Source organism: Chryseobacterium sp. MA9, from assembly GCF_024399315.1.
Lineage (GTDB): Bacteria > Bacteroidota > Bacteroidia > Flavobacteriales > Weeksellaceae > Chryseobacterium.
Genome location: NZ_CP075170.1, coordinates 1095760 through 1211102, shown reverse-complemented (window position 1 = coordinate 1211102; position 115343 = coordinate 1095760). Strand labels below are relative to the sequence as shown.

Genomic DNA, 115343 nt, shown 5'->3' with positions numbered 1-115343 from the left:
CGGAATTCAAAGCTCTTCTAGACAAAGATTTTGATGCTTCTAAAGAGATTGAGAAGAACGTAATGGATCTGTTTATGGCTGAAGACTGGACAAACTATCCAATTGGAAAGAGAGGAGCGGTTCAGTTGCCGGTTGATACCCAATATGATGCAGCGAAACTGAAAGAATTGGCGCTTAAGATGTCAACACTTCCTGTTGATAAAAAGTTCATCAATAAAATTACAAGGCTTTTCGAAAACCGTATCAAAGCTATTGAAGGAAACTCGCTAGACTGGGCGTTAGGAGAGTGGTTAGCATATGCTACACTTCTTGTAGAAGGTCACAACGTAAGAATCTCCGGAGAAGATGTGGAAAGAGGTACTTTCTCTCACAGACATGCGGTAGTAAAAACAGAAGACACAGAAGAAGAATATATCCCGTTAAGACACGTATCAGAAAGCAGATTTGATGTATTCAACTCTCACCTTTCTGAATATGGAGTTTTAGGTTTCGATTACGGATATGCAATGGCTTCTCCAAATACATTAACAATCTGGGAAGCTCAGTTCGGAGATTTCGTGAACGGTGCCCAGATCATCGTTGACCAATATCTTGCTGCAGCAGAAGAAAAATGGAAAATCCAAAATGGATTGGTAATGTTACTGCCTCACGGTTCAGAAGGACAGGGTGCTGAGCACTCTTCAGCAAGACTGGAGAGATTCCTTACCCTTTGTGCTAATGAAAATATGGTAGTAGCTAATATTACTTCACCTGCCAACTACTTCCACTTATTGAGAAGACAGTTGAAATGGGGCTTCAGAAAACCATTGATCGTAATGAGCCCTAAATCTTTGTTGAGACATCCTAAAGTGGTTTCTCCAATTGAAGATTTTGCAAACGGTACCTTCCAGCCAATCTTGGACGATCCTACTGCAGATCCTAAAAAAGTAGAAAAAGTAGTTCTTTGTTCAGGTAAACTGTACTTCGAATTATTAGCGAAGAAAGAAGAACTGAACTGTGAAAATATTGCACTAGTAAGATTCGAGCAGTTATATCCGCTTCAGACAGATGCTATTGAAGCGATCTTTAACAAATACGAAAACAAAAAACAATTGGTTTGGGCTCAGGAAGAACCTGAAAACATGGGTGCTTGGTCTTATATTCTGAGAAACTTCAGAGATACAGGAATTCAGGTAGTTGCTCCGGTACCAAGCGGTGCACCAGCTCCAGGTAGCCACAAAATGTTTGAGAAAAACCAAAATGCAGTGATCAACAGAGTTTTCGACAGAGATGATGCTCCTGCAAAAAGACCAGTTACAGCTTAATTTAAATAATATCCAATTAAAAAAATAAAAAATACTCGATATGTCAGTTTTAGAAATGAAAGTTCCTTCACCAGGCGAATCAATTACAGAAGTTGAAATTGCAACTTGGCTTGTAAAAGATGGTGATTATGTAGAAAAAGATCAACCTATCGCCGAAGTGGATTCAGATAAAGCAACTCTTGAATTGCCGGCAGAACAAAGTGGTATTATCACTTTAAAGGCAGAAGAAGGTGATGTAGTACAGGTAGGTCAGGTAGTTTGTTTAATTGATATGGATGCTAAAAAACCAGAAGGTGCTGCACCTGCTGCTGAAGCTCCAAAACAGGAAGAAGCTCCGAAAGCTGCTGAACCTGCTAAGCAAGAAGCTCCAAAACCAGCTGCTCCGGTAGCTGCTCCACAAACTTATGCAACAGGAGCTCCATCTCCGGCTGCTAAGAAAATCCTTGACGAAAAAGGAATGGATGCTGCTCAGGTTTCAGGAACAGGAAGAGACGGAAGAATCACTAAAACTGATGCTGAATTAGCGGCAGTTCCTGCATTAGGAGGAAGCCCTATGACTGCTACAGGTGCTAGAACTACCACTACAACTAAACTTTCAGTTTTAAGAAGAAAAATCGCTCAAAGATTGGTTTCTGTGAAGAATGAAACAGCTATGTTGACGACTTTCAACGAAGTGGATATGTCTGAAATCTTCAGATTAAGAAAGCAATATAAAGAAGAATTTGCTCAAAAACACGGAGTTGGACTTGGTTTCATGTCTTTCTTTACTAAAGCTGTGACAAGAGCATTACAAATGTATCCGGATGTAAATGCATCTATCGACGGAGACTTCAAAGTAAATTATGATTTCTGCGATATTTCAATTGCCGTTTCTGGTCCTAAAGGATTAATGGTTCCGGTATTGAGAAATGCAGAAAATATGTCTTTCGCAAGCGTGGAAGCTAATATCAAAGATCTTGCTATCAAAGTAAGAGACGGTAAAATTACTGTTGATGAAATGACTGGTGGTACTTTCACTATTACAAACGGTGGTACTTTCGGATCTATGATGTCTACACCAATTATCAACCCTCCACAATCTGCAATCTTAGGAATGCACAACATCATCCAGAGACCAGTTGCTGTTGACGGGCAGGTAGTAATCAGACCAATGATGTATGTAGCAATGTCTTATGACCACAGAATTATCGACGGAAAAGAGTCTGTAGGATTCCTTGTAGCGGTAAAAGAAGGTATTGACAATCCAGTTGAAATATTATTGGGAGGTGACGAAAGAAAAGGCCTTGGATTATAGTTTTAATGAAATTATAATATAAATATACAATCTCGCCTTAAAAAGGCGAGATTTTTGTATTTATTAAGAAAATGCTACAATGATGTTTTCAAAAATGACTTCCAATATCAAAGTTTCAGTTATACCTGAATATGATAGTAAAAACAGTTATCCATCCGAAAACCGTTACGTTTTTAAATACAATATCACGATAGAAAATGACGGAAGCTTTCCTATCAAAGTATTGAAAAGAAAATGGTTAATTTTTGATGTAGGGTTTGGATACACAGAGATTATAGGTGATGGCGTAATCGGCCTGACTCCTGAAATAGGAACAAGTGAAAATTTCGCTTACTTTTCCAATGTAATGCTTCGTTCCGGAGTAGGCAATATGAGTGGAAAATACCTCGTTAAAAACCTGGAAACACAGGAGACATTTGAGATTGATATTCCAAAATTCAATCTATTGTCCGAAGTGTTGAGTAATTAATGATTAATAGATGGCAGACTAAGAACCCGGGTTCTTATTAAAGCTTTTTGATTTTCGCTTTCAAATATTCATTTACTTCATCATTACTGGTGAGAAACAGTTTCTCAAAAGCCAGCAGAGAGATTTTTGCACACACTTCAGCATCTGCTCCCGCTCTGTGGTGGGTAAAATCAATTTTATGATATTCTGCCAAAGGTTTCAAACCGTATTTTGGAAGATAGTTCCATGACTTCTTGGCAAGTTGTATGCTGCACAAATAATTGAGCTGGGGAGTAAACATTCCATAATGTTCCAAACATCCTCTTAAAACAGAAGCATCAAATCCCGCATTATGAGCAATCATAAGGCTTCCATACATCATATCCTGAGCTTCATACCATATCTCATCAAAAGTAGGTGCATCTTTTACATCTTCCGGTTGAATCCCATGCACTGCAATATTGAATTTATTAAAATAAGGAAAACTCGGAGGTTTAATCAGCCAGGTTTTAGTTTCTACAATCTTAGAATCCTGTACCAAACAAATTCCCATCTCACAAGCTGAACTTTTCTCGTGAGTGGCCGTTTCAAAATCTATTGCACAGAAATCCATTGTTTTAAATTATAAGTTGTTGCTAGCTCTATAGTTGCTTGTGCTTGGTTTAATGTTTCAGGTTTAAAGTTTATGGTTTACTTTATTATTGAAGAAAGCTGTAATTTTTCCTAATATCATCCGCCACCTGCTACCTTCCTCCCAGAAAATGTTTAAAAATAAGCCATTTCGATTGATAGAACTCACTCTTTTGGTTTTTCTGACGAAGTTTCCATGTTCCCGGAAGCTGTCCATAAAACCCAAAATGAGCTCTTACAACAGCCCATAGATGCGGAAAACCATGTTTTAATCCAAAATAAATTCCGGCAACACCATCCAGACATAATCTGAAAAAAATAAGCCAGATCAATTGAGGAAAAGGAAGATTCTTAAGCATCATAGAAAGGTTATTTCTGATGTTTAAAAAAGTCTTTTGCGCACTCTGCTTGTTGAGTGTTCCACCACCTACATGGTACACGTTGGATTTTCCGGTATAATAAATCTTTTTTCCTGAATTGATGAGTCTCCAGCAAAGGTCAATTTCTTCCTGATGGGCGAAAAATCTGGCGTCAAAACCATTCTGCTCCCAGAAATCTTTTGAACGGATGAAAAAGCAGCATCCTGATGCCCAGAAGATCTCTTTTTCGTCATTATACTGTCCTTTATCCTCTTCCAGATCATCAAAAACCCTGCCTCTGCAATAAGGATATCCAAGGTTGTCTATCAATCCGCCGGCAGCTCCTGCAAATTCAAAATAGCTTCTATTGTGATAAGATAAGATTTTAGGCTGTACTGCTGAAATGGAAGGATTTTTTTCCAATAATTCCAAAGCAGGTTCTGTCCAGTTCTCCGTAACTTCCACATCAGAATTGAGAAGGCAGTAATATTCATTCGGGATGGCTTTCAATCCTTCATTATAGCCTCCTGCAAATCCATAGTTTTTATCATTTTTAATAACGTTGACTGTGGGGAAATTCTTTTGTAGAAATTCAATGGAGTCATCCGTAGAAAGATTGTCAATAACAAAAATATCTGCATTCTGAGAAAATTGAACCACATCCGGAAGAAACTTCTCAAGCCAATTTCTGCCGTTCCAGTTTAAGATGGCAACTGCCAGTTTTTTCTGCATGTCAATCTATTTTTTTTCGGAATCAAAATTTTTGATAGAGTCCTGATATTTCCATTTTCTGTGTGACCAAAGATAGTTGTCCGGATTCTTGTGTAATGTGTTTTCCAGTAATTTGTGGAATTTCCTTACTACTTCATTTTCAGTAAACTTTTCGCCATCAGGATATATCCTATGATAATTTACCTGATAATAACCGCGTTTTACCTTCTTCATCTCACAGTAAATGAAAACAAGATCCATTCTTGTGGCAAGTCTGTCATAGCCTACGAAAGCGGGAGTACGCTGATTCAAAAATTCTAACCCGTAAGTGACATGTGCATGGTGAGGTGTTTGGTCAGCTACAAACATATAAGCAGAATCTCCGTTATTTTTAGATCTGAAGATATTCAGAATTACTTCATTCGCTTCCAATGCTTCATTTCCGAATTTGTTTCGGACCTTTTTCATTTGATTTTCCCAAAAATCATTGTTTACTTTTCTGTATACAGGATGGCAGTGAGCTTGGGGAACAATCTTTGCCAATGCATTGATCCATTCCCAATTGAAAACATGTCCTGCCAGCAGGATAATGTTTTTACCTTCCTTTTTAGCATCATGAAACAATTCCTGATTGATATGCTGCATTCTCACTCTGGCTTCTGTCTCAGAAATGCTGAAAGATTTTATAGTTTCTACCAGATAATCTGAGAAATTAAGATAGAATTTTTTCCGGATCTCTTTAATTTCTTCTTCCGATTTATCAGGGAAAGATTTTTTCAGATTTTGGGTAATGACCTCTTTTCTGTATCCTACCAGATAATAATTCAGGAAAAAGATGACGTCCGAAAAAATATATAATATTTTAAGCGGAAGCTTAGAGACGAAGTATAATATTTTGATTAAGAAATTCATAAAACACGCAAATTTAGTGATAATAAAATTATGGTTCTATTTTTGCAGGGGGATATATATTATTTTTTTATTTTTATGTTATGAAAAAATTGACAATGTTAGCTTTCCTGGGATTAAGTGCAATTGCTTTTTCACAGGATATAAAAAATACTCCGGATAAAGGAAAGCAGAAAACGGCTCTTATAGTTCCGACTGAGCAGAAAGAGTTGGAAGCAAAGAAAAAAGCTGCTGAAGAAAAAGCTAAGCTGCCAAAGCCTTATGATCCAAAAGCGGATGCTCAGGCTGATATTAATAAATTGGTAGCTCAGGCTAAGAAAGAAGGTAAAAATATTATAGTCCAGGCTGGTGGAAACTGGTGTATCTGGTGTCTTCGTTTTAACAATTTTGTACAGACTACCCCTGAATTGAAGGAAATTGTAGACAAGAATTACCTGTATTATCACCTGAATTATTCTCCCGATAATAAGAATGAGAAAATTTTTGCTCAATATGGTAATCCAGGTGAAAAATTTGGATATCCAGTGTTTATTATTTTGGATAAAGACGGGAAAATGATCAAAGTTCAGCAGAGTGATGTTTTAGAAGAAGGGAAAGGTTACAGTAAAGATAAAGTAAAAGAATTCTTTAATACCTGGGCTCCTACAAAAGGATAAAATACAAAAAACTGCTTCAGAAATGAGGCAGTTTTTTATTTCTATAAATCTGTTTACCAGAATCTGTAATACTTTCTATGTAAAATAAAGTTTCTCGCTGATCACAGTAACTTTTTAATCCAGCTTAATTTTTTATCAGAATAAGGAGGGTATTTAATATCAGGTTCACCCCATGTGGCTTTTTCAAGAACAGCTTTTTGATGTGAAAAGGCTTCAAAACCATATTTTCCATGATAATTTCCTATACCTGAACTTCCCACGCCCCCAAAAGGCAGGTTATCATTACTTAAATGCATTACGGTATCATTGATGCAGCCTCCCCCAAAAGAAAGTTTCCGTGTAAAGATTTCTTTTTCTTCAGAATTATTGGTAAAAAGATAAGCCGCCAATGGCTTTTCATGTTCTAAAACAGAGTTGAGAACTGCATTGTAGCTTTGAAAACTGATAACCGGTAGGAGAGGTCCGAAAATTTCTTCCTGCATGATTTTGTCATTCCAGTCTATATGATTCAGTATAGTAGGCTCTATGTGTAGCTTTTCTTCATCAAAATATCCTCCGGAATAGATTTTTTCTTTATCAATAAGGGATATAAGACGCTGAAAGTTTCTTTGATTAATAATTCTTGTGTATTGCTCGGAGCCCTGTTCATATTTAAATTCTCTGATATATTTTCTGAGCATTTCAAGAAACTGTTCCTGAATGGTTTCTTCTACCAACAGATAATCAGGAGCTACACAGGTTTGTCCGGCATTAAGAAACTTTCCCCAGACAATTCTTTTAGCTGCTATTTCGAGATTGGCATTTCTGGTGACAATAGCCGGGGATTTTCCTCCCAACTCAAGAGTTACAGGAGTAAGATGTTCTGCTGCTGCTTTGTAAACAATCTTTCCGACTTTTGTACTTCCTGTAAAAAATATTTTGTCAAATTTTAATGTTAAAAGAGCTGTAGTTTCTTCAATACCACCTTCGTAAACGTACAGATAGTCTGATGGAAAGTTTTCATTGATCATAGAAGCCATTGCTTTCATGGTATTTACAGCAATTTCGCTGGGCTTAAGAATACAACAGTTTCCGGCAGCTATTGCAGCAATAATGGGAGAAAGGGATAACTGATAAGGATAATTCCAGGCTCCAATCACAAGAATACAACCCAATGGATCAGCGTAAACTTTGCTGCTTCCCAATTGGTTGACAAGATTGGTGCTTACTTTTTTAGGCTTTGAAAGAGACTTTAAATTCTTGATATAATAGTCAATATCATTCAGAATGAAAGATAGTTCTGTCGTGAATGTATCAAATTTTGATTTCCCGAAATCCTTGTTAATAGCTTCATACAGCATATTTTCATTTGAAATAATAAGACTTTTAAGCTTTTCGAGATACATTTTCCGAAAGGCAAGACTTTTGGTTTGCTGTGTCTTAAAAAAATCCCTTTGGCTCAGTAAAATTCTTTTAATTTCCATTCGTAAATTTTTGTATTAAACGTAGTGATCTGCGCAATATTGCGATCAGAAAACACGAACAATAAACCGGCCAAAGTGGATGGAGGTGGAAGATGGGAGCGAGGAGATGGAAGTGCTTCTGGTCAATAAAAAATTATTAAACGTTTTACATACTAATATAAGCGACTTTAATTTTTATATACGTCTTCCAGAACTTCGTTCTTCCAACCTCTAGCTTCCTTCCTTTTACATAATATTTCTCACAGCTATTTTTACCGGATGATAAAGTAATAAACAGATGGCAGTAATTAATGCCAGCCAGAATAATCCCGTGAAAATTTCCATATTGGAAAGGAGAATAGACTGAGCCGTTATTTTAGCTTTAAAAGCTCCCGCTGTCATAGATAAAGAATCATTCACAGATAATTTGGAAATATTAGCTCCGAAAATTTGGGTCCACTGGCTATAAAAAACAGGATTGGTCTCTGTAAGATTAGCACTGAGTGTATCAGAATGTTTTAATGTTAAAAATAGCATCAGATTCTGCATCAAAGCATATCCGATAGCGGTTGTCCAGAAACGGGTTGTTGTTCCCAACGCTGTAGCATTGGATACATATTCTTCCGGAGTTCCTGAAATTAAAAAGAAAACAAGCGGCGTAAATAATAATCCCTGAGCGACTCCCTGCAGAAATAAAGGTGGACAGATTGTAGAAAGGGTAGTGTCAGGATAAAAAGTATAGGTAAACCATGCACAATCTATGGCCAGTAACAGAAATCCCGTAAAGAAAACAATTCTTGAGGATACTCCCCGAACCAGACAGATTCCCGATAATAATATACCCAAAAGAGTTCCTGCCACATTCCAGTACTGAATGTTCACAATATAATCCCAGGGCCATTTCCATACTGTAGCCATGATGCTGTATACATTATTCAGTCCAGAGCGGATCAGATAAAAAATAAAAAACAGAATCATTCCCGCGATCACATTTTGTGAACTGAAAACTTCAAAATGAAATAGCGGTCTTTTGGAATTTCTTTGTTTAAGCATAAATAACCCTCCTGAAAGCAGGAATATAAATAAACACATGATAACGGTGTCAGATTCGAGCCACATCAGTCTTTTACCATAAATAATGGCATAGCCGCCAGCCTGCAGACATACCCAAAGCAAAAACCAGCTGGTAATATCCAATTGGTACAAAGGTTTTTTGGGAAAGAATCTGTTTCTGTTGAATAATGCAATACCAATGATGAGTACAAACACATGAAAGTAGACCATCATCAGGATCATATGCTGAAAATCGTAATCTTCAATACTGGATTTTAAAAGGGAAGTGGTAATGGTTCCTCCGGTCAGCATAATCGTATACATAAAAAGATATGCTAAAACTTTGGCGTGTTTTGTTTTTAATTCGGCAATAATTAAAGGCAGAAAAATAGCTCCTTCCAGTAATCCGAAAATCCCCTCTAAAAACCGTATCACCAAGATAACATGATAATCATGGGTGACAGATAAAACGTAAAGAATAATTACGGAAATGGAAGCCATCAGCAGTACATAATATTTGACGCTGAAATACGCCATAAACCGCTGTAAAACTAAAAGGGTAACCACAAATGTCCCGTACATCAAAATCATTAAATACTGGATGTCATCTGAATCTACATCCATAAAAGAAGATGTGAAGGCGCTGTTCGAATGTAAAAGCGACAACAACATCAGGTGGGGAAACAATGCCAATATAAGAAGAGGCAGTTTCAGCCATTGTGGTACCCATTTATGATAAACTGTATTGTGTTGCATAATTTGTAAGCATTAAGCTTAAAAAAAGGAAATGGAAATGAACAAATTTGTCATTAAGCCGGATTTAAAAAATGCGAAAAGACAAAGAGCAAAGGTGTAAACAAGTAAAAGGTAAAATGGCAAATATGCTTAAGAAAAAATTTGCAGATCTGCTATTTTGCGGTTTGTCTTTTCGCTAAAAAAATAATTTAATCGTGAAGTCTGAAATGTGTTGATTTGAAGATGATTTTGAACTTTAAAACTCTAAAACCCATAAACCTTCCCACACTCAAACTCATATCTTCTTCGCACTCACCAGAACATTCATTCCGGAAAGTAGTTTTTCGTTGTCTTTATTATTATCAAGAATAATTTTCACAGGAAATCTCTGTTCAATTTTCACAAAGTTTCCGGTTGCATTATCCGGTTTTACCAGTGAAAACTGAGATCCTGAAGCAGGAGAAACAGAAAGTATTTTTCCTTTAAATTCTACATCGGGATAAGCATCTGCGGTAATGATTACTTCCTGGCTCTGATCAATCTGTCCAAGCTGTGTTTCCTTATAATTGGCAATGATCCATTTTTCTTTGCTGACCATCTGAACCAGGGCCTGACCTTCTTTAATCAGTTGTCCTTCCTGAATAGTTTTTTTTCCGACCCATCCGTCATAAGGAGCTGTAATCACTGTATAAGAAAGATATAGTTTCGCATTATTAAGACTTGCAGAACTCTGCTGGATCTGACTTTTAACGGGAGCTACTTTAGTCTGTTGCTCATTCGCTCCGGCTCTTACTGCATTTTTTTGTTGTTCCAATGCTAAAAGATTGGCTTTTGACTGTTCATAAGAAGCCTTTATATTTTCAAACTCCTGTTCTGTAGCAGCATCTTCTGTCAAAAGGTTTTTGTATCTTTTATAGTCCTGTTCAGTTCTCCAGATATCAATTCTTGCGGAAGCAATTTTAGCATCAATGATCTTTGTGTCACTTTCTTTGGTGCTGACACCACTTTCAATAGTGCTGATGGTTGCTGTATTGGCGTGAAGATTAGCCTCTGCCATGTGTACCTGATTCACAAACTCTCTGTTGTCGATGACGATTAAAGTATCCCCTTTATGCACAAACTGATTTTCGTTAAACTTTATAGTTTTAATGAACCCTGATACCTTACTGGATACAGGCGTGATATATTGTTCAATCTGTGCATCATTCGTTGTCACATTTTTTCTCGAAAAAAGATAAAAACTTACCATTCCTGTGATTCCGCTTATAATCAGGATCCAGGCCAGCAAAGTAATGGACTTGTTGATTCTTTTTTCCTTTTGTGTCAGTTGTTTCTGTGCCATAGTTTTTATAAGTTTCCAATCGTATATTGGAGTTGATAATATTTAAGTTGTCTGTTGATTTTTACGGAAATAAGATTAGATTCAGCTTCCAGATAAGTATTGTCGGCGTCGATCAGTTCAGTGATAAGGCTAAGCTTGTTTGCGTATTTTGTTCTTACAATACGATAATTTTCTTTAGCCTGATTAATCGCTTCTTCAGCTATTTTTACCTTCTGGTCTGTCTCTTCAAACTTTTTATAAGCTTCATATACATTATGTCTTACATTTTCCTCGTTTTCTTCTATTTGAAGTTTAGCAAGGTCTATATTTTCCCGTGCTTCCTGCATTCTGTATTTATTTTTGTACAGATTTTCGATAGGATAGGTAAGGTTTACACCTACCATTCCCAGACGGTATGCATACGGTTCGGGAGGAAAGAACATCATGTTCGGATACTTTAAAAAATATTCTCCGTCTGCTGTAATTTTAGGTAAATAATTCGCTTTGGTGATTTTTTGATCCAGTTCTTTCAGTGAAAGATTTTTATGGGTGATTTCAACAGACTCATTTTTGTTTAAAGCTGTTTCTGTCAGTTCATCAACATAAGGGATCACAGCATTGTCTGAGATAAGATCCTCTGTATTCACATGCATTTCCTGACTTTCCGGAAGCGAAAGAATCGTTTTCAGTTTGTGCTCTGCTATCTGAATATCGTTATCCAGTTCTGTCCAGCTCATTTTATGATTGGAAAGCTGCAGCGAAGTTCTTAAGACTTCGTTTACTGTTACAACACCATTAGCTTTCAAAGATTTTACCTGCTTGATGTTGACAGAATCCTCCTTCATTTTATCATTGATAAGACTCTGCTGCTCTTTTAAATGATGAATCTGCAGAAAAGCTGTAATGATTGCCATTTTAAGCTGTCTCTCGTCCAGATGGGTTTTTAAAGCTGAAATCTCGGTATCAATAGCCGCTTTCCTTTCCGTGTTTTTTATTTTACCCCCCATGTATACCGGAATAGAAGCAGATAATGTAAAATCATACATCCCATTGATCACGTCATACTTAGTTGCTTGGTTAAATACACCATTCTGATGTTGAAACAGATTGGTTACCTGAGTGTAGCTGGTATGAAATTCAATGTCCGGAAGCTTTTCCATTTTAAGATCTTTCTCTTTGGTAACGGACATTTCCTGTTTTAGCTGACTTATCTGTATGTTTTTGTTGTTTTTCAGACCAATCTCTACAGCTTGCTGTAAGCCGAGATGCTGATAATCTATCATCTGTGAATGTAAAAAGTTGCTCAATAATAAGCACAACGCAATGCACAGATATTGGCATGCGTTAAATGTGATATTCATAAATTAATTAAAGGATTTTTGCTAAAATGATTTTGATGCAGCAAAGTTACGACGACAAGTATCGGACATGATTTGTGAAAACAGAAAAAGATTTGCTCATTTACGCCAATTTGAAAATTCTTCTTATCTTTATTTCATGAATGACAGTCATTTTAAAGCAGTAGAAGAGGAGGATGCTGAATTTTACATCTATCATGTCCTCACAGGCAATGTGACAACAGAGATCCATTACCACAGTTCTGCACAATTAGTATATGCAGAAGGAGGTATTGTACATGTTTTTACAGATCAGAAGCATTGGTATCTTCCTGCAAGATGCTTTATGTGGATTCCCGCCGGGACGCCTCACTACATTTTTTCTACCAGTCCGAAAGTTGATTTATATAATTTTTATTTTAAAAAAGAAGAAAATGAAAATGGCTTTTTTGATGAAATTAATATTTATTCCGTCAATAATTTGCTTCGGGAGATGATTTTTTATACCAAAGATTGGGATGGAAAAATCACAAAAAATGACGGATCAAAATATTATTTCCTCAAAGCTCTTAAAGGTGTTTTACAGGAAAAAAAGAATAAGCATCTGGCTTTCCCGATACAGCATCCTTTTCCAAAAGATGAAACATTACTGAAGATTGCAAGATATATTCATGCTAACCTTGAAAAGCCTCTTACCATCGAATCTACGGCAAAAGAATTCGGGATGAGTACAAGAACCCTTTCGAGGAAATTTAAAGAGATTCTGGGCATGAATTACGTCCGCTTTCTACGGGCATTACGAATTACCCGTTCTCTTGAACTGATGCTGGAAGGAAAATATAATATGTACGAAATAGCAATGATGGTGGGGTACAATAGCCTGTCATCTTTCAGCAATATTTTCAAAAAAGTGATCGGTATTGCTCCTACGGAATATCAGCAGAAACTGAGAGGGAATAAATGATGATAGTTTGGTTTCGGGTGTGTTGCGGGATAAAATTTTCCAAGCCTTTTATTCTGTATTTGAACTATGCGTGAGGTTGTAAAGCAGCTTGTCTAATGAATAATAGCAGTTAAGATTTCCTATATTCCCCGCGTGGACTTTTGCAAAGAAACAAAACGGAGTAGTTAAGAACCAATCCGATCAATAATCAACGCATCTACATCATACAAACAAAAAACCACCTCAAGTTAATGAGATGGTTTTATATTGTGAGAAATTCTCGTTGCTTATTAAGCCTCTTCAGATTTAGCTTCTTCCTTCTTAGCAGCAGGAGCAGCTACAACTGGAGCGTCAGAAACGATATCGAACTCATAGTTGTACTCAACATTTCTGTGAAGTCTAATAAGAGCTGAGAATTTACCAGTTCTTTTGATTGTGTTACCAGGAATCTTGATGTATTTTTTCTCTACAGAAACACCAGCTTTTTCTAAAGCAGTAGATAGGTCAGCATTGTTGATAGATCCGAATAATTTATCACCAGTACCTACTTTTGCAGGAATAGTGATAGAAGTTTTCTTCAATTGATCAACCACAGCGTTAGCAGCAGCGATTAATTTAGCTTCTTCTTCTTTTCTAGCTTCTAATGTAGCTTCTAAAGCAGCTTTGTTTTTAGGTGTAGCTAAAAGAGCAATTCCTTGAGGAATTAAGAAGTTTCTAGCATAACCTGGCTTTACGTTTACTGTATCAAACTCAAGTCCTAAGTTTTCTACGTCTTTTTTAAGGATAATTTCCATTGTTGTTGTCCGTTTTAAGATTGAAAAATTAAAAGATTGAAAAATTCAAAGATGTAGAAATATAAAAAATCTAAATCCAGAATCTAAAATTTAAAATCTCAATTTCGTTAGAATTAATTATTTATTCAGCAACAAAAGAAGAGGTTGCCCTCTTCTTTTATTTATTTTTTGTCTTATTTCAATAAGTCAGCTACGTATGGTAGTAACGCAAGGTGTCTTGCTCTTTTGATAGCAGCAGAAACTTTTCTTTGGTATTTTAAAGAAGTTCCAGTGTATCTTCTTGGTAAAATTTTACCTTGCTCGTTTACAAATTGTAATAAGAAATCAGCATCTTTGTAATCAACGTGCTTAATTCCGTATTTTTTGAATCTACAATATTTCTTTTCAGATTTTGTATTGATATCAAGCGGAGTAAGGAATTTTACTTCTGATTCTCCTCCAGCTGAGGCTTGTTTAGCCATTTCATCTATTGCCATGTCTTGTCTTTTTAAAAAATAGGGTTAATAATTAAGCTTTAGCTGCTTTTACTTTAGTTCTTCTAGTTACAGCGTACTCAACAGCATGCTTGTCAAGTTTTGTAGTAAGGTAACGGATTACTCTCTCGTCACGCTTAAATGCTAATTCTAAATCAGCTACTACACTACCTTCTCCTTTGAATTCGATTAAAGTATAGAACCCATTCTTTTTCAATTGGATAGGATAAGCTAATTTTTTTAATCCCCAGTTTTCTCTAGCAACGATTTCGCAGTTCTTTTCTTTGATAAGATCTACATACTTGTTCACTGCTTCCTCTACCTGTGACTCAGATAGAACGGGAGTTAAAATGAAAACAGTTTCGTAATTGTTCATAATGTTAAATGAATTTGTTAATTATTTCGAGGTGCAAAATTAGAGAATATATTTTGTATATGCAAGAGGATTCGTGAAATAGTTGAGTGTTGTTGGCGGAGAATTTAAAGTTTAATGTTTTTTGAGGATTACTGAAGGTTACATTAAAAGTTATTTTCAATAATATACTTTTAATAAGCATCTACTTTTAACTGACAACGTTTGACTAATCTTTTTGCCTTAACTCCGCCAGAAAATTCACCTTTAACACATCATACAAGGAATGTCTGCTTACGAGAATAGAGGCAATAGAAGAAACCATTCCTGCCAGCATCAGGTGAAATATCAATGAATGTCTGTCGGTCATCTCCAGAACAATAATGGCTGAAGTAAAAGGAGCTCTCGTAATTCCAGTAAGAAAAGCAACCATTCCGGCCAGAACAACAACATTGGTTTCGTTGGGTGTTAAATGAATGGCGCCTGAAATAACAGAGCCTATACTTGCTCCCGCTGTAAGGGCAGGTGCAAAAATTCCTCCTGCACCTCCTGAAGTAAAAGAAAGGGCAGGGCCAAGCATTCTTAGAATTGGAACATACCAGTCTTCGTGTTTATCTTTCGTAAAAAGAACCCGCTCCATAATTTCTTTTCCGGAGCCCAAAATTTCTCTGTTGATGAAATAAGCGATTGAAGCAATAATTAAAGCACAAATGATCAGGAATATCACATTAGCTTTATTGGTTTTCAGTGTATTCTTTTTCCAACTGTTGATTTTAAGCATAGCAACCGAAAGCTGACTGGCGAGAATGCCTGCAACTGCAGCAACAAGTACAATAGGAAGCATCACCATTAAAGAAACATCATTGGTTTTCGGATATCCCAGATATAAATAAGAGCCTGCCAGTGTCTGTGCTGTGAGGCCGGCAATAATTACCGCGGTAAACAATGCTGTTTTAAAATAATTAATATGGGTTTTTGACAGTTCTTCCACAGCGAAAACAATACCTCCCAGCGGAGTGTTAAAGGCAGCAGCAAGTCCGGCGGCGGCTCCTGTCATAATCATATTTTTCTTTGAAATCTTCGGCCACCATTCGGGAAGATACTCGTTCACTTTTCTGAAAACGGAGCCTGCAATCTGAATGGTAGGTCCTTCACGTCCTACTGCTCCTCCTCCGATTACCAGAATGACTGAGGACAGGATTTTGAAAAAGATAATCTTAATACTCAGAAGACTTCTGATCTTGCGGTGTTCTTTCGGGTTGGCCAGTTCTACAGCAGCCATCACCTGTGGAATACCACTTCCTTTGGCATTAGGCGCAAATTCTTTCACCAGCCACCAGGAAAGTACAAATCCTATAGGAGCAATGATGAAAATCATCCATGCATGCCAGTCAAAAATAAAATTCATGAGATGTTCACCCCAGGCAAATACCTGTGCATACATGACGGCAAAAAAACCTGTAATAACAGATCCTATCCAGAAAGGAATGGCCTGAAGCAGGTTGTACTTCAGCTGTTCGTTCCGGATATTGTCAAAGGAATTTTTGATGGATTTTTTTATAAGAGCGAAAATTTTCAGCATTTGTTAATTTAGATATGTAAAAGTACGTGGTTTTTGCAGATTTTATATTTCTTCTAAAAACTTTGAGATTATTTCAGCGTTTTCAATCGTAAGGATGTCAGGTATACCGAAACTCAAAATAGTATTTCTGACTTCAAGTTTAAAATCTTCATTCGGAAAGTTCTTTATCGTTTCTTTTCTCTTTGGATTTAAAAAATTCATGATTTTAAATTGATCATTTCCCACTACATAAAAATCTTTAAACTCACGATCTGTAAAATTAACATTAAAACTGCTGAAAATTCCCGCCACTTTATCCATTAATTTCTTCTTGTTGAGGGATATATATCCAAAATTTTCATCCAGATTTTTTAGTCCCCAAAGTTGTAGAGTGTCATATTTACGTCCTAAAAGTCCACCTCTGGAAGTCATTCCAACCTTACTGACGATAAAAAGATAGAAAGAGTTATCCTTGTTCCTGTCTTTTACCAAATAACAGATTTGTGGAATAAATAATGGGTACATATCATGAGAACTAAATTGTTCGTAAGGAGATTCTTTAATATCAACCACTGAAACATGATATGATTCAGAAAGCTGATCATATACCTCAGTAATTAATTTTTCATCTTCTTCGGTGAAATCAAAAAATCTTGTAACATCATATTTTCTGTAATCCGGATCCATTTTTCCAAATAATATTTGCTTAAAAATAATGTTAATAAACCTAATTTCCAAAAAAGTTATTATAGTATAGAATTATTTTTATTTTATTAATAAATCGTTAAGTGAATTATGTTTTTATTAAATATTTTATATTTATTTAATGAAATGTTTGGTCTTTTTAAATTTTAGTTACTAAAACAAAAAAACCTCCGAAAATCGGAGGTTTAGTATTTCAAATTTGCAAAAATTACTTATTGCGATGATGTATTACTTATATTTCTGTGTTCAGATCCCAGTTTTCAAGGTAGTCGTGAACGTGCTTCAGCATCATTCCTCCTAAAGAACCGTCTACCACTCTGTGGTCATAAGAGTGAGACATGAACATTAAGTTTCTGATTGCGATTACGTCACCGTCAGCTGTTTCAAGAACTGCGGGCTTCTTAACGATAGCTCCGATGGCTAAAATAGCTACCTGAGGCTGGGGAATGATTGGTGTTCCCATAAGGTTTCCGAAGCTTCCTACGTTAGAAATAGTGTATGTTGCTCCTTGAGTATCTTCTGGTCTTAATTTCTTATTTCTTGCTCTGTAAGCCAGGTCGTTGATCGCTTTTGCAAGACCTGAAAGTGATAATTGATCAGCATTTTTAATTACAGGAACAATAAGGTTTCCGTCCGGAAGGGCAGTAGCCATACCGATGTTGATGTTTTTCTTTTTGATGATGTTTTCACCATTTACAGAAACATTGATCATTGGGAAATCCTGAATTGCTTTTACTACCGCTTTTACGAAAATCGGCATGAAAGTCAATTTTTCACCTTCACGTTTTTCAAATACAGCTTTGTTTTTATTTCTCCATTTTACAACGTTGGTAACGTCTGTTTCAATAAAAGAAGTAACGTGCGGAGCAATTTGTTTTGCTTTTACCATGTTTTCAGCAATGATCTTTCTCATTCTGTCCATAGGAATGATTTCATCACCTGCACTTACCGGAATAGTTGCTGCAGGAGCAGATACTGCTGGCTTCGGAGTAGAAGCTACCTGTACCGGAGCTGCCTGAACTGGCTGGTTTCCTCTGTTAGCAACATATGCCAATATATCTTCTTTTGTAATTCTTCCTTCTAAACCGCTTCCTTTGATGGATTTCAGTTCAGTTTCAGAAATTTTTTCCTGTTGTGCAATAGATTTTACTAGTGGAGATAGGTAAAGATCTCCTGAGAATTCTACGTTTGAAGCAGCTGTGGCTTGTAAAGGCTCTTCAATCGCTTTTAAAGTGTCAGCGTCCGGAGTAGCCGCCGGAGTTTCGGTTTTTACTTCCTCTGAAGCTGCGCCTTCTCCTTCAATTTCTAAAATAGCAATGGCTTCACCTACTTTTGCAACTTCATCTTTTTGCTTTAAAATTTTTACGATTTTCCCCGAAACTGGTGTCGGAACGTCTGAATCTACTTTATCTGTTGCAATTTCTACTACGGAGTCATCCTCCTTTACGTTATCACCTTCATTGAATAACCAAGTGATAATTGTCGCTTCCATAACACCTTCTCCCATGGAAGGAAGCAATAATTTGTATTCTGCCATTTTTGATTTTTAGATTTTGACAAATATATAAAAAAAATCGGTTTTTTTATGAAATATATAATCTTAGCTGAATTCAATATAAATATTTTCGCCCACATTCAACCCAAACAGGCTTTTAGCACCGTTTTTCTTGCTTCCTTTGTAGATAGTAAGCTCCAATAATTGACTATCATTGAAAATAGCAGCAGACTGACCATGGAATTCTGTTTCCCTTTCCCAGTCTGAAACAACCTCTGTATGACTTGAAAATATCCTTGAAAGACTTAAATTTCTGAATTTTATGGTAAAACTATCGTAGCTTTTGCTGATATTTTCAAAAAAATCTTTGTTGATATTTGAGATTATATTTCCGAAATTATCAATGTAAGTCACTTCGCCGATAATCATACCTTCCGATTCATTATAAACCGCTCTTGGAAACATCAGTTGTTTGGCTGAATGTATTTTTCGGCCAATTACCTCAGGGAGTCCGCCATTGGCAAGATGTACCGCTGCAGGAACAAAAATGTCTGTAGAAGTAAAGTTGATGATGTCATCAAAACGGTTGTTCAGTGTAAGTTCATAGATAGCTTCCGGTTTAATATCGAAAAAGATAAGGCTTAAAAGACCATTATCTGCCGCCAAAAAGTAAGATCCATCGGCTTTATAAATGATATTCTTTCTTGATCTGTGGTGAAAACTGTCTACAGAAATGATATGAATGCTTCCTTTAGGAAAATATTTATAAGCATTTCTTACAATATACGAAGTCTGTATAAGGTTAAATGCCTGGATGTCGTGGGTTATATCAATAATATTAACCTCAGGGTTTAGAGACAGAATTTTGCCTTTCACAGCGGCGACTCTGTAATCTAAATTTCCGAAATCCGAAGTAAGGGTAATAATTGACATGAGCAATTTATAGAATAGTGTAGTATTGCAAAGTTATTTAAAATAAAAAGAAAGCCCGAAAGATTGTTGAAAAGAATTTGATATAAATTTGAAAAAAAGCTTTAATTTTAAAATCTAAAAATAAAAATACTGCATGTTTGAATTAACATATGATTTGGAAGATATTGATGCGAAAATCTTCTATGGAGTTAATAACCAATATTTCAACTTAATAAAATCAAGCTTTCCAACCATTAAAATTACAGGAAGAGACCATGTCATCTTTGCTATGGGAAATAAGGAAGCTTTAGACATACTGAAGCAAAAACTGGATGATATTGTCAGTTTTATCTCCAAAAATAACTCAATAGGCCTGAAAGATGTTGAAAATATATTGAATATTAAAGACGAAAACGAGAAGCAACTGGTTTTTGATCAGGATATTATTGTAAAAGGGGTAAACGGAAAAGTCATTAAAGCTAAAACAACCAATCTTAAAAAACTGGTAAAAGAAACGGAGAAAAAGGATATGGTATTCGCCATTGGCCCTGCCGGAACCGGAAAAACGTACACTAGTGTAGCATTGGCAGCAAGAGCTTTAAGAGATAAAGAAGTGAAAAGAATTATCTTGACAAGGCCGGCTGTAGAAGCGGGAGAAAGTCTGGGATTCCTTCCTGGTGATCTTAAAGAAAAGCTGGATCCGTATTTGCAGCCTTTATATGATGCGCTTCGTGATATGATACCTCATGAAAAGCTTGAAGGTTTCATGGAGAAAAAAGTAATTGAAGTAGCTCCTTTGGCTTTTATGAGAGGGCGTACACTTGATGAAGCGTTTGTAATTCTTGATGAAGCACAGAATACAACTCATGCGCAAATGAAAATGTTCCTTACCAGAATGGGGATGAATGCCAAATTCATTATTACAGGAGATCCAAGCCAGATTGATCTTCCAAAAAACCAACAGTCCGGGTTGAAAGAAGCAATGAGGATTTTAAATGGAGTAAAGGAGATTGGGTTTGTACATCTTACAGAAGAGGATGTAGTAAGACATCCGGTGGTAAGAAAGATTATTCTTGCTTATAACGATGAAGAGAAAAGACTAAGAAACGACTAGTTGAAAATGAGTAAAAGTTTCCGTTAACCTTTTGTTAACCTTAAATTAGTTAGTTAAAATTTGTTAATTTGAAAAAATTAATTAGTTTTGCAGACCTTAAATGTAAAAACTAACTAAACATGAAAAAACTTTTACTTATTGCAGCAGTCGCTGCTATGGGAATTTGTGCAAACGCACAAGAATTTAGATTTGGTCCAAAAGCTGGTTTTGCAATGTCAACCATTAAACTGGACGATAAGCAAGATGATCTTGACGGAAGAAAAATGGATCCTAAATATACTTTCTATATTGGTGGGATGGCTGAGTACAAATTCAATGATAACTTTGCTGTTCAGGGAGAAGTTTTGTATTCACCACTTGGTGCTAAAGAAAAAATTGACGGAGTAAACGCAGGGGGAATGTATTTTGGTGAGCAGACTAAAATTACTTTTGGAACTATTTTGGTTCCTGTTTCTGCGAAATACTTTATTACTGAAGGATTCTCTGTAGCAGCAGGTGTTAACGTAGGGATTATTCTTACTGCTAAACAAAAAACTGTAATTGGTTCAGATTTCCTTGATGTAGAAATGGAAGGAGATACTGGTGATGTAGATATTAAAAAAGATATCAAGTCTTTAAATCTTGCACCTTTCTTAGGCGTTGAATATATGCTGGAAAACGGACTTTTCTTTGATGCTAGATACAGCTTAGGAGTATCTAACCTATCTAATGATAATAGCGGAGGTACTGTAAAGAACAGCTTTGCTCAGGTGGGTGTAGGTTTCAAATTCGGAGGAAACTAATTCTGAAAATCTTATTTAGAAATAATAAAAAGCAGGACAATTTTTGTCTTGCTTTTTTTGTTGTAGGCTGATTTTATTCTTATGATGAAAATAATTATTACTTTTGCAAAATAATTCAAAGCTACTAAAAAAATGAAAAAACTATTATTACTAGGTGCTTTTGCACTTTTAGGAGGTGCTGCTCAAGCGCAGGAAGGTTTTAAACTTGGTGGACATATTGGTGTTCCTGTATCTGATGCAAGTGATGTATCTTCATTTACATTAGGAGTGGATGCAGCTTATATGTGGAATATTGCTAAAGGTTTTGACCTTGGGGTAACCACAGGATATTCTCACTTCTTCGGAAAAGATCACTTTGATGATTTCGGATTTGTGCCTGTAGCTGTTTCCGGGAAATATAAATTTAAAGGAGCTCCTATCTTTGTAGGATTAGACCTTGGATATGGTATTTCTACAAAGGATGGGGTAGACGGTGGTTTCTATGCACAGCCTAAATTTGGATACCAGATGTCTAAAGGAGAGTTGTACATCGGATATCAGTCTATTAGTAACAGACGTGATTATGGCTGGTACAGAGACAACTGGAGTGTAGGCGCTGTAAACTTAGGATTTAATTTCTTTATCAAATAAAGACAGTTGAAAAATACCTGAACTCCGGCCGAAAGGCCGGAGTTTTTTTTTGATACTAAATAAGCAGTCTCTACTGATCTTTTATCAGAAATTTTTGAAATAACGGCCTCACAGCGACTAGGAAAGATAAAGATAACCCAAATTATAAACAAATGTTTGAATTTTAAGAGTTAATAACTTAAAAATTAATATTTTAGGTTAATTTATTTTGGCATTTTTCCTGAATTCATAGGGTTTTAGAAAAAAAACGAAAATTTAAAAAATTAAAGATATTTGCCTCTTGTTAGTAAAATGGAGTTTTTTTATTCATAATATTGTGAAAAACTCAAAATCTTCTCTTTACTATGATTTATTTTTACAATACTCTAAATTTTAACAATGATATTAATCACATTAACAAATTTTAATATTACTGGGGACCACAGTAAATTTGCCCTCAGAAAGTATTAAAATTTTTTAAAATGAAAAAAATATTATTAGCGGGTGCAGTTGCACTTTTCGGTTTATCAAACGCTCAGATTGCTAAAGGAACTACATATTTATCAGGATCTGTTGGTTATTCTCAAGTAGAATCTAACAACGGAAACGATAAAAGAGAAAACTTCAACGTATTACCTACAGTTGGATATTTCGTAAACACTAACTTAGCAATCGGTTTAGGAGTTGGTTACCAAACTGAAAAGAACACCCTAACTACAACTACAACTTTAGGAAACACTACAATTGTAAACGAAAACGTAACTAAAACTCCAGCTTTCGTTGTAGCTCCATTCGTAAGAAAATATTGGACTTTATCTGACAAGTTATATTTCTTCGGACAATTAGCTGTACCTATGCAATTTGGAAAAACTGAGGTTGAAAACAGTTCTGTAGCTACTACAGGAAGCACTGTTGTTACAAACTCTACTTCTACTGAAGCTAAATACACTAAAATCGGTGTTACTGTGAAACCAGGTTTAGATTATTTCTTAAACAAAAACTGGTCTATCGAAGCTACTATCGGTGAGTTCGGTTATAGCAACTACAAGCCAAAAGATGGTGATGCTACAAACAACTATAACTTCGGATTGAATTTATCTTCTGTAACTTTCGGAGTTAAATATGTATTTGCAAAATAATAAACAAAGCATATAGCAAGAAAGCCCTGAGTAACTCTTAGGGCTTTTTTTTATAAAACTAATATAATAATCATGAAAAAAATCGTATTGATGGGCGCTGTTGCGCTTTTTGGTTTATCAAACGCACAGATTGCAAAAGGAACGTCTTATCTTTCAGGACAGGTAGGATATTACCACAGTGAAAAGAATGAATTCGAAACCAAAAGAAAGGATAATGTGATCAGAATCCTTCCTACAGCTGGGTATTTTGTTAATAATAACTTAGCGGTGGGACTTGGAATAGGCTATAAAAGCGCTGTTACAAAATATAACGTAAGTGGTTTTGGATTCATTAATACAATTGAAATTAAAGATACGGATAACGCATTTGTTGTTGCTCCATTTGTGAGAAAATACTGGACTTTATCCGATAAATTATATATCTTCGGACAATTACAGGTTCCATTGGAATTTGGTCAGCAAAAACTGAATTTTAACAGTGAAGGTGATGGCGGAGATCCTATACTTTCCGCTCCGTTTACACAAAAAAATAATTACACCAATATTGGAGTTAATATCAAACCAGGTCTGGACTATTTCGTAACGAAGAACTGGTCAATTGAAGCAACAATAGGTGAGTTCGGGTACAATACTTACAAAAGAGATATTGACGGTGCAAAAAGTGCTGATAGTTACAAATTTGGGATCAGCTTAACTTCAGTGACTTTTGGAGTTAAATATGTATTTGCAAAATAATAAATAAAATATATACATTAGCCCTGAGATAGCAGTCTTAGGGCTTCTTTAATATAAAACTATTTAATAATAATCATGAAAAAAATTTTATTAGCGTCTGCAATCGCTTTATTTGCAGGTCTAAATGCACAGACTACATTCGGAGTGAAGGCTGGTTATGCCTTGTCAACATTAAATTCTGACAGCAACAGTGTTGATTTTGGAGGAATAGGAGCAAGCCTTGAATCTAAATCCGGTTTTTATATCGGAGGTTTGGTTGAGCATAAATTCAATAATAAATTTGCATTACAAGGAGAAGTAGAGTATGCTAATCTGGGAGGTAAGGCAGTGGTAAAAGCCTCTGGTGTTACGGTAACCGAAAAGCTGCACTTTAACAGAATTGTAGTTCCTGTATCTGCAAGATATTATGCAACCCCTGAATTGGGACTTTATGCAGGTCCATATGTAAGCTTCAGAACCAATACAAAGGCTAAAATTGAAGTGAGCGGAGCTCAGTCGAATCCAAGTGCTATCAATGAGGGTGAAAAATACCTTGAAAATTACTTCGATAATGGTTTGAAATCTACAGAGTTCGGTTTATTCTTAGGTGCTGATTATAACGTATACAAAGGGCTGTTTATTGATGCTCGTTACAGCTTTGGCCTTACTAATATGATCAAAAACCCTGTGGATGGTGAAAAACTGAAAATGAATTTCTTCCAGTTGGGAGTAGGATACAAGTTTAAGTAAACAGATGTCTATATAAAAACAAAAAACTCTCAGAATTTCTGAGAGTTTTTTTATGAATGATTTTGTCTTTTTATTTTCCCATTCCGCCCATTCCAGGCATATTTGGCATTTTGCTCATCATCTGCATCATCTGCTTTCCTTGAGGTCCCTGCATCATCTTCATCATTTTACCCATCTGGTCGAATTGCTTCATCAGTTGATTTACATCTTCGATTTTTCTTCCGGCACCTTTGGCAATTCTTCCTTTTCTCTGAGTATTGATGATAGAAGGTCTTCTTCTTTCTTCAGGAGTCATAGAGTAGATAATAGCTTCAATATGTTTGAATGCATCATCACTGATCTCTACATCTTTGATCGCTTTTCCAACACCAGGAATCATTCCCATCAAGTCCTTCATATTACCCATTTTCTTGATTTGGTTGATCTGTTTTAGGAAATCATCAAAACCGAATTCGTTTTTAGCGATTTTTTTGTGAAGTTTTTTAGCTTCTTCTTCGTCAAACTGCTCCTGAGCTCTTTCTACTAAGGAAACAACGTCTCCCATTCCCAGGATTCTGTCTGCCATCCTTTCCGGGTAGAAAAGGTCTAAAGCTTCCATTTTTTCTCCTGTAGAGATGAATTTGATTGGTTTTTCAACAACAGAACGAATCGTCAAAGCGGCTCCACCACGAGTATCACCATCTAATTTAGTTAAAACAACCCCGTCAAAATTCAAAGCATCATTGAATGCTTTCGCCGTGTTCACAGCATCCTGACCTGTCATTGAGTCAACAACAAATAACGTTTCATTTGGTTTGATGAAGTAATGAACAGATTTAATCTCGTTCATCATCTGCTCATCAATTGCCAAACGACCTGCCGTATCCACAATTACAACATCATGACCGTTTGATTTTGCAAAATTAATTGCGTTTTCAGCAATGGTAGAAGGATTTGTAGAACCTTCTTCTGTGAAAACCGGAACACCGATTTGCCCGCCTAAAACTTTTAGCTGGTCAATCGCAGCAGGACGATAAACATCACATGCTACCAACAAAGGTTTTTTATTTCTTTTTGTTTGTAAATAATTAGCAAGCTTTCCTGAAAATGTAGTCTTACCAGAACCCTGAAGACCTGCAATAAGAATTACAGATGGCTTTCCTGAAAGATTGATCCCTTCCTGAGAACCTCCCATAAGGTCTACCAACTCATCATGAACAATTTTTGTCATCAGCTGTCCCGGTGTAAGGGAAGTAAGAACGTTCTCTCCTAATGCCTTATCCTGAACTCTTTTAGTAAGATCTTTTGCAACTTTATAGTTAACGTCGGCATCTACCAATGCTCTACGGATTTCCTTTACGGTTTCCGCTACATTGATTTCAGTAATTTTTCCTCTACCGGAAATATTATGTAATGCCTTGTCTAATTTATCCTGTAAACTATTAAACATATTTATTGTAAATTATAGGTTTGCAAAAATAAGGAATTTTTAGCATATCTAAAGTGTTCGGGACGTAATATTATATAGATAAGAAAAAATGATATATATCAAATCTTATTATAATACGATAGAAAAAGTCTATTTTTGCGGTCAATTAAAATTTAGAATGAAAATCAATCCCAATATTCTTGTTGTCATTTTATTCTTTCTGACGTTCCTGGTGCATTTTTCTCTTTGGAAATTTGTTTTTCACCTGGATGAAATTGTGATCATTAAATTTTATCTTTTTCTAAGCGTCATGTTTATGATGATGATCACTCTTATTATCTTAATCAATAGAGTAGCACCGGAATTTTTAGGATTGTCTGTTATTGGTTTGATTCTTTTAAAATTCGGTTTGATGTACTTAATCAGAAAAAAACTGAACTTTGAAGTGATTCCTGGCTATAAATTTCATTTTATTATACCTTATTTTGTCCTGACAGCACTGCTTACATACTATGCGATCAAGCTGATTAATCATGATAAAAAACAGTAAAATAATTTATTGAAACTAGAAAAAATATCATATTTTTGCACAACGAAAAAAACCTATCAATGTTTAAGAAATTCGCAGTTTTATTCTACAGTATTTTTGTATTAAACTTAGTGTCTGCACAGCACGGTGAGGCTACTGCTGGGGCAGCTCCTGCTCAAGAGCTTTCAGAGAAAGACAAAGTAAGCAAAGAAAACAAAGAGTTCATCGATCATCACTTGTTGGATGCACATGATTTCACATTGATGGTTGATAAAGATGGTCACCACATCGGTTTCCCTCTTCCTGTTATTATATATGACAACGGTTTCCACTCTTTTATGAGTAACAAAGAAGGGTTCATGCACGGAGAGCCTACTGAGGTAGATGGTTCTTTTTATGTATTGCACCATGAGAAAATCTATAAGACTGATGCAGCGGGAACTATAACCCTTGATGATCACGGTCACCCAACTAACGAGAAGCCATTAGATCTTTCGATTACAAAAAGTGTACTGATCATTCTATTAGTGTCAATCTTTATGTTAGTGTTATTCGGAGGTATGGCCAAGTCTTATAAAAAATCAGTAGTTCCTACAGGTGCTGCAAGATTTTTAGAGCCATTAATCATTTTCGTAAGAGATGAAGTTGCTATTCCAAACATCGGACATAAGTATAAGAGATTTATGGGTTATTTATTAACAGTATTCTTCTTTATTCTTTTCCTTAACGTTTTAGGATTGATGCCTTTCGGAATTAATGTTACAGGTAATATTACAATGACATTCTTCCTTGCTATTCTTACTTATTTGATCACAACATTCTCAGCTAATAAAGATTACTGGAAACACATCTTCTGGATGCCGGGAGTACCAGTTCCAATGAAGCTGATCATGCTTCCTATCGAATTATTAGGAACAATTACTAAACCATTTGCTTTGATGATCCGACTTTTTGCAAACATGACTGCAGGTCACATCGTAGTAATGAGTTTGATCGGATTGATCTACGTGTTTAAGAATTTTATCGCAGGTGTTGCATTCCCGTTCCTTACATTGGTAATTTATTTACTAGAGGTATTGGTAGCATTCTTACAGGCTTATATTTTTACAATGTTATCTGCTCTGTTTATCGGAATGGCGGTAGAAGAGCACGAGCACGAACATCATGCTGCTCACTAATTGAAATTATAAATTAAAGTAAAACAAATTTTTTAAAATTATATATTATGGAAATCCCTAAAATTGTAGGTGCTGGTATCGTAGTACTAGGTGTAGGTATCGGTCTTGGTAAAATCGGAGCTGCTGCTCTTGAAGCTATCGCTAGACAACCTGAGCAATCTGGAAAAATCCAAACAGCTATGCTTATCGCGGCTGCACTTGTAGAAGGTGTTGCGTTTGCTGCTCTATTCGCAGTAAACTAATTAAAATCAAACCATTATCTGTGACGGTTGGTTACAGGTAATGGTTCTTTAAAAAAAGTAATAATTATTTATACATTTATATAATGGAATTAATTCATCAGTTTTCGTCAGGATTATTTATTATCCAGTCTGTTATTTTTCTAGCATTATTATTTTTGTTAGGTAAATTCGCTTGGAAACCTATTTTAAAGTCTATCAATGACAGAGAAACATCTATTGTTGACGCTCTTAATCAAGCTAAATTAGCTAGAAAAGAAATGGAAACTTTAAAAGAGGATAACGAAAGAATCATTCGTGAAGCTAAAATCGAAAGAGACGCTATCCTTAAAGAAGCTAGAGAAATTAAAGACAGAATCGTAGGGGAAGCTAAAGATGTTGCTAAAACTGAAGGAGACAGAATGATCGAAGCTGCTAAACAGACTATCAATGCTGAGAAAAATGCTGCTATGGCAGACATCAAAACTCAAATTGGTACTTTATCTGTAAACATTGCTGAGTCTATTCTGAAACAAAAATTAGACAACAGCGAAGCTCAAAACGAATTAGTTCAAAATTATTTAAACAAATCAAACCTTAACTAAGAATGCTTACATCTAAAGTAGCTAAAAGATACGCACAAGGTTTACTTGATTTCACAAATGAGTCAGGTCAAACGGCTACTGTATTTTCTGAAATGAAAGATGTAGTAAAGATCATGAAAGAGTCTGCGGACTTAAATAAATTTTTTATGACTCCTTACATCGATTCTAAAAAGAAAATAGAAGTAGCAAGCGAAATTTTCAAAGGTTTATCTGTTTCTTCTCAGAATTTAATCAAGTTGGTGATTAAACATGGACGTGAAAACCAATTGAAAAATATCGCTCAGGAATTTATCAACAAGGTAGAAGACCTTAGTGGTGTACAGAGAATAACACTTACTACAGCAACTCCGCTTTCAAAAGAGAACCTTGATCAGATTTTAAGATCTACCAATCTTGTAAACGCTGATTCAAACTTTGATCTGAAAGTAAATGTAAAGCCTGAAATTCTTGGAGGATATGTTCTAAGAGTGGGTGACCAGCAGGTAGACGCGTCTGTGAAGACAAAATTGAACCAAGTTAAAAAAGATTTCCAATTAAATTAAGAAAAACAACCATACAATGGCAGAAATAAATCCGGCAGAAGTATCTGCGATCTTAAAACAGCAATTGGCCAACTTCGATACTCAATCAAACGTTGAGGAAGTAGGTACAGTTTTAACCATCGGTGATGGTATTGCTCGTGTATACGGGTTAGAAAACGTACAATACGGAGAGTTGGTGAAATTTTCTAGTGATGTAGAAGGTATTGTACTTAACCTTGAAGAAGACAACGTAGGTGTTGCTCTACTTGGTGAAAGTAAATTAGTAAAAGAAGGTGATACAGTAAGAAGAACAAACAGAATCTCTTCTATTAAAGTAGGAGAAGGTATGTTAGGAAGAGTAGTAGATACTCTTGGTAACCCTATCGATGGTAAAGGTCCTATTACTGGGGATTTATACGAAATGCCATTGGAAAGAAAAGCTCCTGGAGTTATCTTCAGACAGCCGGTAACTGAGCCTTTACAGTCAGGTATCGTTGCTATTGACTCTATGATCCCTGTAGGAAGAGGACAGAGAGAGCTTATCATTGGTGACAGACAGACAGGTAAAACTACTGTTGCGATCGATACGATCATCAACCAAAAAGAATTCTTTGATGCTGGGCAGCCAGTATATTGTATATATGTTGCTATCGGTCAGAAAGCTTCTACTGTAGCACAAATCGTTAAAACTCTTTCTGATAAAGGAGCTTTAGCTTACACTGTAATCGTTGCGGCTAACGCATCAGATCCAGTTCCAATGCAGGTATATTCTGCGATGGCAGGTGCTGCTATCGGTGAATTCTTCAGAGATACAGGTAGACCAGCATTGATCGTTTATGATGATTTATCTAAACAAGCTGTTGCTTACCGTGAGCTTTCTCTACTATTAAGAAGACCACCGGGCCGTGAAGCTTACCCTGGAGACGTTTTCTACCTTCACTCAAGACTATTGGAAAGAGCTGCAAAAGTAATTGCTGATGACAACATTGCTAAGCAAATGAACGATTTGCCAGAATCTCTTAGACCAATTGTAAAAGGTGGTGGTTCATTAACGGCACTTCCAATTATTGAAACTCAAGCTGGTGACGTTTCTGCATATATCCCAACCAACGTAATCTCTATTACAGACGGACAGATCTTCTTGGAGTCTGATCTATTCAACTCAGGGGTTCGTCCTGCGATCAACGTAGGTATCTCTGTATCAAGGGTAGGAGGTAATGCTCAGATCAAATCAATGAAAAAAGTATCTGGTACTTTGAAATTAGACCAGGCTCAATATAAAGAACTAGAAGCGTTTGCTAAATTCGGTTCTGACCTTGATGCTTCTACTTTAGCAGTTATCTCTAAAGGAGAAAGAAACGTAGAGCTTCTTAAACAGCCGGTAAACTCTCCACTTCCGGTAGACAGCCAGGTTGCAATGATCTACGCTGGAACAGAGAACTTGCTAAGAAATGTTCCTATCAGAAAAGTAAAAGAATTCCAGGTTGAGTATATCGCATTCCTGAGATCTAAGCACCCTGATACGATGGCAGCTATTAAAGCAGGTAAAATCGATAACGATATTACAGCAGTTCTTAAGCAGGCAGCTAACGATTTAGCTTCTAAATATAATTAAAAATTAGTTGATGATTGTTGGTTGATAGTTGACAGAAATATCTAAAACTAGCAACCAACAGCCGACAACCAACAACTAAACCCAATATGGCAAACTTAAAAGAAATACGAGGCAGAATTACGTCAATTTCATCTACGATGCAGATTACACGTGCTATGAAAATGGTTTCCGCAGCGAAACTTAAAAAAGCACAGGATGCAATCGTAATGTTAAGACCTTATTCTGAAAAATTACAGGAGCTTATCCAGAATGTAAATTCTAGCTCAGATCCTGATCAGATTTCTGTATATGCTCAGAAAAGAGAGGTTAAAAGAATACTATTTATCGCTGTTACTTCAAACAGAGGTCTTGCAGGAGCTTTTAACTCTTCTATCGTAAAAGAGCTTAACCTTCAGTTCCAGAACAACTCTCAATATGAGATTGAAGTTCTACCGGTAGGTAAAAAAGTATATGATGCTGTAAGAAGAAACCGTGCGGTATATGCTAATGGAAGTTCTGTTTATGATAATCTGAACTTTGACACAGTTGCTCACATCACTGAAGGTGTGATGACAAGCTTCAGAGAAGGAAAATTTGACGAAGTATATGTTATTTATAACAAATTCGTGAATGCAGCAACTCAGGAAGTAACTACAGAAAAACTTCTTCCGATTTCAATGCCTGAGAACACTGAACCGCAGGTTGAAACAGATTATATTTTTGAACCTAACAGAGCTGAGATCCTGGATAATTTGATTCCAAAATCTATCAAAACTCAGGTTTTCAAATCAATCTTGGATTCAGTAGCATCTGAGCACGGAGCAAGAATGACTGCAATGCACAAAGCTACAGATAATGCAGAAGCGTTGAGAAATGATCTTAAGATCTTCTACAACAAAGCAAGACAGGCAGCAATTACCAACGAAATTTTGGAAATTGTTTCCGGAGCAGAAGCTTTGAAAAATTCATAAAGAATTATTATAAGATACAATTAAAAGCACCGATAATTTCGGTGCTTTTTATTTACACAAGGCTGAAACTGTTATTTGCTGTTCAAAAACCTACTTTTTACGAAGAAATGAAGGTGTCTCTTCAATTATTTTTTTTATTGAAAAACAACGGTATTTTATAGCTTCATATTTTCTTTCAAAAAATCCTCAATCAAAATAATCCATCCCGGATTCAGGTTATTTTTATTTTACATATCTTTGTACCTAATAAAATTTATACAACCTCTAAATGGACTCGGACATAGTCAGGCTATTGCTGGCCTTATTTCTTGTTTTACTAAATGGCTTCTTCGTAGCCGCAGAATTTTCAATTGTTAAAGTTCGTTACTCACAAATTCAGTTAAAAGCCGCAGAAGGAAATTCTATGGCAAAACAGGCAGAACATATCATCAAGCACCTTGATGAATATCTTTCCGCTACACAATTAGGAATTACCTTGGCATCCCTTGCCCTTGGTTGGGTGGGAGAAAGTGCCCTGCATCACGTGGTGGAAAATATCTTCCACTCATTGAATATAGATTTGACTCAGACAACAATTACTACAATTTCGGTAGTGACAAGTTTTGTGTTGATTACCATTATGCACATTGTATTTGGTGAGCTTATCCCAAAATCAATTGCGATCAGAAAATCTGAAGCAACTACAATGGCAACTGCCGTTCCGCTGAGAGTTTTTTACACAATTTTTAAACCGTTTATCTGGTTGATGAACTCAATGTCAAATGGTTTCCTTAGGTTAGTTAAAATTCACCCGGCTTCCGAGCAGGAAATTCACTCTACAGAAGAACTTCAGCTTTTGGTAAAACAAAGTGCTGACAGCGGAGAGATTGAGGAAGAAAACTATGAGATTATCAAAAATGCATTTGATTTTACTGATCATTCTGCTAAACAGATCATGGTTCCAAGGCAAAATATTACTTCCATTGATTTTGAAGAAGATGTGAATGATATCATCAATAAGATTATGGACAGCGGGTATTCCCGTATTCCTGTGTATATTGATTCAATTGACAATATTATCGGGATTTTCTATACAAAAGAAATCATCAGAGAATTTGTCAAAAGAAAAGGAAATCTGGATCATGAAGATCTTAAAGATTTAATGCGGGATGCCTTTTTCGTCGTAGAAAGTAAAAAAGTTTCGGACTTACTGAAAACGTTCCAGCTTAAAAAACAACATATTGCTGTCGTTATCGACGAGTTTGGTGGAACTGAAGGAATTATTACATTAGAAGATATTCTGGAAGAACTGGTAGGGGAAATTCAGGATGAAGAAGACGATGAAGAAAAAATCGTTGATAAAATATCAGATAATACTTATTGGGTGCAGGCTACGCAGCCTTTGGACGAAATCAATGAATTTTTGCCTAAAAGACTGCCGCTTTCAGAGGAAAGTGAGTACAATTCATTAGCCGGATTCATTCTTTATGAGTTGGAAGACATCCCTGAAGAAAACCAGGAATTTGATCTCGAGGACTACCACTTCAAAATTCTGAAAATGAATAATAAAAGCGTAGAACTTGTGGAACTGGTCTATGAAGAACCCAATGCTATAGATCATTTAGCAGATAAAATTGGAGAAGTTTAAAACAGTTGGAATGAATTTTTATAACAGTATAAAAGATTACGAAAACCCAAAGAGGCAGTATGAGGAAGAAGTCCTCGTTCTTGATGATACGGATGAAGTGTATAAACTGGTACTGCATAACGACGATATTCATACATTTGATTACGTAATAGACTGTCTGATCGAAATATGCAAACATACACTGGAACAGGCTGAGCAATGCACCATGTTGGTTCACTACAAAGGCAAATGTACCGTAAAAACAGGCTCAATAGATGTTTTGAAGCCTATGCATGAAAAATTAATTTCGCGCGAATTAACAAGCGAAATCGTATAAAATAAAAAACCGGCAAATTTATTGCCGGTTTTTTTGTTGAATCCGAAGGGGAAAGTTGAGAAATAGTAATAAATAACAAAGACCGATAAGAGTTCCGGAAAATCTTCTAATCCTTAAATACTTTTATCTTTTATTTCTCAATACACTTACATTGTCATATTTTATCTAAAATAGTATATTTGTACCAACTATAAAGAAACAAAAAAATAATGCTTGTAATAGGAATTGCCGGTGGTACAGGATCCGGCAAAACTACAGTTGTTGACAAGATACTTCAGCAGCTTGATATTGAGGGAATGAATATCCTCTCTCAGGATAATTATTATCATGACAACCAAGGTCTTACATTGACGGAAAGAGAAGCTCTGAATTATGATCATCCCAAGTCGATAGATTTTGAACTATTAATAAAACATGTGAAAGCTTTAAAGAATAATGAGTCTATTGAACAGCCCATTTACAGCTTTGTCACTCATTCCAGAACAGGAGATCATGTCACTGTAGAACCTAAAAATGTATTGGTAGTAGAAGGAATTCTGGTTCTTACCAATAAAGAATTACTGAAAGAATTTGATTTGAAAGTATTCGTTCATGCAGATTCTGACGAAAGACTGATCAGGAGGATCAGGAGAGATACCCAGGAAAGAGGAAGAGATCTGAGCGAAGTATTACACCGTTATCAGACTACATTGAAACCAATGCACCAGGAATTCATAGAGCCGTCTAAAAATGATGCCGATCTTATTATCCCCAATATGAAGCAGAATTCTGTAGCAATTGATTTTTTAACTACTGTTATTAAAAACTCGTTGAAAAAACATTAAAAAAATGGAAGAAAACAACCTTATCAAAGACATTCAGCCGAAATCTGAAACATTCAAACTTATACAGAAATATGTTTTGAACAAGTATACCATTACGATCTGTCTGTTTTTGGTATGGATGGTTTTTTTCGATAAAACCTCATTTCTTGTAATTAATGAACTGAATGGTGAAATCAGGAAATATGAAGAGCAGCTTGACTTTTACAAAAAAGAATACGAAAAAAATGATGCTTTTTATAAAAAACTGATGAACAACAAGTCTGAGAAAGAAAAATACGCAAGAGAAAACTATTTTATGAAAAAACCAAATGAAGAGATCTTCATTTTGGTGGTAGACAGCACAAAAGTCGCTAAGAAATAGTTTGCCAAAAATGTCAATGATGAATAGTCAATTAATTTTGTTTAATAATACTATTCGTTTGTGAAGCAAAACTCACTACTGACAATTCACAATTTAAACTAAAACTAATGTCAAATACAGATATATTTTCAAACTGGGAAAATCTAGTAAAAAAACAACTTAAGACAGAGGATATTTACTCTATTTTAGAAAAACAGAATTTGGAAGGAATAGAAGTGAAGCCTTTTTACACAGAGGTTCAGAAGCCTTTGGTAAATCTGCCCAGAGTTGAAGAAAGTACCCATTTGGTAGCAAGATATCATGAAAGTCTCGAAGAAGAAGTATTTGCATTTATCCTTGATCAGAATGTAGAAAACCTTGATCAGAAAACTATTTTTGTCAATAACAAAGATCTTGCAGGGCACATCAGCCCTAAAGAAGAAGATCAGTATTTCTCACTGATTGACATTTTTAATGAAAAAGAAGGAAGTATTGACGACCAGCTGGCAAAAGAATTACTGGCAAAAGACTTTAAAAGAAATATTTGTGTCGATATTTCTCTGCATCAGAATGCGGGAGCAGCTATTTATCAACAGCTTGGTATTGCACTTGCAAAAGCTAAGGAACTGATAGAAGTCTATGGTGCTGAAATTATAAACAAACTGATCTTCAGAATAGCAGTAGGAGGAAATTATTTCTTTGAAATGGCAAAATTGAGAGCCTTTAAAATCGTTTTCAACCAGCTTTCTAAGGAATATGGTATGGATGAAGTTCCGTACATCTTTGCAGAGACTTCACTGAGAAATAAAGCCATTTCTGATAACGAAAATAACCTGATCCGTTCTACATTAGAGCTTGCTTCTGCAATGATTGGAGGAGCTGATGCTGTTTTTACCAATAATTATCTTGTAAGCAGAAGTACGGATAATTCTGAAGAAATTTCTTTCAAACAGCAGATTGTCCTGGCCTATGAAAGCATCATCAATGTATTTGAAGATGCTTCTAACGGAAGTTATTATATTGAAGACATTACCCAGCAGTTTGCAGAAAAAGCATGGGCATTGTTCGTTGAAATAGAAGAGGCTGGAGGATATCTTGAACTGTTGAAACAGGGAGTTGTTCAGAAAAAGATCTATGATCATGCTATTGAAGAACAGCAATGGATTGAAGAAGGAAAAATAAAGCTGATCGGAGTGAATTTATACCCTAAATTAGACGTTAAAAAGTCTATCGGAGATCTATATAACGAAAATGAAATAAAAGCGGTCCGCTGGGCTGAAATGTTTGAATAAATTTAATTGCTCCCACAGATTTCTCAGACGACACAGATTTTTACAGTACAACTGTAGAAACTAAATTATACACAAATGAATGAAAATGAGATAAGTTTTTATATCAGGAAATCTATTTTTTCTGTATATAACGAGTTGGGACCAGGTTTATTAGAAAAAGTTTATGAGAAAGTCTTGGCACTTGAATTAAAAAATAACGGTTTAAGCGTTAAAACTCAAGTTCCAATACCCATAACATTTAAAGGAATTTTTATTGATTCAAGTTTTATTGCTGATATCATTGTTGAAGAGAAAGTTATTATTGAAATAAAATCAATTCCTGAAATAATTAATGTTCATCACAAGCAGCTCTTAACCTACTTAAAATTAACCAAACTGAAATTAGGAATATTGGTTAATTTCAATACTGATTATATTGATAAAAGTATTATTCGAAAAATAAACGGAAACATTTAATAAGCACCATAATCTGTGCAATTTGTGAAATCTGTGGGAAATAAATTATTAGACAAAGAAATCCAAAACTATATCAACGCAAATCTGGATGCAGATTTACATGCATTACTTCTGAAAAAATCACCTTTTCCGGAAGTTTCTATGCAGGAAATTGTACAGCAGATCAAAGGAAAACAGGTTGCAGAAAGAAAATTTCCTTTTCTTTTGAAAGAAGGTATCATTTTCCCGCCACAGCTTAATCTGGAGCAGTCATCATCTGAAAAAACTGCCCTTTATAAGTCCGAAATGATGAAAGGGAATCAATTTATCGATCTTACGAGCGGTTTTGGTATTGATGCCTATTATCTGTCTCAAAACTTTGAGCATATCACTTTGGTAGAGCAGAATACAGAGCTTTTGGAAATTGTAGCCCATAATTGGAATACTTTGGGACGCCAGGCAAATTTTATCAACAGAAAGCTTGAAGATTTCCTGAACGAGAATCAGGAACATTTTGATACCATTTATCTTGATCCGGCCAGAAGAGATCAGCAAAAAAACAAAGTTTTTCTTTTAGAAGACCTTTCTCCTGATATCCTTGAAATTCAAGGAAAATTGCTGTCTATTTCTGATCAGGTAGTCATTAAACTCTCTCCACTTATTGATCTTAAATATCTTGTGTCAGTACTGCCGGGTATTTCAAGGATAGAAATTATTGCCCTTAAAAATGATGTAAAAGAAGTTGTTATTGTTTTATCCAATGAAAATGCAGATGAGATTATCTGCAATTGTGTGAACCTTGAGAGTGGAGAATCTGCCTTTACCTTCAAATTTGGAGAAGAAGAAAGGGCAGAATCAGAATATTCTGAGCCTGAAAAATACATTTACATTCCCAATAACTCTATTTTGAAAGCAGGAGCCTTTAATTTAATTTCACTGAAATTCGGATTGAAGAAACTTCATCCTAACAGTCATTTTTATACCTCCAGTGAAAAGAAGGAAGACTTTCCCGGGAGAATTTTGGAAGTGGAACTAGTTGACTCTAAAAGCATTAAGAAAAAAGAACAGTTTAATATCATTTCAAAAAATTACCCTTTAAAACCTGAAGAAATAAAGAAAAAATATGGTTTGAAAGATGGGGGAGATCATTACCTTATTTTTACACAATCCAAAAAAGGGAAAATAATATTAAAATCAGTATAAAAATGTTGCCGAAAAAAGCAGGATTTCTTACTTTTGGGCAATCAAAAATTTAAACATGAAATCGCCGGCTTTTTGGATAAATCAGAAGATAGTAAAACAGTGCGGTTCCATATGATCTTTAAAAAATAAATTTTACATATGAAAAAATTAGTTATATGTTTAGCAATTGCAACAGTAGCGGTAAGTTGTAAAAAAGTACCTGCTGGTGGAAATAAAGGGACTTTGAAACTGGAAGAAGGAGTAGAGAGATATTCTGATGCTGCTCAGGGAGAAGGTCACGGACATGCAGCTGCTGCAGAGCATAAGGAAGAAGTTGCTGTAAAACCAGAAGCTGCAGCCCCTAAAACAGACAGTACTGCTGCTGCAAAACCTGCTGAAGTTGAAAAGGCTCCAAAAGCTGAACACTAATTAGAAGTACAAAATATACAAGTGCCCTGTTTTTGCAGGGCATTTTTTATTAAAAAACATGGCTATAAGGCTCATTAGCATAAGATTGGGAAAATCCTGCCTTTTTGTTTGTACCTGCCGGGCATTTTTTTTAATTTTAACAAAATAAATTTTTACAATGCAAGAGACATTAAATTACATTAACGAAAACAAACAGCGTTTCGTGGATGAATTATTTGAGTTATTGAGAATTCCTTCTATTTCTGCAGATCCGGCGTATAAAGATGACGTTTTGAAATGTGCAGAGGTAGTGGCGGCACACCTTAGAAATGCTGGAGCTGACGATGTTGAAGTTTGCCAGACCAAAGGATATCCAATTGTTTTCGGGGAAAAGATTTTAGATAAAAGTTTACCTACAGTACTGGTGTATGGACATTATGATGTTCAGCCGGCAGATCCACTGGAATTATGGACAAAACCACCTTTTGAACCCTATATTGAAAAAACTGAACTGCACCCTGAAGGAGCAATTTTTGCAAGAGGTTCTGCGGATGACAAAGGACAGTTCTTCATGCATCTGAAAGCTTTTGAAGCCATGATGAAAACCAATGCTCTTCCTTGCAACGTTAAATTTATCTTAGAAGGAGAAGAGGAAGTAGGTTCTGTAAGCTTGGGAGACTGGGTGAATGAAAATAAAGAGAAATTAGCTTGCGACTGTATCTTAATTTCCGATACTCATATTTACAGCAACGAACAACCAACTGTGACAACAGGATTAAGAGGCTTAAGCTATGTAGAAGTAGAAGTGGAAGGTCCAAACAGAGATTTACACTCAGGTCTTTACGGTGGAGCGGTTCCAAATCCTATTCACGTTCTTTCAAGAATGATTGCTAATCTGATTGATGAAAACGGTCATATTACAATTGATGGATTCTATGACAACGTAGAAACGGTTTCAGACGCAGACAGAGCGGATATGAACAAATTGAAAGATAATCCTGAAGAATTCAAAAAATCAATCGGATTAAGCAATATAGAAGGAGAAAAAGGATATACAACTTTAGAAAGAACATCTATCCGTCCTACTTTAGACTGCAACGGAATCTGGGGTGGCTATACCGGAGAAGGGGCAAAAACTGTAATTCCTTCAAAAGCTTTTGCTAAAATTTCAATGCGTTTGGTTCCTTACCAGACTCCACAGGAAATCACGGAAAAATTCACGAGATATTTTGAAAAAATTGCTCCGGATACAGTAAAAATTAAAGTAACACCTCACCATGGAGGTATGCCTTATGTTTTACCAACTGATACCAAAGAATTTGCTGCAGCAAAACAAGCAATGGAATCCGCATTCGGAAAAGAAGTTCTTCCATACAGAGGAGGAGGAAGTATCCCAATTACAGCGATGTTTGAGCAGGTTTTAGGAGCTAAGTCTGTGTTGATGGGCTTTGGGTTGGATTCTGATGCAATTCACTCTCCAAACGAGCACTATGGATTATTTAATTTCTATAAAGGAATTGAAAGTATTCCGTTGTTTTTTGAAAATTATTCAAAGTAATTCAACAAAAATAAGATAGGGTAAGGTATTTCTGGAAAGAGATACCTTATTTTTTTGCTCTGAATTGAGTTTTGTAGCCTTTGTGGAAAGACGTTTTTAATGGATTTGAAAATTAAATTCACTGAGAATAAAAACGTTATTTTTTATTTGCAATAAGTTATTTCACCATTCATGGAAAGTTTATATTTTTAATACAAAACTTGATTTACTATGAAAAAATACTACTCAATTGCAATTTTACTATTGTCATCATGCATTTTTGCACAGCAGACTGTATCCTTTGAATTCAATGAAGGATTCAACACTGGAAATATCCATGGCCAGGCGGGATGGATCAGTACTCCCACAGGAGGAGTGCCTCAAAATGTAACCCATCAGACTATCAGTGTAGATAAAGCCAGTGACGGAAGCAGTTCACTCAAAATTGTTAAAGAAACAACCTACGGAACTCAGTCTGATCCCATTATCGGAGGTTTTTATAACCTGCCGGCCCCACTTGCCTACAACAACTTCTCCGTATCATTTGATATCAATATGTCGCAGCTCAACGGCTCTGATTTTGGTTTTCAGGGAGTGAATAGTGTTGATGATCAGTTTGTAGTGAGATTGGACTTTGATAAAACCGGATTGTTCAAGATTCTGAATACAGTATCAGGTATACAGGAGTTGATTTCCATCCCTTCAGCCTGGCTGCCTAATGTCTGGTACAGGGTGAAGGTCTTAGGAACTGCCACAGATGTCAGATACTACCTTAATAATGTTCTTATTTACACAGGAACTGTCGCAAGTTTAGTGAATATAGATCAGCTGCGTTTCGTCCATAATAATGCGTTGGGATCAGCTTATATTGATAATATTAAAGTGAATAGTGAACTTTTGGTATTGGGGATTAAAGATTCTAAGCTTATTGCCAAAAAAGTTTCAATTTATCCTAATCCTGCCAGTGATTTTATACATATTAATTCTGTAAATACAATAAAAAGTATTGAGATCTATGACGAGACAGGAAAACTTATAAAGACTGAAATAAACAATAGCAGAATCGATGTAAAAGGGCTGTCTGCAGGCGTATATATGGTTAATATAAAAACAGAAGGAGGGAATTTTACAGAAAAAGTGATCATCAGATAAAATATTTATTGATTCTGAAAACCTGTATTCTTTTTAGTCTGCTGTTGTATTGATGGATGATTTTTTGGAAATGATCCTTTTCTTTAGGTTTAATATCTTTATTTGTTTAGGTTAAAATATATTATGTTAATTCGATATTGTGTTTAAAATATTCGTTGATTTTGTCTTTTTGATTAAAATACATATATTTGTTCAAAACTAAAAAATATCATGAAGAAACTTTACATTTTCGCAATTTCGTTGATTTCTATATCATCTTTTGCCCAGCAGACCATTTCTTTTGAAGCCAGTGAAGGGTATACAGCAGGAAACATTAATGGCCAGCAGGGTTGGGTTACTACCAATAATGGAGCCGTACCGCCAGTATATTTGACAAGTCAATTGGTATCAGCTGAAATTGCTAGTCAAGGTTCAAATAGCTTTAAAATAACAACGGATCTGCCTTATGGTCCACAGCAAAGCCCAGTAATGGGTGGGTTCTATACCTTTACTACACCATTAACATATAATAGCTTTACCCAGTCATTTGATGTAAGACTTACACAAAAAAGTTCATCAAGCTCAGATTTCGTGTTCAGAACAGTGAGTACAACTGGGGCTGGGGGAATTGTTACCTATATCGATTTTTCTTACGATGGAAAAATTTTAATTGCAACAGCGGGTTCAACTAATTTAGTAGATACCAACCAAACCTGGAATGCTAACACGTGGTACAGAGTGAAAATAGTTTCTACAGCTGCAGGAATTCAATATTATGTAAATGATGTTCTTATCTACACAGGACAGCCATTCAGCAACAACAACATTAACAGAATGGATTTTGTACATGATAATTATGGAGGTTCTGCCTATATTGACAATATCAAAATCAATAATGAAGCATCACTATCTACAAGAGACGCCGTTAAAAATGATGTGAAACTATCCATTTATCCAAACCCTGCTACTGAAGTTATAAAAATTACAACTCCTGGAAAGATAAAACATGTTGAAGTATATGACATGTCAGGAAAAAAGGTAGATGTAACATTGAATGGAGATCAGGTGAATGTAAGAAACCTGTCTTCCGGAGCCTATTTACTGAATGTAGAAACGGAGGGAAGAAACTTCACAGAGAAATTTATAAAAAAATAATTCCTGATAAATCTTAGTATCAGTAAAACGCTCCAATTGGAGCGTTTTTATTATTTTAGAGAATTAAAATTTGGTCATCAATGTCAGAGAATAAAACAGCTTATATAACAGGAGGAACCAAAGGTATCGGTTTCGGGATTGCGAAAATTTTACTTGAAAATGGAATTTCAGTAGCATTTTCAGGAAGAAAAAGAGAAGATGTCATGAAGGCGGAAGAAGAACTTAAGCAATACTCAGAAAATGTTTTGGGAATTGTTTCTGACGTAAGAAGCCTGGAAAGCGAGCAGGAAGCGGTAAAATATACCGTTGAAAAGTTCGGAAGGCTGGATTATATCATTGCTAATGCAGGATTGGGAATATTTAAACCAGTGGATGAACTCACAGCAGAAGAATGGAATGATATGATAGAAACCAATCTCACAGGTGTTTTCTATACCTTAAAAGCTTCTGTAGAAGAACTGAAGAAGACAGAAGGCTACTATATTACCATCTCAAGTCTCGCAGGTGCCAACTTCTTTGAAAACGGAACAGGGTACAATGCTTCAAAATTCGGAGTGGTAGGTTTTACACAGGCTGCAATGATTGATTTAAGGAAATACAATATTAAGTCTACGGTCATTATGCCGGGTTCGGTAGCAACTCATTTTAACGGAAATATTCCGTCAGAAAAAGACAGTTGGAAGATTCAGCCCGAAGATATGGGGAATCTCATCTTAGATATTTTAAAGATGAATCCAAGAGTTTTGCCAAGTAAAATAGAGTTTAGGGCAACAAAACCAGCAAAGTAACTACATCTAATGTATTGAATAATAATTTAATAAGTATTATGCATGCATAATATATTTTTTATTTATATTAGCAAAAATTAATTCAAACAAAATCTCTGCATAAACTGTCATGATTTTATGCATCAAAGGGAAAAAATAAAATAGTACACATGAAAATATTAGTTTGTATTAGTAGTGTTCCGGATACTACTTCCAAAATTAACTTTACAGCAGATAAATCTGCTTTCGACAAAAACGGAATTCAGTGGGTAATCAACCCGCTAGATGAATTTGCGTTGACAAAAGCGGTTAAACTTCAGGAATCTCAGGGAGCAACAGTAACAGTAATCAACGTTGGAGATGCTGGTACAGAACCTGTGATCAGAAAGGCTTTGGCAATTGGTGCTAATGATGCTGTAAGAGTAAATCTTGATCCTAAAGACAGCTATTCTACAGCAAAAGAAATTGCTGCTGTAGCTCAAAACGGAGGATATGATCTTATCCTTTGCGGAAAAGAATCTATTGACTATAATGGAGGTTCCGTTCCGGGAATGGTGGCTCAGCTATTGAACCAGCCTTTCGTAAATGCTTCAGTAGGATTAGACGTAAACGGAGGTGAAGCTACTGCAGTAAGAGAAATTGAAGGAGGAAAAGAAACTATTTCTGTAAAATTACCAGCAATTATTGCAGGTCAGAAAGGATTGGTAGATGAAAAAGACCTTATCATCCCGAATATGAGAGGAATTATGTCTGCAAGAACAAAACCTCTACAGGTAGTAGAGCCTGCTTCTTCAGAAGTAAAAGTTCAGGGAGTATCTTATGACAGCGTTCCAGCAAGAGCAGCTGTGAAAATGGTTTCTCCTGACAATCTGGATGAATTGGTAAGATTGCTTCACGAAGAAGCTAAAGTAATCTAATCTTTAAATTTTTCAATCTTTTAATTATTAAATGTAAAACAATGGCAGTATTCGTATACGCAGAAAATATAAACGGAGTTTACAAAAAGGCAGCTTTTGAAGCAGTTTCTTATGCTAAAGCTGTTGCTGATAAAGCTGGAGATACCGTTACAGCAATCTCTGTAAACCCAACAGATTCTTCAGATTTATTATACAAATATGGAGCATCAAATGTAATCAATATCAAAGACGAAGGTCTTAAGAACTTCTCAGCAAAAGCATTCGCACAGGCTGTAAGTGAAGTAGCAGACGGAAACATTATCGTTTTCCCTCACACAACTGATGCTTCTTCAATTGCTCCAATGCTTTCTGTAATGAAGAACTATTCTTTAATCACTAACGCTTTAGAAGCTCCTGAAAGCCTTTCTCCTTTCCAGGTAAAGAGAAGAGCATTCTCCGGAAAAGGTTTTATGCATGCAAAAGCTGAAGGAAACGGAGTAATCGTTACAGTTTCTCAAAATGCTTTCGGTGTTAAAGAAAATGCAGTATCTGGTTCAGAAGAAGTGAAAAACTTATCAGTAGCCAATGAAGATACTAAAGTGATTTCTCACGAGCAGAGTTCAGGTAAACTAGACCTTAAAGAAGCTGAAGTTGTTGTTTCTGCTGGTAGAGGACTTAAAGGACCTGAAAACTGGGGAATGATCGAAGATTTAGCAAACGTTTTGGGAGCAGCTACGGCATGTTCTAAGCCTGTTTCTGACATCGGATGGAGACCTCACACAGAGCACGTAGGACAAACTGGTAAGGCAATTTCTCCGAATCTTTACATTGCTGTAGGGATTTCAGGAGCGATTCAGCACCTTGCCGGAGTAAACTCTTCAAAAACTATCGTAGTAATCAATAGCGATCCTGAAGCACCATTCTTCAAGTCTGCTGATTACGGAGTAGTAGGAGATGCTTTCCAGATTATTCCTGCATTAACAGAGAAAATTAAAGCAATAAAAGGATAAAAGTCAATGGGGAATAGTCAATCCGTTTTGCCTGTTAATTTTTAAACATTTACTTGCAAAGCAAAATTCACTATCAACCATTCACGATTCTTCACAATACAAATAAAAGCTCGGCTTTCCGGGCTTTTATTTTTGCGTAAAAAAGTAAAATCACAATAAAAAATTAATCTATATTTGTAGCTATGGATTATAAACAGCTAATTATTCGCGGAATATCGTACAGCCAGACCCAGTCGGGGGCTTATGCCTTGTTGCTGGAACATGAAGAAACACACATAAAATTACCTGTTGTTATAGGGAATTTCGAAGCCCAGTCTATCTCTCTCGGATTGGAAAAAGATATTCATCCACCGCGTCCTCTTACTCATGATTTATTTACAAAATTTATAGTCTCAGCCAATTATGAGCTGGTTTCTGTTATTATCTATCAGATTGTAGACGGAGTATTCTTCTCCAATATCAACTTTAAAAATAAAGTGAACGAAGAAGAACTGATTCTTGATGCCAGAACTTCTGACGCTGTTGCAATGGCTGTAAGATTTGACGCACCAATATTTACCACACAGCAGGTCCTGAATGAAGCCGGGATTCTATTGGAACTGGAAGATGTTTCTAAAGAAGAGCAATCTTTCTCTGAAACTGTACAGACTGAAGACAACTTAAAATCTCTTTCTATGGAAGAACTTCAGAAATTACTGGAAGATGCCGTTAAAGAAGAAGACTATGATACTGCTCTTGAAATTCAGGAAGAAATCAAGAGAAGGAAAAAGACAATTGATTAAAGAGATACTTTTTATATAAACTATGAATTTAAAATTACGACTGACCATCCTCAGTTTTCTCCAATTTTTTGTTTGGGGAGCATGGCTGATTACGATGGCAAACTTCTGGTTTGGTACAAAACATTGGGAAGGGACTCAGTTTGGAGCTGTGTTCGGAACAATGGGAATTGCTTCCATCTTTATGCCAACCATTACTGGAATTATTGCTGACCGCTGGATCAATGCGGAACGTATATTTTCAGTATTACATATCCTTTATGGGATTATCCTTTTTATATTGCCTCATTCTGCAGACCCGAATTCTTTCTTTTCGGTAATGCTTGTGGCTATGTGCTTTTATATGCCAACCATTGCACTTGCAAACTCCATTTCTTATACGATCCTGAAAAATAATAACATGGATGTAGTAAAAGATTTTCCACCTATTCGTGTATGGGGTACCATTGGTTTTATTGTGGCTATGTGGATCACTAACCTTAGTGGAAACAAAGCTACGGAAGGGCAGTTTTATATTGGAGGGGCTGTAGCAATATTTTTAGGAATTTATGCCCTTACCTTACCAAAATGTCCGCCACAAAAGCTGATTGATAAAAACTCACCATTATCCGAACAATTAGGATTGAATGCATTCAAACTTTTTGGGAACTATAAAATGGCTTTGTTCTTTTTATTTTCAATGCTTTTGGGGGCTGCACTTCAGCTTACCAATGCATATGGAGATGTTTTCTTAAGTGAATTTGCCCATTTCCCTAAATATGCTGACTCATTTGTAGTACAGAGATCTACCATTATCATGTCAATTTCTCAGGTATCAGAAACCCTGTTTATTCTGGCGATTCCTTTCTTCCTGAAGAAATTCGGAATAAAAAAAGTAATGCTGATGTCTATGCTGGCCTGGGTTTTAAGATTCGGATTCTTTGCATATGGCGTTCCGGACGGATTTGGACTTTCTCTGATTATCCTTTCATGTATTGTATACGGAATGGCATTCGATTTCTTTAATATTTCAGGATCACTTTTCGTAGAAACAACCACCGATAAAAAAATACGTTCTTCAGCTCAGGGATTATTTATGATGATGACCAACGGTTTTGGAGCTGTTTTTGGAAGTTATATTGCAGGCTGGGCAATTGATAAATTCTTTACCCATAAATTTACCACCGCTTCGGACTTATCTACTTATCTGGAAACAACACCTGATAACCCTACTTTCTTGGAAATACTGAAAAACAGTTTCAATGCAGCGGTTAATTCAGACGGAACCCTTTCATCTGTGGTGATGGTAAAAGACTGGCAGCAGATATGGCTTTCATTTGCTATTTATTCGTTGGTGCTGGCTATATTCTTTGCTGTATTGTTTAAACACAAACACAACCCGGAAGATGTTTCATCAGTAAAACATTAAGTAAAACTAACATTCTTAAGATATTAAATTGCATTTTTGAAAAAAAATGCAATTTTTTTTATTTTCAGGCAACCTTTTTTAAAATAGACCGTCTTATAGATAGAAACTGAAACATGAAGAATATCGAAGAGAATTTTTTATTGGCTAAAAAACAGGACCGGAAAGGGCAGAAAGTTCTTTACGAGATGTTTGCTCCAAAAATGCTGGCCATTGCAAATTCTTATATCAATAACCTTCATGATGCAGAAGATATCCTCCTGAATGCATTTATGAAATGCTTTACCAGAATAAATGAATGCAGAGACTGGAAAAGTTTTCCGTTTTGGCTTAGAAAAATTATTGTTAATGATTCTATCACCTTCATCCGGAAGAATAAAAATATTCTCTATGCAGACGTCGAAATTGCAGATGATTATAGTGAAACCTCTGATGAAGAATATCCTGAAGAACTCAATATTGAAGAAATATTTTCCCAGATGCCGGTAGGATATAGATTGATTTTTAATCTACATGTCTTTGAGGATAAAAAACACAATGAAATTGCTGAAATTCTTAATATCTCTGAAGGAACAAGCAAAAGCCAGTTGAGCAAGGCAAAAAAATGGCTTGCTGAATTTTTAAAAGCAAAAGAAAATGAAAAAAGAAATACTGAAACAGTTAAAATCTGATTACGAAAAGCTTGAAATAAAGCCTTCCGCAGATCTTTGGGGCAGGATAGAGCAAATAGACCAGGGAGAAGAAAAAAGTGCTGATATAAGCTTTAAAAAGACTTTTCAGTGGTGGAGATATGCAGTCGTACTAGTTCTGTTGGTTTCGATAGGGGTATTGCTTTATTTTAATAGAAATCCTCCTATCAATACAGACAATCCGATAGTTCATACAAAACTGCCGAAAGAACATATAGAAGTACCCTTAACGAATCAGGAAATACATGTCGTTCAGAATATCAAAACAGAAAAAAATACCAATCAAAAGAGTATAAAAGAAATTCCAGGCATTCCTACAGTATATCAACAAAAGGAAATTTTGCAGAAAGAAAGATTTAGCAGAAGTAAAGAAGAACAGATTATAACTGCTGATTATGAGATTAAAGCCCCGATATTGGAAAAAGAGCTACTATCTATAGCAGACAAAGCTTCCCCTGTAGAAACTAAAAAGACGGAGTATATCAATGCTGATGAACTCCTGCAGGGAAGAGAGTTTCAAAAAAAACGGGAAGAGAACAGAACAGATACCAGGAAATTCGGAGCACTTGATATGACTAAAATTAAAGTTAAAAGCCCCAATTCTTTTAAAATCTTTGGTGTAACAGTCTACACTGACTCACTGGAAAGCAAATAAATAATTACCCTTTATATCACAGAAAAACTGCCCCGAAATAAGGACAGCGATCAAATATTGTCTTAAAATTAATAAAAATATGAAACCAAAATTACTATTGATGGCTGCTGTAATAGCTTTTAGTTATGGGTTTGGCCAGGAAACTCAGGATAATAATCTGAGTGTCTATTCAAAAAAAATTGACAGCATAGTAATGTCTGAAAAAGGCAAAATGAATATAGAGCTGGATGAGATTGATAAGAGCTTTAAAGAAAAGAAAATCACGCCCGATGAAAAGCAAAAACAGCGTACAGCAGTCGCTTCAAAATATGAGCAGATTATTAATGAAAAAATAGATTCCCAAAAGCAGGATCTTGAAATGGCAACCAAAGAGCTGGTTAAAGATGCTGTTTTTAAATCTGAAGATTCCGTAAAATCCGGAAGAAATCAGCTTTGGCTTGGACTAAATGGATTTAATATGAAACTCAACGAGAGGAAAAAAAGGAACAACCCGAAAAACTATCTTGAAACCTTAGAACTTTCGGTGGGTATGGGCGGAGCAGGATTAACTTCAAAAAATAAGCCTTTTGATTTTTACAGCAAGAATTCTGATATAAAAAACAGTGTTATCAATTCCTGGCAGCTGACACTATGGTACGGTAATCAAATCGGAAGCTATACCAGCCCTTTTTTCTACCGATTCGGATTGGGAGTACGGTCAGACCAGTTTACACCAAAATACGGGCAGGCATTCAAACAGGATAAATACACCTTATTCGTTGGTGATTTCAATCGCGGAAACCTTAAAAAAAGTATGCTTTACAATACTTATTTAACCGTTCCTGTTGATTTGAAATTTGTTTTAAACCCCAAATATAAAAATTATGAAGGAGTGAAATATCTGGATAACAACCAAAAACAGTTGTCTGTTATTCTGGGTGTTTATGGAGGTTTTAAAATAGGAAGTGTGAATTATTCCAAGTATTCTAACGAGTTTTCCGATAGAATTGTTGAAAGAGAAAAAGTGATGCATGGAGTGAACGATCTTGTTTTCGGAGGAAAATTGGGAATTAGTTATGCCGGGTTCAATCTGTTTGTGCAGAAAGATTTTACTCCTGCTTTCAATGATAATGCTTTGCTGAAGAAAAAATATGGACTTCAGATTGGGATAGAGATTGCAAATGTTAATTTTTAATTTGATAACAAATAGCTTGTTTCTTTGTGTAATAAATAAAAATATTAAAACTTTTTTATAGCTAACAAGTGTTCGGGTAAAGAAATCCTATTTTTAAAACACACTATTTAAAAGTGTGTTTTTTTTTGTATTTTGGCACTTTAGTAAATATGAGAAATATTCAGTTATTAGGATTACTGTTAGTAATTGTAGGCAGTTTTTTACCCTTGGTACATGTGCCCGTTATTGGGAACTGGAACTATTGGAAACTTGATCATTATCTGGCTATTGCATGCTGGATCTTTGCTGCTTGTGCTGTTTTTGGAATCGTCAATAACAGTGCAAAAATTGTAAGATTTTTTGGTATTCTGCTTATCCTTTTATTTGCGTTTACCTTATTCGCTGTAAAAATGCAGTCTTTACAATATTTCAGCTTTTTACCTTTCAAATCCTGGCAGGAAACTTTTGCAGGAATCGTTAAACTGAAATGGGGCTGGGCTGTAGAATTTTTAGGTGCTTTCCTTTTGATTTTTGCAGGAGGAAGCAAAAAAGTAAATAATCGCACACAACTATAAAAATGAACTTCTTAAAAATATTTTCCACAGGAATTTTGTTGGTAGCAGCCACACAGGTTAATGCTCAGACAGCAGATCAGAAAAAACCGGATAATCCGGCTAAATGTGCCAATATAAAAGAAGGTAAATTTGTAAGACCCAATTACCCGGAAGGAATATGGCATATGACCATTAAAGATAATGTTCAGACCGAATATTTCAATAACGGAAAAGACTATATCAAATCAACATTGGTTTTTGTGGATGACTGCAACTACAAAGCAATCATTATGGAGAAATCTGATAAAAATAATCCCGTACAGATAGGTGATGTCTTCAATAATAAAATCTTGGCAACTCAGGATAATCTTCTGAAAGTTAATACTAAAATTGAAGGAACTCAGTTTGACGTAGTCTATGTAAAAGTAAAATAAATTCAACCTATAAAATGGAACTTTGTTCCGTTTAGTTAAAAATAAAAATTATATACATGAAAGAAGTATTCATCGTTTCCGCAGTAAGAACGCCTATGGGGAGTTTTATGGGAAGCTTGTCAACAGTTCCGGCTACAAAACTGGGAGCAACTGCTGTAAAAGGAGCACTGGATAAAATCGGATTAGATCCTAATGCTGTTCAGGAAATCTATATGGGAAATGTTCTGCAGGCAGGAGAAGGCCAGGCGCCGGCTCGTCAGGTAGCTTTAGGAGCAGGTCTTTCAATCAATACACCTTCTACTACAGTAAATAAAGTTTGTGCTTCAGGAATGAAGGCTGTAACAATGGCTGCTCAGGCAATCAAAGCTGGTGATGCAGAAGTAATTGTTGCAGGAGGTATGGAAAATATGTCTTTAGTTCCTCACTATTACAATGCAAGAGTAGCTACAAAATTAGGCGATATCAAAATGCTTGATGGGATGGTACTTGACGGTCTTACAGACGTATACAACAAAGTACATATGGGAGTATGTGCAGAAAAATGTGCAGTAGACTATAACTTTACAAGAGAAGATCAGGATAACTTTGCTGTAGAATCTTACAAAAGATCTGCAAAAGCATGGAGCGAAGGGAAGTTCAGCGAAGAAATTGTACCGGTTTCTATTCCTCAGAGAAAAGGAGAGCCTGTAATCTTTGCTGAAGATGAAGAATACAAAGCAGTAAACTTCGACAGAATTTCGACACTTCCTACCGTATTCAAAAAAGAAGAAGGAACAGTAACAGCAGCTAACGCATCTACGTTGAACGACGGTGCTTCTGCATTGATTCTTGTTTCTAAAGAAAAAATGGAAGAACTTGGTTTGAAGCCTCTTGCAAAAATCGTTTCTTACGCAGATGCAGCGCAGGAACCTGAAAACTTTACAACTGCTCCGGCAAAAGCTTTACCTATTGCTCTTAAAAAAGCAGGATTAGAGATCTCAGATATCGATTTCTTTGAATTTAACGAAGCTTTTTCAGTAGTAGGATTAGCTAACAACAAAATCTTAGGATTGGATGCTGCTAAAGTAAACGTAAACGGAGGAGCTGTAGCATTAGGACACCCACTGGGAAGTTCAGGTTCAAGAATCATCGTTACATTGATTAACGTATTGAAGCAAAATAATGCAAAATACGGTGCAGCAGCAATCTGTAACGGAGGTGGCGGAGCTTCTGCTATCGTTATTGAAAATATCTAATACACAGATAAAGCCATAATTTATGGTTTCAAAGTAAAAAGGCGGGGTTTTATAACCCCGCTTTTTGGGTTACAAAGTGTTTTCTTACGGTCATTTACTATACTCTTTAGGTTATTATACTAAAATTTCTGGTTGCATACCTCTATAAGAAGTATCGATGACATATGCAAAGGTGTTCAGAACCCTGATGGAGGTGTTTTGGACCCGTAAAAAGAACTTCCATAACCCTATGGTATGTCTATAAAACCAGATTAAATAGTCTTTGTGAAGGTATGATGAAGATCCACAGGATATAAATATGCTGATTTCAGCAGATTTGTTCATAACTGACACCATAAAAATAGTAGTAACCCAACAATAAAATACATTTATCAATATCTAATATTCTGTTTACGAATATATTACCATTAAGGAATTGATAATTTTTTTAAAAACTTATCCATTTCTTAATGGTTTTTCTATTTTTGTGCTACTAATATATATTTGAAATGTCTGAAACTGAGAATCGACAGCCTAAAAACATAAAGAATAATCCGAAGATTATGAAAGCCTGGGCTGTATATGACTGGGCAAACTCCGTGTATTCCCTGGTCATTACCTCTACTATTTTCCCTATTTATTACTCTATCCTTACCACAGCGTACGAGAAAAAGGAATACGTAGTAGAAACCAAAAAATGGATTGATGTTCCGGTAAGGCATACAATCAAAATTTTTGGAGAAGGGTACCAGCCGGATGCCGTATATGGGTATTCACTTACCATATCATTTTTTATTGTAGTATTATTGTCTCCATTTTTATCTTCATTGGCAGATACTATCGGAAACAAAAAATCTTTCCTGCAGTTTTTCTGCTATCTGGGAGCAACATCATGTATGGGATTAGCCATGTTTACGGGGATGCATAATGTATTTCTGGGACTTCTCTTCAGTATTACGGCCAGTGTAGGCTTCTGGGGAAGTTTGGTGTTTTATAACTCCTTTCTTCCAGATATTGCCACACCGGACAGGCAGGATGCACTTTCTGCAAGAGGATATGTCTACGGATATATTGGCTCTGTAGTTTTAGTAGTAATCTGTTTAGTTTTGATTCAGGTTTTTGCTAAAGGAGCGGCTCAGCAGTTATTATTCACAAGAATCAGTTTCCTATTAACGGGAGCATGGTGGTTTGGGTTCTCTCAGTATACATTCAAACACCTTCCTCAGTTTGGGGATGTGAAAGATAAGCTTCCTAAAGATCTTGTATTACTGAATTATAAGAACATCTTCAAAAAGCATGAAGAGCAGGGAGGTTTCTTTGAAGTATTTAAAGATAATCTAAGCTTCTATAAAGATATTGCAAAAGAAAGTTTCCACGAACTGTTTAAAGTAGGAGGAGAGCTTTTCAAAGACAAAAATCTTAAATTCTTCCTGTCAAGTTTCTTCTTTTACAGTGTGGGAATGCAGACGATCTTCCTTATGGCAACCTTATTCGGAAAGAGCGAGATCAATCTTGCTCAGGATAAACTGATCGGAACTCTTTTGGTCATCCAGATTGAAGCCATCATCGGAGCTGTTATTTTCTCAAGGTTATCTAAGAGAATCGGGAACAAAAACGTTATTTCAATTGCCATCATCCTATGGATTGTAGCTTGTCTTTGGGCTTATTTCCTAAACAAGGAAAATCCAACGGTAGAATACCAGTTTTATGGGGTAGCTGCAGTAGTAGGGTTAGTAATGGGTGGTCTTCAGGCGATGTCCAGATCTACATACTCAAAACTGCTTCCTGAAAACTCGATGGAAAACACAACCTACTTCAGTTTCTATGACGTATTGGAGAAAATTGCAATCATCATCGGGACATTCATCTTTGCAACATTAATTGAACATTTCAATAATATGCGTATCGCGGCATTGTCCATGACCATATTTTTTGCGGCAGGATTGGTTTTAATCAGGTTCCTGAAGGTTAAAATGAGAACCAACAGAGAAACTTTATAAAAATTAAAAGGCGTTATTTTTAACGTCTTTTTTTATTTTAAAGAATAAAAAACATTTATTTAATTAATTGATTTGATTTATTTCTAGCATTACCAGTAATACTAGAATATAGCTATAGTTTTTCACTATGTGTTGATTTTTTTTGTTTATTTGTGAAAAATGAAAAATTATCAAAATCATGAAAAAGTTTCTATTAATTTGTTTTTTGCAATGTTGTATTCTTTGTTTTTCTCAAAATTTAAAACCCGTTGCTCAAAAAGTTTTGGAATTTCATAATCGGAAATCAGAGCTTAAAACCTATGCCTTATTTGAGACAGATAAATCTGCAGATAAAATAGTTGAATACAAAAAAGCAGCAACAGATATTACAGTGATGTCTTTGAAGCCTGCAGAACTAAAAAGATTAATCAATGAAAAACCTGATTTTCTTGAAATCTCTTTTCCCTTTGACGGCGGCAGACAGATCACTGTTGAAATGTACAGACATCAGATCTTAACCAACGATTTTAAAGTAGTTACAGATAAAGGGATAGAAGTACAGTATACACCAGGAGTGTATTATCAGGGAATTGTGAAAGGGGATAACGCTTCTATCGTGGCTTTTAGTTTCTTCAATAACGATATTGTAGGAGTTGCTTCTACCCCTGAATTAGGAAATATAGTTGTAGGAAAAGCTAAAAATTCTGAAGATTTTGTAAGCTATTCAGATTCTAAATTAAAAGGTTCTAATCCGTTTGCCTGTGATGTAGACGGATTGAAAGAAAATCAGGTCCAAAGACCGGTTTTTAATCCTAACAATACCAGCAAAAAGAAAACAGATAATTGTGTCAGAATATACTATGAAGCAGGTTTCGGTCCTTATACCCAAAATGGAAGCAATACGACCACTACTACCAATTGGGTAACTGCCATGCACAATAATGTTTCAACACTGTATGCCAATGAGAATGTTAATGTAGCTTTAAGTGAAGTTTTTGTTTGGACAACTACCGATCCTTATGCAGGATCACCAAGTACAATTCTGAGCCAGTTTAGAACCACTAGAACCACTTTTAATGGTGATGTGGCACAATTATTAAGAAACCCTGCTACAACAAGTATTGCATATGTAAATTCATTATGTACCAGTTACAAGTATTCTTATTGCGGGATGAATTTTAACTATCAAAATGTACCTACCTATTCGTGGAATATAGAAGCTATGACGCATGAACTTGGTCACAATTTAGGATCACCGCATACTCACTCATGCTTCTGGAACGGAAATAATACAGCTATTGATGGCTGTGGACCTGCCTCAGGAAATAATGAAGGTTGTACGGCTGCACTTCCTGCTGCAGGCGGAGGAACTATTATGAGTTACTGTCATCTGGTAAGCAGCGTAGGGATTAATTTTGCAAATGGCTTTGGTGTACAGCCGGGAACATTGATCAGAAATACAATAGATTCAAAAGGATGTCTTGGTACCAATTGTACTGCATCTTGCCCTACGTCCATCAATAATTTTAACATTAACAATATCACACAGACTTCTGCAAATGCCACTTTTACGGATGCTCTTTCAACAGCATGGAAATATAAATTGGCAACAGCAAACGGAGCGGCAGTATCTTCAGGAAATGTTAATACACAGTCTTTTAATTTTTCAAATCTACAACCGGCATCTTATTACAGACTAAGTGTAGGAACAGATTGCAGCGGGCCAAATGCATTCCAGTTATCAAAACTTTTCCTGACTGACGGAGCATGGTGTGATGGAACTCAGTTTTTAGATACAGGAGGTTCCACGGGGCAGTATAAAGATAATGAAGACCTTGTAAAAACATTTTATCCTACTCCTGGCTCATCTATGACAATGACATTTACAACATTTGATCTTGAACAGGGCTATGATTTTATGTATGTGTATAATGGCCCTTCTACAGCTTCACCATTATTCGCTAATGGAAATAATCTGAGTGGAAGTACTGTGCCCGGTCCGTTTACATCAACAGATCCTTCAGGTGCTATAACAGTAAGATTTGTTTCAGATGGAGGCGTTACAGGAAACGGCTGGAATGCGAATTTCTCTTGCAATGTTTTAGCAGTAGAAGATATCAATATCAAAAATAATTCAATAGATATTTATCCGAATCCAGCCAAAAATATGATAACTCTCTCTTCAAAAGAAAGATTAAAAGGATATAAAATCTATGATGAAGCCGGAAGACTGATACTTTCTGATTCTTCTTTAAAAGGGAATAAACAGGAAATAAATCTTTCTTCCATTCAGACAGGAAACTACGTGATTAACGTTGAAACAGAGAAGCAAACGGTCAACAAAAAGCTGATCAAACAGTAATTTTTAAATAATTTATTATAAAAGCCTGATAATCTCAGGCTTTTTTCTTATATTTAATAGAAAAATTTCGGCCTGAGTTTTGCTTATATTCAGCGGAATAATTTTTAACTTTGCAAAAAGATTTATTGTCAACATGACCAACCCTCTATTTTATGCAAAAATAATTCTGTTCGGAGAATATGGAATGATTGAAGATTCCCAAGGACTTGTAGTACCCTACAGTTTCTATAAAGGAGCTTTGAAATTTTCAGATCTGAGTTCTGAATTTGAACTTAATTCGAACAGACACCTGCAGAAATACTCTGAATTTCTTACGGCACTTGATCTTTCCGACGATTTTAAGTTGGATATCAAGAGCTTTAAAAACGATATTTCTAACGGACTTTTCTTTGATTCCAATATTCCTCAGGGATATGGAGTGGGGAGTTCGGGAGCTCTGGTAGCAGCTATTTTTGAAAAATATTCAATCAGTAAGCTGAATCCTGAGAACATCTCAAAAAATAATCTCAAAAAATTAAAAGCTGTTTTCGGTGAAATGGAAAGCTATTTTCATGGAAAAAGCTCAGGAATGGACCCTTTGATCTGTTACATGAATCTTCCAATCCTTATCGAAAATAAAGAAAATTTAGACAGAGTAAATATTCCCGAAGGAGAAGAAGGAAAAGGAGCCATTTTCCTGATTGATTCCGGGATAACAGGGGAAACAGGTCCTATGATTCAGATTTTCTTTGAAAAAATGAAAACAGAAGGTTTCCGCAAGACCCTGAAAGAAGAGTTTATCCGTTATAACAACGCATGTATTGAATCTTTCCTTAAAAAAGATATGAATCCTTTCTTCAGAAATCTGAAAAAACTTTCTCACTGGGCCTATGAACATTTCCGTCCTATGATTCCTGAAAGTATTTTTAATATCTGGAAAAAAGGTCTGGATTCTAATGCCTATTATCTTAAACTCTGCGGAAGCGGTGGAGGTGGCTATATCTTAGGATTTACCAAAGACTATGCAAAAGCAGAAAAAATGCTTGAAGGCTTCCAGAAAGAAGTGATTTACAGATTTTAAACAGGTTGGAATGAATTCTGAAAAAGAAACTTTCCAATCTAAAAATTATATATCAAAATCTTTTCTGTACAGATTTTCACAATTCGTGGGCTTTCTGCTCGGAGCACGGTTTTTTGTAGCAGCTCTGTTGACATTTGCCCTTTATGTTTCCACTTTTTTTCTATTCAATCAGGATGAATCTTTCAGAAAATTCGTCTTTGATTTCAAAGTACATGGTATCATTTTCTGTACGGTTCTTACCATTCTGGCTGGCGGCATCATCAATCAGTTCTATGATTTGGAGAAAGACCACGTTGTAAAACCTTTCAGAACCAGGGTTCAGAGCTTTATCAAGCAGAAATATTTTCTATACGCTTATCTGGCACTCAGTGCTATTTCTTTGGGAGTAGCCTGGATGATTTCCCATAATGTCTTTGTTTTTTTTGTGGTCTATCAGTTTTTTATGTGGTTTTACAGCCATAAATTGAGCAGAATACTCATTGTAAACAATCTTACCTTTGTCAGCCTTACCTTGTATCCGTTCTTTGGAATGATGGTGTACTACGAAACCTTTTCAAAAAAGGTATTCCTGATGGCTGTTTTTCTTTTTCTTATTTTGCTGTGCATTGATATTGTGAAAGATACTCTTACCAGAAGTGTAGACAAAACGTTTGGGTATACCACAATTCCTAATTATTTTAAAAGCAGAAATACAAAAATTATCCTGTCTTCCTTACTCATGGTTACCATGGCAGTTTCTATGAAACTCATTACTAAAACCGGCGTTACCGGATTCATGGCCTATTATTTTGCCGGAGGACTTTTTATCATGATAATATGTATCTACTTTCTTATCAATGATTCCAGAAGAAGTAACTTCTTCACCTTGAATATATTACGATTCTGGGTTTTCGTAGGAATTATGGCAATGCTTTTAAACGGAATAGAGCATAAATTATAAAAAAATTCTTTAAATAAACTGAGGTTATTATTACCTTTGCGTAACTAAATTTAATAAATAGGAATGCCCATTTTTAATGATACTAAAGTTGCATTTGCAGACAAGTCTGATGCACAATTGAGAAAGGCTTACTGGATGTTTAAAATGATTGAACAGCCCGCTCTTACAAGCCTTGGAACATCTGTCCTGAATTTTACAGTACACAACAATTTTCCTTTCGTTACCGGAATTGTAAAAAATACCTTATTTGAGCAGTTCTGCGGCGGTGAAACCCGTGAAGAAAGTATGAAGGTTGTGAAACAGCTGTTCAAAAGAGGAGTTGGAAGTATTTTCGATTACTCTATTGAAGGTAAAGAAGATGAAGAAACTTTTGATGCGGTTTGCAAAGAAATTAAGGATATTGTTAGATTCTCAGTGGGAAATCCTGCCATTCCTTTTATCGTATTCAAGCCTACTGCTTTCGGAAGAATTGATCTTTATGAAGCAGTTGGAAAAGGAGCGGAGCTTACTACCAGCCAGAAAGAAGAATGGGAAAGAGTAGTAAAAAGATTTGATGAGGTATGCAGCCTTTGCCACGAGAATGATAAAAAAGTAATGGTAGATGCTGAAGAAACCTGGATGCAGGATGCTGCAGACCACCTTTGCGAAGAGATGATGGAGAAATATAACCAGCAAAAACCTATCGTTTGGAATACCATCCAGATGTACAGAACTGGAAGACTGGAATATATGGAAGCTAATCTTCAGAGAGCAAGAGAGAAAAACTACTTCATCGGTTACAAAATTGTTCGTGGTGCTTATATGGAAAAAGAAAGAGCCAGAGCAGCAGAAAAAGGATATGCAGATCCTATTCAGCCAAGTAAAGATGCTTCGGATAAGAACTATAACGCAGGAATCGATTTTGTCATGAATCATCTGGATAAAGTTTCTGCCTTTTTTGGAACCCATAACGAAATCTCTTCAGAGCTGATTATGGATAAAATGAAAGCAAAATCTTTAGACAGTGACAACCCTCACGTTTATTTTGGACAGCTTTACGGAATGAGTGATAATATTACTTTCTATTTATCTGATAAAGGCTATAATGTGGCTAAATATCTTCCATATGGACCTGTAAAGGATGTTGTGCCATACCTGACAAGAAGAGCCAGAGAAAATACCTCTGTAGCCGGGCAAACGGGAAGAGAGCTTGGACTTATCAAAAAAGAACTGGAAAGAAGAAAGAAATAACAATATTGTTCTTACTATATCTAACAGGCCTGCAGATTTGCAGGTCTTTTTTATTGCAATTAACTGTTAATATAGAGACTTCAATATTCTGAAGAAATAGACTTTAGATTGTAAAACAGAATTAATAATAATCAATATAATTATTATTTACATTAATTATATGTTAAAATAATACGATTTTTATTGTTGATTTGATTTTAAATATTTATATTTGATAGAGCCATAAAAAACCAATGCATGAAAATGTTTTCATTTACCTTAGGATACTGCCCAGTGACAGAATCTTTCCAAATACATAAGCAACTGTATTACTCTTATCAATAGCCGAAATTATAAAAAACATATTGTGGGATGGATCATCATCATAAGATAAAAATTCCATCAGCTGAATATCCCATTCAATTTCAAAAAACAAAATAAAGCAATAGCTTTAGTTTTCTTCTTCAAATATTTTTTAACCTGATCATTTTCTTTGATCAGGTTTTTATTTTTTTAAGGTTCAAAACTTTCAAATTTTCCGTTTTCGTAGAACAGAACAATACGTTTTATTTTACTTTGTTGATTACCAAATAGTTGTCCTAAAATAGGATTGTCGGAATTTTCTAATCGCTGAGAATCGGATATTTTTTCCGGGGCTTTATCTTGGGTTGGTATAAACGATTCTCCAGGACTTGATTTAGGGGCTTCCATTTCCGTTTCATCACTTCCGAATTCGTCATCATCGTTCATCATGGTGAATAAGTCGGGGAGAGGTGTTGTTTTTACTTTTTCCTCTTCTGCATATTCTTCATGAATTTCTGTTTCGGGCAGCTGGGATTTCAGCATTTCACCTTCGCCTGTAACCAGCCAGTCCCACAGAAGTTCTGGGAAACGGGATTTTATTTTTATGATAAATTCAAGAGACGGTTTGTTTCTTCCTGAAGTAATATGTGAAATGGACGAACGCTGTACATCAATCTCATCAGCAAACTCAGAAGGGGTAAGATGAGAATACTCTATAATTTTGGAAATTCTTTCATTTAAACTCATAAAAATAAGCCTTTAATTATTTTACAAATGTAACTCATAAAATTTACAAATGCAAAATACAAATGTAAATATTTGAAATTATTATTTGTGTACATTTGTAAATAGCCAATAATCTATTTTAAATCAATGCATTATAGCTAAATTACAATTGTATTTAATGATAATGTCAATCTTCTATAGGAATCTTCTGCATTGATTAGGATTACTATATTGTTCCATTATTTACTCTTTATATTAGTTTATAAATGTAAATTAACATGTTTTCAAAGGGTATTTTATTCCTTAACTGACTTCTTATTTACTGTTTACATAGTTAATCTATCTAATCTCTGTTTCCGATAGCTAAATGTCCCTAAATACTTATAATAGCTGTTTTATTAGGTGTTACAATAGTAAATTATTAATGTAAATACCATGTTTTAAGTCGATATAGCTCTTTATTGAAGGAAAATTATATTCATACTCAACGACTATTTTTTTTGTCTGCAAAATTGATCCTCCAAACATAGATTGAATAAAATTCCAGAGAAAATTTCTATATTTCAAACATTTTACATTTGTATAATCAGATAAACAACAAAGTTTTCCACAATTTTCATGTTTGATAAAATAACTCTCAAATGGGTAAAAACAGTCTTTTTTTCACTTCAAGCAGTGTTATAAATGTAATTTAGATAAAATACATAACTGATTGAATTTGTGTGTTTTAAGTATATAGTGTTAAATTATTCGCAATCCACAATTTTATCAACAGACAATATGTCATTCTGTACTGTTTAGTAATGTTACAAGTGTTAACTATCTTTTTAAGTCATAAGACCATCACGATTTAAACTTTGTAAATGGATTTTAGATTCTGAAACAAATGTAAATTCATGTATTTTTACAATATTCACAAATGTTAATTTAAGTTTTTGCCTAAAAATGGTTAAATTTGATTCTTGTAAATTATTTCTCAAGATGAATTTTGAACAGATCTATTCTCAGACACCCGATTTCTCAAATCGCTATATTTCCCCTGAAAAATTATTTTCTTACCTACAGACCAATCTCAGCGATTATATTCAAGAGATCGGAACATCCTATTTAGGTAAACCTATTTATCGGTTAACTATAGGAACCGGAAAGATTCAGGTATTGGCCTGGTCACAGATGCACGGAAATGAATCCAACGCGACTCATGCTATGCTGGACCTTTTAGTAAGCCTTAATAAAGCACCGGAAATGAAAGAAGATTTGTTCAGTAAAATACAACTCGATTTTATATTCATGCTGAATCCTGACGGATCTGAAAGATGGACGAGACTGAATGCTGCAGACATTGATCTGAACAGAGATTTTCACAACGAAGCCAGTAAAGAGATCAAGTTTCTGAAAAATGCAGCGGCTTCAAAAAAGTATGATTATGCATTAAACCTTCATGAGCAGAGAACCATTTTTACCACTGACGGTATTCATCCTGCTACACTTTCGTTTTTGGCACCTTCCGAAAATGTAGAGCGTACCGTTACTGAAAACAGAAAAAAATGTATGGCAGTAATCGGAAGTATATATAACCATTTAAAGGAAATGATCCCTAATCAGATCGGAAGGTATTCTGATGAGTTTTATCCTACTTCCACAGGAGATAATTTTATCAAAGCCGGGATGCCTACTATCTTATTTGAAGGTGGACATTTTGTAGATGACTATACCAGAAAAGGAACCAGAAAATATTATACTATTGCTCTTTATTATGCACTGAAAGCAATCAGTGAACTGAACTCTGATATTACAGGCTGGGAGACTTACTTAGATATCCCTGAAAATCAAGAAACGCATTATGATATTGTTTACCGAAATGTAAAACTGAATACAGAACATGAATGTATTTTGGATATAGCGGTTCAGTACAGAGAAATCAAAGAAGAGGGGAAAGATGAAATCTCTTTTATTCCTTTTGTAATGGAAGCTGGAGACATAAAGAAAAGAAAAGGCTGGCTGGAAATAAACTGTACCGGAAAGAAATTTATTTCTGCTACTAAATATCCGAAACTTGATTCTGTGGTGGATTTTAAAATTGAAGATTAACAAAAAGCCGATAATCTTAGATTATCGGCTTTTTGCTTTTATATACTTTACTTATTCTGGCTTTAACCAAAATATAGATTGTATTCAATAATTAAAGCTTAGTTAACTACTTTAATTCCGTTTGCTACAAACCTTATCTCTTCTTTTGGCTGTGTAATCGCATCAATTTCAGACTGCGGTTTTTTAGCATCTTCTGCATAATGTTTCTGCTCATTCACAGAAGTTACTTTTCTTTCTGCATTACCTTCCAATACTACGTTTTTACCTTTTAAAGCTGTAGGCACAAAGAAAGCATAGTCTTTCATTTTCACAAAAAACTTGGAATTGTCCTCCGTCTGAATCGTAAGCCAGCACCCTTTTTTATCGCAAACATCAGTTACTTTTCCTTTAACGGCTATATTTTCAACTTTTTTATTGTCTTTTTTAAGCTGTTTATTCAGATTATCTACTGTGATTGCTTTAGATTCAGCGGATGAAGTTACCTTGTCTCCGTAAGTATCACCTACCAAAGCCTTTCCTGCCGGTGGACCGGATTCCTGTGCAAATGCTAAAGTAGAAACACTTACAGCGGCTGCAAATAATATAGTTTTAAATTTCATTTTTAATATTTTTCCCAAAAATACTAATTAATATTGAATCATAACCGATTTAAAAATGATAAAAAACAGCCATTTCAAGGATTTTTCAATAAAATTCAAAATCAAAGACAGATTTGATTATATTTGACCCCTATACTTGACTATGCAAAAAAAACTGAAACTATGGGACGCCATTATGCTGGTGATGGGTTCTATGATTGGAAGCGGGATCTTTATTGTAAGTGCTGATATGACGCGAAACCTGGGATCAGGTTTTTGGCTGATTGTAGTATGGGTTATCACAGGAGTGATGACTGTAGCAGCAGCAATAAGCTATGGAGAACTTTCTGCACTGTTTCCGAAAGCCGGCGGACAATATACCTACCTGAAAGAGATTTTTGGTAAAAGAATGGGTTTCCTTTACGGATGGGGATTGTTTACAGTAATACAAACCGGAACGATTGCTGCCGTAGCAATGGCTTTTGGTAAATTTACAGCTTACCTTATTCCTTCACTTAACGATGCTGCCCCTATTTTCCAAAGTGGTGAATTTAAAATTACATGGATACAGATTCTGGCGATTGCCGTTATTATTTTGCTTACCTATATCAACACCAGAGGAGTAGAGAGTGGAAAAATCCTTCAGAACATCTTTACGGGCTCCAAAATCATTGCATTATTAGGCTTAATTGCTGCCGGTTTTATAATGGTAGATATTTCTCATTTATCAGAAAACTTTAGCTGGGGAACAGATTCTTTTAATAACCTTAAAAAAGATTTGAGCGGTAATTTCCTTAAAGAAGGTTGGGAACCAATTGGTGGAATGACTTTGCTGGGAGGAATTGCTGCCGCAATGGTAGGCTCTGTTTTCAGTTCTGTTGCATGGGAAAGTGTAACATTTGTTTCCGGGGAGATTGAAAACCCTAAAAAGAACGTTGTAAAGTCGATGATTTATGGAACTTCTGCTGTAATGATTCTTTATATTGCAGTAAACTATGTATACTTAAATGCATTAGACAGAGATGGAATTGCATTTGCAGCCAACGACAGGGTAGCCGTAGCAGCCTCTCAGAATATTTTTGGAAGTGCAGGAACCATCATTATTGCTTTATTGGTAATGATTTCTACATTTGGATGTAATAACGGATTGATTCTGGCAGGAGCGAGAGTTTTTCAGACGATGGCAAAAGACGGAATGTTCTTTAAGTCGGCGGTAAAAAACAATAAAAATGAAGTTCCGGAAAATGCTTTATGGATGCAGGGAGTTTGGGCTTCTATTTTGTGTCTGAGCGGGCAGTACGGGAATTTATTGGATATGATCTCTTTCGTGATCGTTCTGTTCTATATGATTACGGTTTTTGGAGTTATTTACTTAAGAATGAAACAGCCGGAACTTGAAAGACCTTATAAAACATGGCTTTATCCGGTGACACCTGTTATTTACCTTATCATAGGAACATGTTTCTGTATTTTACTGTTAATTTACAAACAGCAATATACGTGGCCTGGCTTTGTATTGGTGTTGCTGGGACTTCCGGTGTATTATTTTATCAACCGAAAAAAGGCAGATGCTTAAATAAAATAAAAGATATAACAGATTCGGGGCTTTCAATTCAGTTTGAAGGCCCTTCTTTTGAATAATATTTTAATGTATTGTAACAATTATTTGGTGAAAATGCGTATTTTGGTATTCCGTTTTTAAATAAACGGAACCATGAAGTAAAAACTATAAGTTATGGATACACCAAATTACAGAATGCCTTTCGTACCGTCTACTTTAATGACCGAAGGCGGAAGTATCGATACCTGCGATATGGGAGAAAGTATTGCTCACAATATTATGCTGCTGATCACCACTAAAAAAGGGGAGAACAGATATGATGAAAACTATGGAAACGATGTTTGGAACCTTGAATTCGATAACGGAGTAACAAGTGCCATCTGGGAAAACGTTTTTGTCAAAAGCTTAAGAAGACAGATCCAGGAATATGAACCAAGAATTGTAAGTCCGCAGATCGATGCCCATATACAATTTGTAGAGCACAGCTACGATACTAAAGAACACACCGAAATTAAAAAGAAAGTAAGAATTGCCATCAATGCAAAAATGGAGGAAACAGGAGAACGGTTCAGTTTTTCAACCGAATTGTTTCTAAGCCCGATGTCTATTGATTAATATTTTTAACAGCGAAAGAAAATTATGAATTTAGATCAGAATATTTATTCCAAAGAATCTGTAAAAGCAAGAATGCTTCAGAATGCAACTAAAGTATGGGGACTTAGAAGCCCGCAGTCTTTAGATCCTTTTGTAAAACTGTTGATAGATGCGTTCAGTACAGAAGTTTTTAAAGCGAATAATGAAATACAGACGGTGAATGCCCGTATATTGGAAAAACTGGCAAAACTTCTTACACCCTCCATCTATACACATCCTATCCCGGCTCATTCTGTGGCTTTTACACAGCCTTATGATTCATCGGAAGTTTTATTGGAACACACTGAATTTTTCTTCCGTAAACAGATGACTTCCACAGTAAAGTCAGAATCCGATAAGCAGTTGAACATCCCTTTTACGCCGGTAGGAAATGTAAGAATCAATAAAGTTCACACCTCTATTATGTTTGTAGGAAATACCTGCTACAGTATAGATGACAGATTTAATAAAATTCCTATCGCAAGATTCCAGGGAAGACCGGAAGATTACAGAAAAATTACAATAGGAGTAGATGTCAGTAAGTATATCAGTGAAAACTTTCCTAAATATCTTAGTATATTCTGCTCCAATCCGGCTTTTGAACACCTTGATTTTGTATATAAATTATTGCCGTACGTTTCAGTATCCAGTAATGGAAACCCTTTATTCGTAAGAGAAGGATTAAGTTATCTTACAGAAAGCCATACTGACGGTTACGAACAGATGTTCAAAGAGCAGTCCATCAGAAATAAGGTGATTAACGATATTAAAAGCATTTACCGCCATAAATTTATTGAAGTAACCGGAATTTCCCGAAGCCTGTTCTCAGAACCCGGACAGCTTCCTCAGAATCTTGATTTCTTATCAGGAAAAGAAGAAATTACAAAATTCCTGGATAATAAAAGTTTTTTGTGGCTTACCTTTGAATTCCCGCCACAGTTTTCAGCAGAAATCCTTGATAACTTCTCGTTTGTGCTGAATGCCTTTCCAATCTACAACAGAGGCTGGAAAAAAACAGAATACAGTCTTGATATCATGGGAAATAATATTCCTTTGGTAACAGATGAAGGAGAACATTTCCTTTACGTAGATGAGGTACAGGACGGTGACGGAAGAAAGTACACTGAAATTCCTTTTACACCAGCCGATGACCTTAAAAAAGGTTTATATACCGTAAGAAAAGGAGGAATGGAACGCTTTACAAGTAGAAACGCAGTTGATATGATTGCTAATGTTCTTGAATTGACAAGAGACGAAATTGCAGCATTTTCCCTTTTAAATAGGGACAATGTAAAAGGCGTTCTCAGTGAAATGTCTGATAAAATGAAAACCATGGTACAGAAAGTGAACAATGCCAAAAGGAATATCAGACAAGAACTGAATTATGTAATCATGGAACCGGTAGAAAAAACCGATCATACCTATGCTTCTTTCTGGGTAACACATTGTACTTTGGCTAATCACATGCGTCCGGGAACTGAACTTTCCAATCAGTTAAAGTCACAAACAGTTGTATTGCTTACTGAAACATTGGGTGGCGCCGAAGAACAGAAAGGAACAGACAGCATTCAGGCCTATAAATATGCACTCACAACAAGAGATAAAATCATTTCTTTGGAAGACGTCAAAAACTATTGCCGCATGATTCTGAAAGATGAAATAAGAGAAGTGAGAGTAAGAAGAGGAACCATGATCAGCAACAAACCCAAAGAAGGTTTTGTAAGAACCGTTGAGGTAGAAATTATTCCGCAGAACTATTCTTTCTACGGAAGAGCTTATTGGGAGAATATGGCCAATATCATCAGAAACCAGATTATTGCCAAAGCCATTGACGGGATTGAATATGTGGTAAGAATAAACAATGAAGATATCGATTTCCAGGATGTTTAGCTCTTTAGAGAAAATTAAAATCAGTTTAAATATAAATGCCGTAGTTGATACGGCATTTTTTTATTTCATTGAATTGAAAGACCGGCGTGAATCACACCATTCAATAGAAAAGGAGTTATACCATTTAACAAAAAGAATATATTCATCTGGCTTTAGCCAAAACCTATATGACAGGCTCACAACTTTATTCCTGCAAACCTCTATGAATTTATGAAATTTTTATCCTTTTTATATTCAAAAAAAGTCTATAAAATTTCGTATTTTTGCACGTTGTGATTTTCAGGCAAAGTCACTCCGAATTATGAGCAAATCAACAGAATATATAGAAGTTTACGGAGCACGTGAACACAACCTTAAAAATATTAATGTTAAAATTCCACGCAATGAATTGGTCGTTATTACCGGCCTTTCCGGAAGTGGAAAATCCTCATTGGCTTTTGACACCATTTTTGCAGAAGGCCAGCGTCGTTATATCGAAACATTCTCTGCCTATGCACGTCAGTTTCTGGGTGGATTGGAACGTCCTGATGTAGATAAGATAGAAGGACTTTCACCCGTTATCGCCATCGAGCAGAAAACAACCAATAAAAATCCTCGTTCTACTGTAGGAACCGTGACAGAACTGTATGATTTTCTTCGTCTTTTGTATGCAAGAGTTTCGGATGCGTATTCTTTGTCTACCGGGCAAAAGCTGGTGAGTTATACTGAAGATCAGATTCTGGAAACCATCAAAGAAAACTATAAAAAAGAGAAAATTATGCTTTTGGCGCCAGTAGTGCGTTCCAGAAAAGGGCATTATCATGAACTTTTTGTACAGATGGCTAAAAAAGGCTACGGACAGGCAAGAATTGATGGAGAATTGCAGGATATTGAATACGATTTAAAACTTGACCGTTATAAAACCCACGATATCGATATTGTTATCGACCGTTGGATTATAGGAGAGAATGCCTCAGAAGGCAGAATGGAAAAATCATTGCGCACTGCAATGGAAATGGGGGAAGGGATTATCGGAATTCAGAAATTGGGAAGTAAAGATATTGAGTACTTTTCCAAAAACCTGATGGATGCGGAAACAGGACACTCTTTGGCGCTGCCGGAACCGAATACTTTCTCATTTAACTCTCCGAAAGGAAGCTGCCCGGACTGTAAAGGATTGGGAACCATCAAAAAAATCAATACCGATTATTTCATAGACAATCCCAAATTGTCAATCAATCAGGGAGGATTATTGCCTTTGGAAGATATCAAATCTAACAAATGGATTCTTTCACAGATCAAAAACATTCTTGAGATCTTCGGATTAGGATTAACAACGCCTTTGCAGGATATTCCTGAAGAAGCACTGGATTATATCTACAACGGATGTCATAAAGAATTTAATAAAGATCTTAAATACGCGGGGATTACCAAGAAGATTAAAATTAGTTTTGACGGGCTGATTGCCTTCATGGAAGAAATTATTGATGAAAGGGAATCTTATGAAGCAATTTTGCTGGAAAGACACTTCACAACAGAAGAAACATGTCCGGAATGTCATGGGACACGTCTCCAGCCTTCAAGCTTAAGCTTTAAAATTGATGGAAAAAATATTGCTGAGGTCAACGGATTAAGCTTAGCTGATTTAAAAGACTGGTTAGCCGATGTTAAAGATAAATTCTCAGAAAAAAATAAAATCATCGCTCACGAAATCTTAAAAGAGATTGAAACCAGGCTGCAGTTCTTACTGGATGTAGGTTTGGATTATTTAAGCTTGAGCAGAAGTTCAAAAACCCTTTCAGGAGGAGAATCACAGAGAATCCGTCTGGCAACTCAGATCGGGTCTCAGTTGGTTAATGTATTATATATTCTTGATGAACCGAGTATCGGACTTCACCAGAGAGATAATGAAAGGCTGATCCATTCCCTGAAAAACCTTAGAGACATCGGAAACTCTGTATTGGTGGTAGAGCATGATAAAGACATGATCTTGGAAGCCGATGAGGTATTGGATATTGGTCCAAGAGCCGGAAAATTCGGTGGGGAAATCCTTTGGCAGGGAAAACCAAAAGATTTGTTGAAAGCAGATACCATCACAGCTCAATATATCAATGGAAAAAGAAAAATTGCAATTCCTGAAGAAAGAAGAGCGGGAAGCGGTAAAAATATTGTTTTAAAAGGGGCTACAGGAAACAATCTTAAAAACGTAACCCTGGATGTTCCTCTTGGAAAACTGGTAGTAGTAACCGGAATTTCAGGAAGTGGAAAATCTTCTTTGATTAACGGGACATTATATCCGATCCTTAACAAGCATTTCTACAGAGCAGTTCAGGAGCCTTTACCTTACAAAAAGATTGAAGGGTTAGAGAATATTGATAAAATTGTAGATGTAGATCAGACCCCAATTGGTAGAACTCCTCGTTCTAATCCTGCAACCTATACAGGAATGTTTACGGATATCAGAAACCTTTTCGCGGAGCTTCCGGAAAGTAAAATCCGTGGTTACAAGCCGGGAAGATTCTCTTTCAACGTAAAAGGCGGAAGATGCGAAACTTGTCAGGGTGGTGGATTAAAAGTAATAGAAATGAATTTCCTTCCCGATGTATACGTTCATTGTGAAACATGTAACGGGAAACGTTTCAACAGAGAAACCCTGGAAGTTCGTTACAAAGGAAAATCAATCTCTGACGTATTGAATATGACGATTGATGAAGCAGTAGATTTCTTCCAGCCAATTCCTAAGATTTTTGCAAAAGTAAAAACATTACAGGATGTAGGATTGGGATATATTACCTTAGGACAACAGTCAACAACCCTTTCAGGAGGTGAAGCACAACGTATCAAGCTAGCAACCGAACTGGCGAAAAGACAAACAGGAAATACTCTTTATATTCTTGATGAACCAACAACAGGACTACATTTTGAAGATGTGAAAATCCTTATGGAAGCCATCAACCAGCTGGTAGAACTTGGAAACTCGTTCATTATCATCGAACACAATATGGATGTAATCAAATTAGCAGACCATATCATCGACGTTGGCCCAGAAGGAGGAAAACACGGCGGACAGATTGTAGCACAGGGAACCCCTGAAGAAATTGTGAAGTCTAAGAAAAGCTTGACTGGGAAGTTCTTGAAAAGGGAACTGGAGTAGGTATCAGAATAAGAATTCATATAATAAAGGTTAAACTTGAATAGTTTAGCCTTTTTTCATGCTTAAATTAACTTCCAATATTAAATTTTCAATTATTTTTAAAATTTATAATTCTGATAATCAGTTAATTAAATTCTAATGTTAACCCAATGTTAACTCAATGTGAAATTAATATGAATTATTTTTAATAACTTTGGTTAAGAGATACAAAAAAAGGTTAGTATAATATTTAAAACCAATTAGTTATGAAAAATAGAATTCAAATATTGTTTGCTTCACTTTTCGTTTGTGGATTTGCTGCCGTTTTGAACACTGCCAAAGCCCAAACTACCAATCATAATACCATTGAGCCTATTCAGCTGAATAGGAGTGAGACTTTTACAGATATAAGAAATAAGCTGGAAGCTAATTTTGATCTTACCAACCCTGATTATAAGCAGGGAACTGTAAATTCAGTAGTGAAATTTGATATTGCCAAAAATGGCAAAATTGTAAATGTTCACTCTACAGGAGACTGCAAAACGGTAAGCAAAGAAATCGAAACGGTATTAAGTGATCTTGATTATAGAGTAGACCGCAATAAACTGACTGATAACATGGTTGCTTACACTTACGTAATGCCTGTGACAGTAGAGATCCACAGCAGATAATATTCATTGCATATTATTCAATGATATGTGAATAATGAAAACTTATCAGATTAAGTTATAATAAAGAATAAACAGTAAGGTTTTAATTTTGGGCTACCATAAAATTAAAACTATATGAAAAATTTAAAGAAGCTGACGAAGTCAGATTTGAAGTCAGTGTACGGAGGAGAGCCTAAAAAATACTGTACGTTTTGCGAATGGGCAAATAAAGTAATTTGCAGTGATGTTCCAATCGTTCAGTGCCCGTAAAAAAAATAAAGCCGCTTTTATAAGCGGCTTTTCTATTATTTTGTACTTTGAACAAATTCTGTTAACCTTGCTTTAAGATCTTTAGAATTCCCTATCTTATCAAAAGTAACATTATCTATTCTCCATCCTTTCTCTGTATTTGTCAGATGCACTGTATCCATCCATGTTTCTTTAGGCGTAGCTGCGTTATATTCAAACGCTACCAGTGCTTCAGCAGTTTTATTCTGTATTTTGACAGATTTGATTTTATAACTTGTAAATCCTTCATACAAACTGGAAAAAATAGCACCTTCAAAAATTAACGGTTTTTCATCAGGATGATCACTTTTTTTCACCTTTTCAATATCCGCTTTTGATGCATGTATTGCCTCGTCTAAAACTTTTTTTAAATCCTGGGAAAACAAACTATCCGGAATCGGTTGATTATAAATAGCTTCATTAGACTTACCATAATGAGTATAAAGCTCGTTTACTTTTTCATTGATTGCGGTATCTGAGGATAAAGAAGGCCGAGGTTCATTCTTTTTACAGGATATAAAGAACAGGAATATTCCTAAACAGAGAAATAATTTTTTCATTTGATATTATTTTTTGTGATGTTTATCAGAATCCCAAGCTCAAAATGTATACCAGAATCTGTCGATAAAATATTTTTTACGAATCACAAAAATCAATACATTTGAGTAGATAAAAAAATTGTGGATCCTATTCTTAACGTTGCAGTCCGTTCCCTCTGCGTTTACCTGTTCATGGTAATTGCTATCCGTTTATTTGGCAAAAACCAACTTTCCCAGCTCAACGCAGGAGATGTTGTATTGTTATTATTAATTTCAAATGCTGTCCAGAATGCGATGGTAGGTCCTGACACCTCTCTTCAGGGAGGAATTATTGCGGCATTGGTTTTGTTTGTTGCTAATTTTATCTTAAAAAGAATAATGTTTTCCAGTCGTTCCTTTCAGACTTTTATGGAGGATGAGCCGGTTATTCTTATCAGAGACGGGATTGCAGATCAGGCAGCCCTGAATCGTGTAAAAATTACAGAAAGTGAATTAGAAGAAGCCATAAGAGAACATGGGATTGAAAACATACAGAATGTAAAACTTTCTGTTCTTGAAGTGGATGGGAATATCAGTGTTGTTTCTCAGGATGAGAAAAGCAAACAAACCCACTATTCAAGAATTAAAAGAAAAATGAAAAGAAAATACCATTAAATACGATGAATTACGAATTAAGAGAAATGCTTCCCAGTGATGAGGCCCGCGTTCTTGAGATCTTCCGTCAGGGAGTAGACGGTGGAATTGCTACTTTGGAAACCGAAGTTCCTACAGCTGAAGCCTGGAGTATGGAATATTTCAATGACTGCCGCTGGGTGCTGGAAAATGAAAATAATGAAGTGATAGGATGGTGCGCCTTAAAGCCAGTGAGCAAAAGAGAGAGTTTTAAAGGAGTTGCAGAAGTAAGCATTTATTTTGATAACGAATACCAGGGGAAGGGATTGGGTTCCGTATTACTTAAAAAGATAATTTTAGATAGCGAAGACCACGGATTCTGGACATTGCAGACCAATATCTTCTCCGAAAATGAAATGGCCATCAAATCTCATCAGAAAAACGGTTTCAGAGTGGTGGGAGTCCGTAAAAAAATCGGAAGGCTCAACGGCGAATGGAAAGATCTTGTTTTGATGGAGAAAAGAAGTGAAATTATTTAAAGAATTATAAATGATGAATGATGAATGATGAATGATGAATTTGTTTGATAAGCATACTAATTTCCATAACCAAATTCACTATTGACTTGCGAAGCAAAATTAACCATTGACAATAAAAGGCTGTATATTCCAACCTTTAAACCTTGACCTTTTCAATTTGGCATTACCCTTGTAATAATAAAGGTGAAAAAATAGAAATAATGAAAAATTTGATTAAAATTACAGGAGTTCTTATCGTGATGTTTATGTTGTCATCATGTGTAGTGCATGACAATGGGCGTCGCGTCAAAACAGTTCCTCCAGGACAGGCTAAAAAAGTATTTGGTGGAAGTGCAAAAGACTATGCACCTGGGCAGGTGAAAAAAAGAAATCGCTATTAATAGGCTCATAAAATAAAAACTTAGCAGTCAGTTTTAACATACATTAGCTTAATTTCAATTTCTTTTGGCATTAACATTGATATATTTCGCTATCGGAATTGAAAAAGTGAAAATAATGAAAAGTATGTTTAAAATTGCTGGGGTAGGCGTGGTACTGTTAATGCTATCCTCTTGCATAGTACATGAGCCTCATGGAAGGAGAATGCCGCCGGGCCATGCAAAAAGGTATTATGGTGGAAGTGCAAGATATTATGCACCTGGCCAGGTTAAGAAAGTGTATATTTATGACGATCGTGGCCATCATCACAGAGGCCGTGGTCATGGACATCACAGATAAAAAAGAAAGCACTGATTTTTTCAGTGCTTTTTTATTATAAATTATAATCTGGATTTTTTTGGGTTCAGAAAAGTATTAAAAATCATCACTTCCTGTCCGAACTTTTTCTCAATTCTTTCAGAAATATTCAGAAGTTCGCTTTGAATGAAATCTTCCCTCAGTTCATCATTATCAAAGATTAGCAGAAGATTGTAATTTTTACCTTCCTCAATAAAATCACTGTGTACTTCAGAAAGAATATATTTGTCTACATCCATCAGGTTTTCAGTCATTAAAACCAGTGTTTCATCAATATAATTTTCCCATTCTTCTAGGTTATCTTTCGTACAGTGGAAAGTTATACTTAATACGCTCATATTTTTATGAATTTTTAAGATTTTTTGGATAAATTCTACAGCAAAAATCGGCATTTTTTTCGTAAATTAGCCCGTTAATAAAAATTGGAAATAAATAATTTTCAGACTTACAGCTAAGAGTTTGAATATCATTACAATAAAATTTGTTTATGCAAAAAGAAGGAGAAAGACTGATTCCTATCAACATTGTTGATGAAATGAAATCGTCTTATATCGATTATTCGATGTCCGTTATCGTTTCAAGAGCGTTACCGGATGTAAGAGACGGTTTGAAACCTGTTCATAGAAGAGTTCTTTACGGTATGTATGGATTAGGGGTATTTTCTAATAGAAAATATTTAAAATCTGCGAGAATTGTTGGGGATGTTTTGGGTAAATATCACCCGCACGGAGATTCCTCTGTATACGATGCTATGGTAAGAATGGCCCAGGACTGGAGCTTACGTTATCCTCAGGTTGACGGCCAGGGTAACTTCGGTTCAATGGATGGTGACCCGCCTGCAGCAATGCGTTATACTGAGGCAAGATTGAAAAAAATCTCTGATGAGGTGCTTTCAGACTTAGACAAAGAGACCGTTGATTTCCAGAATAACTTCGACGACAGTTTACAGGAGCCGACAGTAATGCCAACTAAAGTTCCGAACCTTTTGGTAAACGGTACTTCCGGTATTGCAGTGGGGATGGCAACCAATATGGCGCCACACAACTTATCTGAGTCTGTAGATGCTATCTGCGCTTATATTGATAATAAGGAAATTACAATAGACGAGCTGATGCAGCACATCATTGCACCGGATTTCCCTACAGGTGGTATCATCTATGGGTATGACGGAGTAAGAGATGCTTTCCATACAGGAAGAGGAAGAGTTGTTTTAAGAGCTAAGGTTAGCTTTGATGAAATCGGAAACAGAAACGCTATTATCGTTAGTGAAATTCCTTATCAGGTTAACAAAGCGGAAATGATCGCAAGAACAGCAGAGCTTGTTAAAGATGAGAAAATTCCCGGTATCCACGAGATCAGAGATGAATCGGACAGAAAAGGACTTCGTGTTGTTTATGAATTGAAAAACGATGCTATTCCGAATGTTGTTCTTAACCTATTATATAAATATACGGCACTTCAGACTTCTTTCAGTGTAAACAATATTGCATTGGTACACGGAAGACCGGAGCAGTTGAACCTTAAAGATATCATTCATCACTTTGTAGAGCACAGACACGAGGTAATCGTAAGAAGAACCCAGTTTGAGCTTAAGAAAGCAAAAGAAAGAGCACATATCCTTGAAGGGTTCATGAAAGTAATCGGAACTCAGGATGCTTTAGACAGAGCAATTTCTATTATCCGTCACAGTGCAAATCCTCAGGCTGCAAAAGAAGGCTTGATTGAAGCATTTGAACTTTCAGACATTCAGGCTCAGGCGATCCTTGATCTTAGATTGGCTCGTTTAACAGGAATGGAGCTTGATAAGATCCGTGATGAATACGATGCAATCATGAAAGAAATTGAAAATCTTGAAGATATCTTAGCGAATGAGCCAAGAAGATTCCAGATTATCAAGGACGAATTGATCGAAATCAAAGAAAAATACGGAGACGAAAGAAGAACAGAAATTGATTACTCAGGAGGTGAAATGTCTATTGAAGATATTATCCCGAACGAAGCTGTAGTTCTTACCATCTCTCACGCAGGATACATCAAGAGAACTTCACTTTCAGAATATAAAATTCAAAGCAGAGGAGGTGTAGGAAACAAAGCAGCAACAACAAGGGATTCCGACTTCCTTGAATATATTGTTTCTGCAACCAATCACCAGTATATGTTATTCTTTACCGAAAAAGGAAGATGTTACTGGCTGAGAGTATTTGAAATTCCGGAAGGCTCCAAAACAGCAAAAGGAAGAGCAGTGCAAAACCTTATCAACATTGAACCGGATGATAAGATCAAAGCATATATCAGAACCAACAACCTGAAGGATTCCGAATATGTAAATCAAATGAGCGTTGTGATGGTTACCAAAAACGGTACTATCAAGAAAACATCATTAGAAGCCTATTCAAGACCAAGAGTAAATGGAGTAAATGCTATTGAAATCAGAGATAATGACCAGTTATTGGGTGCTTACCTTACTAACGGAACATCTCAGATTATGATTGCTACTAAAAATGGTAAATGTATCCGTTTCCCTGAAGAAAAAGTAAGAGAAGTAGGTAGAGGATCTATCGGGGTAAGAGGTATTGCCATGGAAGACAATGATGAGGTTATTGGTATGATTGTTGTGAACGATGTAGAAAACGAAACAGTACTTGTAGTATCTGAAAAAGGATACGGAAAGAGAACTGCAGTAGAAGATTATAGAATTACCAACAGAGGAGGAAAAGGAGTTATTACCCTGAATATTACCGAAAAAACAGGAAATCTGATTGCTATTCAAAATGTAACGGACGAAGATGGATTGATGATTATCAATAAATCCGGTGTTGCAATCAGAATGGGTATGGATGAAATGAGAGTAATGGGTAGAAATACACAGGGAGTAAAACTGATCAATCTTAAGAAAAATGACGAAATTGCAGCCATTGCAAAAGTAGCAATGGATAAAGATGTAGAAGAAGATTCTGAAGAAACTGAAGAAGAAACAGATATTGTAGCTGATAACCAGGAAGACAATACAATACCTCAGGCTGAAAATGAAAATGCAGCAGAGGAAAATGAGAATTCTGATTCTGAAGAATAAATTGTACAATATAAATATAAAATAGTTATTATGAAGAAACTAATTTTAGGAATGGCTATCGTAGCGTCTGCTTTTGCTTTTGGGCAGAAAAAAGATGCGAATGCTTTGAATGCTCAGCTTCAGGAAGCTAACAAAGTTGCTATGGACGCGTATAATGCAAAAAATTATGCAGCTGCAGCACCTAAGTTCATTGAAGTTTATGACTTATTAAAGTCTAGCGGACAGGACAACAAAATATATATGTATTATGCTGGACTTAGCCACGCATTAGCTAATAACAGTGACCAATCTATCAAAATTTATACAGACCTTGTTAATTCAGGATTTACGGGAGTAGAAACTACTTATACTGCAAAAGAAAAGAAAACAGGACAGGTTGTAAATCTAGATAAAGCAACTTGGGAGCTTATGAAGAAGAATTCTGACTATTCTGATTTCAAAACAGAGCAGACTAAAAGTATAGAGGCAGATTTATACGAAACTCTGGCTTCATTACTTCTTAATGCGAAAAAAGGACCTGAGGCTCTTGCTGTTATCGAAAAAGGATTAGTTAAATTCCCAAACAGTGCTAAACTTAAAGAAGCTCAGACTACAGCATATCTTCAGTCAGGAAATACAGATAAATTCGTTTCCGGATTGAAAGAACAGTTGGCTAAGAACCCTAACGATGCAACCAACTGGTACAACCTTGGGGTAATGCAGGCTAAAAATCCTGCTACTGTAAATGATGCAGTAGAGGCATTCAAAAAAGCAATTGAGCTTAAACCAGATTTTTCTGACGCATATCAAAACTTAGTATATACAACCATTGGTGATGATGCTAAAGTAGTAGGAGAAATCAATGCATTGAGAAAAGACAAACCGGATGAAGCTTCTAAATTGATCGACGCAAGAAGAGAAAGATTTGGAAAAGCATTACCATACGCAGAAGGATGGTATAAAGCAAATCCAAAGAGCATTGATGCTGTTTCTGCATTAAAGGAAATTTATGTAGTAACTAAAAACATTGAAAAAGTTAAAGAAATGAAAGCAAAAGAAGCTGAACTTAGTGCAGCTGCCAAGTAATTATTTAATAACTCAATAATAAAAAGCCGGAACATTACTGTTCCGGCTTTTGTTTTGTAAGAAAACAGAGTCCGTTGCTCATTCTGAAAAATACATTTTTATCCAATATCTGTAAGTAGAATTTTTGGATGAAAAATTTCTCTTCCTTATTGAAATGATGGGTAAATTTCACACAGATAATTTCTCTGTAATTCCGTATCTTTGAGAAAAATTTTTATAAGATGATCGAGTGGAAAACCGCCAAGGAATACGAAGATATTACCTATAAAAAATCTAACGGTGTAGCAAGAATTGCTTTCAACAGACCAGAGGTACGTAACGCTTTCAGGCCTAAAACAACTTCAGAATTATACGATGCTTTTTATGATGCCTATGAAGATCCTTCAATAGGAGTTGTATTGCTTTCAGGAGAAGGACCAAGCCCTAAAGACGGTGGATGGGCCTTTTGTAGTGGAGGAGATCAAAAAGCCAGAGGGCATCAGGGATACGTAGGAGAAGATGGAAGACACCGTTTGAATATCCTTGAAGTTCAGCGTTTGATCCGTTTTATGCCTAAAGTAGTTATAGCAGTAGTTCCTGGATGGGCAGTTGGTGGAGGGCACTCGCTTCATGTTGTATGTGATTTAACGTTAGCAAGCGAAGAACATGCTATTTTCAAGCAGACAGATGCTGATGTTACAAGTTTTGATGGTGGTTACGGTTCTGCTTACCTTGCTAAAATGGTAGGACAGAAAAAAGCCCGTGAAATATTCTTTTTAGGAAGAAACTATTCTGCTCAGGAAGCTTTAGAAATGGGAATGGTAAATAAAGTAGTTCCTCATGCTGAATTAGAAGATACAGCTTATGAGTGGGCTCAGGAAATATTAGCTAAATCTCCTACTTCTATCAGAATGCTGAAATTTGCTATGAACCTTACAGACGATGGTATGGTAGGACAGCAGGTTTTCGCAGGAGAAGCAACCCGTCTTGCCTATATGACGGAAGAGGCTCAGGAAGGAAGAAATGCATTCCTTGAAAAAAGAAAGCCAAACTTCGGAGAAGATCAATGGATATCATAAAAAAGAAGTTAGAGGTTAGAAGCTAGATATTAGACAGAATGGTCTTACTAACTTCTAACTTCTACTGTCTAACATCTAAAATAATATGACGGATTGGATAAAAGCCGCAAGGCTAAGAACTTTACCGCTTTCCTTAAGCGGAATTATTATGGGAGCTTTCATTGCAAAATGGAGACTTTACGGAGAAGGTGGAACCTGGGACTGGAAAATTTTAGCGCTCGCTCTTTTGGTGACACTTTTATACCAGATTTTATCAAATTATGCCAATGATTACGGTGACGGAGTAAAAGGAACCGATGCCAAAAGAATCAATGAAGCTGAAGCAAGAGCAGTAGCATCAGGAAAAATTACCGCAAAACAGATGAAAAATGCAGTGATTCTTTTCGCAGCATTATCTTTCATTGCAACTATTGCATTGCTGTACGTTGCTTTTATTCCAAACTATATGAATGAATTTTATATTTTCATAGGATTAGGAATAGCATGTATTCTTGCAGCGATAGGGTATACGGTAGGGAAGAAGCCTTACGGATATATGGGATTGGGAGATATCTTTGTATTTATCTTCTTTGGATTGGTTTCCGTATGCGGAAGTTATTTCCTGTTTACCAAAACGTTCAGCTGGGATATGTTACTACCGGGAACTGCTGTTGGAATGATGAGTATGGCGGTTCTCAACCTGAACAATATGAGAGATATTGAAAGTGATAAACTATCAGGAAAAAACAGCTTTGCATTGAGAATAGGATTCAGAAATGCAATGATTTATGAAATGGTCCTGTTACAGCTTCCATTACTGCTGATTCTTATGTTTTTAGGAATAAACGGATTTATGCAGGGGCAAAACTATTATGCTTTTATCGTAATGATTCTGCTGATTCCATTATCAAAACTGAGAAGAAAAATTTTATCGGTAAAAGAACCAAAAGAATTAGATCAGTACTTAAAGCAGGTGGGTATCATGACGTTTGTAATGGCAATTCTTACGGCAGCCGGATTGAATTTATTTAACTAAATCTAAAATATTACATCATGAGTTCTAATGTTTATGTTGAAGCTCAAATGCTTATCAGAAAACCGATTGAAGATGTTTTTGAAGCATTTATCAACCCGGAGATAACAACTAATTTCTGGTTCACAAAATCTACCGGAAAATTAGAAGAAGGTAAAACTGTTATCTGGGAATGGGAAATGTACGGAGTGAAATCCGAAGTGAAAGTTCATCAGATAATTCCGAACCAGCTGATCAAAACAGAGTGGGGAGAGCCTTCAACAAACGTAGACTATGAATTCAAAACCATGGAAAAAGGAACTCTTATTATTGTTAAGAGCTATGGATTTAGCCAGACTGGCGAAGATCTGTTAAAAGTAATTAATGACAATACAGGAGGTTTTACGACAGTTTTAGACGGTTGTAAAGCTTATCTGGAACATGGAATTAATCTCAGCTTAATTGAAGATAAATTCCCGCAGAAATAGAAATCATGAAAATTGCTTTAAAGATAACTTCGTTTCTGTCAATCATTTTAGCTTTACTATTTATTTATTATTTGATTGAGGAATTAAGGGGTGGAATGTCCGTTTTTGAAATTGACTTTATTCCTGCCTTGGTTACTTTGATTATCATTTCTAATGCTGTCTTAGCATTTTGTGTGTTAATCAGGAAATTGCAAGTAATGAAACCGCTATTAGTTCTCCAGATTTTAATAATAATACCAACATGTCTGTTGATATATGAGTTTTTTTTAAAGCCACCATTGGGATGTTCTTAAAAAAGATGTTTCTTTCACTTAGACTGATGAATCATTAACCAGAAATTTTAAAACTAAATTTAAAATGAAAATACAATTCTTAGGGCAAAATTGTTTCCTGTTTACCTACAAGGACAAAACAATTTTGAGCGACCCTTTTTACAATTACAAAAAAGCAGAATCAGGGTTTGATATTGCTGCTCAAAAAATCGACTACATCTTGTTAACCCATGCGCATGGTGATCATATTGCCGATGTAGCAGAGGTATTACAGCATTATCCGGAAGCTACCATCATTGGAGTACCAGAAGTGTGCGGTTACTTCCAACAGGCTAAAAATAGAGACGATGTGAACTTAGGAGGATCGGCAAAAATCGACGATTTGAAAATTTCCATGGTTCCGGCTCATCATACAAGTTCTTTCCCGGATGGAAGCTATGGAGGCGTTCCTGTAGGGTATATCTTCAGACTTCCTGAAGGTAAGAACATCTATTTGGCTGGAGATACAGGAGTAATGGCTGATATGGAGCTGTTCCCGAGATTATACGGAAAAATTGATCTTTCTATCCTTCCTATCGGGAGCCACTACACAATGTGCCCTAGAAAAGCTTCTTTTGCCGCTGCAGAACTGTTGAAAACTCCAAAAGTAATCGGATGTCACTTTGATACTTTCCCTGCAATTGAAATCAATCATGAAAGTGCATTAAAGCATTTTGCAGATAAAAATGTAGAACTTGTTTTACCAAAATTGGGTGAGACATTCGAATTTTAATCAATAACTGAACCGGAGGTAATCTGAAAATTAGAAAAATGAAAATGATGCGTAAGGTATTAAAAACAAAAAAAGATAATTATCAAATTACCTCTCTTCTTACTTTAAACCAAAAAAAAATGGCAAGCTACCTAAATCACACCGCTACGACCGATTACCTTTGCTGCGTTCCCACCCTGGAGGATTCTCAGGAGCTGGTTGTTTAGGACTTGCCGTTGCAAAGGTAGGAATATTTTATAAACTTCAAAACATTATTAAAGAAAATTAGTCGAAAAAATGCAGTGGTAAAGCTAAACGCCTGACATTTAGAGGGAAAATTTTTCAACTTTTTTCTAAAAATTTAAATATGACGAAAAGTCCATCAACACTAGGAATTATACTTTTTATCGCTACAATGATCGTTTTCTTTGTAGTGTACACTTTTTTCTCAGGAATCAATTATTTTGATATCTCTTTGAAAGCCAACGCTTTTGTTTTGCCTCTTCTCTATGCGGGGGCTGCTTTCTGGTCTGTAAAATCTTATTGGAACAACCATAGAGTAGTAAAATTCAAAGAAGCTTTCAAAAGAGCATTCGTTCCGATGTTTGTCGGAGGAATTCTTTCCATCTTTAGTATTTATGCCTTTTTAAATTTTGTAGATCCGGCAGCAAAAAAACTGTTGAACTACCAATATGTTCAGAGACAAAAATCAGAATTGGATACCGAATATACCTCTGCAAGAAAAATTCTGAAGCATCAGAAAGATATTGATGAGCTGGATCAGAAGTATACAGAAAGGTTACAAAGCTTCACTCCGGAAGCTGTTAAAGGAAAAGATATGCTTACCGCAAGTCATTTTTCAGGATACTTTGCAGCAATTCTTATATTTTACGTAGTTTTGTCGGTGTTTTTCGGAGCGTTCTTCAGAACAAGAACAATACATCAGCCTGAAGAAACAAATCAAGCCTAATTTTTATTAAAATTAAATGAATTTATCTATAGTTATTCCGTTACTGAACGAAGAAGACTCTCTGGAAGAGCTTTTTTCAAGAATTGATAAAGTATGCACAACCAATGATTTATCTTATGAGATCTGGTTTGTAGACGATGGAAGTACGGATTTGTCGTGGAGTATTATTGAGAATATGAAAGTTCAGCATCCTCAGATCCACGCTATTAAATTTTCCAGAAATTATGGAAAATCTCAGGCCCTTCATGCAGCCTTTGAAAGAACAAACGGAGATGTGGTAATTACTATGGACGCCGACCTGCAGGATTTCCCTGAAGAAATTCCGGAACTGTATAATATGGTAATCAACGATAATTATGATATCGTTTCCGGTTGGAAAAAGAAACGTTTTGATAATGTAATGACGAAAAATATTCCGTCAAAACTATTCAATGCAGCGGCGAGAAAAGTTTCAGGAGTTTATCTTCATGACTTCAACTGTGGTTTGAAAGCCTATAAAAGACAGGTTGTAAAATCTGTTGATGTATACGGAGATATGCACCGCTATATTCCGGTATTGGCTGCCAATGCAGGTTTCCGAAGAATTACTGAAAAAGAAGTACAACACCAGGCAAGACCTTACGGAACTTCAAAATTCGGAACTGAAAGATTTGTAAGAGGTTTTCTGGATTTGATAACCCTTTGGTTTGTAAGTCGTTTTGGAGGAAGACCAATGCATTTCTTTGGAGCAGTAGGAACTTTAATGTTTATTGTTGGTTTTCTTTCAGCTCTTTGGCTGGGGATTTCTAAACTGATTGATGTTGCAAGAGGAATTTACGGACATTTAATCACCAATAATCCTTGGTTCTTTATTGCATTAACAATGATGATCTTGGGAAGCCTTCTTTTTGTTGCAGGATTCTTAGGAGAAATGATTATCAGAACGAATCGTGAGCATAAGAATTATAATATAGACGAAGTGATATAATTTTTAAACACTAATGACGCGAATGTTTCACAAATGACACTATGCATGTTTGTGATATTGGTGAATAAAATTAGTGTACTTAGTGGTTTTAGTTTAAACACTAATGACGCGAATGCTTCACAAATGACGCTATTGATATTTGTGATATTAGTGTATAAAATTATTGTAATTAGTGGTTCTTAAGCTCAATGATAGTAGGCCACAATTAATAGTAACTTCATCTTAATAAATAAAAGCACTCTGTTGACAGAGTGCTTTTTTGTAATTTTATAAAAACTTTTAACTTAAATGTTTCAACTCAAATCAATCCTTTTTTATTTTCTTTTATTCCTTGTAATTTCCTGCTCATCCAATAAACTTTCCGGTTCATGGGAGTTTATTGATATTTATGATGGTGAAATTCGTAATACAGATACACTGAAAACCAAAACAAATAATTCCAGATACGGAACAGGAATTCTGACCTTCTATCAGGATAAAACTTTCACTTCAATAGGGAACAATGGAATTTATAAGATAGAAAATAATCTGTTGAAAATGAAGTATAATGATGATGAAAATATAACCCCAATGAAAATTTCCAGTGTAAGTAAGAATTATCTTCTTTTATTTTCAATGGCTGGCAGCCCTAAAACATGGTTTTATAAAAAAGTAAAAGAAAGAGAGAATTAGAAACAGACTTTTTCTCGAAAGCCAAAAATTTGAAAATTATCAGGTATTTTATTGTCAAAAGACAAAGATTTTTAGAAATTTTAATCCTATTTTTGTTCAAAGTAATATTGAAAGTCCCTGGGAGAGACATGAAAAAGCTTTCAGAGATTTTCAATAAATATCGTTGCGATTATAATATAGAATATTTAAACTTAAATATGAAAAAAGTTGTATACACATTAATGCTGATGGCAGTAGTTTCCTGTGGAAAAGTTTCTCCGAAAGGAAATATTGAAAAGAAAGATGTGGATGTTTCGGAGTTCGTCAACCTTGATCTGGAAGGGAAATTCCGTGTATTTTATGCCAGAGGTCCGAAGAATTTTGTAGAAATAGAGACTTATCCTAATGTAGCTAATAATCTTGATGTAGATGTAAAAGATAAGACACTTTTCATCAAAGAAAAAAGAGGGACGAAAGGAGTTGATTTTTATAATGTGACGATTTATTCAAAATATAACCTGGAAAAAGTAGCTGTTTCTGATTCTGTTGAAGTGAATATTTCAAGTGAAATCAAAACAGACAATTTCAGACTTAATATGAAAAATAATGCAAGCTTCATGGGATCTGTGAATACCAGAAGAGCAGAAGTAGAAATGCATAACAGAAGCCGAGCCAATTTCCTGGGATTGTCCAAAGATGCTGTTATAAAGATTTCAGATACAGCAAGTTTAATTGCTCCTTACTGGAAAATTACCAACCTGAATATTGATTCTAAAAACGGAAATTACGCAGAAGTAAATGTAAAAGATTCGTTAAAAGGACATATCCAGAACACTGCAAAATTTATCTATTATAACGATCCTATCAGAGCGTTCAAAATTGATAAGACAACGAAAGTTGAGAACAAGAAATTAGAGTAATTGGGCCGGAAGTATGAAGCTGGAGGCTGGGAGTGATGTTAGTTTTTCATACCTCTTGTTTTCAAAATTAGAAATTTGCTTCCAACAAAATAGATAAATAAAATAATATAAAAATAAAATAAAGCCGAATTTTGAAGCCAGGCATAATATAACTTCCTGCCTCCAGCTTCTCTCTTCCAGCTTGAAGACTAAATATGAGTTTCAAATTTGAGAAATTGATTATTTGGCAAAAGTCTATGGATTTTGGAGAGTCTATTTTTAAATTATCTCAAAAATTTCCAAAGGATGAAGTGTTTAATTTAACTTCACAAATAAGAAGAGCTTCCGATTCAATTGCACTTAATATTTCCGAGGGAAGTATTTTGCAGTCAAAATTAGAATTTAAAAAATTTTTAGGATATTCGATTCGTTCTTTGGCAGAAACAGTAACATGTTTATATAAAGCAAAAAATAGAGAATATATTACAGAAGAAGAATTTAATACATTATATCATGAAAGCTATAATTTGATGAACCAGATTGTCGCTTTTAGAAATCAGATAAAAGAATAGAATAAGGCCGGAAGTATGAAGCTGGAGGCTGGGAGTGATGTTAGTTTTTCATACCTCTTGTTTTCAAAGTTAGAAATTTGCTTCCAACAAAATAGATAAATAAAATAAAATAATATAAAAATAAAATAAAGCCGGAATTTTGAAGCCAGGCACAATATAACTTCCTGCCTCCAGCTTCCCTCTTCCAGCTTAAAAAACTTAGACATAAATATGAATACACTAGAAAAAGCGAAACTTTGGTTAAGTGATACCTTCGATAAAGAAACGAGAGATGCTGTACAGGCATTAATTGACAGCAATTCCCCTGATCTGGAAGATTCTTTCTACAGAGAGCTGGAATTCGGGACAGGAGGTATGCGTGGAATAATGGGAGTAGGAACCAACCGCTTGAATAAATATACATTAGGACAGGCTACTCAGGGACTGGCAAATTATATGCTGCAGCAGTTCAAAGGGGAAGAAATTAAGGTGGCCATTGCTTATGATGTTCGTAATAACTCAAAAGAATTCGGAAAACTGGTAGCGGATGTTTTAACTGCAAACGGAATTAAAGTATTGCTTTTCAAAGATCACAGACCAACTCCGGAATTGTCTTTCACAGTACGTGATAAAAAATGTAACGGAGGAATCGTATTGACAGCTTCTCACAATCCGCCTGAATACAACGGTTACAAAGTATACTGGAACGACGGTGCACAGATTGTTCCGCCTAATGATGAAGCCATTATCAATGAAGTATATTCTGTTAAATTTGAGGAAATTAAATTCAACGGAAATGATGATCTGATCGAATGGATCGGAGAAGAGCAGGATGATGTGTATATCAATGCTTGTATTGAAAACTCTACATATCAGAATGTTGGAAAAGAAAATTTAAATATAGTTTTCACCTCTATCCACGGAACAACTTATACTACTATTCCTAAAGCTTTAGAAAAGGCTGGATTCAAAAAAATAGATCTTGTAAGAGAACAGATGATCCCAAGCGGAAATTTCCCTACAGTAGATTCTCCAAACCCGGAAGAGCCTGCAGCGTTGGAAATGGCAATGGATCTGGCAAGAATTACCAATGCTGATATCGTGATCGGAACTGACCCTGATGGAGACAGATTGGGTATTGCAGTAAGAAATCTTGATGGTGAAATGCAATTACTGAATGGTAACCAAACCAATACAATCCTTACTTACTACATTCTGAATGAGTGGAGAAAACAGGAAAGAATTACAGGAAAAGAATTCATCGGTTCTACAATCGTAACTTCAGATATCTTCTTTGATATTGCACAAAAATTCGGAGTAGAATGTAAAGTAGGTCTTACCGGATTCAAATGGATCGGGAAAATGATCCGTGAAGCAGAAGGAACACAGAAATTTGTGTGTGGTGGTGAAGAAAGTTTCGGATTCATGACCGGAGATTTCGTACGTGATAAAGACTCTTGTGGAAGTATCCTTGTAGCCTGTGAAATTGCAGCATGGTGTAAAGCCAACGGAAAAACAATGTATCAGTACATGATCGAGATCTATGAAGACCTTGGAATGTATTACGAAGGATTAATCAATATTGTAAGAAAAGGAAAAGAAGGAGCTGAAGAAATTCAGAATATGATGAAAAACTTCCGTGAAAACCCTCCAAAAGAATTGGCCGGTTCACTCGTAGAAGAAGTGAAAGACTTTAAAGAGCAGACAAGTCTTACCATTTCTACGAACGAGAAAAAAGTAATGAACGATATTCCGAAGTCTAATGTATTGATCTATTACACTCAGGATGGAACAAAAGTATGCGTAAGACCTTCAGGAACAGAACCAAAAATCAAGTTCTATGTTTCAGTGAAGGATTCCATTACTTCAGAAGCAGATTTCAGAGACAAGTTAAAATCATTGGAAGCTAAAATAGGAGCTGTTAAAACAGATTTGAAACTGGATTAATACTCTGAAAACACCATAGATCAAAAAATATGAGAAGATTCATGGAGAACGATAATATAAATTTAAAATAAGAAAAAGTGAAAGTTTCAAAATTAGCAGCGAACCTGATCGGTTCTGAAATTGTAAAAATTGGTAACGAAGTAAATGATCTAAAAGCAAAAGGAGCGGAAATTGCCAATCTTACTATTGGTGATCTGAATTCTAATATCTATCCTATTCCGGCATTGCTGAAGGAAGAGATTCAGAAAGCATATCAGAATAATTTGACGAACTATCCGCCTGCAAACGGACTTTTATCTTTAAGAAAGGAAGTTTCCAAAGACCTTAAAAAAAGATGGAATCTTGATTATTCTCCTAACGATATTCTGATTACTGCAGGATCAAGACCTTTGATCTATGCCGTATACAAAACCATTGTAGACGAAGGAGATAAAGTAGTATATCCTACACCATCATGGAACAACAATCACTATGCTTACCTTACTTCAGCCAACGCTGTAGAAGTGAAAACAAAACCTGAAACCAACTTCCTTCCAACTGCAGATGATTTAAGACCGCATTTGGATGGAGCAGTATTACTAGCACTTTGCTCACCATTGAACCCTACAGGAACAATGTTTACAAAAGAGCAGCTTTCAGAGATTTGCGAACTGGTAATTGCTGAAAACAAAAAAAGAGGAGCAGACGAAAAACCTTTATACTTAATGTATGACCAGATCTATTCTTGCCTTACTTTTGGAGCTGAGCACGTAGATCCAGTTTCTCTTTTCCCTGAAATGAAAGATTATACCATCTATATCGACGGTATTTCAAAATGCCTTGCAGCAACAGGAGTACGTGTTGGATGGGGATTCGGGCCTGCTCATATCCTGGATAAAATGAAGGCGCTTCTTACACACGTTGGAGCATGGGCACCAAAACCGGAACAGGAAGCAACTGCTAAATTCTATGAAAATCCGGAGAATGTAAATACTTTCGTTAATGATTTTAAGGCTAAACTTGAAGAAAGCCTAAAAGTTCTTCACAACGGAGTTCAGGATTTAAAAGGAAAAGGACTTTCAGTAGACAGTATCGAACCGATGGGAGCTCTTTATCTTACCATTAAGTTAAACTATATTGGAAAAACAAAACCGGATGGAGCTGTTATCGAAAACTCTTCAGACCTTGTATTCTACCTGATTAATGAAGCAGGAGTGGCTTTAGTACCGTTCTCAGCCTTCGGAGAAGACAAATCTGAACCTTGGTTCCGTGCTTCTGTAGGAGGATTGGCTACAGATGAGATCAAAGTAATGCTTCCAAAACTGGAAAGTGCTTTGAACAACTTAAAGTAGTCTTCAGATATAATATATGCTTCGACTCTGTTCGGCATGACATCGTTACAATATTTCATTTAGTATTAGCAATAATGTCACGCTAGGCGGAGTCGAAGCTTTTTTATATACAACCATGACGTTTTCCAGAAAGTGATGTTATGCCAATTTATCAAAAAATTAAATAAATATTAAAAGTTAAATAACCACTTTGTACAACACTCATCTAGGAATTACCTTTGGGGCTTTTACACACCTAAATATAATAAAGTCGAAAATTGCACGATGAAAAAACTGAGATTTCTACTCTTACCAGTTTCAATACTGGCATGCTCACAAGAAGTGGACACATTGAAGGTAAAAGATCTGCCAAAAGTACAGACTTATACCTTGAAAGACGGTTCTGTCAGAACTTATTCCAAGCCCAAATTATTAGATTTTGTAACCAAATTGCCCAGAAACTTTATCAATACCAATAAAGATTTTGTTGCCAAAGACCATGCTTATTATCTGGGAGGGGCTGTTGCAGCAACTTTAATTCTATTACCATTTGACCAGAAACTGATTGATAATTCAAGAGAATTGGGAGAAAGATGGGGAATGGATAAAGATAATAACTACAACAAAATAGGTGGTGTTTTTAAAATCCCTAAAGATATTGGCTCTACTTTATATCTGATTGGAAATGGTTCCACACTGGTTTTGCTGGGAATTGGTTTTGGAACATATGGTTTGATTAAAAATGATTATAGAGCACAGGCTACAGCGAGTGGTTTGATGGAAAGTTTAATTCTTTCCGGAGTTTTCACCCAAACCACTAAAAGAATTACCGGAAGAGAAAGCCCTTTTATTGCAGAGATAAACGGTAATAAAGGAGGTGCATGGAATCCTTTTCCAAGCTTTTCAGAATTTGGAAAAAATACCTCAAATTACGATGCAATGCCATCCGGACACTTAACAACCTTTATGGCCGGAATCACCGTGATAGCAGACAATTATCCGGATGCAAAATGGATAAAACCGGTAGGGTACACCTTAGCGGGAGCCTTATGTTTTCAGATGATGCAAAGTAAAGTTCACTGGGCTTCAGATTACCCGCTGGCTTTATTAATGGGATATTTTATAGGAAAAACAATATCAAAAAGCAGATATACTTCATCAGAAGGAACCATAGGAAAAACAAAATATAATCTCAACTTTACGGCATCCCGCCAATGGGAATATAATATGGTAGGCGTAAAACTCTCTTTTTAAGCCGTTGAAATCTCTGTTTTGTAGAGTAAATAAGATACTTTTCACTACATTTGATCTCAAGATAGAAGGATCATTACAGCTTTTGAAAATGCTGAGATGAAACCTGTTGAATTAAAGAGAATTACTTAATATTTTTACTGAATGAAAATAATCGCTGTCATCCCTGCACGTTACGAAGCAAGTCGTTTTCCAGGGAAATTAATGCAGATTTTAGGAGAAAAAACCGTTATTACTACCACTTATCAAAACGTAGTGGAAACCGGGCTGTTTGATGAAGTATTTGTTGCTACAGACTCCGAAATTATTCTTGATGAAATCGTAAAAAACGGAGGAAAAGCCGTAATGACAGGGCAGCACGAGACCGGAAGCGACCGTATTGCTGAAGCTGTACAGAATATTGACTGTGATATCGTGATCAATGTTCAGGGAGATGAACCTTTCTTGAAACTGGAACCTTTACGTCAGCTGATCGAAGTTTTTAAGCATGATGATCAGCAGGAAATCTCTTTAGCTTCTTTAAAAATACAGCTACATGAAAAAGAGGAAGTTGAAAACCCTAATAATGTAAAAGTTATTACAGATAACAATGGTTTTGCTTTGTATTTCAGCCGCTCTGTAATTCCTTTTCACAGGGAAGTTTCCTATGATATAAACTATTTTAAACATATTGGGGTATATGCTTTCAGGAAAGAAGCGCTATTACAGTTTTCAAAACTGGAAATGAAACCATTGGAAATATCCGAAAAAATTGAATGTATCCGCTATCTGGAATATGGAATGAAGATCAAAATGATAGAAACCAACTTCGTAGGAGTAGGCATTGATACTCCGGAAGATCTTGAGAAAGCCAGAAAGCTGATTTAAAAATTGCAGGAAGTAAAAAAGCAGATTCACTTTTCTCCTTTTTGCAATTTCATATAAATCCCCCTATATTTGAATTTATAAATAAAATTAATGAAGAAGTTATTATTAGTATTTGGACTGATATTTTCGCATATGACATTTGCGCAGACCGCAAAGGAAATTATAGACAAAAACATTGAATTATCCGGAGGGTTAACCAATTGGAAATTGCTGAATTCAGTATTACTTCAGGGAAAAGTAGTATTGGGAATCAAAGATGAGTATCCGATAAGAATTTTTCAACAACGTCCAAATCTTACTAAAACATTGATTACTACCGGAGGAAAAGAAACCGCGATTGAAGGTTTTGACGGGACAAAAGGATATGCAATGAACTATGCCGCCAATAAACTACAGGAATATCCTGAATATGTACCGGAAAGTTTTGATAATGACTTCATTGATTGGGAAAATAAAGGTTTTGATGCCAAATACCTTGGAAAAGAAAAAGTAGGAGACATCTACTGTCACAAAGTGGAGCTTACCAAAAATGTCAATAAGAATATGTATTATTTTGATACAAAGACTTATATGCTTTTGAAAGAAGTGAAAAAAGATGAAACCCTGATATATTCTGACTATAAAAAAGTAGGAAATATTATCATGCCTTTCAGAATTGAATCTTCCAGTACCAAAAAAGACGGAGATTATGTGATGTTACTTAACAAAGTAGAAATCAACAAAGTTTTTCCGGCTAACATTTTTAAGTTTTAATTCAACTGCAGCCCGGCTGCACAAAATGATAAAAAATGAAAAATATTTTTTTACTGCTGCTTTCTTGTATAGCATTCCTGCAAAGCTGCACCAATCAAAAAAGTGAAATTTCTAAAGCCAAAACCATTGAACTTATGGGAAAAACAATATATGACTTCAAAGTAGAAAGTCTTGACGGGAAAGAAATCAATTTTGCAGATTTCAAAGGAAAAAAAATCCTGATTGTCAATACCGCTTCAGAATGTGGGTTTACCCCTCAGTATGCTGATCTTGAAAAGGTATATGAGGAATATAAAGATAAACTGGTTGTAGTAGGATTCCCTGCCAATAATTTTGGAGGACAAGAGCCTGGAACCAATACCGAAATTGGCGCTTTCTGCCAGAAAAATTACGGAGTGACATTCCCTTTGGCTGCTAAAGTTTCTGTGAAAGGAGATGACACAGCTCCAATCTTCAAGTATTTAACAGAACAGGAATTAAACGGAGTAAAAAACACAACCATTCTTTGGAATTTTACCAAATTTCTGGTTGACGAAAACGGAAAACTGATTGATTCTTTTGTAAGTACTACAAAGCCTACAGATGAGGCTATTACAAAATATCTGAAATAATAAATTATTACATGGATTCTTTGGATCGGTTTGAAGCTTGTATCATTAGCGGAGCAATTGGAGATGCGTGGGGAAGCAGCTATGAAAATGAAGTTGAAACCGATGATTCACAGATTTATTATTTAGGAAAAAAAAACATAAAGCGAAGAGTCTGGGGTATTACGGATGATACACAAATGACTTTGGCAACTTGTGAAGTTTTGTCTGAGGGTAGTTTTACTCCTGAAAATCTTATCAACAAATTTATAGAATACTACAGAAGCAACAAATTAACAGGGATTGGCGCTTCTACACTTAAGGCAATTTTAGATACAGAAGCCGGTATTCATTGGAATCAGGCTGGACGAATTGGAGAGTTTGCTGCAGGAAATGGAGGAGCGATGAGAATTGCTCCTTTTGCTTTTTTTTCAGAAATTACAAGGCAAGATATTTACGAAGCGTGTAAAATAACACACAGAAATGATGAAGCCTTTTCTGGAGCTTTGGCGGTTTTTCTCTCTATAAAAGCAATCCTCAATTCTGATTGGAATGGAAGCAATAATCTTTTTGATATTATTATTCCGGAAATCCCTGATACAAATGTAAGAGATAGATTAATCGAAATTAATTCTACAGGAAATAATTCTTCAATTTCAGAAATATCAAAATTGGGCAATAATGGCTATGTTGTTAATTCTGTTCCTTTCGCAATTTACTGTTCAACTAAAATTATTGATTTAGGTCTGGAAGAAATGTTTAAACAAATTATCAGCTCTGGAGGAGATACTGATACGAACGCTTCAATTGCCGGACAAATTGCGGGAACATTGATCGGAACTGAAAATATTCCTTATGAATTAATTTTAAAACTTAAAAAATTACCGTATTACAAATGGATCACGCAGATTATTGATGCAACAAAACAGAAAATTAGTTGAAATATTATTCATTAGTTTTCTCCGCAAAACAGAAAATATTTCCAAGCTTTATACTGGAGTATCCGTTACTTTTTATTTTTGAAGATTTGATCATTGCTTTTGCCAGAATATTGGTGGGTAGAGGCTTTTGGCTTTCTAATAGCCCCAATTTATTAGCAAATTTGATAATGCGGCTTCCCAATACTTCTCCGGTTCTTTCAGAATCTTTTCGTTCAAGCATTCCCGGTTTGAAAATAGTAATTTTATTGAAATGCAGCAGCTTTACAGCTTCTTCCAGCTCACCTTTCATTTTGGAATAGAAAATCTTTGATTGCGGATTTGCACCATAGGCTGATACCAGAATATAATCTTCCACATCATTTTCTCTTGCTGCTTTTGCAAATTCATACTGATAATCGAAGTCTACTTTCTTTTGGGCTTCCTTACTTCCTGCATCCTTTAAAGTGGTTCCCAGGCACGAAAATGCCACATCTCCCTTCACCATATCTTTCCATTCTTCAGGCTTTTCAAAATTCACAACATGAACCTTAAGCCTCTCGTTCTGAATATCAACAGGTTTTCTAACAAAAATATCAACTTCATCAAACTCTGTGTCATTGAGTAACTGATGTACCAGATCTTTTCCCGTGGCGCCTGTAGCACCTATTACCAGAGCTTTCATAATAATTGTGATTTGTGAGATTATTTCTTTCTTAAATTTACTAAATTTGAATCAAAGATTAAAGAATTATATCAGATATCATTTAATCATTACTAATTATTGATCACTCATTACTTATATTTGATATGGATGCCAACGAAATTTTAGATTACTGTCTTGCCAAAAAAGGAGTTACGGAAAGCTTTCCGTTTGATAATGAGACCCTTGTTTTGAAAGTAGATACCAAAATGTTTTTACTGATGGGGCTTGAAAGACAACCGTTAGCGATTAATGTAAAAACAGATCCCGAATGGAGTGCAGAGCTCCGTGAAAAGTATCCTCAGATCACAGGGGCTTATCACATGAATAAAACCCATTGGAATTCTGTAACAGCAGATGGCCTGAAAAGAGATCTGATCTTTAAACTCATTGATCATTCCTATGATTTGGTTTTTCAATCCTTGACAAAGAAGGCTCAGAATGCAGTAAATTCCTTATAAGATAGTAAGAGTTAAGGTATAGAATTTGTTATCTACAATCAGTGAAATATATAATTAATAGTAACAAAATAAAGAACAAATGAGAAACCATCTTTTATTATTCGTAGCAGCAGGTACATTGATGCTGTCAAGCTGTACCAAGCCAGTAAAGAAAAATACTGCTGAAGATCCAGCTCCTGCTGCCTCAGCTGCAGAAGCTTCTTCTGATCATATTAAAATAGAATTTTCGGGAACAGAGAATTTTACAATTAAAAATCCAAAACTTAAAGTAAGTTTATATGGAGCAGATGAAAAGCTGGCAGATGCTCCTGCTACATTAATCACAGAAAAAGAATATGAGCAGAAATCTGTACCATTCACTATTGATCTGCCAGTACCCAAGGATGCTGAAAGCAAGATCAATCCAAAACCTGTAGTTTCGGCAAAATATTATGTAACAATAAGCTGGGACTCTGACGGAAACGGAAAAGCAGATGAAAAAGGGGATATTTTTATTGATTATGACAAACAGTTTCCTAACGTGAAACTAAGCAACGAACCTCAGAAAATATACTTAAAAGTATTGAAATAAATAAAAAGGCTATTCATCACTGAATAGCCTTTTTAGCAAATAAATCTTTATATCCTAATGCTTTCTTTTCAATCAGGTGCCAGGAAATATATCCCAGGAGAATTGAAAGTGGTAATGAAAATATAAATAACATAACCGTGTCAAGCTTAAAAAAATACATCAGCGCCTGCTGTATCGGAAAAGAATAAATATAAATTCCGTAAGATGTGTCTCCAATCACTTCTCCTACTTTATTGAGATATCGGGTAGATCTCTCACCAAGAAGAATAACCAGTAAAGGCAGCGTAATATAGCAGGTATATTTGAAAATATTTAAATATAAACTGATGATAAGAACGATAAAAGAAAGCAGGATGATGATATTTTCTGTTTTTTTATTATTGATATTCAGATAAGTCAATACCATACCACCTGCAAAGAAGCACATCAGATTATAAAAATGATTACTTCCTAGTCCCATTTTCACAAATACTCCATATAGAAAATAAGGCTGAAAAATAGTTAAGATATAGCTTGAGATAAATAATAGGATAACAACAGTTTTTACAAAAGCTTTTTTACGGATAAAGAATAACAAAGAGACCATTACATACATACTGAATTCGTAGCATATGGTCCATAAACTTCCATTGATGCTATGTTTGTAAGGATTGTTTTCAAAAACACCGTCAATACCTTTTTGCCGGAAGAATAAGGTTAAATTTTGAGGAATATAAGTGTAAACAGATTTGTTCTGTAAGTAAGGAACGGAACTTTCATAAACTGCGGGTGCCAGCAAAACGGTAAGGAAAAGTACAACTAATAAGGCAGGAAATAGTCTTAAAAGTCTTTTCCAGTAAAAATCAGAAAGGCCTTTGCAGCGCAGTAAACTTTTAAAAATTAAATATCCGGAGATAATAAAAAAACCATGAACTCCAAGATAAGAGAATTCCATCTGGCTGTTGGTAAGCTGTGATAAAGGATCACCTTGAGCAGCTCCGGAAAGAGCATAGGAGTGGGTAATAATAACAAGACTCGCAAAAACAAGTCTTAGAAAGTCAAAATTATTACTCCTTGAAATCATACTCCTGTGTTAATTTTTTATCCTCATCCAGTCTTTCAATCAGTTTTTCAAGACCTTCAAATTTGATTTCATCATGAAGAAAATCTCTGAAGTTTACCGTAATTTCTTCATCATAAATATCTCCATCAAAATCAAGGATATAAACTTCCACAGTGAGTTTCTCTCCATTTACTGTAGGGTTGGTTCCAACACTCAGCATTCCTTTATATAGGTTGCCTTTTACGAATACTTCTACAATATAAGCTCCTTTTTTAGGCAAAAGCTTAATGGATTCCGTATCAATATTGGCCGTTGGATAGCCAATTGTTCTTCCGATCTTCTTCCCATGAACTACCGTTCCTGAAACAGAGTAGGAGTATCCCAGCATTTCGTTGGCCTCCTTAATATTTCCTGTTAAAAGTGCATTACGTACTTTCGTAGAACTGATATTGTTTTCGTGAATATTGATCGCTTCCATTTGTTCAACATCAAAATCAAGCTCCTTGGATAATTTTTGAAGAAGTTCAAAATTTCCACTTTTATTTTTTCCGAAAGAATGGTCGTATCCTATAATAAGGTATTTAACGTTGAGTTTATCAATTAAAATCTGGCGCACAAACTCTTCTCCGGTTAAGTTTCTGAATTCTTCATCAAACTCCTTCAGGAACAGATTATCAATACCATACTTTTCAACCAGCTGTTTCTTTTCTTCTAATGTATTCAGAAGTTTTAAATCTTTATTGGGATTAAAAACAAACCTTGGATGCGGCCAGAAAGTAAGGATAGCAGTTTCCATATTGTTCTCTGTACCTACTTTAGTCAGTTCATCAATAATACTCTTGTGCCCGAGATGTACCCCGTCAAACATTCCTAAAGACAATGCTAAAGGCTTCTGTGAGGAATAATCTGTAAAATTCTTGAAAACTTTCAAAACGGAAAAATTTGACTGCAAATATAGAAATAATGTGCCAATGTATCAATATAACAATAGAGTAATACCTATAACCTTAATATTACAGCACTGGTTCATTGTTATATCGTTATAATACTAAAATAATCTATTCTCAAAAGCATGATAAAAATCTTTTTTTTACCAATTGCGGGTTTATGAAGAATCACTATATTTGCACCAAGAAAAAATTTAGCAATGGCAAACCAAATTAAAGGTAAAATTTCTCAAATTATTGGTCCGGTAATCGACGTTGTCTTCACAGATGTGGAAGCTGTTCCAGCAATCTATGACGCGTTAGAAATTACAAAAGAAAACGGTGAAAAAGTAGTTTTAGAGGTAGAACAACATATTGGCGAAGATACAGTAAGATGTATCGCAATGGACGCTACTGACGGTCTTAAAAGAGGGCAGGACGTAATTGGATACGGAAATCCTATTATGATGCCAATTGGAGAGGCTGTAAACGGAAGACTATTCAACGTTGTTGGTGATGCTATCGACGGACTTCAAGATATTTCTAAGGAAGGTGGTCTACCAATTCACAGACCAGCTCCAAAATTTGATCAACTTTCAACTTCTGCAGAAGTTTTATTTACAGGTATTAAAGTAATCGACTTAGTTGAGCCTTATGCAAAAGGAGGTAAAATTGGTTTGTTCGGTGGTGCCGGTGTAGGTAAAACAGTATTGATCCAGGAGTTGATTAACAATATTGCAAAAGGACACGGAGGTCTTTCTGTATTCGCCGGAGTAGGTGAAAGAACGAGAGAAGGAAATGACCTTTTAAGAGAGATGTTGGAATCAGGTATTATCAAGTATGGTGATGATTTCATGCACTCTATGGAAAACGGAGGTTGGGACCTTTCTAAAGTAGACTTAGAAGCTATGAAAGATTCTAAAGCTGCATTCGTTTTCGGACAAATGAACGAGCCGCCAGGTGCAAGAGCTAGAGTAGCACTTTCTGGTCTTACATTAGCTGAGTACTACAGAGACGGTGGAGAAAGCGGACAAGGTAGAGATGTACTTTTCTTCGTAGATAACATCTTCCGTTTTACACAGGCTGGTTCTGAGGTATCTGCACTTCTTGGTCGTATGCCATCAGCGGTAGGTTACCAACCAACTCTTGCTTCTGAAATGGGTGCGATGCAGGAAAGAATTACTTCAACTAAAAATGGTTCAATTACTTCAGTACAGGCGGTATACGTACCTGCGGATGACTTAACTGACCCGGCTCCTGCAACTACGTTTGCTCACTTGGATGCAACTACGGTACTTGACAGAAAGATTGCTTCATTAGGTATTTACCCAGCGGTAGATCCATTAGCTTCTACTTCAAGAATCCTTGCTCCGGAAGTTATCGGTCAGGAACACTATGACTGTGCTCAAAGAGTAAAAGAAATTCTTCAAAGATACAAAGCTCTTCAGGATATCATCGCAATCCTTGGTATGGAAGAACTTTCTGAAGAAGATAAATCTGTTGTATACCGTGCAAGAAAAGTTCAGAGATTCTTATCTCAGCCTTTCCACGTAGCAGAACAGTTTACAGGTATCCCAGGATCTCTAGTAGACATCAAAGATACAATCAAAGGATTTACTATGATTATGGATGGTGAATTAGATCACTTACCAGAAGCTGCTTTCAACCTGAAAGGAACTATCGAAGAAGCTATCGAAGCAGGACAAAAAATGTTAGCTGAAAACGCTTAATAATTAGACATAAAGATAAAAGATACCAGACATGAGACTTTAAGGTTGTCTGAAATCTGAAATCTGAAATCTTCAAATCTAAATTAAAATGAATATAAAAATTTTAACACCAGAATACGTAGTTTTTGAAGGAGAAGTAGACTCAGTATTGTTGCCTGGAAAAAATGGTGAATTTCACATCATGAAAAACCACGCGGGAATTGTTTCTTCTTTGATCGGAGGTAATGTAAAGCTTTATGCTAATTCTATTGATGAAGCTTTTGCTAAAAACTTTACCAAAGAAGCTGGAAAAGACTCTGTTTTTGCTTATGCTATCAAAAGCGGTGTTGTAGAATTTAATCATGATAAAGGTATTATCCTTTGTGAATAATTAAATGAAAAGCTAAATATATTTTCAAGAAAGTGTAACTTTGTGTTACACTTTTTTTATTTGTAAAAGTCTGATTGTATGAAGAGAGGCATAATCATATTCTTTACAGTTCTGGGTGTTTTCCTTCATGCTCAGAATATCAAAACCAAGAGAGGAATTATCAATCTGGATGGTATTCCGGTAGCGAAACTGTCTAACAAATCCAGCGAATACACGTTTATGGATCTGAAGGAAACCCCAATGTATACTATAAAATTCATTGATAAAAGTATCGTTGATTCTGTTCGCGACAGTTATATCAGTATCAATAGGGTATACAATAGAGACAAGACGATTGAAATTGACTATTCATCACCTTCTGCGTTCTCCGGTGAAGAAAAGTCAGCAGTCTTTACTTCGGTTAAGGATCTTAAAATAATTGATAATAAGGGTATCAATGTGAAAAACCTGGATGAGATTTTTTCAAATGTTCCCAAAAGAAAACTGGACAGTAAAACCAAAGATGCTTACACTATCAGAAAGAAAATAGATAAGCTGAATATTGAGGTTAATAAAGTGGGAGAGATACTAAGTAATGGTGTTCCGGTGGGATATTTTACCAATCTGCCAGTAAGTTTCGGCTCACAAGATACAATCATGGATAAAACATCTATAGATATTGAGATCTATGATGCCAAAAGCAAGCTTATCGGTAGATATATTACTACCACAAAGCAATTAAAAACAGCAGGCGGAAAGTCTTTTACAATTTATAAAGAAATGTCCGGCAGAGCTTCTATCCTGAAATTCCCAACCTATAAAGCACTTGCTGAACGAATGGCTATTATGGATCCTAATTTTATTAAAATACAGGAAAAAGTATCGGTGGGCGCTGTATCAAAAGAAACTCAAAATTAATTATTTATCAGAAACAAACAGACTTTTATATCAATAGGAATGTGCTTTAGCCAAAACTTATAAAAGACTATTAACTTATATTAACCACCCCGTCAAAAATTCTTTGAATTTTTGCCATCCCTCAAGAGGAGGGAAATATTTTGCCGTTTTATTTATGGTAGTGATACATTTTGATTTGATCTCTTCTGAATGTAAAAATAGAATGTTTTATCCTCTCAAATCAAAATTTGCGTAATCTGCAAAATCCACGAAAGATTATCATTCAATCGAAACAGGTTTTATTCATAGAGAAAATTAACAATTTACAGAAATTGATCCCTTTTCAAAAATCCCTGATAAAAATGAAAATTTTTTATAAACTTAAAATCACTCCATTTTCCTTCAGTTGCTGCATCGGTTTTGAGAACCAGAATAGTTCAAAATCTTCAAAACTTTCCTCAAATTGAGTCTTAAGTTGTTGAATAGTAGGCTTTTTTGAGTTTTCAATGGAATTCTCTTCCAATACATTTACCAGCCATTCTGCCTTTTCCTGTTCCAGCTCAACCTTTACAATATTGGTTTTTAAGTGGAATGTAAGTATCGTATACGTACCTGAATATTTCTTTTTATTTTTTACGCGATTCTCAGCGATTACATTTTTGGTCAGAAAGACAACTTTTGAGTTTGCCTTCAATTGAAACTGTTCATTTTCTAAAAGACAGTCGTGAATATAATCCGGATGAATAGTTGTTCTCGGAATTTTAAAATCAAACCATTCCTGAAGCGGAAGTTCAAAATTCACTCCATGCATAAAATTGAACAAAGATTTTTTTAATCCGAAACTGAACCTGTTATGATCAATTCCGGTTTTATCTTGAAAGTCTATATCATTATTGGCAAACAGAATTTCTTGTTTTACCGGAACTACTCCAAAATCTTCTGGGTTCATTCCAACAGGTGAGTGGGCAGTCATCGCAAACTGATGCCAGAAACCACTTTGAAGAATTCCCATTTCAAACATCTGTCGAATCATTTCTAAAGAATCAACTGTTTCCTGAACGGTTTGAGTAGGGTAGCCATACATCAGATAAGCATGCACCATAATTCCGGCTTCTGTAAAATTTCTTGTTACATTGGCAACCTGTTCTACTGAAACTCCTTTGTCAATTAATTTCAGCAATCGGTCACTGGCTACTTCAAGACCTCCGGAAACAGCAACACATCCCGAAAGTTTCAGGAGGTAGCATAAATCGCGGGTGAAGCTTTTTTCAAAACGGATATTCGTCCACCAGGTAACAACAAGATTTCTTCGGAGGATTTCCAAAGCAACCTCTCTCATTAAGGCAGGCGGTGCGGCTTCATCCACAAAATGGAATCCTGTTTCACCGGTTGTTCTGATCAATTCTTCAATTCGGTCTACCAGGATTTTAGCAGAAATAGGTTCGTAGATTTTGATATAGTCTAAAGAAATATCACAGAATGTACACTTTCCCCAGTAGCATCCATGTGCCATCGTTAGTTTGTTCCACCTTCCGTCACTCCATAAACTGTGCATGGGGTTGGCGATTTCGATAACGGAAATATATTGGTCCAGTTTTAAATCCGTATAATCCGGAGTACCAATATCAGCTTGTTTATAATCGTGTCTTTTAGAATTATTCTTATAAACAACTTTATGATTTTCGATGAGAAAAGTCCTCTTAAATTCACTTTTTCCATTGGAAATTTCTAAATTTTGATGAAGAAGTTCTATAGGAAGTTCACCGTCATCTAAAGTAATAAAATCAAAGAATTCAAAAACTCTCTGATCTTTAATTTCTCTTAATTCAGTGTTGGGAAAACCTCCGCCCATCGCAATTTTAATGTGAGGATAAAACTTTTTGATCCATTGCGCACATTTAAAAGCAGAGTACAGATTGCCGGGAAAAGGAATTGAAAAGCAAACCAGTTTCGGCTGAACCATTTCTATTTTTTCACGAAGAATTTTTAATGTAAATTCATCAATAAATGTTGAACCTCCGGATAATTTTGAATACAATTCATCAAAAGAATTGGCACTTTTCCCCAAACGTTCTGCATATCTGCTGAAACCAAAATCAGAATCAATATTTTCGACAATATAATCTGATATGTCTTCTAAATATAAGGTTGCCAGATGTTTGGCTTTATCCTGAAGACCCATATTTCCAAAAGCAAACTCCATATCATCCAGCTGGTTGAAACGGGAAGCTTCAGGAAGGAAATTCATACTGCAGATCTGCCTTGCCAAGGTGGGCGTTTTGTCCTGTAAAAACAGAATAACCTGATCTATGGTTTTGATATATTCTTCTCTTAAGGCATAGATTCTCTGAGAATTCTCAGAGGTATCCTGAAGATTAATTTTTTTGCTGAAAACCTTCTGAATTCCGTCTTTTGAGAATAATTCCAAAATAACATCAATCCCCAAATCTACCTGGTAACTGGAAATATTTTTGGTATTTAAAAATCCTTTAATATAAGCCGTTGCAGGGTAAGGAGTATTAAGTTGGGTAAAAGGCGGAGTAATAAGAAGCAGGTCTTTCAACAGAAATTTTTTGCAAAGTTATTCTAAAGTTTTTTTAGAAAAAAATTTTTTCTCCTGATTATAAACAGTGGTACACTCTACAGAAACTAAAGAGGGATGGTAAAATAATAAATTACCTCCTGTAGAATGATAAATGCTGAGATATTTGCTGTATCAAAATAAGTTAGCCGGTTTAACAAATAAGGCATCCGGAGGATTGGTATTGATAAAGCTTAAAAAAGAATCTTCATCAAAATATCCGTCTTCGTCAAGAATTTCAGGATTCAGCAGCCCAATTTCACTAGGTTTTTCCAGGCTGATATTTTCGATGAATTTTCCGGTTTTTCCTGTTATTTCGTTATGAAAACTAATTAAATATCTGGAATATATATTTCCTTCTGCAACGGTATAATGTCCGTTTTCTGCAATGAGAGAAGTCATAATACTTCCACCGATATACGTTTCATTATCATTGCCTGATGCTCCGAATAACACTTTGCTGGTAACATTTCCGGAACAGTAAAGTGAACCGTTGATGATAATATTTTCTGCCTGTATATTACCTGCTGCAATAAGAACGATGTAGTCTTCAACAAAAAGGGTTTTGGATAAATGAATATCACTTTCTATGAAAATGATTTTATAGCCTTCATTTTCTTCGGTAATCAATTCAAGGGAAGTACTGTTTTCGTTCTCTATTAGGACAATCTCCGGAGCGTCATTTTCATTATTAATGTGAAGTGAAGCATCTTTTATTTTTTCTGCTGTTTCATCATCCAGCATTTCAAGAAACTCGGCAAGACTTTCTTCATCTAAAGAGCTTTCATTGAAGAAATTGTTTTCCAGAGCTTCGTGAGCAATGGTATATAGATTTTCGGATTTTTCTTTGAGTTTTTTGTATAATTGATCTTTGGTGAGTTTTTGCAATTCTTTCATCGGCTTTTAAAAGTATATACATTGGCCTGTTAAGTGGGGGAAACACCTATTAATAGACAGATGCAATATAATCAGATAAATTTTGTTATGCCAGAAAGTAAAGTATTTATTTTTTCAAATATTTTTCTTATAGATGGGTTTTTAAGTTCAAATATTATATTTTTTCACAAATAATCTGCTTTTTGAACTTGTCTATTGCTTGATTATTATTGATATAAAAAAGAACGCAATTGAGTTTGTACTTTGATATTATTTTTTGAAACTCTTCATATGTATATCCGGTTCGTTTTTTTTTTGATATATTGTCATGGTGATTTATTCAGGATCTGTATAAAAAGTTTTATTTACAATGTCAAAAGAAACCATTTCGCTTGTAGAATATTTTAAAAGCTATATTCCGCTTTCAAAGAAAGAAATTGAGGTATTGAACGAACGGTTTGTGGAAAGGAGAATCAAGCGAAAACAGTTTATCCTGAAAGAAAACGAGGTTTGTCAATATTATACATTTGTAGTTTCAGGGTGTTTAAAAATGTACAATATAGATGGTAACGGGGAAGAACATAATCTTCAGTTTGCAGCAGAAAATGATTGGATTGTGGATATAGACAGTTTTCATAATAAAAAACCAAGTCAGTTGTATATTGCCGCTCTTGAAACTTCTACTGTTTTGCAAATTGAAAAAAATGATCTTTGGTTTCTTTATACTTACTATCCCAAATTCGACAAGAACTTCAGAGTGATTATCGAACAGAAATTCATTGAACTCCAAAATCGGGTGCTTCAGAATATAAGTGCAACAGGAGAAGAAAAATATGAATTTTTCCTCAAACATTATCCTCAGTTGGCCAACAGACTTCCCAATACACAGATTGCGTCTTATCTGGGAATTACACCTCAATTCTTAAGTAAAATCAGGCAGCGAAGAATTAAGAGCTGATCATACCCGCTTTTATATGAAACTAGTTTAACGATTTGTCTTACCAAATGTCAAGATGATTTCTTAAACTAGTTTGCCTTTTTTTGGATAGCTTTCCTGCTAATTTTGACATAGATAAATATTAAAAATCAAAAGAAATGGAAACATTAAAAAAAGTGGCCGTAATCGGTCTGGGGAATATTGGAAAAGCAATCGCAGGTGATTTAATTAATAATAGCCACGAGGTGATTGTAGCATCAAGAAATAATGAAGAGTCGGCTGACTTTGCTCAACAGTCTAATGGTCTCGCTCAAAGTATGGATATTGATCAGGCGATCAGTACGGCAGATATTATTATACCTGCAATATGGTTTGGTGCTTTTAAGGAATTTTTTAATGATCATGAGGAAATTCTGAGAGGAAAAACTATTATTGATGTCTCAAATCCTATTACTCCGGATGGAAATGGAGGATTTAAAAAGATTATCGGAGAAAAAGAATCTGCCGGAGAACTTAACAGAGCTGTACTTCCTCAGGGTGCCAAACTTGTAAAAGCTTTCGGAACATTGGGTGCCGGAAGTCTTGCAGGAGCTTCCAATGGAAATCCTGAGAAAGCAGTATTGTTTTATGCTTCAGACGATGCGGCAGTTGATAAGGATGTTGAAGATGTTATTAAAAATGCAGGATTTGATCCTTTAAAAGTAGGAGGGATTGACCAGTCGATTCGTATTGAAGTTTTTGGAGATCTGCATGAGTTTGGAGCATTGGGAAAAACCGTGAGCCTAGCAGAAGCTCAATCAAAATTATAAAAACTACTTACTTAAGAAATACAAAAAAGCCGGATTCATGAAGAAGTCCGGCTTTTATATATCAGTCAGTCAATATAATTTCTAGACGTGGCCTATTTTCTTTTGGTCACCAATCACATTGAGGGTAACTCCAAAAAGGATTAAAGTAATCCCGATAAGTAGATTAGAAGTGAACCTTTCATGAAACATTAAGACACTGACCAATACAGCAACAACTGGTTCCAGAGCGCCTAAAATAGATACAGGAGTAGATCCGATATATTTGATTGCATAGACAAGACAAAGGCTGGAGATAACGGTAGTAAGAAATGCAAAAATAAGGAAGTTAAGAAAGATTTCTACTGAAGGAATAGCGAACGACTCATTGGCTGCCATAGCTTTAGTCATAAAGAACATGGATGTGAAAAGCATAGAGTAGAAAGTAAGCTTAAACCCCGAAACCTTCATATTCGATTTGTTAACAATAACCATATACAGCGCATAGAATAATGAACTGAGCATTACAATTCCCAACCCTGTAAAATTAATCTCCAATCCTGTTCCTTTTAAGCATAAAACAATAACTCCGGTGAAAGCGAGAAGTAAAGAAAAAACTGATAACCAGGTAAGTTTCTCCTTATAAAAGAAAAACATAATCAAGGCTACGATAACCGGATAAATAAACAAAACTGTAGAAGCAATTCCGGCAGTAAGGAAGTCATACCCTAAAAATAGGAACTCCGAAGAAAGGGCATAACAGACTCCAAGTATAGCCAGGATTAACGCTTCTTTTTTATTGATTTTAAAACTTTCTTTGGAATACAGTAAATATCCTCCAACCATTAAAGCTGAAAAGAAAAATCTATAAAACAGAGTAATATCCAACGAAAAATGTGCCTGCTTGATAGGCAGAATAAAAATAGGAATCAGCCCATATGAAACAGCTGACAGAATCCCCAATGCATAACCTCTAAGTTTCATGTGTTGTTATCGTTATTTAAATAAAAAACCACTGAATCAATCAGTGGTTTTTTTTTATTCTTAAATTAAATCGGTTTAAAACTTAACCCTTGTTCCTGCAGTAATTTTTGCTCCTGCTCTTTATAGTAACCACTTACTAATTTATCATGAATCGCTTCAAATGCGGCCAGAGTTTCATTAATCTCTGCATCTGTATGAGAAGCGGTAGGAATTAATCTTAGAAGAATCATTCCCTTCGGAATTACCGGATATACAACAACAGATGTGAAGATACCGTAATTTTCTCTTAAGTCTTTTACCAATAGAGTTGCTTCTACCGGAGTTCCCTGCATCATTACCGGAGTTACACAAGTGTTGGTGTCTCCAATGTTGAATCCTCTTTCCTTAAGTCCGTTTTGTAGTTTGTAAACATTCTCCCAAAGTTTAGCTTTGATCTCAGGTTTAGATCTCAACAGTTCCAATCTTTTCAATCCTCCGATTACCATTGGCATTGTAAGAGATTTTGCAAAGATTTGTGATCTCAGGTTGAATTTCAGATATCTGATGATTTCTTTGTCACCCGCAAGGAATGCTCCGAAACCAGCCATTGATTTAGCAAACGTAGAGAAGTATACATCAATCTGATCATTGCAGTCCTGTTCTTCACCCACACCGGCACCCGTTTTACCAAGTGTCCCGAAACCATGTGCATCATCTACCAATAGTCTGAACTGGTATTTAGATTTAAGATCGCAGATTTCTTTGATTTTCCCCTGCTGGCCTCTCATCCCGAAAACACCTTCTGTAATAACAAGAATACCTCCTCCTGTTTCTTCAGCTACCTTAGTTGCTCTCTGAAGGTTTTTCTCAAGACTTTCCATATCATTGTGCTTGTAGGTAAATCTTTTCCCGGAATGAAGCCTTACTCCATCCACGATGCAGGCATGAGAATCCATATCATAAACAATAACGTCATTTCTGCTCACCAATGCATCAATGGTAGAAACCATTCCCTGGTAACCGAAATTCAATAAGTATGCTGATTCTTTTTTTACGAAGTCTGCCAATTCTCTTTCCAGCTGAAGGTGCTGATCTGTTTCTCCAGACATTGCTCTTGCTCCCATTGGATAGAACATTCCATATTCTGCAGCCGCTTTTGCATCTGCTTCTATAACTTCAGGATGATTACACAAACCTAAATAGTCATTGGCACTCCAGAAAATTACTTCTCTACCCTGAAACTGCATTCTAGGGCCAATAGGTCCCTCTAATCTTGGGAAAATAAAATAGCCTTCACCATAATCTGCAAATTGTCCAAGTGGTCCTGGATTTTCTTTTATTCTTTCAAAAATATCCAACATTGTATCGTAATTTTTAAGTAATAAAGCCTTTTTTGTCTGAACACGCAAAAGGCTTTATTGTATTGTGATTTTATTCGTTTTTATTTGATAAACTCCGTTTTGAAAACTTCGTCATAATTGTGAACACAGTTGTTGACAAATCCCTGCTCGGCCATCCATTGATCACTGTATACTTTAGTGATGTATCTGGATCCGTGATCAGGATATATTAAAACAATCAGGTCCTTTTCTGTAAGCTCATGGGACTGGGCATACTGCATTAATCCCTGTGTCACAGCTCCGGTAGTATAACCTCCCATAATGGCTTCTTTCAAAGCAATTTCGCGGGTCCTGTACGCGGACATTTCATCATTTACCCTTACAAACTCATCTACCTTGTCGAAAAGAAGGGCCGCAGGGATCAGGTTTTTACCCATTCCCTCAATCTGATAAGGATGTACATCTTCTTTATGGATTTCTCCTGTCTCGTGATAGCTCTTCAGTATAGAACCATCTGCATCCACACCAATGATCTTGATATCCGGATTTTTTTCCTTCAAAAACTTGGCAGAACCGGATAGCGTACCACCAGTCCCTGTACAGGCAAAAAGGTGAGTGATCTTACCTTCTGTCTGTTCCCAGATCTCTGGACCCGTCGTCTGATAGTGCGCATCAATATTAAGCTCGTTAAAATATTGATTGATGTAAATAGAATTAGGAGTTTCCTGGGCGATTCTTTTAGCTACTTCATAGTATGATCTTGGATCATCTGCTGGTACATTGGCCGGGCATATATATACCGTAGCACCCAATGCTTTCAGATAAGCAATTTTCTCAGGTTTTGTTTTATCACTTACTGCAAGAATACACTTATATCCCTTAATGATACATACCATCGCAATAGAAAACCCAGTATTACCGGACGTAGTTTCTACAACTACAGAATCTTCTTTTAAAAGGCCTTTTTTCTCTGCGTTCTCTATAATGTGAAGTGCGATTCGGTCTTTGGTGGAATGTCCAGGATTATATGATTCTAACTTGGCATAAACGGTTGCTGGAATATCTTTTGTAACAGTATTTAGCTTCACCATCGGAGTGTGTCCTATTAGGCCAAGAATATTATCGTAAACATTACTCATTATTTGTTATTTTCAATAAAAATCTGACTGCAAAAATACAAAAAAATAAATAATTACTAAACTTTTGTTTGATTTCTAGGGCATAGTTTTGTAAAAAGTTATTTTCGTATTTACAGTTTTGACACGTCTATAATCGCAAATACTACGCCAAAATTTTTAAATTTTGTTAAAACCCGCATAAAATAAGATAAAAGCCTTATTTTCGCATAATTGATTTAATACTATGAAAAATTGGACTTTTAGGCAATGGAACACCGTTTTAGGATGGGTGATTTTCGTCATTGCGTTTTTCACGTACTTGTCCACCATAGAACCCAATTTCAGTTTTTGGGATTGTGGCGAGTACATTTCTTCTGCAGTAAAACTTGAAGTAACGCACGCTCCTGGAGCTGCTTTATTCCAGATAGTGGGTGCCGTGGCAGCCATTTTTGCATTAGGGAAAGGCGAAAATTATTCTATCGTGATCAACGCGATGTCTGCATTGTTCAGTGCGCTGACTATTTTATTTTTGTTCTGGACGATCACACACTTTGTGAGAAGACTTTTAAACAAAGATTTTGAAGAAATTACAAAACATCAGGAAATCTCTATTTTATTTGCCGGAGCTGTGGGAGCACTTTGCTTTACCTTTTCAGATACATTCTGGTTCTCGGCAGTAGAGGGAGAGGTTTACTCTATGGCTTCTATGTTTATCGCGCTTTTGGTCTGGTTAATCACCAAATGGGAAAATGAGTACAAAGCGGGAGACAGTGAAAGATGGATTATTCTTATTTTCTTCGTTTTAGGACTTTCGGTAGGAGTGCATATGATGGGTATGCTGGCAATTCCTGCAGTATGTCTGGTATATTATGCAAGAAACTATAAGTTTACCTGGAAAAACTTTATCTGGGCAAACCTTATTACATTGGGGATTTTGATTATTGTTTTCAAAATTATCTTCCCTTTGATTATGACTATGTTCGGAAGACTTGAGATTTTCTTCGTGAATGGTCTTGGACTTCCTTTCCATTCAGGAACAATTGCCGCTTTTGTTTTAATGGTAGCGATCTGCTATTTCTTAATCAAATATGCAAAGAAAGCAAAGAAAAATATCTACCAGACTGCAGCATTATCTGTGGTTTTTATGATGATCGGATTCTCTTGCTGGATGGTTATTCCTATCAGAGCCAATGCTAATCCGCCGATGAACCTTAATGATCCGGATACTGCAATTGGTATGTTGGATTATTATAACAGAGAGCAGTATGGTGACTGGCCTACAATCTACGGACAAAACTATACAGCATTCCTTGATGCTAACGGAATTGAGAAGAACGAAGACGGAAGCTTTAAGACTCAAAAAACAGGAGAAATTTACGAAAAAGACGAAAAAACCGGAACTTACAGAAAGACCGGAGATCGTTTCAACTATGTCTTCAACAAATCTCAGGTAAGCTTAATGCCGAGAATGTTTAATGAGGACAAGGATGTAATGGCTAACTATATTTCAATGTATGGTGCTCCTGATTTTACATTCAATTATGCTAATGAAGATGTGGCAGATAATCCACAGGCTAAGCAGATCTTTGACGAGCTGAGAGCAAAATATGAAGACAAGTCAATCACTGCAGCAGATTATCTGAAAGTAAAACCTTATAACCTTATCAATGTTCAGAAGCCATCATTCCTTCAGAATATGGAGTATTTCATTTCTTTCCAGAACGGGTATTACTTTGTAAGATACCTGATGTGGAATTATGTAGGAAGACAGAATGACCTTGAAGGAAACATGGAAAGCACAAAAGGAAACTGGATTTCCGGAATTCCTTTTATAGATAATGTAACGGTAGGAAACCAGGATAAAATGCCTGCTAAATTCAAAAATGAAAGTACGGTAAAATTCTTCTTCCTTCCGTTAATTTTAGGTCTGATTGGATTCTTTTTCCAACTAAATAGAGACTTCGGAAGATTCTATGCACTGTTATCTTTATTTATTTTAACAAGTGTAGGTATTGTTTTCTATACAGGAGTAAAACCTTTTGAACCGAGAGAAAGAGATTATGCAATGGTAGGTTCTTTCTACGCATTTGCGATATGGATTGGTATGGGAGCAGGAGCAATTCTATGGTTCTTACAGTCTAAAATAAAATCAAACGGAGCAAACATTGCTTTGGGAGTGGTTTTATTAGGTGTACCTTTCATGATGGGCTTCCAGAACTACAATGTTCATGACAGAAGCAACAGATATACAGCTTACGATTACGCTTATTCAGTTTTAAAATCATTACCGAAAAACGACATCCTTTTCGTTTACGGAGATAATGATACTTACCCGGTTTGGGCAATCCAGGAAACAGAAAGATTCAGAGATGATGTGAAGGTAGTGAACTTTACCCTTGCTTCAACTCCATGGAATCTTGACCAGATAAAAAGGAGAACTTATAACGCTATGGGAATCCCTAGCCAGCTGACACACGAAGATTACAGAGATGGTGTAAATGACCAGATCTACATGATGAAGAAAGAAGATTGGGAAGGTGTTTTCTCTATGTTGAAAGAGCAGGGAGCTCCGGAAACAGAATTCCAGTCTTTCAGAAAGTATCTTACTCAGGATTCTTTAACATTGAAAGAAGCGATTAATTTCATTAAGTTCAAATCTCCTGAAAAAGACGAATTGTTGAAAATGTATTTTGGGGAAGAGAAATTTGAAAAATATAACATTCTTCCGGTCAACAAATTCATTCTTCCTGTAAATAAAGAAAATGCTTTAAAAGCAGGAATCATCAACAAAGAAGATCTTCCATATGTTGCTAATCAGATCATGATTACCTACAAAGGAAATACATTGTATAAAAATAATCTTATTTTGATGGATCTTTTAGCGAACTTCGACTGGAAGCGTCCAATCAACTTCTCATCAGGAGGTATTTATGACAGTGAAAACATTTTCTATCTTAACGATTACCTTCAGTTTGATGGATTCAGCTACAGATTAATCCCTATCCAAACACCTCCAACGGCTGATGGAGATATGGGAAGAGTAGATGCTAATTCTCTTTATAATGTAGTGAAAAGCTTCAGATGGGGGAACTTCAAAAACTTAAATGCTCACTTTGATGAAACGGCTACGTCTAATATTATCAGCTACAGAATGTCAGCGAGCAGAGCTGCAGCAGCACTTGCATTAAACGGACAGAAAGCTAAAGCATTAGAAATTCTGGATCTTGCAGCAAAAGAAATTCCTGCTGAGAAATATAACGACCCTCGTTCATTAAGCTCAATTGTATCAGGATACATTATTGCAGGCCAGGAGCACAAAGGTCTTCAGATTGCTGAGGTTCTTAAAAAAGGAATCTTTGAAGAATACGATTATTATTTAAGCCTTTCCAAAGCAGATCAAAACTATTTGAGAAGACAAATGAGAACAAAACCTATGGAATATTCTCTTGTAGTAGCTGCTGTAACGGATGCTTACACAAAGATCGGACAGAAAGAAAAAGCATATGCTTATCTGGTAAAATCTATAGAGCCTATTGATAAGAAGTTCAATGTATTTGTCAAAGATCTTCAGGAAATGGGCAAAGAGAAGGCAATGAAAGAGTCTGAAAATGTACAGCAGATCACGCCATTCTACCAGTATTTATTTGATGTAATGGAGCCTTATGATTCTACTTATTCTAAGGAAAAAGAAAATCAGATAACGACAGCAATTATCAAAGCAACAAAATAAAATATTTTAAAACGGGACTTCGGTCCCGTTTTTTTATTATTGGGATTCCTGAATATTAAGATTATATTTGTGAAACTAAAAATACATAATGGCTGAAACAAAAAATAGCAGGTTCCCCATCTATGCCGTAATTGCTACAGTTGCTTTTAAACTTCTTTTTTTATTGACACATTACATCCAGGAGGATGCATTTATTACCTGGAGAGTGGCTCAGAATCTACTGGATTACGGAGTAATCGGGTTCAATGGAGATGCCAAAATTTCTGCATCTACCACCCATTTGTATGTTTTTGTATCTTACCTTTTCAATCTTGTTTTTGGAAAAGAAAACTTTATTGAACCTCTTTTGATTTTTAATTCTATACTGTTTACGATAGGAACTTTGCTGCTTTCCCATTTGGTTCTTAAAAACCCGTGGCATAAAGCTATCTTTATATTTTTGATCGGCATTTTACCACCAGCTATTAAAATTTCAATTCTCGGAATGGAGTATGGAATCCTGTTTTTCCTGGAAATGGCACTGTTGTATTATGGGCTTCATAAAGGAAAAAAATGGGTGTTGACATTTCTTCCTATGTTAATTATGTTTACGAGGATTGATACCGTAATATTTTTGGGAATTGTGTTTCTCGTAGATCTATTCTGGAACAGAAAAATCAGATGGAATTATATTTTTGGAGGCGTTCTTGGTGTTTTATCTACGGTTGCTTTCAACTGGTTTTACTTTGGAGAATTGGTTAATAATACCATTACAGCAAAAAAACTTCTTTATAGTGAGAACTTTACGATCCAGCAGCATATGGGTTACTTTTTTAAGAGTTTCGGAAACTTTTGGGGAATGCTGAAAGTTCCCGGAGATTTCAATCCTATGACTGTTGTAATATTGATTTTTGAGTTGCTTTGCTTTATTTATCTGATCAGACAAAGAGAAAAGAGAAACTATTTTTTATGGATGATCTTTCTTTTCGGATGGGCAAAACAGATTATTTTTATTTCTCAGAAAAGTTTGTTCGATTGGTACTATTGGGTTCCACAAATTTTACTTTTTGTTCCTGTTCTTATTTTTGTACTGGAACAGAAAGAGAAGAGAAACCTGTGGCTGTCATTACTTGTTATTTTCTATATTTTCCCAATGCTTGTTTTCCAGACAGTTCACTGTATTGCAACAGGAAACGGGGAGTGGAACTACCGAAGAACGATTGGAACATTTTTAAATCAATATGAAAAAGATAAAAATCAATGGATTTTACTGGAACCGGCGGGTTATGTACCTTACTTTTCAGGATTAAAAACAATTGATGAGGTTGGATTGGTTGATAAACAGATTCAGGAAGAGATTAAAAAGGATAAAGTAAACTACTGGATCAATACTGTAAAAACAAGAAAACCGAAATATCTTCTTTCTTACCAAAATCTATACGAAGGAAACAATGCAAATTCATTCTATTATCAAACCCATTATAGACTTTTGAAGGAATTCCGTGTGAAAGATCATCTGAAAAGTGATAATAAGATTTTAGAAAAAATTTACAATCTGAAACCTTCCGGAACAGACTATAATTTGTACATTAGGGTTGATTAAAAGATTGAAAATCGTAGTGAGTTCAGAAACAAGGATCAAATAACTCTTTTACTCTAATACTCTCAAACTCAAAACACCTGCAACCTATTATCTAAAACCTAATTCCTAAAAAATGAAATACTGTGCTTTTCTCCGCGGCGTCAACGTAAAAGGAACCAATATGAAAATGGCTGATGTATGCCAGGTTTTTAAAGATGCCGGTATGAAAGATGTGAGTTCAATATTGGCTTCCGGAAATATTGTATTTTCTTCAGACAAAAATGTAGAGGATTTAAAGGCGGTTCTTGAAAAAGCCATGTCGGATCATTTTTCTTATGAAGCCTTTCTGTTTGTAAAATCTCAGGCAGAGATAGAGGTTTTCTGGACCAATATTCCTTTTGAAAAGAATGAAAACTTCCATATTTATAGTTTTGTTGGAATTCCAGGCGTTGAAAAAGTTCTGATGGAAGAGTTTCGAAAAGTAGCTCAGGCAGAAAATGAAAAGGCAGAAATTGTCAATGAGATTTTTTACTGGCAGGTTCCAAAAGGAAACACCTTAGATTCTACCTTTGGAAAAGTACTAGGTAAAAAAAGTCTTAAAGATCAGTTTACAAGCAGAAATGTGAACACGTTTGAAAAGGTTCTGAAGAAATTCTAAATAAATTATCACAATGCTTCGACAGATTCAGCATGACGTTGCTGTAATTAACCTTTAATGTAGTGTGAACCCGACGTGTCTCCTATACTGGTTATCTAATATAACAGATAGTATTAGGAGTGTCATGCTGAGCCTGTCGAAGCATGTATCGATTTAATAATCGGAAATCCAAAAGACTCAAAAACGATTGCAACCATAGCCTGTTAAAGCAATCAAATAATTTCCATTTGTGAAACTTTCTCAGTATTTTTACTGAACTTTTTAATTACAACAAAATGATTCAGTATTTAGATAATATTTCGCACAAAGATTCAAAGAACTTTTTCCTTATTGCCGGACCTTGTATTATTGAAGGAGAAGATATGGCATTGAGAATTGCTGAAAAAGTAATAAGCATCACAGATAAATATAATATTCCTTATATTTTCAAAGGAAGTTTCAAAAAGGCCAACAGAAGCCGTGTAGATTCTTTCACAACCATTGGTGAAGAGAAATCTCTTGAAATCCTTAAAAAAGTAGGAGAGACATTCAATATTCCTACAACAACGGATATTCATGAAAATGAGCATGCAGCATTGGCGGCACAATATGTAGATGTTTTACAGATTCCTGCGTTCCTTGTACGTCAGACAGATCTATTAGTGGCTGCAGCACAAACAGGAAAATGTGTTACGCTGAAAAAAGGACAGTTCCTTTCACCCGAAGCAATGAAGTTTGCAGTTCAGAAAATTACTGATTCCGATAACCAGAAAGTTGCCATTATTGAAAGAGGAAATTCTTTCGGATATACAGATCTGATTGTGGATTACAGAGGAATCCCTACAATGAGAGAATATGCTCCTGTAATTTTGGACGTCACACACTCTCTGCAACAGCCTAATCAAAGCTCAGGTGTTACAGGAGGAAGACCAGACCTTATTGAAACCGTTGCCAAAGCAGGAATTGCAGTTGGCGCAGACGGAATTTTCATAGAAACACACCCTACACCGGAAACAGCATTGTCTGATGGTGCCAACATGTTAAGATTAGATTTATTAGAAGATTTGTTACAAAAACTAACAAGAATTAGAGAATCAATTTTGTAATTGTTAAAAAAACATTAATTTTAGAAATTCTAAAACATTTCTTTTGAAAAAACTAGTTTTACCGCTAAGCCTTATGGTCCCTATGCTGATTTTCTCCCAACAAAGAAAAAAGGATACAGCGACCACTAAAGTGACCGATATAGAGGAAGTTGTCTTCCAGAAAAAAACAACAGGAAGAACCAACGACCTTACCAATGTAAGAATTTCAGCAAAAGAAGCAAAATCTGTGGCTTCTATCAACGGTGGAATTGAAGGATTGCTTAAAACACTTCCTTCCGTAAACTCCAATACCGAGCTGTCTTCCCAATATATGGTTCGTGGTGGAAACTATGATGAAAACCTTATCTACATTAATGATATTGAGATCTACAGACCTTTCCTGATCAGAAACTCACAACAGGAAGGGATGAGTATCATCAATCCGGATATGGTTTCTGCAGTAAATTTCTCTGCAGGGGGATTTGAAGCCAAATATGGTGATAAAAT

At 35.6% G+C, this 115343-nt stretch carries 113 protein-coding genes and 1 other RNA gene (2 of these 114 only partly in view); 86 read left to right on the top strand and 28 right to left on the bottom strand.

Annotated elements, in window-relative coordinates; genetic code table 11:
* The 3 genes from KIK00_RS05505 to apaG form a co-directional block, all read left to right on the top strand.
* A protein-coding gene (locus tag KIK00_RS05505; protein WP_255815557.1) for a 2-oxoglutarate dehydrogenase E1 component crosses the window boundary here: on the top strand, positions 1–1304 show its end. 1513 nt of this gene lie to the left of the window's left edge; only the last 1304 of its 2817 coding nucleotides appear in the window; the start codon falls outside the window, past its left edge; the stop codon is at positions 1302–1304.
* A 40-nt stretch (positions 1305–1344) separates the two neighbouring features.
* Positions 1345–2598 carry a 2-oxoglutarate dehydrogenase complex dihydrolipoyllysine-residue succinyltransferase gene (gene odhB / locus KIK00_RS05500; protein WP_255815556.1) on the top strand — a complete coding sequence of 418 codons (1254 nt, stop codon included), beginning with the start codon at positions 1345–1347 and terminating at the stop codon, positions 2596–2598.
* Between the two features lie 79 nt (positions 2599–2677).
* Positions 2678–3067: a Co2+/Mg2+ efflux protein ApaG gene (gene apaG / locus KIK00_RS05495; RefSeq protein WP_047374364.1), complete on the top strand. Its 390-nt coding sequence runs from the start codon at positions 2678–2680 to the stop codon at positions 3065–3067.
* Between the two features lie 37 nt (positions 3068–3104).
* On the opposite strand, the gene KIK00_RS05490 is transcribed toward apaG, so the two are convergent.
* The 3 genes from KIK00_RS05490 to KIK00_RS05480 form a co-directional block, all read right to left on the bottom strand.
* On the bottom strand, positions 3105–3659 hold the full coding sequence (locus KIK00_RS05490; RefSeq protein WP_255815555.1) for a 3'-5' exonuclease: 555 nt from the start codon (positions 3657–3659) through the stop codon (positions 3105–3107).
* A gap of 130 nt (positions 3660–3789) precedes the next feature.
* Complete coding sequence (locus tag KIK00_RS05485; RefSeq protein ID WP_255815554.1) at positions 3790–4767, bottom strand: glycosyltransferase family 2 protein; 978 nt, start codon at positions 4765–4767, stop codon at positions 3790–3792.
* 6 nt (positions 4768–4773) lie between these two features.
* Entirely contained in the window at positions 4774–5658 is an 885-nt protein-coding gene (locus tag KIK00_RS05480; protein WP_255815553.1) for a lysophospholipid acyltransferase family protein, read from the bottom strand.
* A gap of 80 nt (positions 5659–5738) precedes the next feature.
* On the opposite strand from KIK00_RS05480, the gene KIK00_RS05475 reads away from it, so the two are divergent.
* The gene (locus tag KIK00_RS05475; RefSeq protein ID WP_255815552.1) at positions 5739–6311 is read left to right on the top strand and encodes a thioredoxin family protein; all 573 of its coding nucleotides are present in this window, start codon (positions 5739–5741) and stop codon (positions 6309–6311) included.
* A gap of 101 nt (positions 6312–6412) precedes the next feature.
* Here the strand turns inward: KIK00_RS05475 and KIK00_RS05470 are convergent, their stop codons facing one another.
* From KIK00_RS05470 to KIK00_RS05455, 4 genes are all read right to left on the bottom strand, one after another.
* A complete protein-coding gene (locus tag KIK00_RS05470; RefSeq protein WP_255815551.1) occupies positions 6413–7774 on the bottom strand; it encodes an aldehyde dehydrogenase in 1362 nt (453 codons plus the stop codon).
* A 225-nt stretch (positions 7775–7999) separates the two neighbouring features.
* Positions 8000–9562: an MFS transporter gene (locus KIK00_RS05465; protein ID WP_255815550.1), complete on the bottom strand. Its 1563-nt coding sequence runs from the start codon at positions 9560–9562 to the stop codon at positions 8000–8002.
* A gap of 274 nt (positions 9563–9836) precedes the next feature.
* The gene (locus KIK00_RS05460; RefSeq protein ID WP_255815549.1) at positions 9837–10883 is read right to left on the bottom strand and encodes an HlyD family secretion protein; all 1047 of its coding nucleotides are present in this window, start codon (positions 10881–10883) and stop codon (positions 9837–9839) included.
* Between the two features lie 5 nt (positions 10884–10888).
* The gene (locus KIK00_RS05455; protein ID WP_255815548.1) at positions 10889–12223 is read right to left on the bottom strand and encodes a TolC family protein; all 1335 of its coding nucleotides are present in this window, start codon (positions 12221–12223) and stop codon (positions 10889–10891) included.
* Positions 12224–12290: 67 nt separating this feature from the next.
* Here KIK00_RS05455 and KIK00_RS05450 point away from each other — a divergent pair, with 67 nt between their 5' ends.
* Positions 12291–13163 carry an AraC family transcriptional regulator gene (locus tag KIK00_RS05450; RefSeq protein ID WP_255815547.1) on the top strand — a complete coding sequence of 291 codons (873 nt, stop codon included), beginning with the start codon at positions 12291–12293 and terminating at the stop codon, positions 13161–13163.
* 269 nt (positions 13164–13432) lie between these two features.
* Here the strand turns inward: KIK00_RS05450 and rplI are convergent, their stop codons facing one another.
* The 7 genes from rplI to KIK00_RS05415 all read right to left on the bottom strand — a co-directional run bounded on the left by rplI (position 13433) and on the right by KIK00_RS05415 (position 19455).
* Complete coding sequence (gene rplI, locus KIK00_RS05445) at positions 13433–13936, bottom strand: 50S ribosomal protein L9 (protein ID WP_255815546.1); 504 nt, start codon at positions 13934–13936, stop codon at positions 13433–13435.
* A gap of 173 nt (positions 13937–14109) precedes the next feature.
* Positions 14110–14412 (bottom strand): 30S ribosomal protein S18, encoded by a 303-nt coding sequence (gene rpsR / locus KIK00_RS05440; RefSeq protein WP_002979091.1) that lies wholly within the window; start codon positions 14410–14412, stop codon positions 14110–14112.
* A 31-nt stretch (positions 14413–14443) separates the two neighbouring features.
* Positions 14444–14785 carry a 30S ribosomal protein S6 gene (gene rpsF, locus KIK00_RS05435; protein ID WP_077416927.1) on the bottom strand — a complete coding sequence of 114 codons (342 nt, stop codon included), beginning with the start codon at positions 14783–14785 and terminating at the stop codon, positions 14444–14446.
* 205 nt (positions 14786–14990) lie between these two features.
* Positions 14991–16343 (bottom strand): chloride channel protein, encoded by a 1353-nt coding sequence (locus KIK00_RS05430; RefSeq protein ID WP_255815545.1) that lies wholly within the window; start codon positions 16341–16343, stop codon positions 14991–14993.
* 42 nt (positions 16344–16385) lie between these two features.
* On the bottom strand, positions 16386–17009 hold the full coding sequence (locus KIK00_RS05425) for a hypothetical protein (protein ID WP_255815544.1): 624 nt from the start codon (positions 17007–17009) through the stop codon (positions 16386–16388).
* A 250-nt stretch (positions 17010–17259) separates the two neighbouring features.
* On the bottom strand, positions 17260–18564 hold the full coding sequence (locus tag KIK00_RS05420) for a dihydrolipoamide acetyltransferase family protein (RefSeq protein ID WP_255815543.1): 1305 nt from the start codon (positions 18562–18564) through the stop codon (positions 17260–17262).
* Between the two features lie 63 nt (positions 18565–18627).
* Complete coding sequence (locus KIK00_RS05415) at positions 18628–19455, bottom strand: S-adenosyl-l-methionine hydroxide adenosyltransferase family protein (protein ID WP_255815542.1); 828 nt, start codon at positions 19453–19455, stop codon at positions 18628–18630.
* 133 nt (positions 19456–19588) lie between these two features.
* On the opposite strand from KIK00_RS05415, the gene KIK00_RS05410 reads away from it, so the two are divergent.
* The 6 genes from KIK00_RS05410 (at position 19589) to KIK00_RS05385 (ending at position 24542) form a co-directional block, all read left to right on the top strand.
* Positions 19589–20548 carry a PhoH family protein gene (locus tag KIK00_RS05410; protein WP_255815541.1) on the top strand — a complete coding sequence of 320 codons (960 nt, stop codon included), beginning with the start codon at positions 19589–19591 and terminating at the stop codon, positions 20546–20548.
* Between the two features lie 119 nt (positions 20549–20667).
* Positions 20668–21330, top strand: a complete 663-nt coding sequence (locus KIK00_RS05405; RefSeq protein WP_255815540.1) for a porin family protein — start codon at positions 20668–20670, stop codon at positions 21328–21330.
* 132 nt (positions 21331–21462) lie between these two features.
* Complete coding sequence (locus KIK00_RS05400) at positions 21463–21960, top strand: hypothetical protein (RefSeq protein ID WP_213279653.1); 498 nt, start codon at positions 21463–21465, stop codon at positions 21958–21960.
* A 461-nt stretch (positions 21961–22421) separates the two neighbouring features.
* Positions 22422–23078, top strand: a complete 657-nt coding sequence (locus tag KIK00_RS05395; RefSeq protein WP_255815539.1) for an outer membrane beta-barrel protein — start codon at positions 22422–22424, stop codon at positions 23076–23078.
* 72 nt (positions 23079–23150) lie between these two features.
* Complete coding sequence (locus KIK00_RS05390; RefSeq protein WP_255815538.1) at positions 23151–23813, top strand: outer membrane beta-barrel protein; 663 nt, start codon at positions 23151–23153, stop codon at positions 23811–23813.
* A gap of 75 nt (positions 23814–23888) precedes the next feature.
* A complete protein-coding gene (locus KIK00_RS05385; RefSeq protein WP_255815537.1) occupies positions 23889–24542 on the top strand; it encodes a porin family protein in 654 nt (217 codons plus the stop codon).
* A gap of 70 nt (positions 24543–24612) precedes the next feature.
* Here KIK00_RS05385 and ffh read toward each other — a convergent pair whose 3' ends face one another.
* Positions 24613–25971 carry a signal recognition particle protein gene (gene ffh / locus KIK00_RS05380; RefSeq protein ID WP_047374403.1) on the bottom strand — a complete coding sequence of 453 codons (1359 nt, stop codon included), beginning with the start codon at positions 25969–25971 and terminating at the stop codon, positions 24613–24615.
* A gap of 157 nt (positions 25972–26128) precedes the next feature.
* Between ffh and KIK00_RS05375 the strand changes: the two genes are divergently transcribed.
* The 34 genes from KIK00_RS05375 to KIK00_RS05210 all read left to right on the top strand — a co-directional run bounded on the left by KIK00_RS05375 (position 26129) and on the right by KIK00_RS05210 (position 58940).
* A complete protein-coding gene (locus KIK00_RS05375) occupies positions 26129–26500 on the top strand; it encodes a hypothetical protein (RefSeq protein WP_047374405.1) in 372 nt (123 codons plus the stop codon).
* 59 nt (positions 26501–26559) lie between these two features.
* Complete coding sequence (gene atpB, locus KIK00_RS05370) at positions 26560–27657, top strand: F0F1 ATP synthase subunit A (protein WP_149832390.1); 1098 nt, start codon at positions 26560–26562, stop codon at positions 27655–27657.
* 47 nt (positions 27658–27704) lie between these two features.
* On the top strand, positions 27705–27899 hold the full coding sequence (atpE, locus tag KIK00_RS05365) for an ATP synthase F0 subunit C (RefSeq protein WP_002979108.1): 195 nt from the start codon (positions 27705–27707) through the stop codon (positions 27897–27899).
* Positions 27900–27982: 83 nt separating this feature from the next.
* Positions 27983–28480 (top strand): F0F1 ATP synthase subunit B, encoded by a 498-nt coding sequence (locus KIK00_RS05360; RefSeq protein WP_047374409.1) that lies wholly within the window; start codon positions 27983–27985, stop codon positions 28478–28480.
* A 2-nt stretch (positions 28481–28482) separates the two neighbouring features.
* Entirely contained in the window at positions 28483–29022 is a 540-nt protein-coding gene (gene atpH, locus KIK00_RS05355) for an ATP synthase F1 subunit delta (RefSeq protein WP_213279649.1), read from the top strand.
* 16 nt (positions 29023–29038) lie between these two features.
* Complete coding sequence (gene atpA / locus KIK00_RS05350) at positions 29039–30616, top strand: F0F1 ATP synthase subunit alpha (RefSeq protein ID WP_047374412.1); 1578 nt, start codon at positions 29039–29041, stop codon at positions 30614–30616.
* An 86-nt stretch (positions 30617–30702) separates the two neighbouring features.
* The gene (atpG, locus tag KIK00_RS05345; RefSeq protein ID WP_255815532.1) at positions 30703–31566 is read left to right on the top strand and encodes an ATP synthase F1 subunit gamma; all 864 of its coding nucleotides are present in this window, start codon (positions 30703–30705) and stop codon (positions 31564–31566) included.
* A gap of 268 nt (positions 31567–31834) precedes the next feature.
* Positions 31835–33193: a hemolysin family protein gene (locus tag KIK00_RS05340; RefSeq protein WP_255815531.1), complete on the top strand. Its 1359-nt coding sequence runs from the start codon at positions 31835–31837 to the stop codon at positions 33191–33193.
* 10 nt (positions 33194–33203) lie between these two features.
* Positions 33204–33509, top strand: a complete 306-nt coding sequence (locus KIK00_RS05335) for an ATP-dependent Clp protease adaptor ClpS (RefSeq protein WP_255815530.1) — start codon at positions 33204–33206, stop codon at positions 33507–33509.
* Positions 33510–33718: 209 nt separating this feature from the next.
* The gene (gene udk, locus KIK00_RS05330; protein ID WP_149832385.1) at positions 33719–34333 is read left to right on the top strand and encodes a uridine kinase; all 615 of its coding nucleotides are present in this window, start codon (positions 33719–33721) and stop codon (positions 34331–34333) included.
* A gap of 4 nt (positions 34334–34337) precedes the next feature.
* A complete protein-coding gene (locus KIK00_RS05325; RefSeq protein ID WP_213279646.1) occupies positions 34338–34694 on the top strand; it encodes a septum formation initiator family protein in 357 nt (118 codons plus the stop codon).
* Between the two features lie 107 nt (positions 34695–34801).
* Positions 34802–35965 carry a methylmalonyl-CoA mutase family protein gene (locus KIK00_RS05320; RefSeq protein WP_255815529.1) on the top strand — a complete coding sequence of 388 codons (1164 nt, stop codon included), beginning with the start codon at positions 34802–34804 and terminating at the stop codon, positions 35963–35965.
* Positions 35966–36040: 75 nt separating this feature from the next.
* On the top strand, positions 36041–36421 hold the full coding sequence (locus tag KIK00_RS05315) for a GxxExxY protein (RefSeq protein WP_255815528.1): 381 nt from the start codon (positions 36041–36043) through the stop codon (positions 36419–36421).
* A 33-nt stretch (positions 36422–36454) separates the two neighbouring features.
* Entirely contained in the window at positions 36455–37603 is a 1149-nt protein-coding gene (locus KIK00_RS05310) for a class I SAM-dependent methyltransferase (protein WP_255815527.1), read from the top strand.
* Between the two features lie 138 nt (positions 37604–37741).
* Positions 37742–38011 (top strand): hypothetical protein, encoded by a 270-nt coding sequence (locus tag KIK00_RS05305; RefSeq protein WP_255815526.1) that lies wholly within the window; start codon positions 37742–37744, stop codon positions 38009–38011.
* A 157-nt stretch (positions 38012–38168) separates the two neighbouring features.
* The gene (locus KIK00_RS05300) at positions 38169–39548 is read left to right on the top strand and encodes a dipeptidase (protein WP_255815525.1); all 1380 of its coding nucleotides are present in this window, start codon (positions 38169–38171) and stop codon (positions 39546–39548) included.
* Between the two features lie 210 nt (positions 39549–39758).
* Positions 39759–40679, top strand: coding sequence for a T9SS type A sorting domain-containing protein (locus KIK00_RS05295; RefSeq protein ID WP_255815524.1), 921 nt, complete (start codon positions 39759–39761; stop codon positions 40677–40679).
* A 210-nt stretch (positions 40680–40889) separates the two neighbouring features.
* Entirely contained in the window at positions 40890–41813 is a 924-nt protein-coding gene (locus KIK00_RS05290) for a T9SS type A sorting domain-containing protein (protein WP_255815523.1), read from the top strand.
* A gap of 80 nt (positions 41814–41893) precedes the next feature.
* Complete coding sequence (locus KIK00_RS05285; RefSeq protein ID WP_047374432.1) at positions 41894–42601, top strand: SDR family oxidoreductase; 708 nt, start codon at positions 41894–41896, stop codon at positions 42599–42601.
* Between the two features lie 149 nt (positions 42602–42750).
* Positions 42751–43497, top strand: a complete 747-nt coding sequence (locus KIK00_RS05280; protein ID WP_255815522.1) for an electron transfer flavoprotein subunit beta/FixA family protein — start codon at positions 42751–42753, stop codon at positions 43495–43497.
* 41 nt (positions 43498–43538) lie between these two features.
* A complete protein-coding gene (locus KIK00_RS05275; RefSeq protein ID WP_047374436.1) occupies positions 43539–44486 on the top strand; it encodes an electron transfer flavoprotein subunit alpha/FixB family protein in 948 nt (315 codons plus the stop codon).
* Positions 44487–44668: 182 nt separating this feature from the next.
* Positions 44669–45268 carry a bifunctional nuclease family protein gene (locus tag KIK00_RS05270; RefSeq protein WP_255815521.1) on the top strand — a complete coding sequence of 200 codons (600 nt, stop codon included), beginning with the start codon at positions 44669–44671 and terminating at the stop codon, positions 45266–45268.
* Between the two features lie 22 nt (positions 45269–45290).
* Positions 45291–46673, top strand: a complete 1383-nt coding sequence (locus KIK00_RS05265; protein WP_047374441.1) for a nucleoside permease — start codon at positions 45291–45293, stop codon at positions 46671–46673.
* Between the two features lie 113 nt (positions 46674–46786).
* Positions 46787–47341, top strand: coding sequence for an RNA polymerase sigma factor (locus KIK00_RS05260; RefSeq protein ID WP_255815520.1), 555 nt, complete (start codon positions 46787–46789; stop codon positions 47339–47341).
* Positions 47307–48014 (top strand): hypothetical protein, encoded by a 708-nt coding sequence (locus KIK00_RS05255; RefSeq protein ID WP_255815519.1) that lies wholly within the window; start codon positions 47307–47309, stop codon positions 48012–48014. The genes KIK00_RS05260 and KIK00_RS05255 overlap by 35 nt, the downstream gene beginning before the upstream one ends.
* A 79-nt stretch (positions 48015–48093) precedes the next feature.
* Entirely contained in the window at positions 48094–49188 is a 1095-nt protein-coding gene (locus KIK00_RS05250; RefSeq protein WP_255815518.1) for a hypothetical protein, read from the top strand.
* A gap of 149 nt (positions 49189–49337) precedes the next feature.
* Positions 49338–49742 (top strand): hypothetical protein, encoded by a 405-nt coding sequence (locus tag KIK00_RS05245; protein WP_255815517.1) that lies wholly within the window; start codon positions 49338–49340, stop codon positions 49740–49742.
* Positions 49743–49744: 2 nt separating this feature from the next.
* Complete coding sequence (locus KIK00_RS05240; RefSeq protein WP_255815516.1) at positions 49745–50155, top strand: hypothetical protein; 411 nt, start codon at positions 49745–49747, stop codon at positions 50153–50155.
* Positions 50156–50211: 56 nt separating this feature from the next.
* Positions 50212–51390 carry an acetyl-CoA C-acyltransferase gene (locus tag KIK00_RS05235; protein WP_255815515.1) on the top strand — a complete coding sequence of 393 codons (1179 nt, stop codon included), beginning with the start codon at positions 50212–50214 and terminating at the stop codon, positions 51388–51390.
* A 488-nt stretch (positions 51391–51878) separates the two neighbouring features.
* Positions 51879–53369 (top strand): MFS transporter, encoded by a 1491-nt coding sequence (locus KIK00_RS05230; protein WP_255815514.1) that lies wholly within the window; start codon positions 51879–51881, stop codon positions 53367–53369.
* 262 nt (positions 53370–53631) lie between these two features.
* Entirely contained in the window at positions 53632–55710 is a 2079-nt protein-coding gene (locus KIK00_RS05225; protein ID WP_255815513.1) for a M12 family metallo-peptidase, read from the top strand.
* Positions 55711–55843: 133 nt separating this feature from the next.
* Positions 55844–56770 carry a mevalonate kinase gene (locus KIK00_RS05220; RefSeq protein WP_255815512.1) on the top strand — a complete coding sequence of 309 codons (927 nt, stop codon included), beginning with the start codon at positions 55844–55846 and terminating at the stop codon, positions 56768–56770.
* Positions 56771–56780: 10 nt separating this feature from the next.
* A complete protein-coding gene (locus KIK00_RS05215; RefSeq protein WP_255815511.1) occupies positions 56781–57710 on the top strand; it encodes a UbiA family prenyltransferase in 930 nt (309 codons plus the stop codon).
* Positions 57711–57773: 63 nt separating this feature from the next.
* Entirely contained in the window at positions 57774–58940 is a 1167-nt protein-coding gene (locus KIK00_RS05210) for a proline dehydrogenase family protein (protein WP_255815510.1), read from the top strand.
* 492 nt (positions 58941–59432) lie between these two features.
* Here KIK00_RS05210 and KIK00_RS05205 read toward each other — a convergent pair whose 3' ends face one another.
* A complete protein-coding gene (locus KIK00_RS05205; RefSeq protein ID WP_255815509.1) occupies positions 59433–59969 on the bottom strand; it encodes a helix-turn-helix transcriptional regulator in 537 nt (178 codons plus the stop codon).
* Between the two features lie 960 nt (positions 59970–60929).
* Here KIK00_RS05205 and KIK00_RS05200 point away from each other — a divergent pair.
* Positions 60930–62039 carry a M14 family zinc carboxypeptidase gene (locus KIK00_RS05200; RefSeq protein WP_255815508.1) on the top strand — a complete coding sequence of 370 codons (1110 nt, stop codon included), beginning with the start codon at positions 60930–60932 and terminating at the stop codon, positions 62037–62039.
* Positions 62040–62137: 98 nt separating this feature from the next.
* Here KIK00_RS05200 and KIK00_RS05195 read toward each other — a convergent pair whose 3' ends face one another.
* Positions 62138–62638 (bottom strand): DUF4920 domain-containing protein, encoded by a 501-nt coding sequence (locus KIK00_RS05195; protein ID WP_255815507.1) that lies wholly within the window; start codon positions 62636–62638, stop codon positions 62138–62140.
* Positions 62639–62780: 142 nt separating this feature from the next.
* On the opposite strand from KIK00_RS05195, the gene KIK00_RS05190 reads away from it, so the two are divergent.
* The 6 genes from KIK00_RS05190 (at position 62781) to KIK00_RS05165 (ending at position 70733) form a co-directional block, all read left to right on the top strand.
* Complete coding sequence (locus KIK00_RS05190) at positions 62781–64193, top strand: APC family permease (RefSeq protein ID WP_255815506.1); 1413 nt, start codon at positions 62781–62783, stop codon at positions 64191–64193.
* 159 nt (positions 64194–64352) lie between these two features.
* Entirely contained in the window at positions 64353–64793 is a 441-nt protein-coding gene (locus tag KIK00_RS05185; RefSeq protein WP_047374475.1) for a GPW/gp25 family protein, read from the top strand.
* Positions 64794–64817: 24 nt separating this feature from the next.
* The gene (locus tag KIK00_RS05180; protein ID WP_255815505.1) at positions 64818–66701 is read left to right on the top strand and encodes a type VI secretion system baseplate subunit TssF; all 1884 of its coding nucleotides are present in this window, start codon (positions 64818–64820) and stop codon (positions 66699–66701) included.
* Positions 66702–67002: 301 nt separating this feature from the next.
* Complete coding sequence (uvrA, locus tag KIK00_RS05175) at positions 67003–69834, top strand: excinuclease ABC subunit UvrA (protein WP_255815504.1); 2832 nt, start codon at positions 67003–67005, stop codon at positions 69832–69834.
* A gap of 245 nt (positions 69835–70079) precedes the next feature.
* Positions 70080–70484, top strand: coding sequence for a hypothetical protein (locus KIK00_RS05170; RefSeq protein ID WP_223600777.1), 405 nt, complete (start codon positions 70080–70082; stop codon positions 70482–70484).
* Between the two features lie 114 nt (positions 70485–70598).
* Complete coding sequence (locus KIK00_RS05165; protein WP_077417018.1) at positions 70599–70733, top strand: protein with bacteriocin-type signal sequence; 135 nt, start codon at positions 70599–70601, stop codon at positions 70731–70733.
* Between the two features lie 35 nt (positions 70734–70768).
* Here the strand turns inward: KIK00_RS05165 and KIK00_RS05160 are convergent, their stop codons facing one another.
* Positions 70769–71311: a DUF3828 domain-containing protein gene (locus KIK00_RS05160; protein ID WP_255815503.1), complete on the bottom strand. Its 543-nt coding sequence runs from the start codon at positions 71309–71311 to the stop codon at positions 70769–70771.
* 120 nt (positions 71312–71431) lie between these two features.
* On the opposite strand from KIK00_RS05160, the gene KIK00_RS05155 reads away from it, so the two are divergent.
* The 4 genes from KIK00_RS05155 (at position 71432) to KIK00_RS05140 (ending at position 73198) form a co-directional block, all read left to right on the top strand.
* A complete protein-coding gene (locus KIK00_RS05155) occupies positions 71432–71944 on the top strand; it encodes a DUF421 domain-containing protein (RefSeq protein WP_255815502.1) in 513 nt (170 codons plus the stop codon).
* A gap of 5 nt (positions 71945–71949) precedes the next feature.
* Positions 71950–72441: a GNAT family N-acetyltransferase gene (locus tag KIK00_RS05150; RefSeq protein WP_255815501.1), complete on the top strand. Its 492-nt coding sequence runs from the start codon at positions 71950–71952 to the stop codon at positions 72439–72441.
* A gap of 200 nt (positions 72442–72641) precedes the next feature.
* Positions 72642–72821, top strand: a complete 180-nt coding sequence (locus KIK00_RS05145) for a quinol oxidase subunit 4 (protein WP_255815500.1) — start codon at positions 72642–72644, stop codon at positions 72819–72821.
* Positions 72822–73012: 191 nt separating this feature from the next.
* Positions 73013–73198 carry a hypothetical protein gene (locus KIK00_RS05140; protein ID WP_255815499.1) on the top strand — a complete coding sequence of 62 codons (186 nt, stop codon included), beginning with the start codon at positions 73013–73015 and terminating at the stop codon, positions 73196–73198.
* A gap of 1 nt (position 73199) precedes the next feature.
* Here KIK00_RS05140 and KIK00_RS05135 read toward each other — a convergent pair whose 3' ends face one another.
* A complete protein-coding gene (locus tag KIK00_RS05135) occupies positions 73200–73514 on the bottom strand; it encodes a DUF4286 family protein (RefSeq protein WP_047375691.1) in 315 nt (104 codons plus the stop codon).
* Between the two features lie 149 nt (positions 73515–73663).
* Between KIK00_RS05135 and gyrA the strand changes: the two genes are divergently transcribed.
* From gyrA to KIK00_RS05105, 6 genes are all read left to right on the top strand, one after another.
* Positions 73664–76249: a DNA gyrase subunit A gene (gene gyrA, locus KIK00_RS05130; protein ID WP_255815498.1), complete on the top strand. Its 2586-nt coding sequence runs from the start codon at positions 73664–73666 to the stop codon at positions 76247–76249.
* A gap of 30 nt (positions 76250–76279) precedes the next feature.
* Positions 76280–77314, top strand: coding sequence for a M48 family metallopeptidase (locus KIK00_RS05125; RefSeq protein WP_255815497.1), 1035 nt, complete (start codon positions 76280–76282; stop codon positions 77312–77314).
* Positions 77315–77535: 221 nt separating this feature from the next.
* Positions 77536–78372, top strand: a complete 837-nt coding sequence (locus KIK00_RS05120) for a 1,4-dihydroxy-2-naphthoyl-CoA synthase (protein WP_047374497.1) — start codon at positions 77536–77538, stop codon at positions 78370–78372.
* 85 nt (positions 78373–78457) lie between these two features.
* Positions 78458–79387, top strand: coding sequence for a 1,4-dihydroxy-2-naphthoate octaprenyltransferase (gene menA / locus KIK00_RS05115; RefSeq protein ID WP_255815496.1), 930 nt, complete (start codon positions 78458–78460; stop codon positions 79385–79387).
* Positions 79388–79404: 17 nt separating this feature from the next.
* Entirely contained in the window at positions 79405–79851 is a 447-nt protein-coding gene (locus KIK00_RS05110) for an SRPBCC family protein (protein WP_255815494.1), read from the top strand.
* Positions 79852–80208: 357 nt separating this feature from the next.
* Complete coding sequence (locus KIK00_RS05105; RefSeq protein WP_255815493.1) at positions 80209–80895, top strand: metal-dependent hydrolase; 687 nt, start codon at positions 80209–80211, stop codon at positions 80893–80895.
* Between the two features lie 117 nt (positions 80896–81012).
* On the opposite strand, the gene ffs is transcribed toward KIK00_RS05105, so the two are convergent.
* Positions 81013–81110: signal recognition particle sRNA small type (ffs, locus tag KIK00_RS05100), an RNA gene on the bottom strand.
* 131 nt (positions 81111–81241) lie between these two features.
* Here ffs and KIK00_RS05095 point away from each other — a divergent pair.
* From KIK00_RS05095 to KIK00_RS05040, 12 genes are all read left to right on the top strand, one after another.
* Positions 81242–81844: a DUF4199 domain-containing protein gene (locus tag KIK00_RS05095; protein WP_255815492.1), complete on the top strand. Its 603-nt coding sequence runs from the start codon at positions 81242–81244 to the stop codon at positions 81842–81844.
* A 16-nt stretch (positions 81845–81860) separates the two neighbouring features.
* A complete protein-coding gene (locus tag KIK00_RS05090; RefSeq protein ID WP_255815491.1) occupies positions 81861–82811 on the top strand; it encodes a glycosyltransferase family 2 protein in 951 nt (316 codons plus the stop codon).
* A 288-nt stretch (positions 82812–83099) separates the two neighbouring features.
* A complete protein-coding gene (locus tag KIK00_RS05085) occupies positions 83100–83483 on the top strand; it encodes a hypothetical protein (protein WP_255815490.1) in 384 nt (127 codons plus the stop codon).
* A gap of 197 nt (positions 83484–83680) precedes the next feature.
* Positions 83681–84382 carry a GIN domain-containing protein gene (locus KIK00_RS05080; RefSeq protein ID WP_255815489.1) on the top strand — a complete coding sequence of 234 codons (702 nt, stop codon included), beginning with the start codon at positions 83681–83683 and terminating at the stop codon, positions 84380–84382.
* 194 nt (positions 84383–84576) lie between these two features.
* On the top strand, positions 84577–84933 hold the full coding sequence (locus KIK00_RS05075) for a four helix bundle protein (RefSeq protein ID WP_255815488.1): 357 nt from the start codon (positions 84577–84579) through the stop codon (positions 84931–84933).
* 210 nt (positions 84934–85143) lie between these two features.
* A complete protein-coding gene (locus KIK00_RS05070) occupies positions 85144–86859 on the top strand; it encodes a phospho-sugar mutase (protein ID WP_255815487.1) in 1716 nt (571 codons plus the stop codon).
* A 77-nt stretch (positions 86860–86936) separates the two neighbouring features.
* Positions 86937–88190: a pyridoxal phosphate-dependent aminotransferase gene (locus KIK00_RS05065; RefSeq protein ID WP_255815486.1), complete on the top strand. Its 1254-nt coding sequence runs from the start codon at positions 86937–86939 to the stop codon at positions 88188–88190.
* A 264-nt stretch (positions 88191–88454) separates the two neighbouring features.
* Positions 88455–89423 carry a phosphatase PAP2 family protein gene (locus KIK00_RS05060; RefSeq protein ID WP_255815484.1) on the top strand — a complete coding sequence of 323 codons (969 nt, stop codon included), beginning with the start codon at positions 88455–88457 and terminating at the stop codon, positions 89421–89423.
* A gap of 141 nt (positions 89424–89564) precedes the next feature.
* A complete protein-coding gene (gene kdsB, locus KIK00_RS05055) occupies positions 89565–90287 on the top strand; it encodes a 3-deoxy-manno-octulosonate cytidylyltransferase (RefSeq protein ID WP_255815483.1) in 723 nt (240 codons plus the stop codon).
* A 90-nt stretch (positions 90288–90377) separates the two neighbouring features.
* Positions 90378–91040: an outer membrane lipoprotein-sorting protein gene (locus tag KIK00_RS05050; RefSeq protein WP_255815482.1), complete on the top strand. Its 663-nt coding sequence runs from the start codon at positions 90378–90380 to the stop codon at positions 91038–91040.
* 35 nt (positions 91041–91075) lie between these two features.
* Positions 91076–91651, top strand: coding sequence for a glutathione peroxidase (locus KIK00_RS05045; protein WP_047374523.1), 576 nt, complete (start codon positions 91076–91078; stop codon positions 91649–91651).
* Positions 91652–91662: 11 nt separating this feature from the next.
* Complete coding sequence (locus KIK00_RS05040; protein ID WP_255815481.1) at positions 91663–92568, top strand: ADP-ribosylglycohydrolase family protein; 906 nt, start codon at positions 91663–91665, stop codon at positions 92566–92568.
* A 4-nt stretch (positions 92569–92572) separates the two neighbouring features.
* Here the strand turns inward: KIK00_RS05040 and KIK00_RS05035 are convergent, their stop codons facing one another.
* Complete coding sequence (locus tag KIK00_RS05035) at positions 92573–93229, bottom strand: NAD(P)H-binding protein (protein WP_255815480.1); 657 nt, start codon at positions 93227–93229, stop codon at positions 92573–92575.
* Positions 93230–93354: 125 nt separating this feature from the next.
* Between KIK00_RS05035 and KIK00_RS05030 the strand changes: the two genes are divergently transcribed.
* Positions 93355–93708, top strand: coding sequence for an MmcQ/YjbR family DNA-binding protein (locus KIK00_RS05030; RefSeq protein WP_255815479.1), 354 nt, complete (start codon positions 93355–93357; stop codon positions 93706–93708).
* Positions 93709–93787: 79 nt separating this feature from the next.
* Positions 93788–94279: a YbaY family lipoprotein gene (locus KIK00_RS05025; RefSeq protein ID WP_255815478.1), complete on the top strand. Its 492-nt coding sequence runs from the start codon at positions 93788–93790 to the stop codon at positions 94277–94279.
* A gap of 16 nt (positions 94280–94295) precedes the next feature.
* On the opposite strand, the gene KIK00_RS05020 is transcribed toward KIK00_RS05025, so the two are convergent.
* The gene (locus tag KIK00_RS05020) at positions 94296–95342 is read right to left on the bottom strand and encodes an acyltransferase (RefSeq protein WP_255815477.1); all 1047 of its coding nucleotides are present in this window, start codon (positions 95340–95342) and stop codon (positions 94296–94298) included.
* Complete coding sequence (locus KIK00_RS05015) at positions 95326–96252, bottom strand: bifunctional riboflavin kinase/FAD synthetase (RefSeq protein WP_255815476.1); 927 nt, start codon at positions 96250–96252, stop codon at positions 95326–95328. The genes KIK00_RS05020 and KIK00_RS05015 overlap by 17 nt, the downstream gene beginning before the upstream one ends.
* A 216-nt stretch (positions 96253–96468) precedes the next feature.
* Between KIK00_RS05015 and atpD the strand changes: the two genes are divergently transcribed.
* The 3 genes from atpD (at position 96469) to KIK00_RS05000 (ending at position 99244) form a co-directional block, all read left to right on the top strand.
* A complete protein-coding gene (gene atpD / locus KIK00_RS05010; protein WP_077417072.1) occupies positions 96469–97977 on the top strand; it encodes a F0F1 ATP synthase subunit beta in 1509 nt (502 codons plus the stop codon).
* 88 nt (positions 97978–98065) lie between these two features.
* Positions 98066–98347, top strand: coding sequence for a F0F1 ATP synthase subunit epsilon (locus tag KIK00_RS05005; protein ID WP_047374542.1), 282 nt, complete (start codon positions 98066–98068; stop codon positions 98345–98347).
* A gap of 78 nt (positions 98348–98425) precedes the next feature.
* A complete protein-coding gene (locus KIK00_RS05000; protein WP_255815475.1) occupies positions 98426–99244 on the top strand; it encodes a hypothetical protein in 819 nt (272 codons plus the stop codon).
* A gap of 352 nt (positions 99245–99596) precedes the next feature.
* Here the strand turns inward: KIK00_RS05000 and KIK00_RS04995 are convergent, their stop codons facing one another.
* Together KIK00_RS04995 and KIK00_RS04990 are read right to left on the bottom strand one after the other, a co-directional pair.
* Positions 99597–101786 carry a radical SAM protein gene (locus tag KIK00_RS04995; protein ID WP_255815474.1) on the bottom strand — a complete coding sequence of 730 codons (2190 nt, stop codon included), beginning with the start codon at positions 101784–101786 and terminating at the stop codon, positions 99597–99599.
* A gap of 153 nt (positions 101787–101939) precedes the next feature.
* Positions 101940–102701 carry a hypothetical protein gene (locus KIK00_RS04990; protein ID WP_255815473.1) on the bottom strand — a complete coding sequence of 254 codons (762 nt, stop codon included), beginning with the start codon at positions 102699–102701 and terminating at the stop codon, positions 101940–101942.
* Between the two features lie 349 nt (positions 102702–103050).
* Here KIK00_RS04990 and KIK00_RS04985 point away from each other — a divergent pair, with 349 nt between their 5' ends.
* Both KIK00_RS04985 and KIK00_RS04980 read left to right on the top strand, forming a co-directional pair.
* Complete coding sequence (locus KIK00_RS04985) at positions 103051–103638, top strand: Crp/Fnr family transcriptional regulator (RefSeq protein ID WP_255815472.1); 588 nt, start codon at positions 103051–103053, stop codon at positions 103636–103638.
* A 137-nt stretch (positions 103639–103775) separates the two neighbouring features.
* On the top strand, positions 103776–104426 hold the full coding sequence (locus KIK00_RS04980) for an NADPH-dependent F420 reductase (protein WP_255815471.1): 651 nt from the start codon (positions 103776–103778) through the stop codon (positions 104424–104426).
* Positions 104427–104507: 81 nt separating this feature from the next.
* Here the strand turns inward: KIK00_RS04980 and KIK00_RS04975 are convergent, their stop codons facing one another.
* The 3 genes from KIK00_RS04975 to KIK00_RS04965 form a co-directional block, all read right to left on the bottom strand.
* A complete protein-coding gene (locus KIK00_RS04975) occupies positions 104508–105386 on the bottom strand; it encodes a DMT family transporter (protein WP_255815470.1) in 879 nt (292 codons plus the stop codon).
* Positions 105387–105451: 65 nt separating this feature from the next.
* Positions 105452–106723: a pyridoxal phosphate-dependent aminotransferase family protein gene (locus KIK00_RS04970; RefSeq protein ID WP_255816652.1), complete on the bottom strand. Its 1272-nt coding sequence runs from the start codon at positions 106721–106723 to the stop codon at positions 105452–105454.
* 83 nt (positions 106724–106806) lie between these two features.
* Positions 106807–107844 carry a PLP-dependent cysteine synthase family protein gene (locus tag KIK00_RS04965; protein WP_255815469.1) on the bottom strand — a complete coding sequence of 346 codons (1038 nt, stop codon included), beginning with the start codon at positions 107842–107844 and terminating at the stop codon, positions 106807–106809.
* Positions 107845–108067: 223 nt separating this feature from the next.
* On the opposite strand from KIK00_RS04965, the gene KIK00_RS04960 reads away from it, so the two are divergent.
* The 5 genes from KIK00_RS04960 to KIK00_RS04940 form a co-directional block, all read left to right on the top strand.
* The gene (locus KIK00_RS04960; RefSeq protein WP_255815468.1) at positions 108068–111553 is read left to right on the top strand and encodes a DUF2723 domain-containing protein; all 3486 of its coding nucleotides are present in this window, start codon (positions 108068–108070) and stop codon (positions 111551–111553) included.
* An 88-nt stretch (positions 111554–111641) separates the two neighbouring features.
* Entirely contained in the window at positions 111642–113135 is a 1494-nt protein-coding gene (locus tag KIK00_RS04955) for a hypothetical protein (RefSeq protein WP_255815466.1), read from the top strand.
* Positions 113136–113247: 112 nt separating this feature from the next.
* Positions 113248–113772 carry a DUF1697 domain-containing protein gene (locus KIK00_RS04950; protein ID WP_255815465.1) on the top strand — a complete coding sequence of 175 codons (525 nt, stop codon included), beginning with the start codon at positions 113248–113250 and terminating at the stop codon, positions 113770–113772.
* Positions 113773–114047: 275 nt separating this feature from the next.
* Complete coding sequence (gene kdsA, locus KIK00_RS04945) at positions 114048–114857, top strand: 3-deoxy-8-phosphooctulonate synthase (RefSeq protein WP_136522329.1); 810 nt, start codon at positions 114048–114050, stop codon at positions 114855–114857.
* Positions 114858–114900: 43 nt separating this feature from the next.
* Positions 114901–115343, top strand: the beginning of a protein-coding gene (locus KIK00_RS04940; RefSeq protein ID WP_255815464.1) for a TonB-dependent siderophore receptor. 1795 nt of this gene lie beyond the right edge of the window; the window shows 443 of its 2238 coding nt (coding positions 1–443); it begins with the start codon at positions 114901–114903; its stop codon lies off the right edge, out of view.

Coding starts and splice junctions, on each gene's coding strand:
- odhB (WP_255815556.1), top strand. CDS start 1,345: ATGTCAGTTTTAGAAATGAAAGTTCCTTCACCAGGCGAATCAATTACA.
- apaG (WP_047374364.1), top strand. CDS start 2,678: ATGATGTTTTCAAAAATGACTTCCAATATCAAAGTTTCAGTTATACCT.
- KIK00_RS05490 (WP_255815555.1), bottom strand. CDS start 3,659: ATGGATTTCTGTGCAATAGATTTTGAAACGGCCACTCACGAGAAAAGT.
- KIK00_RS05485 (WP_255815554.1), bottom strand. CDS start 4,767: ATGCAGAAAAAACTGGCAGTTGCCATCTTAAACTGGAACGGCAGAAAT.
- KIK00_RS05480 (WP_255815553.1), bottom strand. CDS start 5,658: ATGAATTTCTTAATCAAAATATTATACTTCGTCTCTAAGCTTCCGCTT.
- KIK00_RS05475 (WP_255815552.1), top strand. CDS start 5,739: ATGAAAAAATTGACAATGTTAGCTTTCCTGGGATTAAGTGCAATTGCT.
- KIK00_RS05470 (WP_255815551.1), bottom strand. CDS start 7,774: ATGGAAATTAAAAGAATTTTACTGAGCCAAAGGGATTTTTTTAAGACA.
- KIK00_RS05465 (WP_255815550.1), bottom strand. CDS start 9,562: ATGCAACACAATACAGTTTATCATAAATGGGTACCACAATGGCTGAAA.
- KIK00_RS05460 (WP_255815549.1), bottom strand. CDS start 10,883: ATGGCACAGAAACAACTGACACAAAAGGAAAAAAGAATCAACAAGTCC.
- KIK00_RS05455 (WP_255815548.1), bottom strand. CDS start 12,223: ATGAATATCACATTTAACGCATGCCAATATCTGTGCATTGCGTTGTGC.
- KIK00_RS05450 (WP_255815547.1), top strand. CDS start 12,291: ATGATTTGTGAAAACAGAAAAAGATTTGCTCATTTACGCCAATTTGAA.
- rplI (WP_255815546.1), bottom strand. CDS start 13,936: ATGGAAATTATCCTTAAAAAAGACGTAGAAAACTTAGGACTTGAGTTT.
- rpsR (WP_002979091.1), bottom strand. CDS start 14,412: ATGGCAATAGATGAAATGGCTAAACAAGCCTCAGCTGGAGGAGAATCA.
- rpsF (WP_077416927.1), bottom strand. CDS start 14,785: ATGAACAATTACGAAACTGTTTTCATTTTAACTCCCGTTCTATCTGAG.
- KIK00_RS05430 (WP_255815545.1), bottom strand. CDS start 16,343: ATGCTGAAAATTTTCGCTCTTATAAAAAAATCCATCAAAAATTCCTTT.
- KIK00_RS05425 (WP_255815544.1), bottom strand. CDS start 17,009: ATGGATCCGGATTACAGAAAATATGATGTTACAAGATTTTTTGATTTC.
- KIK00_RS05420 (WP_255815543.1), bottom strand. CDS start 18,564: ATGGCAGAATACAAATTATTGCTTCCTTCCATGGGAGAAGGTGTTATG.
- KIK00_RS05415 (WP_255815542.1), bottom strand. CDS start 19,455: ATGTCAATTATTACCCTTACTTCGGATTTCGGAAATTTAGATTACAGA.
- KIK00_RS05410 (WP_255815541.1), top strand. CDS start 19,589: ATGTTTGAATTAACATATGATTTGGAAGATATTGATGCGAAAATCTTC.
- KIK00_RS05405 (WP_255815540.1), top strand. CDS start 20,668: ATGAAAAAACTTTTACTTATTGCAGCAGTCGCTGCTATGGGAATTTGT.
- KIK00_RS05400 (WP_213279653.1), top strand. CDS start 21,463: ATGAAAAAACTATTATTACTAGGTGCTTTTGCACTTTTAGGAGGTGCT.
- KIK00_RS05395 (WP_255815539.1), top strand. CDS start 22,422: ATGAAAAAAATATTATTAGCGGGTGCAGTTGCACTTTTCGGTTTATCA.
- KIK00_RS05390 (WP_255815538.1), top strand. CDS start 23,151: ATGAAAAAAATCGTATTGATGGGCGCTGTTGCGCTTTTTGGTTTATCA.
- KIK00_RS05385 (WP_255815537.1), top strand. CDS start 23,889: ATGAAAAAAATTTTATTAGCGTCTGCAATCGCTTTATTTGCAGGTCTA.
- ffh (WP_047374403.1), bottom strand. CDS start 25,971: ATGTTTAATAGTTTACAGGATAAATTAGACAAGGCATTACATAATATT.
- KIK00_RS05375 (WP_047374405.1), top strand. CDS start 26,129: ATGAAAATCAATCCCAATATTCTTGTTGTCATTTTATTCTTTCTGACG.
- atpB (WP_149832390.1), top strand. CDS start 26,560: ATGTTTAAGAAATTCGCAGTTTTATTCTACAGTATTTTTGTATTAAAC.
- atpE (WP_002979108.1), top strand. CDS start 27,705: ATGGAAATCCCTAAAATTGTAGGTGCTGGTATCGTAGTACTAGGTGTA.
- KIK00_RS05360 (WP_047374409.1), top strand. CDS start 27,983: ATGGAATTAATTCATCAGTTTTCGTCAGGATTATTTATTATCCAGTCT.
- atpH (WP_213279649.1), top strand. CDS start 28,483: ATGCTTACATCTAAAGTAGCTAAAAGATACGCACAAGGTTTACTTGAT.
- atpA (WP_047374412.1), top strand. CDS start 29,039: ATGGCAGAAATAAATCCGGCAGAAGTATCTGCGATCTTAAAACAGCAA.
- atpG (WP_255815532.1), top strand. CDS start 30,703: ATGGCAAACTTAAAAGAAATACGAGGCAGAATTACGTCAATTTCATCT.
- KIK00_RS05340 (WP_255815531.1), top strand. CDS start 31,835: ATGGACTCGGACATAGTCAGGCTATTGCTGGCCTTATTTCTTGTTTTA.
- KIK00_RS05335 (WP_255815530.1), top strand. CDS start 33,204: ATGAATTTTTATAACAGTATAAAAGATTACGAAAACCCAAAGAGGCAG.
- udk (WP_149832385.1), top strand. CDS start 33,719: ATGCTTGTAATAGGAATTGCCGGTGGTACAGGATCCGGCAAAACTACA.
- KIK00_RS05325 (WP_213279646.1), top strand. CDS start 34,338: ATGGAAGAAAACAACCTTATCAAAGACATTCAGCCGAAATCTGAAACA.
- KIK00_RS05320 (WP_255815529.1), top strand. CDS start 34,802: ATGTCAAATACAGATATATTTTCAAACTGGGAAAATCTAGTAAAAAAA.
- KIK00_RS05315 (WP_255815528.1), top strand. CDS start 36,041: ATGAATGAAAATGAGATAAGTTTTTATATCAGGAAATCTATTTTTTCT.
- KIK00_RS05305 (WP_255815526.1), top strand. CDS start 37,742: ATGAAAAAATTAGTTATATGTTTAGCAATTGCAACAGTAGCGGTAAGT.
- KIK00_RS05300 (WP_255815525.1), top strand. CDS start 38,169: ATGCAAGAGACATTAAATTACATTAACGAAAACAAACAGCGTTTCGTG.
- KIK00_RS05295 (WP_255815524.1), top strand. CDS start 39,759: ATGAAAAAATACTACTCAATTGCAATTTTACTATTGTCATCATGCATT.
- KIK00_RS05290 (WP_255815523.1), top strand. CDS start 40,890: ATGAAGAAACTTTACATTTTCGCAATTTCGTTGATTTCTATATCATCT.
- KIK00_RS05285 (WP_047374432.1), top strand. CDS start 41,894: ATGTCAGAGAATAAAACAGCTTATATAACAGGAGGAACCAAAGGTATC.
- KIK00_RS05280 (WP_255815522.1), top strand. CDS start 42,751: ATGAAAATATTAGTTTGTATTAGTAGTGTTCCGGATACTACTTCCAAA.
- KIK00_RS05275 (WP_047374436.1), top strand. CDS start 43,539: ATGGCAGTATTCGTATACGCAGAAAATATAAACGGAGTTTACAAAAAG.
- KIK00_RS05270 (WP_255815521.1), top strand. CDS start 44,669: ATGGATTATAAACAGCTAATTATTCGCGGAATATCGTACAGCCAGACC.
- KIK00_RS05265 (WP_047374441.1), top strand. CDS start 45,291: ATGAATTTAAAATTACGACTGACCATCCTCAGTTTTCTCCAATTTTTT.
- KIK00_RS05260 (WP_255815520.1), top strand. CDS start 46,787: ATGAAGAATATCGAAGAGAATTTTTTATTGGCTAAAAAACAGGACCGG.
- KIK00_RS05255 (WP_255815519.1), top strand. CDS start 47,307: ATGAAAAAAGAAATACTGAAACAGTTAAAATCTGATTACGAAAAGCTT.
- KIK00_RS05250 (WP_255815518.1), top strand. CDS start 48,094: ATGAAACCAAAATTACTATTGATGGCTGCTGTAATAGCTTTTAGTTAT.
- KIK00_RS05245 (WP_255815517.1), top strand. CDS start 49,338: ATGAGAAATATTCAGTTATTAGGATTACTGTTAGTAATTGTAGGCAGT.
- KIK00_RS05240 (WP_255815516.1), top strand. CDS start 49,745: ATGAACTTCTTAAAAATATTTTCCACAGGAATTTTGTTGGTAGCAGCC.
- KIK00_RS05235 (WP_255815515.1), top strand. CDS start 50,212: ATGAAAGAAGTATTCATCGTTTCCGCAGTAAGAACGCCTATGGGGAGT.
- KIK00_RS05230 (WP_255815514.1), top strand. CDS start 51,879: ATGTCTGAAACTGAGAATCGACAGCCTAAAAACATAAAGAATAATCCG.
- KIK00_RS05220 (WP_255815512.1), top strand. CDS start 55,844: ATGACCAACCCTCTATTTTATGCAAAAATAATTCTGTTCGGAGAATAT.
- KIK00_RS05215 (WP_255815511.1), top strand. CDS start 56,781: ATGAATTCTGAAAAAGAAACTTTCCAATCTAAAAATTATATATCAAAA.
- KIK00_RS05210 (WP_255815510.1), top strand. CDS start 57,774: ATGCCCATTTTTAATGATACTAAAGTTGCATTTGCAGACAAGTCTGAT.
- KIK00_RS05205 (WP_255815509.1), bottom strand. CDS start 59,969: ATGAGTTTAAATGAAAGAATTTCCAAAATTATAGAGTATTCTCATCTT.
- KIK00_RS05200 (WP_255815508.1), top strand. CDS start 60,930: ATGAATTTTGAACAGATCTATTCTCAGACACCCGATTTCTCAAATCGC.
- KIK00_RS05195 (WP_255815507.1), bottom strand. CDS start 62,638: ATGAAATTTAAAACTATATTATTTGCAGCCGCTGTAAGTGTTTCTACT.
- KIK00_RS05190 (WP_255815506.1), top strand. CDS start 62,781: ATGCAAAAAAAACTGAAACTATGGGACGCCATTATGCTGGTGATGGGT.
- KIK00_RS05185 (WP_047374475.1), top strand. CDS start 64,353: ATGGATACACCAAATTACAGAATGCCTTTCGTACCGTCTACTTTAATG.
- KIK00_RS05180 (WP_255815505.1), top strand. CDS start 64,818: ATGAATTTAGATCAGAATATTTATTCCAAAGAATCTGTAAAAGCAAGA.
- uvrA (WP_255815504.1), top strand. CDS start 67,003: ATGAGCAAATCAACAGAATATATAGAAGTTTACGGAGCACGTGAACAC.
- KIK00_RS05170 (WP_223600777.1), top strand. CDS start 70,080: ATGAAAAATAGAATTCAAATATTGTTTGCTTCACTTTTCGTTTGTGGA.
- KIK00_RS05165 (WP_077417018.1), top strand. CDS start 70,599: ATGAAAAATTTAAAGAAGCTGACGAAGTCAGATTTGAAGTCAGTGTAC.
- KIK00_RS05160 (WP_255815503.1), bottom strand. CDS start 71,311: ATGAAAAAATTATTTCTCTGTTTAGGAATATTCCTGTTCTTTATATCC.
- KIK00_RS05150 (WP_255815501.1), top strand. CDS start 71,950: ATGAATTACGAATTAAGAGAAATGCTTCCCAGTGATGAGGCCCGCGTT.
- KIK00_RS05145 (WP_255815500.1), top strand. CDS start 72,642: ATGAAAAATTTGATTAAAATTACAGGAGTTCTTATCGTGATGTTTATG.
- KIK00_RS05140 (WP_255815499.1), top strand. CDS start 73,013: ATGGAAGGAGAATGCCGCCGGGCCATGCAAAAAGGTATTATGGTGGAA.
- KIK00_RS05135 (WP_047375691.1), bottom strand. CDS start 73,514: ATGAGCGTATTAAGTATAACTTTCCACTGTACGAAAGATAACCTAGAA.
- gyrA (WP_255815498.1), top strand. CDS start 73,664: ATGCAAAAAGAAGGAGAAAGACTGATTCCTATCAACATTGTTGATGAA.
- KIK00_RS05125 (WP_255815497.1), top strand. CDS start 76,280: ATGAAGAAACTAATTTTAGGAATGGCTATCGTAGCGTCTGCTTTTGCT.
- KIK00_RS05120 (WP_047374497.1), top strand. CDS start 77,536: ATGATCGAGTGGAAAACCGCCAAGGAATACGAAGATATTACCTATAAA.
- menA (WP_255815496.1), top strand. CDS start 78,458: ATGACGGATTGGATAAAAGCCGCAAGGCTAAGAACTTTACCGCTTTCC.
- KIK00_RS05110 (WP_255815494.1), top strand. CDS start 79,405: ATGAGTTCTAATGTTTATGTTGAAGCTCAAATGCTTATCAGAAAACCG.
- KIK00_RS05105 (WP_255815493.1), top strand. CDS start 80,209: ATGAAAATACAATTCTTAGGGCAAAATTGTTTCCTGTTTACCTACAAG.
- KIK00_RS05095 (WP_255815492.1), top strand. CDS start 81,242: ATGACGAAAAGTCCATCAACACTAGGAATTATACTTTTTATCGCTACA.
- KIK00_RS05090 (WP_255815491.1), top strand. CDS start 81,861: ATGAATTTATCTATAGTTATTCCGTTACTGAACGAAGAAGACTCTCTG.
- KIK00_RS05085 (WP_255815490.1), top strand. CDS start 83,100: ATGTTTCAACTCAAATCAATCCTTTTTTATTTTCTTTTATTCCTTGTA.
- KIK00_RS05080 (WP_255815489.1), top strand. CDS start 83,681: ATGAAAAAAGTTGTATACACATTAATGCTGATGGCAGTAGTTTCCTGT.
- KIK00_RS05075 (WP_255815488.1), top strand. CDS start 84,577: ATGAGTTTCAAATTTGAGAAATTGATTATTTGGCAAAAGTCTATGGAT.
- KIK00_RS05070 (WP_255815487.1), top strand. CDS start 85,144: ATGAATACACTAGAAAAAGCGAAACTTTGGTTAAGTGATACCTTCGAT.
- KIK00_RS05060 (WP_255815484.1), top strand. CDS start 88,455: ATGAAAAAACTGAGATTTCTACTCTTACCAGTTTCAATACTGGCATGC.
- kdsB (WP_255815483.1), top strand. CDS start 89,565: ATGAAAATAATCGCTGTCATCCCTGCACGTTACGAAGCAAGTCGTTTT.
- KIK00_RS05050 (WP_255815482.1), top strand. CDS start 90,378: ATGAAGAAGTTATTATTAGTATTTGGACTGATATTTTCGCATATGACA.
- KIK00_RS05045 (WP_047374523.1), top strand. CDS start 91,076: ATGAAAAATATTTTTTTACTGCTGCTTTCTTGTATAGCATTCCTGCAA.
- KIK00_RS05040 (WP_255815481.1), top strand. CDS start 91,663: ATGGATTCTTTGGATCGGTTTGAAGCTTGTATCATTAGCGGAGCAATT.
- KIK00_RS05035 (WP_255815480.1), bottom strand. CDS start 93,229: ATGAAAGCTCTGGTAATAGGTGCTACAGGCGCCACGGGAAAAGATCTG.
- KIK00_RS05030 (WP_255815479.1), top strand. CDS start 93,355: ATGGATGCCAACGAAATTTTAGATTACTGTCTTGCCAAAAAAGGAGTT.
- KIK00_RS05025 (WP_255815478.1), top strand. CDS start 93,788: ATGAGAAACCATCTTTTATTATTCGTAGCAGCAGGTACATTGATGCTG.
- KIK00_RS05020 (WP_255815477.1), bottom strand. CDS start 95,342: ATGATTTCAAGGAGTAATAATTTTGACTTTCTAAGACTTGTTTTTGCG.
- atpD (WP_077417072.1), top strand. CDS start 96,469: ATGGCAAACCAAATTAAAGGTAAAATTTCTCAAATTATTGGTCCGGTA.
- KIK00_RS05005 (WP_047374542.1), top strand. CDS start 98,066: ATGAATATAAAAATTTTAACACCAGAATACGTAGTTTTTGAAGGAGAA.
- KIK00_RS05000 (WP_255815475.1), top strand. CDS start 98,426: ATGAAGAGAGGCATAATCATATTCTTTACAGTTCTGGGTGTTTTCCTT.
- KIK00_RS04990 (WP_255815473.1), bottom strand. CDS start 102,701: ATGAAAGAATTGCAAAAACTCACCAAAGATCAATTATACAAAAAACTC.
- KIK00_RS04985 (WP_255815472.1), top strand. CDS start 103,051: ATGTCAAAAGAAACCATTTCGCTTGTAGAATATTTTAAAAGCTATATT.
- KIK00_RS04980 (WP_255815471.1), top strand. CDS start 103,776: ATGGAAACATTAAAAAAAGTGGCCGTAATCGGTCTGGGGAATATTGGA.
- KIK00_RS04975 (WP_255815470.1), bottom strand. CDS start 105,386: ATGAAACTTAGAGGTTATGCATTGGGGATTCTGTCAGCTGTTTCATAT.
- KIK00_RS04965 (WP_255815469.1), bottom strand. CDS start 107,844: ATGAGTAATGTTTACGATAATATTCTTGGCCTAATAGGACACACTCCG.
- KIK00_RS04960 (WP_255815468.1), top strand. CDS start 108,068: ATGAAAAATTGGACTTTTAGGCAATGGAACACCGTTTTAGGATGGGTG.
- KIK00_RS04955 (WP_255815466.1), top strand. CDS start 111,642: ATGGCTGAAACAAAAAATAGCAGGTTCCCCATCTATGCCGTAATTGCT.
- KIK00_RS04950 (WP_255815465.1), top strand. CDS start 113,248: ATGAAATACTGTGCTTTTCTCCGCGGCGTCAACGTAAAAGGAACCAAT.
- kdsA (WP_136522329.1), top strand. CDS start 114,048: ATGATTCAGTATTTAGATAATATTTCGCACAAAGATTCAAAGAACTTT.